Genomic DNA, 113,693 nt, shown 5'->3' on the forward strand with positions numbered 1-113,693 from the left:
CACGGTCCTCGTCCTGGGCACCGTCAGCCTGATCACCGACGTCTCGTCGGAGATGGTCACCGCCGTGCTCCCGCTCTACCTGGTCGCCGGGCTCGGGCTCTCCCCGCTCGGCTTCGGCCTGCTGGACGGCGTCTACAACGGCTTCAGCGCGCTCGTACGGCTGGCCGGCGGCCACCTCGCCGACCGGGGCGGCGGGCGGCACAAGGCCGTCGCGGCCGTCGGCTACGGCCTGTCCGCGCTGTGCAAGCCCGCGCTGCTCCTGGTCCACAGCCTGCCCCTGATCGGTGCCGTCCTCGCCGTCGACCGCACCGGTAAGGGGCTGCGCACCGCGCCGCGGGACGCGCTGATCTCGCTGTCGTCCGCGCCGGAGACCCGTGGGCGGGCCTTCGGCGTGCACCGCGCCATGGACACCGCCGGGGCGCTGCTGGGACCGCTGGTGGCGTTCCTCATCCTGCGGAAGGCCGCCGAGGGGTACGACGCCGTCTTCACGGTGAGCTTCTGCGTGGCCCTCGTGGGCGTGCTGGTGCTGCTCCTCTTCGTGCCGGGCGGCCGCGGCGGCGTTCCCGCCCCTGTGCCCGCGCACGCGCCCTCGCTGCGGGCCTCCCTGGCGCTGCTGCGCCGCCGGGACGTACGGCGGCTGACGGTCTGCGCGACACTGCTGGGCCTGTCGACGGTCAGCGATTCCTTCGTCTACCTGCTGCTGCAGCATCGTCTCGGCGTCCCCGACCGCTGGTTCGCGCTGCTTCCCCTGGGCACCGCGGCGGCCTTCCTGCTGCTGGCGATGCCGCTGGGGCGGCTGGCCGACCGCATGGGCCGCTGGCGGATGTTCCTGGCGGGTCACCTGGCGCTGCTCGCCGCGTACGGGCTGCTGCTCGCACACGGCCCCGCATACCTCGTCCTGCTGCTGCACGGCGCCTTCTACGCCGCCACCGACGGGGTGCTGATGGCGGCCGCCTCCACCACCGTCCCCGACGAGCTGCGCGGTGCCGGGCTCGCCCTCGTCCAGACCGGGCAGGCCGTGGCGCGCTTCGCCGCCTCCCTGGCCTTCGGCGCGGCCTGGACCGCCTGGGGCGACCGCACCGCGCTGACCGCCGCCGCGCTGGCGCTGACGGCGTGCGCGGTCTGCGCCGTGTTCCTGCGTCCGGCGCAGCGCACTTGACCACCGAGGAAAGGCCTCCCATGAACACCCGCAGCCGTCTGTTCGTGCTGCTCGCCGCCATGGCGGCGCTGGCCGCCGTCGCCGCCGTGTCCGTGCTGCGCGCCGCCGACCGCGCGGCGGAGAAGGACCGCCCGCAGGCCGGCGGCCCCGCGGTCACGGCCGGGACGGTGACGCTGGCACCGGACGCGCCCCGCATGGTGTTCCGCAACATGGCGTGGGGCCCGCACCGGGACGAGCTGGCCACCGTCCCGGCCGGCAGCCCCGGCGCCGCGCGCACCGCCTCGGACGTCACGTGCCTGCGCTTTCACGCGGCCGCGGGCACCGGCATCTGCCTGCGGTCGGTCAAGGGCGCCGTCCAGGACGGCTACCGCGCCGTGGTGCTCGACGCCCGGCTGCGCGAGCTGCGCCACTTCCCCCTCGCGGGCATCCCGACCCGGGCCCGGGTCTCGCCCAGCGGGCACATGGCCGCCTGGACGGTGTTCGTCGGGGGCGACTCCTACGCGGGTACCGACTTCTCCACCCGCACCTCCGTCCTGGACACCCGTACCTGGACCCTCGTCAAGAACCTCGAGGACTTCCGGATCACCAAGGACGGCCGGCCCTACCGCGCCGCCGACGTCAACTTCTGGGGCGTGACCTTCTCCGACGACACCCACTTCTACGCCACGCTCGGCACCGGCGGCCGCACCTACCTCGTCCGCGGCGACGTCGCGGCCCGCTCCGTCCGCACGCTGCGCAGCAACGTCGAGTGCCCCTCGCTCTCGCCCGACGGCACCCGGCTGGTGTTCAAGAAACGCGTCGAGGGCCTGTCCCCCGACGCGCCCTGGCGGCTGTACGTCCTGGACCTGGCCACCTTGCGCGAGACCCCGCTCGCGGAGCGGCGCAGCGTGGACGACCAGGTCGTCTGGCGCGACGACCACACGGTCGTCTACGCCCTCGCCGGGGACTTCGGCGCGGACCTGTGGACGGTGCCCGCCGACGGCACCGGCACGGCCCGCCGCATGATGACGGCGGCCCTGGCCCCGGCGTACCTCGGATAGGGCGCGGCCGGGGCCGTCCGCTCAGGTCTCCAGCGCCACGTCGGTCGCCTCGACCAGCGCGACGACCTCGGCGCCCTCGGCGACGCCCAGCTCGTCGAGGGCCTCCCGGGTGATCACGGCGGTCAGCTCGCGGCCGCCCGCGAAGCCGATCCGCGCGGTCGCCATGGCCTCGCCGCGTGTGACGGCGGTGACGGTGCCCGGGATCCGGTTGCGGATGCTGATGCCCTGCACCGGGGCCGTGGCGAGGGAGACCTTCGTCGCCTCGATCAGCACGGTCACCCCGCCGCCGGGGATGATGCCGAGTTCACGCACGGCCTCGGCCGTCACGGCCGCCGTGAAGTCGGGTCCGCCGCCGTCGAGACGGACCGTGACCACGGCCATCACCTCGCCCGGGACCACCGAGGCGACCTTGCCGTCGATCTGGTTGCGAATGGTCAGTGCCATGTGCGGCAACGTAAGGCCGCCTCCGGCGCGCCGCGCGGAACGACCCGCCGCCCGCCCCGGGCCCGGGCGGCGGTCCAGCCCACCGCCGGCGGCTCAGGCGGTGACGAGGTCCGCCCAGCGGGTGAACCCGGCGCGGTCGGCACGGATGCCGTGCCGTGTGGACAGGGCCTTGACGATGCCAAGACCCCGGCCGTGCTCGTCGGGGTCGCTGGATCCCCCCGGCATGCATGGTCGGGCCGACGGGCCGGAGTCGGTCACTTCTATGTGCAGGGCGCTGCGCCCGTCGACCTCGGTCCAGCAGATGCGCAGCGAGGCGGGGCCGTCGGCGTGCACGATCGCGTTCGTGGTCAGCTCCGAGATCACCAGCAGCGCGTCCTCGGCGACCTCCGGGCCCAGCTCCCACTCCGCCAGCACGCCCCGCACTCGCCGGCGCACGACGGACAGGGCACCGGGGATCTGCGACAGCGCGCAGACGTGCACGTCCTCGCGCTGCGGCATCGTCTCGGGCTGTGCCGCCATGGTGTCCTCCTCCGGGGGGAGCCCTGCTGGGTGGACTCCCGGACCTGGACGAAAGCTTCCGAGACCGGACATCGCGGGTCAATGAATAGGGGTCGTCATTATCGAACGCCCTCCTCAGAGGCCGAACGATCTGCGCAAACGCGCTGATGCCCATCGCCGTTGCCGGAGATAGCATCGACGTATGGCCGGCCCGCTCCAGTCCATCGAACGGGCGGCGGCGATCCTCAGGCTCCTGGCCGGCGGTCCCCGCCGCCTCGGGCTGGGCGAAGTGGCCGCCTCGCTCGGGCTGGCGAAGGGCACCGCCCACGGCATTCTGCGCACCCTCCAGCACGTGGACTTCGTCGAGCAGGACCCGGCGACCGGGAAGTACCACCTCGGGGCCGCACTGCTGCACCTCGGCACCAGTTACCTGGACGTCAACGAGCTGCGGTCCCGGTCGATCAACTGGGCCGACGCGCTGGCCGCCCGCAGTGGCGAGGCGGTCCGCCTCGGCACCCCGCTGGAGGGCCAGGTCCTCGTCGTCCACCACGTCTTCCGTCCCGACGACAGTCTGCAGACGCTCGACGTCGGCGCCCTGCTGCCGCTGCACGCCTCCTCACTCGGCAAGATCCTGCTGGCGTACGGGGCGGCACCGCTGGAGCCGCTGCTGAAGGAGGAGCTGGAGGCGTACACCCGGCACACCCTGGTGGTCCCGGAGGAGCTGACCCGGGCCCTGTCCGAGGTCCGCGAACAGGGCTGGGCGGCGGAGGTGCAGGAGATGTCGATGGGCGAGGCGGGGGTCTCGGCGCCGATCCGCGGGTCGGGTGGCCTCGTCGTGGGCGCGATCGGCCTGACCGGTCCGGTCGAGCGGGTCTGCGACACCAAGGGCCGTCCCCTGCCGTCCCTGGTCACGCTGCTCCGCGAGGCCGCGCGGGCGATCTCCAGAGACCTCGGCGCCGCCCGCTGGTGAAGCCGGCCCGCACACCGGAGACGCCGGGGACGCCGGAGAGCGTGAACGCGAGGAAAGCATGAGAAAGCATCGGAAAGCAGGCCCCGATCATGGTTGAACGGTATGTGATGTCCATCGACCAGGGCACCACCTCCACCCGATGCATCCTGTTCGACCACCGGGGGCGCCTGGTGTCGGTCGCCCAGCGCGAGCACCAGCAGCACTTCCCCAAGCCCGGCTGGGTCGAGCACGACGCCCTGGAGATCTGGCGCAACCTCGAGCGCATCGTGCCGCAGGCGCTGTCGTCGGCCGAGATCGCGGCGGACGAGGTCGCCGCGATCGGCATCGCCAACCAGCGGGAGACGACCGTGCTGTGGGACCGGAGCACGGGCGTTCCGCTGGGCCGGGCGATCGTCTGGCAGGACACCCGCACCGCGCCGCTCGTCGAGCGGCTGCGCAAGGACCCCGGCGACGACTTCTTCCTGGACCGCTGCTGCCTGCCGCCGTCCACCTACTTCTCGGCGCCGCGGATCCGCTGGCTCTTCGACGAGGTGCCCGGACTGCGGCAGCGCGCCCGCGACGGCGAACTGCTCTTCGGGACGATGGAGACCTGGCTGATCTGGAACCTGACGGGCGGGGTCGACGGGGGCCTGCACATCACCGACGCCACCAACGCCAGCCGCACCATGCTGATGAACATCCGCTCCCTGACCTGGGACCAGGACCTGCTGGACTTCTTCGGCGTCCCCCGCGCGATGCTCCCGGAGATCCACGCCTCCGCCGAGAACTACGGCGCGGCCCGGACGGTCCTGCCCGGCGTCCGTATCACCGCCGCCCTGGGCGACCAGCAGGCGGCGCTCTTCGGCCAGACCTGCTTCTCCCCCGGCGAGGCGAAGTGCACCTACGGGACCGGCAGCTTCCTCCTGCTCAACACCGGGTCCAAGATGATCAGGTCGCGGCACGGGCTGCTCTCCACGGTCGCGTACAAGATCGACGACCAGCCGGCGGTCTACGCCCTGGAGGGCTCGATCGCCGTCACCGGGTCGTTGGTGCAGTGGTTCCGCGACCGCCTCGGACTGATCAGCAGCGCCCCGGAGATCGAGACCCTCGCCCGCACCGTCGAGGACAACGGCGGCTGCTACATCGTGCCCGCCTTCTCCGGTCTCTTCGCCCCGCACTGGCGCAGCGACGCCCGCGGCGTCATCGTCGGCCTCACCTCGTACATCACCAAGGGGCACCTCGCCCGGGCCGTGCTGGAGGCCACCGGCTGGCAGACCCGCGAGGTCGTCGACGCCATGAACGCCGACTCCTCGCTCAGGCTGAAGGAGCTCAAGGTCGACGGCGGCATGACCGCGGACAACCTGCTCATGCAGTTCATCGCCGACGTCCTCGACGTCCCCGTGGTCCGCCCCATGGTCGCCGAGACGGTGTCACTCGGCGCCGCCTACGCCGCCGGCCTCGCCTCCGGCTACTGGCCGGACCTGAAGGTGCTGCGCAACAACTGGCACCGAGCCGCGCAGTGGCTGCCCGACATGGACCCGGAGCGCCGCGCCGCCGAGTACGAGAACTGGCAGCGCGCCGTCGAGCGCTCCATCGGCTGGATCAGACAGCCCGGGGCCCCGTGACCTACGGCGTGACCAGGGGCGGGACCAAGGACACCGCCCGGCCGGTCACCCGTACCCGCGGGTCCCGCGGGCCGACGCCCACGACCAGCTCGCTCGGGCGCCCCATGTCCTCGCCCTGCCGGACGACCACCCGGGCCGCCTCCGGCACCAGCCCGAGCTCCCGCAGGTAACCGCCGAACGCCGCCGCGGCCGCGCCGGTCGCCGGGTCCTCGACGACCCCGCCCACCGGGAAGGGGTCGCGGGCGTGGAAGAGGTCCGGGGCCTCCCGCCACACGAGGTGCACCGTGGTCCAGCCGTGGCGGCGCATCACCGCGGCGAGGGCGTCGAAGTCGTAGACGAGGTCCGCCAGCCGGGCCCGGTCGGCGGCGGCCAGCACCAGGTGGTGGACCCCACCGAAGGCCACGTGCGGCGGCAGCGCGGGGTCCAGCTCGCCCCGCACCCAGCCCAGCGCGGCGAGGGCCGCGTCCAGCTCGGCGTCCGTGGCCGGGCGGGACCGGGTCGGCACGCTGGTGAGGGTGGCGTGCAGCGCCCCCTCGCCGTCGCCGGCCGTCAGCACCGGGATCTCCCCCGCCGGGGTGTCGAAGACCAGCTCGCCGGGCCCGATGCGCTCCGCCAGCGCGACGGCCGTCGCGACGGTCGCGTGACCGCAGAAGTCGACCTCGGCGAGGGGGCTGAAGTAGCGCAGCGCGAACCGCCGGCGGGCGGGATCCGCGGCCGTGACGAACGCCGTCTCGGAGTAGCCGACCTCCGCGGCGAGGGCGAGCATGCGCTCCTCGTCGAGGTCCGACGCGTCGAGGACGACGCCGGCCGGATTGCCGCCCGCGGGGTCAGAGCTGAAGGCGGTGTAGCGCAGCACGTCGGTGCGGGTTCCAGGTGTCATGCCGTCCACGCTGTCACACCAGGCATCATTCATAGAAACGATGGTTCTTCATGGATGCGATTGATGCAACCGATCGCAGCGGATACGGTCGTGCCGTGGACACCCGACTGCTCACCACCTTCCTCACCCTGGCCAGGAGGGGGAACTTCACCAGCGCGGCCGCCGAGCTGCACATGTCGCAGTCCACCGTGACGGCGCAGATCAAGTCCCTGGAGAAGGAGCTGGGCGTACGGCTCTTCGACCGCATGCCGCGCGGCGCGCAGCTCACCGGGGCCGGTCGGCGCCTGATGGCGGAGGCCGAGGACGTCCTCGATGCGGAGACGCGCCTGCGCGGCACGGCGGCCGGGGACGCACGCTCCGGCGGGACCGTCGCCCTCGGCGCCGGTGACACGCTCTGCTCGACGCACGCGCCCCGGATCGTCGCCGCCCTGCGCCGCACCCACCCCGGCATCGACGTCCACCTCCATCCGGCGGGCACCGACGCGGCCGTGGAGGGCCTGCGGGCCGGGCGACTCGACGTCGCCCTGCTGCTGGAGGACCAGGTCGCGCTGCCCGACATGACCGCCCGGCCGCTCGCCGCCGAACCGCTGGTCCTCATCGCCTCCCCCGGCCACCCGCTGGCCGCGCTGGGCCGGCCCGTCACCTGGGAGGAACTCGCCCGGGAGACGTTCTTCCTGCACGAGGAGGGCTGCTCCTACAGCGACCGCGTCGCGCGCGAGCTCCTCGGCGTCCGTGACGCCCGGCCGCGGCTGACCCGGTTCGGCAGCAGCGAGGCCGCCCGCACCTGCGTGGCCGCGGGCCTCGGCCTCGGTGTCCTCCCCCGCGCCACCGTCCGCACCGCCCTACGCGAGGGCACCCTCACCGCCGTGCCGGGGCCCCACCTCCCCGACGTGCCCGTCCAGCTCGTCCGCCGGCGCGGACGCTGGACCTCCCCCGCGCTCCAGGCCGTCCTCGACGCGCTGACGGAGCACTTCTCGCGGTAGCGGGCGAACAGGCGCGCGGCGGCCCGGGTCCGTACGTCGGGAGAGGTTCCCAGGCCACCCCCATCATCCGGGTCACCCCGGCGCCGTGACGGGTGCGCCCATGGCCAGAGCTCGCACCACCCGCCCGCTTCACAAGGCGCCCCCGTCCGTACGAAGTCCTGCACGACGGCCGACGCCCGGTCGATGCCCAGCACGAAGTAACCCGTGAACTCCGCGGGGTCGTCCATGACGGGGACGTCCACCACGGCACCCGGCGGGACAGTCCCGTCGCCCACGACAAGGGACGTCACCACCCGAGCCACCAGGATCCGATGGCTTCCGGACGCGCTGGGCCTCGACCCTTCGTGACAGCCGGCAAGAGCGCGGATTGTCATCTGCGGCGTTGCCGCCTACGTCAGTCGTCGAATTCGAAGCCGTTCGCTTCCGCTGACGTCACCAACTGCCGCATACGGTCGCCATCCGTCGCGACAGCGCTCATGCGCATACCCAAGTCCTCAAGAGCACTCCGCTCCGAACCGTAGGCGCAGAACATGCCTCCCTCCGGGTCGTAGGAGAAACGCCCTTCCAGAGCCGGGGCCTCAGTGCTGACGAGCACTTGGGCAATGCCTTCCCAGAAGTAGCCGTTGGGTTCGTGCCCCAGTGCTTCGACCACTTCGTCCACATCCGTGGTTCCGGCATCCAGCAACAGGGAGTATTCGCCGGGGGACAGCTCAAGCAGCCTCAAAGGTTCCACGGGCGGAGCCTCGCGGTAGATCAATTGAAGCGCAACCGCCAGGCCGGGTCGGGCATGTCCGGCTTCCGATGCGTATCTGACCGACGTCAGCGATCCACGAACCCGACTCACTCCCCGTCGGCCAGCGCCGGCACCTCATGCTCAGGGAACAAGCCGCTGGCCCGCATCGCCTCGGCGGCCCGCGGGTCCATCAGGAAGACGAGTCCCTCATTGCCGCCTGCGCAGAGGGTGTGAGCACGCAGCGCGCTACGCCCGGCAGCGGCGAGCAGCTGGTTGACGACAGCCAGGGGACGGACGGTCGACAACGCCCACGGATCCCCGCCCTCCCAGTCCTCAGGCCTCGCGACCACGCAACGAATCCCATTGATCGAAACCGTGTAGTCGTCGGCATCCGGGACCGTCTCGATCTCCAGCACCACGCCGTATCGCGCCAGTGCCGGAGCCAGCTCTCGAAGGAACCTCTCGACCCCGCCCTCCGCCAGTTCCTCGAGAAGGTCGAGATGCAGCGGATAGCAGCCGGTCGCAACCTCGGTCATCGCCGACTCACGCAGTTCCGCCGGCAGATGATCCCACAACCCGTAGCGGTTCAACGCCTCGGCCATTGCGCGATGACGCTCATCACCCCGCCACGGATCACCGCCCTCGGCCCTGGGGCGAAACCGCCTGGCCCCTACATCGTCAAACGCCATGGGCCGACGGTAGCGCGATGACCTGACACTGCAGCTGATACCAAGTGGAAGTGGCGCGATCCGCCGGGCCGCCAGCATCGTGCTGCCGGCCCGGATCGCGTCGTCCGGGGAAGACCCCGCTGACCTGCGCCTACAGGTTCGGGAGGTTCTTGCGGAGCTCGAACGCGGTGACCTCGCTCCGGTACTCCTCCCACTCCTGCTTCTTGTTGCGCAGGAAGAAGTCGAAGACGTGCTCCCCCAGCGTCTCGGCGACCAGCTCGCTGCGTTCCATGAGCGTGATGGCCTCGCCGAGGTTCTGCGGGAGGGGCTGGATCCCCAGGGCGCGGCGCTCACCGTCGGAGAGGGCCCAGACGTCGTCGTCGGCTCCGGGCGGGAGCTCGTAGCCCTCCTCGATGCCCTTGAGGCCCGCGGCCAGGAGGACGGCGTAGGCGAGGTAAGGGTTGGCACCGGAGTCGAGGGAGCGGACTTCGACCCGGGTGGAGCCGGTCTTGCCGGGCTTGTACATCGGGACGCGGATGAGCGCGGACCGGTTGTTGTGGCCCCAGCAGATGTACGACGGGGCCTCGCCGCCGGCGCCGGCGGTGCGGTTGGCGCCGCCCCAGATGCGCTTGTACGAGTTGACCCACTGGTTGGTGACCGCGGAGATCTCGTCGGCGTGCCGGAGCAGGCCCGCGATGAAGGAGCGGCCGACCTTGGAGAGCTGGTACTCGGCGCCGGACTCGTGGAAGGCGTTGCGGTCGCCCTCGAAGAGGGACAGGTGCGTGTGCATGCCGGAGCCGGGGTGCTGGCTGAAGGGCTTGGGCATGAACGTGGCGTTCACGCCCTGCTCCAGCGCGACCTGCTTCATGACCAGGCGGAAGGTCATGATGTTGTCGGCGGTGGACAGCGCGTCCGCGTAGCGCAGGTCGATCTCCTGCTGGCCGGGGGCGCCCTCGTGGTGGGAGAACTCCACCGAGATGCCCATGGACTCCAGCATCGTGATGGCCTGGCGGCGGAAGTCCTGGCCCACGTTCTGCGGGGTGTGGTCGAAGTAGCCGGAGTTGTCGGCGGGCACCGGCACGGTGCCGTCCAGCGGCAGGGTCTTCAGCAGGAAGAACTCGATCTCGGGGTGCGTGTAGAAGGTGAACCCGAGGTCGGAGGCCTTGGCCAGGGACCGCTTGAGGACGAAGCGGGGGTCCGCGTACGACGGGGAGCCGTCCGGCATGAGGATGTCGCAGAACATCCGTGCGGTGCCGGGGGCCTCGGCGCGCCACGGCAGGATCTGGAACGTGCCGGGGTCGGGCTTGGCGATCATGTCCGACTCGTACACCCGGGCGAAGCCCTCGATCGCGGACCCGTCGAAGCCGATGCCCTCGTCGAAGGCCTGCTCCAGCTCGGCCGGCGCCACGGCGACCGACTTGAGATAACCCAGCACGTCGGTGAACCACAGCCGCACAAATCGGATGTCGCGCTCCTCGAGGGTGCGGAGCACGAACTCCTGCTGCTTATCCATAGCTATCCAACCTCACAGGTCATGGGGCCTGTTGTCCGTGCCGGCTCGAGCGAGGGCCAGACCAGTATCGCGCGAGGGGGTTACCGGTCTGTTTCGGCGGCGGCCGGGACCGCCGGACACCCCTCGCCACCATTGTGATGCACCCTTGCGATCTTGACATAGGGGGCCGACCCGGAAAGGCCCGTCCGCCCCGGCTTCCCGGGCCGAGTGCGCGACCCCACAGGCGCCACCCACGACATCGCGTCGCTTTGACGATTACACTGAGCGGCGTGCCTCAACTTCGCCTCGCCCTGAATCAGATCGACTCCACCGTCGGCGACCTCGCCGGGAACGCGGAGTCGGTAGTGCGCTGGACCCGGCACGCGGCCGAACAGGGAGCCCACCTCGTGGCATTCCCGGAGATGGCGCTGACCGGGTACCCCGTGGAGGACCTCGCCCTGCGCTCCTCCTTCGTCGAAGCCAGCCGCGCCGCCCTGGAGGCGCTCGCCGGGCGTCTGGCGGCCGAGGGCTTCGGGGAGCTGCCGGTGGTCATCGGCTACCTCGACCGCAGCGAGAAGGCCCAGCCCCGCTACGGCCAGCCCGCCGGCTCGCCGCGCAACGCCGCCGCCGTGCTGCACGGCGGGAAGGTCGTCCTGAAGTTCGCCAAGCACCACCTGCCGAACTACGGCGTCTTCGACGAGTTCCGCTACTTCGTGCCCGGCGACACCCTCCCGGTGATCCGGGTGCACGGGGTCGACGTCGCCCTCGCCATCTGCGAGGACCTGTGGCAGGACGGCGGCCGCGTGCCCGCCACCCGCACCGCCGGCGCCGGGCTGCTGCTCTCCGTCAACGCCTCCCCGTACGAGGTCGCCAAGGACGACACCCGCCTGGACCTGGTGCGCAAGCGCGCCCAGGAGGCCGGCTGCACCCTCGCCTACCTCGCCATGATCGGCGGGCAGGACGAGCTGGTCTTCGACGGCGACTCGATCGTCGTCTCCGAGGACGGCGAGGTGATCGCGCGCGCCCCGCAGTTCGAGGAGGGCTGCGTCCTGGTCGACCTCGACCTGCCCGCCGCGGACACCACGAAGGTGCCGGGCGGTCTCGCCGACGACGGCCTGGAGATCGAGCACGTCACCCTCTCGGCCGAGCCGCTCCCCGCGTACGAGCCCGAGGTGCGCGGCGGGGAGGCCCCGCGGCTGGGCGACGACGAGGAGATCTACACCGCGCTGGTCGTCGGCCTGCGGGCGTACGTCGCCAAGAACGGCTTCCGCTCCGTGCTGATCGGCCTCTCCGGCGGCATCGACTCGGCGCTGGTCGCGGCCCTCGCCTGCGACGCGGTCGGGGCGGCCAACGTGTACGGCGTCTCCATGCCGTCGCAGTACTCCTCGGACCACTCCAAGGACGACGCCGCAGAGCTGGCCCGGCGCACCGGGCTGAATTTCCGCACCGTGCCGATCGCCCCGATGTTCGACGCCTACATGGGCTCCCTGGGGCTGACCGGGCTGGCGGAGGAGAACCTGCAGTCCCGGCTGCGCGGCACGATGCTCATGGCCATCTCCAACCAGGAGGGGCACATCGTCCTCGCCCCGGGCAACAAGAGCGAGCTGGCGGTCGGCTACTCCACGCTGTACGGGGACTCGGTCGGCGCGTACGGGCCCATCAAGGACGTCTACAAGACGACCGTCTTCCGTCTCGCGAAGTGGCGCAACCAGGCCGCGGCGGAGCGGGGCCAGACCCCGCCCATCCCCGAGAACTCCATCGCCAAGCCGCCGAGCGCGGAGCTGCGGCCCGGCCAGGTCGACACGGACTCCCTGCCGGACTACGACGTGCTGGACCAGGTGCTGGCGATGTACGTCGACCAGGACAAGGGGCGCGACGCGATCGTCGCCGCCGGGTTCGACGGGGAGCTCGTGGCGAAGGTGCTGCGGATGGTGGACACGGCGGAGTACAAGCGGAGGCAGTATCCGCCGGGGACGAAGATCTCGGCGAAGGGGTTCGGCAAGGACCGGAGGCTGCCCATCACCAACCGCTGGCGCGAACACGTGTGACGTCGCCTGACAGTGCGGGGGTGCCCCTCGCGGCCCGTTGTCGGGTGCGGGTTGTTCGTGCCTGCGGCGGGCATGCCCCACCGGCCCTCCCCCAGCCGGCGCGATCGGTGACCGCCTCGCGCGTTCGTGGTGCGCCGGGGCGGCCTGCCCGAACCCGGGCTTCAGGGGGCTGAGGCCCCGGGTCGGGCCCGCCTCGGGGCGGCGCCGGGGGAATGATGCCCCGTTCAGGCGCGGAGCAGGGCCGGTTGTCCGTACGGCTCCGGTCTCGTTGCCGTTCGCATCCGCGGACGGCAACGAGACCCAAGGTCACCGGAAAGGTGGCCCGCTCCGGCGCCTGAACCCCCACCACGAACCACCCGCACACCGCAGCCGGCATCCGTGCGCCCGCGGGACGCGGGACGGCGCGACAGCCGACGGCGGCGGACCGGCGGAGCCGCCGTCAGCCCACCCCGCACCGCGAACGGCACCGCGCCGCCGTCAGCCCACCGGCTCCGCGGACCGCACCACGGCATCGGACGCCACGACGACCCGGGACGAGGACGACCCCGCGGCCGGCACCCTCGCCGCACGCCGCTCCCACAGGCCCGCGACCGTGGCGATCGCCAGCCCCGCGACCGCCAGCCCCGCACCCGCCACCGCCGGGGCGGTGTACCCGAGGCCGTGCGCGAGCACGACCCCGCCGAGCCAGGCGCCCCCCGCGTTGGCCAGGTTGAACGCGGCCTGGTTCGCGGAGGAGGCCAGCGCGGGAGCGTGCCGTGCCTTCTCCATGACGAGCATCATCATGGGCGACCCCGTCGCGAAGGCCGCGACCCCGAGCAGGACGACCGTCAGCGCCGCGCTCCACCGGGCGTGCGCGGTGACCGTGAACAGCAGCAGGACGACCGTGAGCGCGCCGAGCCCGCCGATCAGGGATGGCCGCAGGGCGCGGTCGGCGAGGCGGCCGCCGAGGAGGTTGCCGATCGTCGCGCCGACGCCGAAGAGGGCGAGTACCAGCGTGACGCTGCTCGCCCCGAAACCGGCGACCTCGGTGAGCAGTGGCGTGATGTAGCTGTAGACCGCGAAGACGGCGGCGAAACCGAAGATCGTGGTACCCAGCGCCAGCCAGACATGTCCGCTGCGGAACGCCGACAGTTCCCGGCGCAGTCCACCGCCTGGGGCGAGGGGGATGCGGGGCACGAGCAGGGCGATGCCGGCGATGGCGGCGAGGCCGATGAGGCCGACGGCGAGGAAGGTGGCGCGCCAGCCGAGGTGCTGGCCCAGGAGGGTGGCGGCGGGGACGCCCACGATGTTGGCGACGGTGAGCCCCGCGATCATCAGGGAGACGGCGCGGGCCTTGCGCGCGGGGTCGACCATGCCCGCGGCGACGACCGCGCCGACACCGAAGAAGGCGCCGTGCGGGAGCCCGGCCAGCACGCGTCCGGCGAGCAGCCAGCCGAAGCCGGGGGCGAGGGCGGAGAGCGTGTTGCCGACGGTGAACAGGCCCATGAGGGCGAGGAGCAGCGCCTTGCGCGGCATCCGCGTGGTGACCGCGGCGAGCAGTGGGGCGCCGATGACGACGCCGAGGGCGTAGCCGGAGACGAGGTGACCGGCGGTCGGGATGGAGGTGTGCAGGTCGTCCGCGACGTCAGGCAGCAGGCCCATCATCACGAACTCCGTGGTACCGATGCCGAATGCGCTGATCGCCAGTGCGAGCAGGGCGAGAGGCATGACAGGCCTTTCCGGGGCAGGGTCGGGAGCAGCTATTAGTTTAGCTACGGAACAAAACCTGCCCGGCCCTTTCTTCCCGTGGCGCAGAACTCGTTACGGGAGTGCTACCTTCGCCGCCACCGGCCGGTGGTCGCTGCCCGTCGCGGGCAGCACCCACGAGGCGGTCGGCTCCGCTCCCCTGACGAGGATCTGGTCGATGCGGGCGGTCGGGAAGCCGGCCGGCCAGCTGAAGCCGAAGCCGTCGCCCGCGGCGCCCTGCGTGGAGCGCATCTGGGAGGTGACGTTGGCGAGCGCGCGGTCGTTCATCGTGCCGTTGAGGTCGCCCATGAGGATCACGTCGGGGAGCTTCTCGTCCGCGACGGCCTCGCCGAGCGCGTCGGCGCTGCGGTCGCGCTCGCCGGCGGTGAAGCCCGCGTTGAACTTGACCCGCACCGAGGGCAGGTGGGCGACGTAGACCGCGACCTTCCCCTGCGGCGTGGTGGCGGTGGCGCGCAGGGCACGGGTCCAGCCGAGCCGGATGTCCACCGGCCGGACCTGGCTGAGCGGGTACCTGCTCCACAGGCCGACGGTGCCCAGCCTGGCGTGGTACGGGTAGCGGGCCTTGAGTCCGGACTCGTAGACGGAGACCTTCCCGGCGGGGATCTCCTCCAGCGCGACGAGGTCGGCCCCGGAACCGACGAGAGCCTGGGCGGTGCGCGCGGGGTCGGGGTTCTCGGCGTTGACGTTGTGGGTCAGCACCGTGAGGTCGCCTCCGCCGGTGTCCTTGTTCGTGAGGAGCCCGCCGAAGAAGTGCAGCCACACCACGATCGGCAGCAGAACGGCGATCAGCGCGGTCGCCGAGCGCCGCAGCACACCGGCCACCAGCAGCACCGGGAGCAGGAGCCCGAGCCACGGCAGGAAGGTCTCCAGCAGGCTGCCGAGGTTGCCGACCCGGTTGGGCACCGCGCCGTGAAACGCCATCAGCAGGGCGACGACGACGGCCAGTACGGCCGTGACGATGCCCCGCCGCCACATTCCGTCACCGAAGACCCGGAACCGCCGGAAGCGTCCGAAACGCCCGTTCGCACCCGAACCCTGCGGCCTGGTACCGCCGTCGGTGGTCACGTCCGCGTCGTACGCCTGAGCCATGGGGGGAGTCCTCACTGTTTTGCCAGGTGCTCAGTCGACCATAGGGGATCGACGACCGGAGGACGGGACTCGCCGGGCGACGGTTCCCCACCGCCCCGGCGAAAACGCGCCCTGTGACAGAATCAGGACATTCCCCCCTGTTCGCCGACGGGTTCAGCGTCCGGTGCGGACGCCCTGCAGCACCGAGTCGACGATCAGCTCCGACAGCCCCTCCGGCAGCGCCGCGTCCGGCCGCAGCATCGAGCGCGACAGCATGGGGCCGATGAAGAGGTCCCCGAGGAGTTCGGGGTCGATGTCGTCGCGGAGTTCGCCGGTGCGGATGCCCTGCCGCAGGACCTCGCGCACCTGGGCGCGCCGGGCCGCGATGACGGTGTCATGGTAAGCGGCCCACAGCTCCGGCTCGTTCTGGGCCTGCGCGAGGACGTTGCGCAGCAGGGCGGAGGAACGCTTGACCAGGGCCCTGCGCCGTATGAACTCGACGCAGGTGACCAGGTCGTCGCGGACCGAGCGGCCGGTGAGCCGCGGGGTCTGCTCGTCGACGGACTTCATCACGTCGAGCATCAGCGCGTTCTTGCCCGCCCAGCGCCGGTAGACGGTGGCCTTGCCGACCCCGGCGGCGCGGGCGATGCGCTCCATCGACAGCTCCCCGATCGTGGCGCCCTCCTCCAGCAGGCTGAGGACGGCCTCGATGATCGCGGTGTCGGCGGCGGCGTTGCGCGGGCGGCCGCGCGGGAGGCGCAGGGCGGGCCCGGAGACCGTGACGTCCTCCGGCTCCGCCGCCGCCCGGGTCCCGGTCACCGCTCCGCCCCCACCGGGCTGGCCTCGCGTTCGTCTCCGCCGGCGGGGCGCGCCCCGGGGGCCTTGCCGGGCAGGAAGACCAGGACGACGAGCATGCCGAGCAGCGCGACACCGCTCGCGACGTAGGCGGTGACGTGCATGGCGTCGAGGAAGGCGTCCGTGGCCGGGGCGATCAGCGCCTTGCCCGTGGGGCCCATGCCCTCGGCCACGGCGCGCGTGGCCTCGATGGACTCGCCGGCCTGGTGCTGCACACCGGCGGGGAGGCCGGTCAGGTGGTCCGCGATGCCGTCACGGTAGACCGTCGACATCAGCGAGCCCAGGACCGCAACGCCGAGCGCGCCGCCGACCTGCCGGAAGGTGTTGTTGACGGCGGAGCCGGAGCCGGCCTTCTCGCGCGGCAGGGAGGACATGATGGCGACGGTCGCGGGCGGCATCACGTGGGCCATGGCCGTGCCCATGAGGAAGAACAGCACCTCCAGCTGCCAGATCGGGGTGTCGGCGTCGAGCAGCTGGAAGCCGACGAAGCTGAGCGCTATCAGCGCGAGCCCGGCGGCGCAGGTGGCGCGGGCGCCGATGCGGTCGACGACCAGCCGGGCGCGGGGCGCGAAGACGAGCTGGGCGACGGCGAGCGGGAGCAGCAGCAGACCGGACTCCAGGGCGCTGTAGCCCCGGACGCTCTGGGTGTAGAAGACCATGAAGAACGTCACGCCCATGAGCGCGAAGAAGACCAGGCCGATCGCGGAGACCGAGGCCGAGAAGGTCGGGTTGCGGAAGTAGGAGACATCGAAGGCGGGGTGGCTGCTGCGGGCCTCGTGCCAGACGAAGGCGCCGAGCACCACGAGACCGCCGACGATGGTCGTCAGAGGCGTGGCGGCGGTGAAGTCGGCGAGCTGGCCGCCCTTGATGATGCCGTACACCAGCAGCACCAGGCCGACGATGGAGAGCAGGACGCCGACGGGATCGAGCCGGCCCGGCCGCGGGTCGCGGGAGTCGGGGACGATGAGCACCATCGCGACCAGGGCGACGGCGATGATCGGTACGTTGACCAGGAAGACCGAGCCCCACCAGAAGTGGTCGAGGAGCAGTCCGCCGGTGACCGGGCCGATGGCTATCGCGAGGCCCACGGCACCGGTCCAGATGCCGATCGCCTTGGGCTGCTCCTCGCGCTCGAAGACGTTGATGATGATGGCGAGGGTGGCGGGCATCACGAAGGCACCGCCCAAGCCCATCACCGCGCGGAAGCCGATGAGCTCGGCGGAGGAGCCGGCGAAGGCCGACAGCACCGATCCGACGCCGAACACGGCCATGCCGAACAGGAGCACTTTCTTGCGGCCGATGCGGTCGCCGAGCAGGCCCGCGGTGAACAGCAGGCCGGCGAAGACCAGCGTGTAGGAGTTGATCGCCCACTCCAGCTGGCTCTGGGTGGCACCCAGGCCGGTCGGGGCGGGCTCGGCGATGGTCTTCATCGCGACGTTGAGGATCGAGTTGTCCAGCACCACCACGAGGAGGCTGAACAGCAGGACGGTCAGGATCGCCCAGCGGCGGCGGTGGACCGCCTCGGGAACGCTGAGGCTCTGCGGCTTCGCTATGTCGGCGGGCATGCGGCCAACGTAATCCCGATTTCCGATACGGGACCGTCTCGTATTGTAAAAGCTCGGCAAAAGGGGGAGTGACGGACTCCCCCCCTTTGCGCGCACGGCGGCGCGTGTCAGCATGGAAGCGGTCCGGGGACGCCGTCAGGGCGCCTCGAGATGACACAAGGAGCCGTTGCAATGACGCATGCCGTTCCGGCTGCCCAGACGCCCGCTCAGCCCGCTCCCGACAGCAGCAAGGCGCTGTACGGAGGCAAGGGGACACGGCGGATCACCGTCCGGGACATCGCCGCCGCCAAGGAGCGCGGCGAGAAGTGGCCCATGCTCACCGCCTACGACGCCATGACCGCCTCGGTCTTCGACGAGGCCGGCATCCCCGTACTGCTGGTCGGCGACTCGATGGGCAACTGTCACCTCGGCTACGAGAGCACCGTCCCCGTCACGCTGGACGAGATGACGATGCTCTCCGCCGCCGTCGTGCGCGGGACCAAGCGCGCGATGGTCATCGGCGACCTGCCGTTCGGTTCGTACCAGGAGGGCCCGACGCAGGCGCTGCGCAGCGCGACCCGGCTGGTCAAGGAGGCCGGGGTGGGTGCCGTGAAACTGGAGGGTGGCGAGCGCTCCGCCCAGCAGATCGACCTGCTGGTCCAGGCCGGCATCCCCGTGATGGCCCACATCGGCCTCACCCCGCAGTCGGTCAACGCCTTCGGCGGCTACCCGGTCCAGGGCCGCGGCGAGGAGGCCGCCCAGCAGCTGCTGCGCGACGCCAAGGCCGTGCAGAACGCCGGCGCCTTCGCCGTCGTGCTGGAGCTCGTCCCGGCCGAGCTGGCCGCGGAGGTCACCCGCATCCTGCACATCCCGACGGTCGGCATCGGCGCGGGCGTGGAGTGCGACGCCCAGGTGCTGGTCTGGACCGACTTCGCCGGGATGACCGGCGGCCGGGTGCCGCGCTTCGTCAAGCAGTACGCGGCACTGCGCGAGACCCTCGGCGGTGCGGCGAAGGCCTTCGCCGAGGACGTCGTGGGGGGTGCCTACCCGGCCCCGGAGCACAGCTTCCACTGACCCTCCGACGACCCGTCGCGGCGCCGCGCGCGACTTCCCCCTGAGGCGGTGCGAACCACCGCCGGCTTCCGCCCCGGGAACCCCCTCCCCGGGGCGGAAGTTTTTTCCGGGGACGTTGAGCACACCGGCCCCCACCCCCGTATGTGTGGGCAACCGCCCACCAGGGGCGGAGCACCGACGAGACAATGCCGGGGGCCTTGGCATGAACGTTCAGAAGTTGCGCCGATCAGTGGGGGCGGGGGCACTCGCCTCCGCCGCCCTGATCGTCGCCACCGCCTGCAACGCGGGCGTCGACCATGCCAGTCCCCCGGTGGGCGCGATCCAGGCGTCGCAGCCCGCACCGGCGCCCGGCCTCCGGACCGTCGACAACGCCCAGCTCGGCAAGCTGGTCACCGACGAGAAGGGCTGGGTGCTGTACCGCTTCGAGAAGGACGAGCCCAACCCGCCGACCTCGAACTGCACCGGCGAGTGCGCGACCCGGTGGCAGCCGGCCGCCGCGGTCTCGGACACGCAGGTGCAGGGCGTCGACCAGAACCTGGTCGGCAGCGTCAAGCGTCCCGACGGGACCATGCAGCTCACGCTCAACGGCATGCCGCTCTACCACTTCACGGGCGACCAGAACCCGGGCGACACCAAGGGCCAGGGCGCCGACCGCTCCTGGTACGCGGCCACCCCGGACGGCGCGAAGGCCAGGACGCCCGCGCAGCCGAAGAGCGCCTCCACCGAGACCGGGTCAGACGGGTACTGATGGGACAGCAGGCATTGAGAGGACTCGACCCCCGGCGATCAGTAGGGCAGGATGCGCTCGTGGCCGACCATCGCTCAGGTGGGGTCCCCGAAGAGGACCTCATGCGGGCGCTCTACCGCGAACACGCGGGCGCGCTCTTCGCATACGTTCTTCGGCTGGTCGGCGGGGACCGCTACCTGGCGGAGGACGTCGTGCAGGAGACCCTCCTGCGCGCGTGGAAGAGCGCGTCCCGGCTCGACCCGGGCGCCCGTTCCCTGCGGCCCTGGTTGGTGACGGTCGCACGGCGGATCGTGATCGACGGCCACCGCAGCCGTCAGGCACGGCCCCCGGAGGCCTCCCCGGCCGCCCTCGACCAGCTCCCGGCCGAGGACGAACTCGAACGCTCCCTGAGGCTGATGACGATCTCCGACGCACTGGATGATCTCACCGAGGCCCACCGCCAGGTGCTGATCGAAACGTACTTCAAGGGCCGGACGGTCAACGAGGCCGCGGCGACGCTGGGGGTACCGCCCGGCACTGTGCGCTCGCGCGTCTTCTACGCGCTCCGCTCCCTGAAAATCGCTCTTGAGGAAAGGGGTGTGACCACCTCGTGACGGTCTACGGTTACGGCTCCGGGGCAGGTACCCCCCACGACCCGCACGTCGACGTCGGGGCCTACGTCCTCGGCGTGCTCGACGACGCCGACATGGCGCGCTTCGAGCAGCACCTCGCCATCTGCCACCAGTGCGGACAGCAGCTCGACGAGCTGAGCGGCCTCGTGCCGGTGCTCGCCGAACTCGCCCCCGCCGGCGCCGGAGTGCCCGTCCCGCCCAGCGGCGACAAGGTGCTCGGGAGTCTCCTCGGCAAGGTCTCCGGCGAGCGCAAGACCCGCGCCCGGCGCAGGATGTTCGCGCTCGCCGCCTCGGTGGCGCTGATCGTGGCGGGCCCGACCGTCGCGGTGCTCGCCTCCGGCGGCTCGGAGGGCACCCAGGCCAGGGCCTACGCGGAGCAGTTCAAGGGCACCGACAACTCCACGGGCGTCAAGGCGACGGTCGGCGTCAACGAGAAGAAGTGGGGCAGCGAGGTCGGCCTCACCCTCGCCGGGGTCCAGGGACCGCTCACCTGCCGCCTGGTCGTCGTCGGCAAGGACGGCTCCCAGCAGACGGTCGGCACCTGGAGTGTCCCGACGGCCGGCTACGGTACCTCCGACCAGCCCAATCCGCTCACGCTGGACGGGTCGGCGGGGATGCAGCCGGACGACATCTCCCGCTTCGACGTCGTCACGTCCCAGGGGCAGCGGCTGGTGTCGGTCACCACTTGAGCCCTGCGGGGGCACCGAAACGCAAGGGGACGCGCGATGCGCGTCCCCTTCCCGCCGTTCTCGTGCCGGGGGCCCCACCGGAACTGCGTCCGGTGGGGTCCTTTTCGCAGGTGGGCGGCAATCTATCGGTCCGCTGAGTCCGTAGAAGTCCGCTGACGTCCGCCATTGTTGCCGTCAGCGCTGCCGTCAAAGGTCTAGACCTTGCCTTTCGGGGGCTGCGACCGTGCGAGCTACGCGGTGATGAGTTCCAGGCCGTGGTGCATACGGAAGTCGTCGAAGTCCTTGACGTTCAACGTCGCCAGCGGGAGGCCGTGTGTGAGGCAGCAGGCGGCGATCCACATGTCGTTCATCGGCCGGGGCCGGCCTCGAAGCAACCCGGCGGCTGAGAGGGCTCCGTAGGTGTCGGCCACGTCCTCGTCACCGGGCAGCATCGCACTCCTGCCAGCCATTCGGCGAGAATGGTGCGGTTTCCCGGCCCCCAGTGGCGAACCTCAGCCCACTTGGCCAGCTCTGCGCGCGTGACGAACGTGATGATCGGCTGCGTGTTCACCAGCCTGGTCGCCAGCGCAATCGGCAGACGCTTCTTGATGATCAGGGAGGAGACGTCGGAACGACCGTGCGCATGCTCGCTGCTCAGCTCAGGCCACGTCGCGGCGGCGCTCGGCGTACGTGAACGCCAGGAACTCGTCCAGTTCCTCGTCCGACTCGAAGATGTCGGCGGACATGGCCTCCAGGTCGGCGAGCGACTGGATCGGCTTGGCGTTCTTGGCCCGGACCAGTTCCTCGACCGACAGCCGGGGCCGGCGCGGCGGGATCACAGGATGGTCAGCGCTGCTCGTGCTCATGGCGACCTCCGCGTTCCGTCCAGTGTGCTTCCTCAAGGCAGCATAGGGCCGTCCCCGGCCATCGGGTACCGACTTCACCCTACGGAGTAGCCCTCCGGACACACGTGCACGCGGACGGTGAGGCAGCGCTCGGCGGAGGCGAAGTCGACCCGTCCCAGGGCCTTGGCCGAGTAGACGGTGTCCTAGCGCGACCCACGGACGGGCCGCACGGCTTGACCTGTATAGGACATGTCCGGATCCGGCAGTCCTGGCACCGAGTGCCACCACCCTCGCCAGGCGTCGGCCGGATGTCGGTGAGGCGTCAGCGATATGTCGGCGCCGTGTCGGTGGGGTGCGCGACCGTGGCGGCATGACACAACGAGATGCCAAGAGCGCGGACGCCGCCGTCAGGGTGCGCGGGCTCGTGAAGCGCTACGGGGAGACGAAGGCCCTCGACGGGGTGGACCTGGACGTGCGGCAGGGGACCGTGCTGGGCGTGCTGGGGCCGAACGGCGCCGGGAAGACGACGCTGGTGCGGATCCTGTCCACACTGATCCGGCCGGACGCCGGCACGGCGACGGTGGCCGGCTACGACGTCATGGCGCAGCCCCGGCAGCTGCGCCGGGTGATCGGGCTGACCGGGCAGTACGCGTCGGTCGACGAGTCGCTGTCGGGCCGCGAGAACCTCTACATGATCGGCCGGCTGCTGGACCTGGCCCGCCGCGACGCCCGGAGCAGGGCGGACGAGCTGCTGGAGCGGTTCTCGCTGACGGACGCCGCCCGCAAGCCCGCCAAGGAGTACTCCGGCGGCATGCGCCGCCGGCTGGACCTGGCGGCGTCGATGATCGGACGCCCGGCGGTGCTGTACCTGGACGAGCCGACCACGGGTCTCGACCCCCGCACCCGCAACGAGGTGTGGGACGAGGTGCAGAACATGGTCGCCGACGGCTCGACCGTGCTGCTGACCACGCAGTACATGGAGGAGGCCGAGAAGCTCGCGCACGAGCTCACGGTCATCGACCGCGGCCGGGTGATCGCCGGGGGCCGGGTCGAGGAACTGAAGGCGAAGGTCGGTGGCCGGACGCTGCAGGTGCGCCCGGTGGATCCGGGGGCGCTGGACGCGATGGCGGCGGCGCTCGGTACAGGGGCGCAGGCCGTGCCGGACCACGCGAACGGGGTGCTCAACGTGCCGATCCTCAGCGACGGACAGCTGACGGAGATCGTGGGCGTGCTGGGCGCGCACGGTTTCGCGATCGCCGGCATCGACACCCATCTGCCCAGCCTGGACGAGGTGTTCCTGGCCGTCACGCGCGGCAGCGGCACCCGGGACCGAGAGGAGCTCGCGGCATGACCGCCGTCACCGTCCCCTCGGGGAGCACCAAGGCCGCGGCCGCCGATCCGCGGATCGGGCTGCGGGCCAACCTGCGGCACATCGGCGCACTCGTGCGGCGCAACGTCCTGCAGATCCGGCAGGACCCGGAGTCGATGTTCGACGCGCTGCTCATGCCGATCGTCTTCACGCTGCTGTTCGTGTACGTCTTCGGGGGCGCGCTCGAGGGCAGCCAGGAGAAGTACGTCAACTACATGGTGCCCGGCCTGATGGCCATGATGGGCATGAACATCGCCATGGCCGTCGGCACGGGCGTCAACTCGGACTTCAAGACCGGGGTGATGGACCGCTTCCGGACGATGCCGATCGCCCGCTCCTCCGTGCTGATCGCGAAGATCGTGGTGGAGATCGGCCGTGCGCTGGTCGCCACGGTGATCCTCCTCGTCATGGGGTTCATCCTCGGGCTGCACGTGGACAACGGTGTGTTCGGGCTGCTGGGCGCGGTGGTGCTGTCGCTCGCGTTCGGGGCCTCCCTGATGTGGGTCTTCATCCTCCTGGGTCTGGTCGCCCGGACCCCCCAGTCCGTCCAGGGACTCGCCGTGATCGTCGTCCTGCCGCTGCAGTTCGGGAGCTCGATCTTCGCCAAGCCGACCACCATGCCGGGCTGGCTGGAGGCGTTCACCCGCTACAACCCGCTGTCCAACCTCGCCGACGCCTCCCGCAACCTGATCAACGGTGGTGCCGTCGCGCACTCGGTGATGATGACGGTGATGTGGGCCGTGGGCATCACGGTGATCAGCGCGCCCCTGGCGGTGGCGAGGTTCCGCGACAAGACCTGATCCTGGAGGCATGGACCCCGTCGAGGCGCTGGACCGGATCGCCTTCCTGCTGGAGCGGGACGGCGCCCCGACCTACCGGGTCCGTGCCTTCCGCGGCGCCTCCGCCGCGGTCGCCGCGATGCCGCCGGAGGAGCTCCGGCGGCGCGCGGAACGGCCGGGCGGCCTGGAGGAGGTCAAGGGCCTCGGCCCGAAGACCGCCGCCGTCGTCCGGGAGGCGCTGGCGGGCGACCGCCCCGCCTACCTGACCCGGCTGGCGCAGGACACGGCGGACGCGTTCCCGCGGCCCGGCGGCGACGCGGGGCAGCGGATGCGGGCCGCGCTGCGCGGCGACTGCCATCTGCACTCCGACTGGTCCGACGGCGGCAGCCCCATCGAGACGATGGCCCGCACCGCGATGGAGCTGGGCCACGAGTGGGCGGCGCTCACCGACCACTCCCCCCGGCTGACCGTCGCCCGCGGGCTGACCGCCGAACGGCTGCGCGCCCAGCTGGAGGCGGTGGCCGAGCTGAACGAGCGGCTGCCGCCGTCCTTCCGGCTGCTGACCGGCATCGAGTGCGACATCCTCGCGGACGGCGCGCTCGACCAGAACGCGGAGCTGCTGGACCGGCTGGACGTGGTCGTGGCGTCCGCCCACTCCAAGCTGCGGATGGACCGGGACGAGATGACCCGGCGCATGATCTCCGCGATCAGCAATCCGCTGGTGGACGTGCTGGGCCACTGCACGGGGCGGCTGGTGGCCGGCAAGCCGCGCCCGGAGTCGGAGTTCGACGCGGACCTGGTCTTCGCCGCGTGCGAGCGCTTCGGGGTGGCCGTGGAGATCAACAGCCGCCCGGACCGCCTCGACCCGCCGCGCCGGCTGCTGCGCAAGGCCGTGGAAGCCGGGGTGCTCTTCGGCATCGACAGCGACGCCCACGCCCCCGGCCAGCTGGACTGGCAGATCCTCGGCTGCGCCCGCGCCGAGGAGTGCGGCGTCCCCCCGGAGCGCGTCGTCAACACCTGGGACGCGGAGACCCTGCTCCGCTGGGCCCGCACCCGCGAGGTACCGGCCGCGGCGTCCCAGGGCTGAGCCGCTGCCCGGTCCGGGCGCGCAGGCAGCCGTTCAACGGCCTTTCGGGCGCCGGGTGGTGGCCGCCTCGCCGGTCACGCGTCGGGCCGCAGCCGCAGCACCGTGGTGAGGGCGTGGCGGCCCTCGCCCTGGAGGATCTCGACGGGGAGGGGGGCGGGCAGCGGGCGGTAGGGGGTGCCGTCGTCGAGGGCCGGGCCGAGCGGAGGCGGCGGGGGGACCAGGAGCGCCGCGAGCTGGGTGCGCAGGGAGGCGTCGAGAGGTGCGGAGGCGAAGGGGCCGTCGCCGAGGTCGAGAACGAGGGCGCGGGGGGCCCGGGGAGTGCCGGTGAAACCGATGGCCTCGGCGTCCTGCGGAACGGCGTGGCGGAGCTTGAGCCAGTCACGGCGGTCGGGGCGGTAGCGCTGGCCGCGGCCCTTGACGACGAGGCCCTCGATGCCGGCCGGGGCGAGCGAGGCGTACCACTGGAGCGCCTCGTCGCGGTCGGTCGTCATGGGAACGGCCTGCAGCGGCGGCCCGAGCGGCTCCAGCAGGGCGACGAGGGCGGCGCGGCGCTCGTCGTAGGGGCGGCCGCGCAGGTCGGTGCCGCCGGCGGCGAGCAGGTCGAAGGCCGCGTAGTTGGCGGGGAGGACGGGGCCGCGGGTGGAGCCGCGCAGGGCGCGGCGCTGGAGGGCGCCGAAGTCGATGCGGCCGTCCCGCCAGATGACGACCTCGCCGTCGAGGACGGTACCGGCTGGCAGGGCCCTGGCGGCCTCGGCGATCTCGGGGAAGGTGGCCGTCACGAGCCGGCCGGAGCGGGTCTGCAGGCGCACGGGGCCGGTGAGCACGACCATGCGGTGGCCGTCGAACTTGGGCTCGTAGGCGCAGCCGCCGGGGAGGGCGTCGGCCGCGGGGACGGCGTCGACGCGGCGGGCCAGGGCGACGCGGACGGGGAGCGGGAGGGGATCGGTCACGAGGGGGCCGCCCGTCACGGCAGGGTGCCCCGCCCGGCGGCGTCGTCCAGGGCGGCGAGCAGGTCGCCGCGGTGGGCGGCGCGTTCCAGGACCTCCTCCGGGGTGAAGGCGAGGTCCTCGGCCTTCCGGCACGAGGCGATCTCCTCCCACGTGACCGGGGTCGCGACGCCGGGGCGGTCGCGCAGCCGCAGGGTGTACGGGCAGGCGGTGGTCTTCGCGGAGGCGTTCTGGGACCAGTCGATGAAGATCTTCCCGGCGCGCAGGCTGCGGGTCATGGAGAAGACGACGAGGCCGGGGTGCTCGTCGCGCATACGAACGGCGAGCGCCCTGGCGTAGCCCGTGGCGGCGGCCTCGCTGACGGGCCGCAGCGGCGCGTACAGGTGCAGCCCCTTGCTGCCGGAGGTGACGGGGGAGGTGGTGAGCCCGTCGTCCTCCATCATCTGCCGCAGACGTTCGGCGACCCGGCAGCACAGGACGAGGTCGGCGCCCTCGCCGGGGTCGAGGTCGAGGACGAGCCGGTCGTGGGCGTCGCGCCCGCCCGCCACGGTCCACTGGGGGACGTGGACCTCCCAGCCGCCGAGATTGGCCATGGCGACCAGGGCGGGGGTGGAGTCGACGACGACGTGCGGCTCGTCGGCCTCCCCGGCGGTGGTCACCCAGTCGGGCGTGCCGGCGGGCGGGCGTTTGGCGAACCAGCGCTGGGCGTGCGGGCCCTCCGGAGCGCGGACGAAGGAGGCCAGGCGCCCGGTGGCGTGCGGCACCAGCACCGGGGCGATGCCGGCGTAGTACCGCAGCAGCTGTGCCTTGGTGTGACCGGTGACCGGGAAGACGACCTTGTCCAGGTGGGTGAGGACGACGCGGCGGCCGTCCACCTCGACCGTCTGCCGGTCGGGCGAGGCTGAGGGGGCGGGCATAGTCTGGAAAGTCCCCGGAAAGGGACGAAAGTATGCGATCCATGTGGAAAGGTGCGATCGGCTTCGGACTGGTCTCCATTCCCGTCAAGCTCTACGCGGCCACCGAGGAGCACGGCGTCTCGCTGCACCAGGTGCACGCCGAGGACGGCGGTTCTCTGGGGGTGCGGGCTGTTCCGGCGAATGACGGGCCGAATCTGTGCAGCTCAGCACCGGCGTAGCCGAAACTATCGCGTGCGACACCTGTGGCGCCATCACCCTTGGGGGTGGTCGCTCACAACGCTCGGTTGCAGCGCCGCCACGCATCGGACGACCTTGGCCAGCACGCGCCAAGGTCGTCCGTGAGATGACGCGGTTCAGGGCCGCGTATCGATGGGTCGAAGGCGGTTGGTCAGACGCTGTCAGGCCAGGGGAACCCGAGCTCCTCGGCTCGCTCGCGGCTGCCGCCGCACACTCGTGCGTAGGACTTCGGGTCCTCTTCGCCCAGCCGGCGCAAGGCGGCGGCGGCCTGCGCCTCGGGCGTTGTGCCGTCGTCCGGAATGACCCAGCGGAACTGGAGGGGACTGTCGGCTCGTTCCGGTCTGCCGGACGCCAGCCCCGGCACATACCAGAAGGTCACCTCGGCGGTGTCGGGGTCATCGAAGCCGCTGCTGATCCAGCCTCGGCTTGCATCCCATTGGCTCAACAAGTCCGGCTCCTCGATCAGCCCCGCCTTGATCAGGCGGGCGATGGTTCGTGCCCGCCAAGACCAGGAGCTGTCGGTCTCCGCCCTGGCGATCGCAGTGTCGTACTCGGAGGCGTCGAACCAGTACGTGGGCAGCTCGGGCGCGGGCTCGCGAGAGCCCGGCAGTGTCTGCCGCCACTTCTCCCACACCACCTGGTCCGCGTCTCGCCGGATGGTGACGTAGAGCGCGCCGCAGCACCCCTCGGTGCAGGAGGCTTCCGCGAGTTGCACTTCGCGGGGCTCCTCACCGGCGCGCAGGCGGCCATCGTCCAGTAGATACTCGGGGCTGTGGACGGGACCGCGGCCAAACGCTGCCGGGACCACCGGCCGGCCATCGATGAGCACTCGTGTCTCAACGGGATTTCGGTCCGCAGGGTCGCCGGCCACCACCTCGATGCGGAACTTGTCGGGCGTCGCCGGACGTGTGAACGGCTGCCGTCCGGTGCGGCGGATCCAGTCGGATCGTCGCCGCTTGTCCTCTTCGCCTCCGGTCGCGCCCGCCACCGCCCATCGGGGCTCGGCCAGCAGCCGCCCAAGCGATTCCAGCAGTGCCGCTCGCCGTCCGGGCGCCCAGTCCAGCAGCACGCCGGTGCCGCTGCTCAGGTCCAGGGCGAGCGATAGCAGCATGGCTGCGTTGTCGAGGGTGGGCGGCAGCAGATCGGACCGAGTGACGACCCTGTCGTACACACGGAGCGCGTCACGGTAGGCCAGGAGGTCGGTCGGATCATCGCGTGAGCATCCCATCCGGACGAGCAGCCTGCCCGCACGAGCGAGCAGGCGGGTGTCGGAGGGATGGTGATCGAGTAGGTCGGGCAGGTGGGAAGCCTCCGCGATCCGGCGGGCGACCGCGCTGCTGACGAGGCGTGGTGAGTCAGGAAGCGCGACCAGCTCCGGGCGCACGGCCTGCCGGTCAGCTGTCCATAGGGCGTGGACGAGCGACTGCAGCTCGTCGCGGCGGGCGTAGACCACGAGCCACACGACAGCCGCGGATTGGCGATCGAGGTTGTCGAGCGCGTTGACAGCTGCGCCGGTGAGATCCCGGAACAGGCCGAGAACAGAGAGATACGGGACGTCCTCGGGCTCGCCGAGGCGACCCAGAAGGGCGATACCCACGGTGACGGCGGACGCGGTCGTACCGGTCCGGATCAGCCGCCGCCCCAAGGCCCGGGCCGCACCAACCTGTTCGGCTGGCAGTGCCAGGCCGGCGACGCTGGACTTGATCAGGTGCCTGTGGCGATCCTGAATGCCAAGTCGCTCGAAGCGGCGATGCAGGGTGGCGGGGTCATCCGGGAGTGGGCTCAGCGCTTTCAAGATGGCGCTCTTCGCCTCTTCTCGAGGAAGCAGATCCTCGCCCGCTGCGTTCTTCTGCGGCAGCGAATAGCCGCGTCGGAGCGGGACACCCTCGGGGGACTCGCGCAACAGACGTAGGGCGTGGTCATACAGAGCAGTCGGGGGAGTGAGCGCCTTGCGCTCTTCCTGGGCGCTCACAGGGTGAAGTGGGACTCGATTCCGTAGGTCATGTGCGCAGCTTGCCAGCCGGTCAGCGCCATGTCGAGGGGATTGGTTCCTGCGTCAAGCAGCCTGGACCTGAGGTAGGGGCGTCAAGACGCTCGGGTCCTGCGTCGTCCGCCTGTGCCGGCGAGAGCTTTGATCAGATCCTCCCGGGTCATTGTCGAGCGTCCCGGGATGTCGGCGTCTGATGCCCGCTTGTAGAGGTCCGCCTTGCTCAGGGATTCCAGCTCCGAGGCCTTCGCGGTTTTCTTCTCCGTCTTCTTTGCCGCACGCGTTGCCTGCCGCTTCTCGGCGGCCTTCCGCAACTGGGTGGGCGGTCGCCCTTCCGTGGATTCAGCCTTCCCGGCAGCACCGCCCTTGGCGGTCTTGGCCCGGTCGACGCTGGCCTGCAGGGCCTCCATCAGGTCGATGACGTTGGTGGACGACGGCGGCGCCTCGCCCTTCTCCACTACCGCTCCGGAACGTTTGGCCTCGACGAGTTCCCGCACCTTCTCCTGATATGTGTCGTGGTAGCTGTGCGGATCCCAGTCGATGCTCAACGCGTCGACGAGTTGCACGGCGGTCTGCAACTCGCGGTCGACCACTTCCTTCGCCTCGGGAATGTTCCCGATCTCGCGTCGCGGGTCGCGGACCTCGTCGGCCCAGTGCAGGGTGTGGAGAGCCAGGACGTCCTCTTCTGCTTTCACGGCGACGAGGTATTCGCGGTTGCGCATGACGACGGTGGCGATCCCCACCTTGCCGGACCGCGCCAACGCCTGGTGCAGGAGGGTGTAGACCTTCGAGTACTCCTGGCCGCGTGGGGCCAGGTAGTAGCTCTTGTCGAAGTAGATGGGGTCGACGTTCTCCAGGCCGACGAACCCCGTGATGTCCAGCGCCTTGGAACGTCCCGGGGCGATCTCGTCGAGCTCTTGGGGTTCGACGACCACGTACTCGTCCCCCATGTCGAAACCCTTGACGATCTCGTCGACGGGGACTTCTTCACCGGTGCGCTCATTCACACGCTTGTTGCGCACCCGGTCAGAGGTGCCGCGTTGGATCTGGTTGAAACGGATCGTGTGACTCTCGGTCGCCGTGAAGAGCTGCACGGGCACGGACACCAAGCCGAAGGTCAGTACGCCGCTCCAGACTGCGCGTGCCATCGTGATCCGCCTTCCTTGATCTCTCCAGAACCATCGGACCCCGGCTCTGCAGTGATCGCATCTCGGCGGTGCCACGAGGTCACCTCTGGCTTTGGTTCAGCGTCCGGGTCAGCTCGCGGTTCGCCGCCCGTGCGGCGTCGAGGTCCTCGGTGCGCTCCTCCAGTTGGCTCTGGAGGTCGACGACCCGCTGTTCGAGGGTCGTGACCTGTCGCTGGAGCTGGTCGAGGTCTGCGCTGGCACCCAGCCCCGACTCGCGCCAGGCCTGGTCGCCGAGCATTTCTGACAGCCGCTTCTCCAGTTGCCGGACGCGGGTCGCCAGCCGTGTGTTGCGTTCGAGGGCGTTCGCGAGGTCTGCCTGCAGCGATGCCCTGCTCACGGGGGTCTGTCCATCGAAGGAGGCTGGGTTGCCGGCGGCTGTGTGGAGATGTTGCAGCAGGTCGCGGTGACGGTAGAGGAACGAGCGGTCCACTCCAGCGGCCCTGGCGATGCCGGCGGCGGTGATCTCCTCGCCCCCCTTGGTGGCTGCCTCGATCGCCTTCAGTACGCGCTGCCGGCGTCTGGCCGCGTCGGCCCGCCTGCCCTCGGCCATAGGGTCCGTGCTGGTCATGGGGTCCTCTCGGGGCGCAGGTCGGGTAGCGGCTGGCGGACGCGGGGCATACCCAGCAGGACGCTCTGTCGTCCGCGGCGGACGACGGCGACGGCGTCCTCGATCTCGGTGCGCTGTTTCTCGTCCAGGTCGTCCATGCCGTCCTTCACACGTTTGATCAGCCGTCTCACCCGCCGGATCTCCTCGTCCGACGGCATCGCTTCGGCTTTCGCCCAGTCGTCGGCGTCCAGTGCAGCGGCCAGTCGTTCGCGATTGCGCAACAGGTCGGCGAGGTAGGCCTCCAGGTCGGGCAGGTAGGAAACGTCGGTGCGGAAGTGGCCGCAGCCGACGCAACGGAATCTGACCGGGCAGTCCTGACCGCCGGCGGCGACGTTGGACGGTTCGGTGCAGACGCCGTAAGGGACCGCGACCTCGCCGACCGCGCGGCGGGCGTGCTCGGAGTCGAGCAGGGCCTTGGCCTGGCGCCAGACGCGGTTGCCGTGCCGGTCGAACTGCATCTCCGTGACCCGGTCGACGGCCTCGCGCCGCCGTTCCTCGCTGATGCGGTAGTAGGCCTGCGTGGTGTCCATCCGCCGGTGGTCCATCAAGACGCGCAGGACATCAACAGGAACCCCCGCATCCGCGTGCCGCTGGCAGTAGGTATGCCGGTAGGCGTAGAGGAAGATCCTGGACTTGTCGAACGGCAGCATTTTGGTCACCGGTTGCCCCTCGACCTCGAGACGCGTGGGGACCAGGAAGTCCGGCAGCGAGCGAACCCACTCACGGTGACGGCCGGACAGCCAGCCGGGCCCGATCGGCTTCCGCCCCCACGGATTGCCGACCCTGGTCGGCAGAAGCATCAATTCTGCGGTCGGTGTCAGGGGGTAGTCGGCACGGATCCGCTCCTGCTGCTGGGTGATCACTCCAGCCGTGGTCTTGGAGATCGGCAGCCGGCGTCCCTTGCGGTTGGCCTTGTAGTTGTCGTAGATCAGCAGGAACTGGCCGTCGGCATCCTGCTTGAGGCAGTCCCAGCGTAGCTGGCAGATCTCCTGCGGCCTCCGACCGGTGTCGATCAGCAGTTCCACGGCCACCCGGTTCTCCTGGCCGTTGCGGCGGTGACCGACAAGGGACGGCAGGTGGTCGCAGAGCTGCCGCATCACCTCGGCAGGCAGATCCTTGCCCGCCTCGGAGTCCTCCGGATCGTCGGGGATGTCCTCGGCGACAAGTGCGAAGTCGTCCGGCAGCCCGTGCAGAGGTTGTCCCGGGCGAGCGAGTCCAAGCGACCGCATCCGGACCAGGTTGCGGTGGACGAAGCGGCAGGTCACCAGCCACTGGTGGGCAGAGATCTCCCCCGTGTGGTGCAGGTAGGCCAGGCGGTTGGTGAACGCGACGATGTCACGTCGGCCCACCTCGCGGACGTCGTCGCCGTGATCCTCCCGCTGCAGCCGCAGGCTCTCGGAGAGGAGCGCGAAGGCATTGACGATCTGCTGAACGCTACTGAGAGCCTTTCCGCGACGCTGAGGCAGCGAGAAGAAGGCCCACTCCTTGAGCGCGTCCCGCAGCCACGGCTGATGGATCGCGGTGAAGCGCACCTGGCCGGAGTGGCCGAACACGGCGCCGTTCCATACATCCTTGATCCGCTCGCCATCGGGGGTGAGGCCGACCCGGCCGACGAGGGTGACCAGGCTGCTGCACAGCCCCCGGACGCCGCGGGAGACGTGATCGGGTTCCACAGCGCACAGCGAGGGAAGTTCGAGTTCGCGCAGCCGGTTGGTGAGGTTGCGGAGCTGGAACTGGGTGGTGTGAAAACCCTCGCTGGTTCGGGCCTGGATGCCGTAAAGGATCTCGGCGACCACCCGGTCGGGCAGCCCTCGCAGGCTCACCTCGTTGTTCGCCGTGACCGGGGCGGTCGTACGCCGCCAACGCTCCTCATCATCGGCCGTGAGCCGTCCTCGCCGGATCGCGTCGGAGAGGCGAACACGGTGGGCGTGGCAGTAGGGCGACTTTCCGTCCCTGTCCCGGTGGCAGGACACGACCTCGCAGGGCCCGAAACCGGGCAGTGCGACGATGTCGTCGAGCGCGAGGAACTCCTCCACCGTCACTTTCCTGCGGTCAAGTTGACTCATGTGTGTCGAGCAAAGCGGCCGCCGCCACGAGCGGAACGGCCGCTCGCATCCGGACACCGAGCAGGTCTCGACGCCGACCCGACGCCCGTCACCGCGGCCCATTTCGACGAACTCGTCCAGCGCGGGTTTGCCCAGTTCTCTCCACCGCAGTCGGCAGCCCGAGCAGAGCTCCCTGCTGTAGCTCGTCTGCGAGCAGCCCTTCACCCGGCAGAGCGGCGTGCCGAGTTGAGCGTGGTCGGCCGGGAAGAACAGCACGCGGACCGTGGGCGACCACCCGAGGACGGCCAGGAAGTCGGGGTCGATCGCCGCCCACAATGCCGAGACGCCGCCGGGGTCCTGCCCGTGCTCGGGACCCGGGGCCGGGACAGCCCTGAGGGTCATCGAAGGCCCTCCTCGGTCAGTTCACGCGGTGAGGGAACACGATCGATCGCCTTCCTCAACCGGGCATCCGCCGGGTGCAGGTAGGGGCGGGCGGACTCCGGGTGCCTGTGGCCCAGGAGCATCTGGATCTCGTCCAGGGTGCCGCCCGCGTCGGCGACGTTGCTGGCCATCGCGTGCCGCATCATGTGCGGCGCGATCTTCCGTTCCAGGCCTGCCCGCCGTGCCAGGCTCTCCACCGTCTCGCCGATGGCGTCCGGCGTGACCGGTGAGCCCAGCGGTTCCCGGAAGAGGTTCACCAGGACGAAGTCGCCGCCCGCGGCTCCCAGCCGCTCGTGGCGTTCCAGCGCGTACTGGTCAAAGGCCTGCACCACCAGGAAGTCCACCGGCAGCACGACCGAGCGTCGCGACTTCGACCACGCCTGATTCTGGTTCTGCCGCCGCACGATGTGAAGATGGGCGCCCCCGACCGGGCATCCCAGGGCAGCGGAGTCCATCAGCAGATGGACGTCGCTGCGACGCAGGCCCGCGGCCTGGCCCCGACGCAGCCCGACCCGGGACAGCAGCAGCACCAGGAGCCGGTCTCGGGCCGAACGGCAGGCCCGGAACATCGCCACGATCTCCTCGTCGCTCGCCCGGTCGACCTCCGGCTCCGACTCCGGCAACCGGTGCTGAGCCCGCAGCCGGTAACGCATGGCCCCGTCCTCACCTTGCGCCTGGACCGGGAGATCGCGCGTGTCGCCCAACTCATAGAGCCGTTCCAGGACCCAGCCCGGCACGGCCTTCTCCGCCACCGCATGGGCCAGGAACCCCCGAACCGCCGCCAGTACCCCGTTGATCCGGCGAGCCTTGCGGACCGGCTCCGCCCCTGGCCCGGGCACCACCGTCGGCCGCCTTTCAGACCTGCAGGGCTGCCACTTCAGCCAGAGGATGAAGGAGCTGAGGTCGCGGGCGGCCGTACGCCAGTCCCGGCCGGTCGCCGCACACCAGCGCAGGAACAACGCGATCCCACCCGCGTAGGACTTCGTCGTCGACTCCGCACGGTCCCTGCCCAGCCGCAGGCCCAGCAGGAACCGGTCTGCCTCCTTCACCACCTGGAGATCGCCATCGACCACCGTCCAGTAGGCGGCACCGGATGGCATCCGCACACGAAACGCTTGCACCAAGAACCCCTCACTTCACAGCCGTGCGCAACGATCCAACGCAGAGCCACACCCCCGGAGAACCGTCGCGGCATCCTCAACGACGGCCCTCGGCACCACGTCACGCGACGGACTCCCAACCCCCGGAGAACGGCGGCCGCATCCGCATGAAGCGGTTCTGCGAGAAGGAGGGGAAGGAGGTCCCCTACGCGGAGATCGCCAAGGGGTACGAGGACGAGACCGGCCGCACGGTGGTGCTCACCGACGAGGACCTGACCGCCCTCCCCCTGCCCAGCAAGAAGCTGATCGACGTGCTCGCCTTCGTCGACGCCGACGAGATCGACCCGCTCTCCTTGTCCCGGGCCTACTACGTCGGCGCCGAGACCGCCGCCGCCAAGCCGTACGTCCTGCTCCGTGAGGCCCTGAGCAGCAGCGGCAAGGCCGCCGTCACCAAGATCGCGCTGCGTACCCGCGAGTCGCTGGCGCTGCTGCGCGTCCACCAGGACGTGCTGGTGCTGCACACGATGTACTGGCCCGACGAGGTCCGCGCGGCCGAGGGGCTGGCGCCGCCGGAGAAGGTCACCGTGCGGCCGCAGGAACTGAAGATGGCGCGGAGCCTGATGGACACCCTTTCCGAGGACTTCGACCTGGAGTCGATGCACGACGAGTACCAGCACGCGCTGGACGAGCTCGTCGCCGCCCGTCTGGAGGGCGAGCCCGTACCCGAGATGGGCGAGGTCACCGCCGCCCCCGACAACGTGGTGGACCTGATGGCCGCGCTGCAGGCCAGTATCGACGCCCGCGGCGCGGAGAAGACCGGCGCGAAGAAGACGGCGGCCGGCAAGGCCCCGGCGAAGAAGACGGCCGCCAAGAAGACCCCCGCGAAGAAGGCGGCGGCCAAGAAGACCGCGGCGAAGAAGGCGGCGCCCCGCAAGAAGGCCGGCTGAGGGGGCCTCAGACGGGCTCGCGCAGCAGCTCGACCGCCTCGGGGAAGGTGAGCCCCCCGCCCTCGCGGCGGGCCGCCGCGAAGTCCTCCTCGCCCAGGTACCCGCGCAGGCGTACCGCGTCCTCGTCCAGACTCATCCGCTCCCACGGGGTGCAGGCGGTCTGCCGCAGCGCGTCGTGCGCGCCCAGCAACACCGCGGCGCGGCGCGCGGGGCCGCGGACGTCGTCGCCGTTCCGCAGACCCGCGATGGCGGTGAAGAGCGCGACGCCCGGCGGGAAGAGCAGCACGCCCATGCGCGGCCCGATGACCTGGCTGAGCGGGTGCCCCTCCATGGAGGCGACCGCCTCGACGAGATGAGGCAGGCCGCCGTGCGGGTCACCGGCCATGCCGGTGAGCCAGCCGCGGATGGCCGCGAGCAGTCCGACGATGAACGAGGGCATGCCGCGCGGTGGGTCGGACTGCATGACGTCGAGCAGCCCGAAGGCCTCGTCCAGTTCACCGCGCCGGGCGAGCAGGGCGATGAGGAGTACCTTGCCGTAGTAGTCCGCGTCGTCGCCCACCGGCCGGAAACGCGCGGCCTCGGCGACTCCCGCGCGGATCAGCCGCTCGCCCTCCTCGAGGTCGCCGGCGTTGGCGAGGGCGTCGCCGAGGCGGACCATCATGATCGGCACGTGCTGGTACGCACCGAGTTTGCGGGCGAGCTCGATGGCCTCGCGGCAGCTCTCCGCGGCACGCGCCCAGTCGCCGGCGTTGGCGGTCGCCTCGGCCTCCGCCGCCAGCGCCTCGGCCATCCCCCAGTCGTCGCCGACCCGGCCGAACAGCTCCCTGGCCTCGCGGATGTCGTCCATGGAGGCGTCGAGCCGGCCCTGCATGTCGTTCATCACCTTGGCGCGGAACTGCAGCGCGAACGCCAGCTCCCACACGCGGCCGTGCGACCGGCAGCTCTCCACCGTGCCGTCGATGAGCTCGGGCACGCGATCCAAGCGCCCGCTCAGGACGCCACCGAGCATGCGGAAGAGCCCGGGCCGAAGGCTGGACTGCGGCAGCTCCGGCGGGTAGGCCTCGATGATCGCCTCGCCCAGCTCGATCAGCCTCGGGTCGTTCCACACGTCGTGCTCGCCCATGTACGCGAACACCTCGCCGGTGCGCACCCAGCGCCGGGCCTCGGTGAGTTGCTGCGGCGTCATCGGCGGCGGGTCCTCCAGTGGCCCGCGGTCCAGCGGCGGGAGCCGCAGCGGCTCGGCGAAGGCGTCCACCGGGCTCATCGCGACCACCACGGCGGGCCAATGCCCGATCTCGCTGCGATAGTTGCGCATCTCCCAGAACCAGCTGCAGGACAGAACGAGGCAGAGCGCCTCCTGCTCGTCCCCGGTGTCCACCGCCCGGCGGATCGCGGCCCGCAGGTTCTCGTGCTCGCGCTCCAGCCGGTCCAGCCAGAGCAGTTGGCGCGGTCCGCGCAGCTCCGGGTCGGCGGTGCGGGCGTACTCACGGAAGTACGTGGTGTGGCGGCGCCCCACGGTGTCGCGCTCACCGGCCTCGTCGAGGCGTTCGGCGGCGTACTCGCCGATCGTCTCCAGCATCCGGTAACGCGCGCCGTCCTCGGCCAGGTCGGCGACGACCAGCGACTTGTCGACGAGCGAGGCCAGAACGGAGGCGATGTCACGGGCGTCCACGGCGCCGCCGTCCTCGCCGCACACCGCCTCGGCGGCGGCCAGGTCCCAGCCGCCGGCGAACACCGCGAAACGCCGCAACACGATCCGCTCGGCCTCGCTGAGCAGGCCCCAGCTCCAGTCGACCACCGCGCGCAGCGTCTGCTGGCGGGGCAGCACGGTGCGACTGCCGGCGGTCAGGATGCGGAAGCGGTCGTCGAGCCGGCCCGCGAGCTGACGGGGCGTCATCATCCGCAGCCGGGCCGCGGCCAGTTCGATGGCGAGCGGCAGCCCGTCGAGGCGGCGGCACAGCTCGGCGCAGGCCTCCGGGTCCTCGTCCGAGGTGAAGCCGGGTCGCGCCGCCGCGCCGCGGTCGGCGAGCAGCCGCAGGGCGGGGGTCTGCGGCAGCGGGTCCAGCGGCCGGATCAACTCGCCGGGCACACCCAGCGGTTCCCGGCTGGTGGCCAGCACCGCCACCCCGGGGCAGTGCGCGAGCAGCCGCTCCGCGAGCTCGGCGGCGGCGCCGATCACGTGCTCGCAGTTGTCCAGGACCAGCAGCATGCGGCGTTCCGCGCAGTACTCGGCGAGCTGCAGCAGCGGGTCCTTGGCCGCGCCCCCCTTCGCCTCGGCGGCCAGCGCCGCCTCGGTCGCCGAGGCGGCGTGCAGCAGCGTCTCGCGCAGGCCCAGCGCGTTCACCACGGCGACGGCCACGGTGCGCGGGTCCTCCACGGGTGCCAGCTCCGCGAACCAGACGCCGTCCGGCCAGCGGTCGGCGACCAGGTCGCCGGCCTCCTGCGACAGGCGGGTCTTGCCGGTGCCGCCGGGGCCGGTGATGGTGACCAGCCGTGCCGCCGCCAGGTCCGCGGCGATCGCGGACAGGTCGCTCTCGCGGCCCACGAAGCTGGTCAGCCGGGCGCGCGCGTTGCCGAGCCGCGCCGGGCTCCCGGACGGGGGCGCCGGGGCGGGGGTGGCGGAGGCGGGGGCGAGGGCGGAGGCGGGGGCGGGGGCAGAGGCGGAGGCGGGGGCGGAGGCGGAGGCGGAGGCGGAGGCGGGAGGATTCAGCAGCTCGGCGTGGAGGGCGCGCAACTCCGGGCCCGGATCGGTGCCCAGGGTCTCGGCGAGCTCGCGCCGCACCTCCTCGTACGCCACCAGCGCGTCGGCGCCCCGGCCCGCCTCGCCCAGCGCGCGCAGCCGCAGCACCTGCACGGCCTCGTTCAGCGGATGGGCCACGGCCAGCTCCACGGCCTCCGGCAGCACCTGCTCGGCACGCCCGAGCGCCACCTCCGCGGTGATCCGCAGCCGCTGGGCGTCCAGCCGCAGCGCGTCGTAGCGGGGCGCGACGGACGTGCGTTCCGGGAGGTCGGCGAGCACCGGGCCGCGCCACAGCGCGAGCGCGCAGTCCAGGGCCTCGACGGCCTTGGCCGCGTCACCGTCGGCCAGCGCCCGGCCGCCGTCCTGCACGAGCCGCTCGAAGCGGTACAGGTCCACGGCGTCCGGCACGGCGACCAGGCGGTAGCCGCCGTCCACCGATCCGACCGCCTCGTGCCCGATCGCCCGCCGCAACCGGGCCACCAGTGCCTGCAGCGCCCCTGTGGCGTCGGAGGGCGGTTCGTCCTCCCACACCTCGCCGATCAGCGCGTCGGTGGTCCGCACCCGCCCGGGGCGCAGCGCCAGTGCGGCGAGCAGCGCCCTCAGCCGCGCACCGGCCAGCGGAACGACGGTGCCGTCGTCGCGATGAGCCTGGGTCGTCCCGAGAATGCCGTAGCGCACGCCCCCCATTCTGTCCGAGCGGCCGGTGCCTCCGCCCCCGGGTCGTGGTTGCGGCCGCGATGGGAAACCGCGCTAACGCGGCGCCGCAGACGAAGAACCGGTCACCTGCCTTCGCACGCGTCCGCCCGGAACTCCCCCATCGACGTCGTGGCGTTGCCGTCCCCGTCGGTGCCCGGCTCCCCCATGCCCTTGTACCAGCGGACCTGACCGGGCTCGAGCCCGGCGAACTGCGCCGCCGTGAAACTCACGTGCGCCGTCGACCAGGAGTTGTCCCGGGTCCAGCCGTACAGGCTGTAGGTGCGGTGCGGTGTGAAGGGGACGGACGCGGGCACCTCGGCGCTCCAGCCCCTGCCGCCGCTCTCCAGCAACCACGTGGTGAACCCGGTGGCCGGCTTGCCGCGGCTCCACCTGCCGAGGCGAGCCGGGGCGTCGTCCGCGTCGGAGTCGTAAAGCGTGGCCCCGTCGATGTGGTCGTGGCAGACCACTATCACCCCCAGCGGCCTGCCGTCCTCGCTCACGGAGATACCGGTGGTACCGGCCACCGGCACGGTGCATCCGGTCAATGTGCCGAGCACGGCGATGCCGAGCAGCGCCGGCACGGCGAACCTCTTCCACGTCATGACTCCCCCGTCCTGACCGAGCACTACCAGGCCCCCCGGCCCCGGACGCCTCCAGGGTGCCTCCGTCCCCGCCCCGGCGCGACGGAACGTGCACGATCGATGACGTATCGCAACGCTGTCGCGACCCGGACGTCCGCGGGCCGCCGAACCGCAGGACCGCCTTGCCCCAGGAACGTCCGGCGTTGCCGGGGCGTTATCCCGCCGTGGGTGTGCCCGGCGGCGGCCGGATGGCATGATCGGGCGGCCAGCACCACGACCGACGACGCACCGCCACCGCAGGAGCCCGCACGATGACCACCGCAGCAACCCGCAGTGAACGGCAGATCAGCCCGATCTTCCTCGGCCTGGTCGCGATCATGGCCGTGTCGGGCTGGGCGGTGTGGACGGGCTTCTCCACCAGCACCGGCTTCGCCGTGTTCCTCTTCGTCGTGTCCGGCTGGATCGTCTCGCTGTGCCTGCACGAGTACGCGCACGCCCGCACCGCGCTGCACGGCGGCGACATCTCGATCGGCGCCAAGGGCTACCTGACCCTGAACCCGCTGAAGTACACGCACGCGCTGCTGAGCATCGTGCTGCCGGTGATCTTCGTGATCCTGGGCGGCATCGGCCTGCCCGGCGGCGCCGTATTCATCGAGCGGGGCCGGATCCGAGGCCGGTGGAAGCACAGCCTCATCTCGGCCGCGGGGCCGCTGACCAACGTGCTGTTCGCGATCGCCCTGATGCTGCCCTTCACCCTCGGCCTCATCACGCTGGACAGCGCCCACGCGCCCTTCGCGTCCGCCCTGGCGTTCCTGGCGATGCTGCAGGTCACGGCGGCGATCCTGAACCTGCTGCCGGTGCCGGGCCTGGACGGCTACGGCGTGATCGAGCCCTGGCTGTCGTACCGGACGCGGCGCCAGCTGGAGCCGTTCGGGCAGTTCGGGCTGCTGGCCGTCTTCGGTGTGCTGTGGATCCCCGAGGTCAACGCCGCGTTCTTCGGCTTCATCCACTCCGTGACGGCGGCCTTCGGCATCCCGGACGGGCTGTCGGGCCTCGGCTACGCCTTCTTCCAGTTCTGGAAGGGCGACCCGTTCAGCCAGTGATCCGCTGTTCGGCGGACTCCCGCTCCGCCCGCGCCTTGCGCAGGTAGTACCAGCACATGTTGCTGGTGAGGCCCGCGATCAGGATCCAGAAGACGCCGAGCCAGCTGCCCTCCACGAAGGAGACGACGGCGGCGGCCACGGCGAGCGCGCACAGGACGAGCGCGTAGAGGGCGAGGCGGGGCATGGGGGGCGGCTCCTGTCGGGTCGGGCACGAACCCGGCCATTGTCCCCCATGCCCCCGCGGCCCTACACGTCGGTCAGGCGCAGACCGGCGTGGGACTTGTAGCGGCGGTTGACCGAGATCAGGTTGGCGACCAGCGCCTCCACCTGGTGGGCGCCCCGCAGCCGGCCGGCGAAGACGCCGCGGACGCCGGGGATGCGCGCGGCCAGGGCCTGGACCAGGTCGGTGTCGGCGCGGCTGTCGCCGAGGACGAGGACGTCGGTGTCGATCGAGGCGATCTCCGGGTCCTCGAGCGTCACGGCGGACAGGTGGTGGAAGGCGGCGGTGACGCGGGACTCCGGCAGCAGCGCGGCGGCCTGCTGCGCGGCGCTGCCCTCCTCGGGCTTCAGGGCGTAGGCGCCCTGCTTGTCGAAGCCCAGCGGGTTGACGCAGTCGACGACGAGCTTGCCGGCCAGCTCGTCGCGCAGCGCCTCCAGGGTCTCGCCGTGGCCCTCCCACGGGACGGCGACGATGACGACGTCGCTGCGGCGGGCGGTCTCCGCGTTGTCCGCGCCCCGCACCCCGAGGCCGAGCCGGTCGGCCGTGGCCTGGGCGCGGTCCGCGGCGCGCGAGCCGATGATCACCTGCTGGCCGGACTTGGCGAGCCGGTACGCCAGGCCGCGGCCCTGCGGGCCGGTGCCGCCGAGGACGCCGACGACGAGGCCCGACACGTCGGGCAGCTCCCAGGGGTCCTTCGCCGGGGCCTTGGGGGCGGGGGTCTCATTGCCACTGTCAACAGTCATACCGCGATCCTGCCAGGTGGGGGCGGCGCGTGGCCCGCGCAGGCGCTGTGACGCGCCCCTCGGCGCCCGGCCCGCCGGCGCTGCTCCGCCGCTGCCGCGCGGGCTGTCCGCGGTGCGCGGAAGTCCCCGTACGCACCGGTATCGGCTCGGGCGACGACGGATGTGGGGTATGACATCGATGCGCGGCCGCGGGGTGGACGCAGGACGTCCCTTGTCCCGTGCGGGCCGCACGGGACAGCTGACGGAACGTCAAAGCGCGGAACAGCACAGGGAAAGGCGGCCACCCGTGACCAGAACCGCCGGCAGGAGCCGCGGCCCGAGGCTCCAGGACCGCATCATCGAGCTGATCCACGAACAGCGGCTCGCCCCCGGCGCCACCCTGCCGACCGAGCCGCAGTTGATGGACCTGCTCGGTGCGAGCCGCAACAGCGTGCGCGAGGCGGTGCGGGCGCTGCAGGCGCTGGGCATCGTGGAGATCCGGCACGGCACGGGGACGTTCGTCGGGGAGGCGCCGCTGGCGGTGCTGAAGCCCTCGCTCACCTTCCAGCTACGGTCCCGGGCGCGCGCCCTGGCCGACCTCGTCGCGGTGCGCGAGCTGCTCGAGGTCGGCCTGATAGCCGAGGTGGCCGGGACGATACCGCCGCGGCGGCTGGACGAACTCGACGCGCTCGCCGCCCGGATGGCCGACGACCCGGACGCGGACCGCGCCTTTCACGCGCTGCTCTACTCCTCCTGCGGCAACGAGCTCGTGCTGCAGCTCGTCGACCTGTTCTGGAGCGCCTGCCACGAGGCCGGCGCCGCCCTGGCGCCCGCCGACGACCCGGCCGAGCGCGTCGTCGCCGACCACCGCGCCGTCGTCGGCGCGCTGCGCACCGGGGACGCGGACGCGGCCAGGGCCGCCATGCGGCGGCATTTCACGGAGGTGCGGGATCGGGTGTCCCGGGCCCTGCCCGCGGACGGCGCGGACTGACCCGTTCGGGTGAGCACGGCGCGAAGCGGGGCCGGGCGGCGGCGCGGTCCGCGAGGATGCGGGGATGGATGCCGTACGGGTGGAGGTCGTCCGTGAACTGCTGGCCGGGAGCGAGTGGCCGGAGCTGACCCGGTGCTTCGCCGGCTCGCTGCGCGGGTCCGTCCGCCGGGGGGCCGCGGGCGGGCTGCTGCTCGTCGGGAGCGGAGGCTACGAGCCCTGGCACATGGCGGCCCATCTGGACGACGAGGCCGCCTGGAGCGGGCTGCCCGAGCTGTCACCGACCCTGGTGCGGCACCGCGTGCCGCCGGGCGCGCCCCCGCACCTCTCGGTCGGGGCGGCCCGTCTGGAGGCGGCGGGCAGGGGCGAGACGGTACTGGTGGTCACCCCCGAGCGGGCCGACGCCGGGCTGCTGGAGCGGGTGGACGACGCGCGGCGTTCCGGCGCGACGGTGCTGGCCATGGACGCGGGCGACCCGGAGCTGCGCGGGCTGGCGCACGACGCCCTCACCGTGCCGCCGGAGCCCTCCGAGGTCGGCATGGACGTGCTGCAGCACCTGGTCAGCGCGGCAGCCGGACGCCGGGTGCGGCTGCGCGACCGGCTGCCGCGATTCGCGCGGCTCGCCGAGCAGTTGGTGTCGCCACCACCGGCGAGCTGGTAGGAAGCGGTCCATGACCGCAACCGGGACCGATCCGCTCCGCCCACTGCGCGGGGTCGTGCCACCTCTGTGCACCCCGCTCACGGAGACGGGGGACGTCGACACCGAGGGACTGCGGGCCCTGGTCGGGCATGTGCTCTCGGCCGGGGTGCACGGGGTCTTCGCCCTGGGTTCCAGCGGCGAGACGGCCTTCCTCACCGACGCGCAGCGGCGCACCGCGCTCACGGCGGTCGTGGAGGCCGTCGGGGGCCGGGTTCCCGTGCTGGCCGGTGTCGTCGACATGACCACCCCGCGCGTCCTGGAGCACGCCCGGGCCGCCGTCGCGGCCGGCGCCGACGCCCTGGTGGCGACCGCGCCCTTCTACGCGGCGACGCATCCGGTGGAGATCGCCGACCACTTCCGGCGGGTGCGGGACGGGGCGGACGGGGTGCCGCTGTTCGCGTACGACATCCCCTCGGCGGTGCACACGAAGCTGCCCGCCGCGACCGTGCTGGCCCTGGCGGAGGAGGGCACGCTGGCCGGCCTGAAGGACAGCAGCGGTGCCGACGGCCCCATGCGCCGACTGCTGACCGAGCTGCGCCATCGCGGCCTGGACCCCTTCTTCACCCTGCTCACCGGGTCCGAACTCGCCGTGGACGGCGCCCTCCTGGCGGGGGCGCACGGCGTCGTCCCCGGCCTCGGCAACGTCGATCCGCACGGATACGTACGGCTCCACGCGTACGCCGTCGCGGGACGCTGGCGGGAGGCCGCGGCGGAGCAGGACCGGCTCGCGCGGCTGTACGCGATCGTCGACGCGGGGGCGGACTCCATGCCGATGGGCCCGGGTTCCTCGGCGCTGGGCGCCTTCAAGGCGGCGCTGCGGCTGCGCGGCGTCATCGGCTGCGCGGCCACGGCGCCCCCGCAGGTCCCGCTGGACGACACCGCCGTCGCGGTGGTCCGGCAGCGGCTGGCGGCCGCGGGGCTGATGCCCTGACGGTTCCGGACGGTGCCCGGCCGGACCGGGACGTGCCCGGCGGAGGAAAAACCCGGTTGCGCCGGAGGACCCGCGCGCGGAGCATGCGACCTCGTGTCCAGAATCCTTCCCGACCTCGCACCGTGGCGGACCTCGCGCGACTTCCGCCTGATGTGGTGCGCGGGCCTCATCACCAACTTCGGCAGCTTCCTGACCTTCGTCGCCGTCCCGGTCCAGATCAAGGCGCTGACCGGCTCGACGCTCGCGGTCGGCGCCCTCGGGGCCGTCGAACTGGTGCCGCTGATCGTCTGCGGGCTGTACGGAGGGGCACTCGCGGACGCCCTGGACCGGCGCAAGCTCATCCTGTGGACGGAGGCGGCCCTTGGGGTGCTGTCGGCCGTGCTGCTCGCCAACGCCCTGCTGCCGCGGCCGTTGATCTGGCCGTTGTACGTGGTCGCCGCGCTGACCAGCGCGCTGAGCGGGCTGCAGCGGCCGGCCCTGGACGCGATCGTGCCGCGTATCGTCCCGCACGAGCAACTGACCGCTGCCGCCTCGCTCAACGCGCTGCGCTGGCAGATCGGGGCGATCGCGGCGCCCTCCCTGGCGGGTGTGCTGATCGCGTACGCCGGCCTGCGGTGGGCGTACGCCATCGACGCCCTCACCTTCGCCGTCTCCGTCGTCCTGGGCCTCGGGCTGCGGCCCTCGCCGCCCTCGCACGACGCCAAGGGCCCGTCGCTGCGCTCGATCGCGGAGGGGGCGCGCTACGCGTGGAGCCGCAAGGAGTTGCTGGGCACCTATGCGGTGGACATCGCCGCGACCGGGCTGGCGTTCCCGATCGCCGTGTTCCCCTTCCTGGCGGACGAGCTGGGCGCGCCCTGGTCGCTGGGCCTGATGTACGCGGCCCTGCCGGCCGGTGCGCTGCTGATGAGCCTCACCGGCGGCTGGTCGTCGCGGGTGCACCGGCACGGACGGGCGATCGTGCTGGCCGCGGCGGGCTTCGGCCTGTGCATGGCGGCGGCCGGCTGGTCCCGCAATGTGTGGCTGGTGCTGGCCTTCCTGGCGCTGGCCGGCGCCTTCGACATGATCAGCGGGGTGTTCCGGGCCACGATCTGGAACCAGACCATCCCCGACTCACTGCGCGGCCGGCTGGCCGGCATCGAACTGCTCTCCTTCACCCTCGGCCCGCAGCTCGGCCAGGTGCGGGCCGGCGGATCGGCCGCGCTGCTGGGCCTGCGCACCTCGGTGTGGACCGGCGGCCTGGCGTGCGTGGCGGCGGTCGGGGCGCTGGGCGTCTGCCTGCCGACGCTGATGACGTACGACGCAAGGACCAACGAGCACGCGGTGGGCATGAGAAAGGCGGCGGAGGACGCGGTGTCCTCCGCCGCCTGACCCGTGGGGGGCGGGAGTCCGATCAGCCGGTGAAGCCGGCGGTGATCGAGGTGAACTGCCAGGTGCTCTGGTTGATGCCGGAGCAGTTGCTGGTCACGCCACCGCCGGGGCACGGGCGGTCCCGGTTGACGGCCCAGTACGCGAGCCGGGCGATGTGGTGGGAGTTGGCCCAGTCCCGGATCTGGGTCCAGATGGCCGGGGTGGTGGTCTCCTGCTGGTCGCTCAGCCCGTTCATGCCGGAGATGCCGAGGTGGGCGTAGGCGGTGGCGTCGTCCCAGCCGAAGGTGGACTTCAGCTTGGCTTTCAGGCCCTCGGCGGCGTTCACGGTGTTGCCGTACATGTCGGCGCCGCCGCCGAAGTCGAACGGCATGATCGTGAAGACGTCGATGTTCGCACCGAGCGCGTTGGCCCGCTCGACGAGGCGGTTGCCCCAGTAGCTGGGACCGGTCGTCGACGTGCCGAAGGTGACGATGGTGCGGATGCCGGGGTTGTTCTGCTTGACGATCCTCAGGGCGTTCAGGACGCGGTCCTGGACGACCTCGCTCTCGAACTCGTCGGTGTTCTCGATGTCGACGTCGATCGCCTTGAGGCCGTAGGCGTCGATCACCTTCTGGTACGCGCCGGCGAGCGCCTCGGGCGTTGAGCAGTTGGGCCCGAGCTTGTTGCCGCTCCAGCCGCCGATGGACGGGACGATGTCGCCGCCCGCGGCGCGGATGGCGTTGATGGTGGACTGGTCGGTGCCGCCGGTCAGCGGCCGGGAGCCGTCCCAGGCGGGGTTGCAGCCGCCGGAGGAGAGGATGAAGGCCATCGTGAACCACTTGATGCCGGTGGCGCTCATCACCGTGGACGGGCTGGGCGGGTCGCCCCAGCCGAGGTAGAGGTAGGGCGCGGCCTGCTTGAAGCCGGTGCCCCCGCCGCCGCCCGCGTTGGTGGTGACCGACACCGCGTTGGAGGCGGCCGAGGTGTTGCCCGCGGCGTCGCGCGCCTTGACGGTGAAGGTGTACGCGGTGCTCGCGGCCAGGCCGGTGACGGTGGCGGAGGTGCCGGTCACGGTGGTGGCCAGGGTGCTGCCGCGGTAGACGTCGTAGCTGGTGACGCCGGTGTTGTCGGTGGCGGCGTTCCAGGACAGCGACACGCTGGAGGAGGTCTTGCCGGTGGAGGTGAGGCCGCTGGGCGCGGTGGGCGCCTGGGTGTCACCGCCGCCGGGGCCGTCGAGGCTGATGTCGTCGGCGTTGTAGGTGCCCTGGGCGTACCAGCCGTGCACGTAGATCTGGACGCTGGTCTGCGAGGCGCCGGTGGTGAAGGGGACGGTCAGCTGGGTGTAGGAGGCGGCGGACGGGGTCCAGGTGGACGCGCCGCCGGTCACTCCGAGGTAGACGTACGCGCCGCGCACCCAGCCGGAGAGCGAGTACGCGGTGTTCGGCTGCACGGAGACGGTCTGGGTGCACTGGGCGGTGTCGCTGCTGCTGACCGCGCCGGCGAGTGCCTTGGTGCCGCTGTGCACGGGGCTGCCGACGACCGATCCGCCCGAGCAGGACCAGCCGGAGAGGCTGCCGCTCTCGAAGCCCGGGTTGGCGACGAGGTTGGCTGCCTGGGCGGTGCCTGGCAGGGCGATCAGGCTGCCGGCGGCCGCGAGGAACGCGGCGGTGAGGCCGGCCAGGATGCGGGATCTGCGGGATCTGCGCGATCCGGTACGGGGGACATGACGACGGAAGAGCACGTGACCTCCCTGTGAGGGGGGCGGGGGGCTGCGCTGGGCGAGTGGTCTGGACCGTTGGTCTGGACCTGTCATCGCGGATTGAAGCGAAGTGTCGTGCTCCCGTCAAGAGGTCCGGACCACCGCCGCTTCCCGGCACGGCAGCGGCCCGGACCGGCCGCGGGGTTCCGGTCAGCCCACGCGCTCGATGCGTGCCTTCCTGATCAGGAACTTGCCGGGTTCCCTGACCTGCTCGAAGGCCGCGTTGTTCAGCAGCGCGCAACTCCCTGAGGTCGAGGTCACCGACACCGTGGTCGACTTGTTGTTGTCCAGGTTGGTCACCTTGAGCTTGGTACCGAGCGGGAACTGGTTGCTGGAGGCGGCGGGCGCGCCGGCCTCGCCGGAGAGGGTGACCGTCGAGCCCGCACAGACGACCTGACCGCCGGCGCCGCCCGCCGGCGGCGCGGCCTGGCCCTGGTTCTGGCCCTGGTTCTGGTTCTGCCCCTGGTTCTGGCCCTGGCCCTGTCCGGCGGGGGCCGCGGGCGCCGCCTGGGCGGCCCCGCAACCGGAGGCCTCCCGCTGCACGTTGATCTGCTTGATCACGGCCTCACGATTGGCGATCCGGGCCGCCGACTGGGCGTCGGGGTTGGCACGTTGACCCGCGATGAAGCTCTCGTTGTTGCGCAGCGCCTGGTCGAGTCCGTCGCACACCACCGAAGCGTGACCCATGCTCATCGTCACCACGGCGAAGCCGCCGGCCAGGGTGGCCGCGCCGGTCACGAGCGCGATCTTCTGCTTGGTGCTCATCGTGCGTTTCCTGGACATGGGGCCCCTTTCCTCCGACCGGCCGTCGGTCGGATCCGGTCCACGTGCCCTTGGAAACGGATCGTCGTTGGTCTGGACCTCAATCCGTTCGGAATCCCGGACAGGAAGAGGGACCGTGTGCTACGGGCGGGTAGCCTCGCCGTCCCAGCGAACCACCAGCCTCCCGCCCTCCTCCGCCACCCCGTGCCCGAACGCGGCACAGGCGCGCCGGAACCGCCGGGCGATCCAGGCCCGTTCACCGCGGTCGGCCAGGCGGGTGAAGCAGTAGTCGAGGGCGATCGGCACCGCCTCCAGCCGGACGGGACGGTGGCCGGCGGGGTCGAAGGTGACGAGGAACAGCAGGCCGCGGTCGTTGCGCAGCCGCGGATCGGTCGCGTAGTCGTCGACGAAGTCGCCGAGGTCGTAGAGCACCCCGTCCGTCACGCCGTGGAAGACGTGCGCGGAACTGCCCGCCACGAGCGTGGCGCCCGCCGTGCGCAGGGCCGCGGCGGCGTCGCGGATGTAGCGGGCCGGCGCGGTGGTCATGTTGGGCCCCCAGTGCGGGGTGACGAGCACAGCCGCGGTCCGGGCGCGCAGGGTCGTGACGGCGTCGGTCAGCCAGCGCGGGACGCCCTCGCCCAGATCGGCGTAGGCCACCCCGGGGCGGTCCGGTCCCGCGGCGTACTCGGCCGGGTGGTCGGTGACGCCGAGGACGCCCAGGCCCGTGGCGTCCGCGGCACCCGGCCGTCCGCCCAGCAGCGCCGGGGCGCGCGCCGCGGTCACGTCCGGGCCGGCCCCGACGGTGGCGATCCCGGCCGCGGCCAGGTGCTCCAGCGTGTCCAGCAACGCCGCCCTCCCGTAGTCCAGGGCGTGGTTGTTGGCCAGGTTGACGCAGCTCACACCGAGGTGCCGGAGGGCGCGCACGGCGACCGGCGGGGCGCGGAAGAAGAAGGACTTGAAGGGGTCGGGCCAGGGCTCGCCGCGGTCGGAGATCGCGCACTCCAGGTTGAGGACGAAGAGGTCCGCCTCCCGCGCGACGGCCACGACCTCCTCGGAGAACAACGCCTCCGGAGGGGCCTCGGCCAGCCGCGCGGCGACCATGCGGCCGAGCATCGTGTCGCCGGCCAGCCCGAGCTTCACCCTTCCATCGTGCACCCGGCCCCCGGCCGGGTCACTCCTCCCCGTCCTCCCGCCCGCGGTCCTTCCACCGCGGGTCGTTCTCCCACTGCAGGTTCCGCTCGGCGGCCGTCTCCATCGCCCGCTCCGCGTCCGCCCGGCTCGGGTACGGCCCCATCCGGTCCTTGGCGGGGCACTCCGGTCCTTCCTCTACCTTGTGGTGCTCTATGCAGTAGAACCACTCGCCAGGTTTCCCCGCGGGCTTGCGGACTCGCCTGAACAGCGCCATCGTCCCTCCTCGTACGACGTCCTGCCGCCATGCTGCCCGAACGGCCGCCGATACACTCGCTGACATGTCTGTCCTGGTTCCCGGCAAGCTCTCCCCCACCCGTTCCGTGCCCGCCTCGATCCCGCGTCCGGAGTACGTGGGCCGGCCGGCGCCGCGGCCGTACGACGGCCCCGAGGTGCAGTCGGCGGAGACGATCGAGAAGATGCGGATCGCCTCGCGGATCGCCTCGCAGGCCATGGAGGAGGCGGCCAAAGCCATCGCGCCCGGCGTCGCCACCGACGAGCTGGACCGGATCGCGCACGAGTACATGTGCGACCACCAGGCCTACCCCTCGGACCTCGGATACCGGGGTTTCCCCAAGTCGCTGTGCTCCTCGATCAACGAGGTCATCTGCCACGGCATCCCCGACTCCACCGAGCTGCGTGACGGCGACATCGTCAACCTCGACGTGACCGCCTACATCCACGGGGTGCACGGGGACACCAACGCCACCTATCTCGTCGGTGAAGTGGCCGAGGAATCAAGGCTGTTGGTGGAACGCACCCGGGAATCGCTGAACCGCGCCATCAAGGCGGTCAAGCCGGGACGGCAGATCAATGTGATCGGCCGCGTCATCGAGTCCTACGCCAAGCGATTCGGTTACGGCGTCGTGCGCGACTTCACGGGCCACGGCATCAATACCGCCTTCCACTCCGGCCTGATCGTCCCGCACTATGACGACCCCCGCGCGACCACGGTCATGAAGCCGGGGATGACCTTCACCATCGAGCCGATGCTGACCCTGGGCACCCACGAGTACGAGATCTGGGACGACGGCTGGACGGTCGTCACCAAGGACCGCAAGCGCACCGCGCAGTTCGAGCACACCCTTGTGGTGACGGACACGGGCGCGGAGGTACTGACACTGCCTTGACCCTTCCATTACCTTTCCTTTGCCAAAAACGGGGAAAGGCGCGGAGCGCCTCGGATAGGTTAGGCAAGCCTTCCACAGGAAAGGCTTACCTAAGCTGTTCCACTGAGCCGCCAGGAGATCGCATGTCCGCCGTCCGCATGTCCGCAGTAGCCGCCGCCGGCATAGTGGTCGCCGTCACGGCCGTCACCGGGTGCGCGGAGAAGGCGGACGACAAGTCCTCGGACGCCGTCACGGTCACCGCGACGGACACCGCGTGCGAGGTCTCCAGGACCGGTTTCCCGGCCGGCCACGTGCAGCTCGCCGTGGAGAACAAGGGCTCGAAGGTCACCGAGGTCTACGTCTACACGTCCAGCGGCAAGATCGTGACCGAGCGGGAGAACATCGGCCCCGGCACCAAGGCCACCATCACCGCCGAGATCAAGGCCGGTACTTACGAGATCGCCTGCAAGCCCGGCATGAAGGGCGACGGCATCCGCCAGAAGATCACCGTCACCGGCAAGGGCGCCGCCAAGGCCGACCCACGCCTGGACGCCGCCGTGGCCGCGTACCGCAAGTACGTCCAGGAGCAGGCCGACCAGACCATCCCGGTGGTCCAGCAGTTCGCCGACGCCGTCAAGGCGGGCGACGTGGAGAAGGCCAAGTCGCTCTTCGCGCCCTCCCGTGTCGGCTGGGAGCGCACCGAGCCGGTGGCCGAGTCCTTCGGCGACATCGACCCGCTGACCGACACCCGCGAGGACGGTCTGGAGGACGGCCAGAAGTGGACCGGCTGGCACCGGCTGGAGAAGTCCCTGTGGCAGGACGAGAAGGCCGGGGCCGAGGAGGGCGCCCTCGCCGACCAGCTGGTCTCGGACCTGAAGGACTGGCGGACCCGGGTAGGCACGGCCGACATCACCGCCACCAGCATGGCCAACGGCGCCAAGGAGCTGCTGGACGAGGTCGCCACTGGCAAGATCACCGGTGAGGAGGACCGCTACTCCCACACCGACCTGTCGGACTTCCACGCCAACGTCGAGGGCGCCCTGAAGGCGTACGAGCTGCTGAAGCCGGTCGCCGCCGGGAAGGACGCGGCGCTGACCGCCGAGCTGGACAAGCGGTTCCCGGCCCTGACGACGCTGCTCGACACCTACCGCAAGGGCGGCAGCGCGACGGAGTTCGTCTCCTACGACACGGTCGGCAAGGACCGACGCAAGGAGCTCTCGGACGCGGTCAACGCGCTCGCCGAGCCCCTGTCGAAGCTCGCCGCGGCCGTCGCCAAGTAATCCGAGGGGACAGCGGACCATGTCCGAAGAGACCGTCACATACACGTCACGGCGCAGGGTGCTCGGCTGGACCGGTGCCGGCGTCGTCGCCGCGGCCGCCGCGGCCGGCGGCGCCGTGGCCGCCGTCCGCTCCGGGGACGACGTGCAGCCCGCGGGTGCCGCGGGCAGCGCGATCGCCTTCCACGGGGTGAACCAGGCCGGCATCACGACCCCGGTGCAGGACCGGCTCCACTTCGCGTCCTTCGACGTCAAGACCGAGGACCGCGAGGAACTGGTCGCGCTCCTGAAGGAATGGACCGATGCCGCCCGGAAGATGACGCAGGGCCGGCCGGTCGGCGAGGGCGCGGTCGGCGGCCTCGCCGAGGCCCCGCCGGACGACACCGGCGAGGCGCTGGGCCTGCAGGCCTCGCGGCTCACCCTCACCATAGGCTTCGGCCCCTCGCTGTTCACCACGAAGGACGGCGGGGACCGCTTCGGCCTCAAGGCGCACCGCCCCGAGGCGCTGGTGGACCTGCCCAAGTTCCCCGGCGACGCCCTCGACCCGAACCGCAGCGGCGGCGACCTGTGCATCCAGGCCTGCGCGGACGACCCGCAGGTGGCGGTGCACGCCATCCGCAACCTGGCCCGGATCGGCTTCGGCAAGGTCGCGATGCGCTGGTCGCAGCTCGGCTTCGGCAAGACCTCATCGACCACGCCCGAGGAGCAGACCCCGCGCAACCTGATGGGCTTCAAGGACGGCACGCACAACGTCGCGGGCTCCGATCGGGCCGCTCAGGACAAGCACGTGTGGGTGTCCTCGAAGGACGGCCCGTCCTGGATGGCCGGCGGCTCGTACCTGGTCGCCCGCCGCATCCGGATGCACATCGAGACCTGGGACCGCACCCCGCTGCGGGAGCAGGAGCAGATCTTCGGCCGGACGAAGGGCGAGGGGGCCCCGATCGGCAGGCAGCGCGAACACGACGCACCGGACTTCAAGGCGATGCTCCCGGACGCGCACGTCCGGCTGGCGCACCCCGACAACAGCGGTGTGACGATCCTGCGCCGCGGCTACTCCTTCACCGACGGCACCGACGGCCTGGGCCGCCTGGACGCCGGGCTGTTCTTCATCGCGTACCAGCGCGACGTCCGGGACGGCTTCGTGCCGCTGCAGATGCGGCTGGCGAAGCTCGACTCCCTCAACGAGTACATCCAGCACGTGGGTTCGGCCGTCTACGCCGTACCGCCGGGCGTCCGCGACGCGGACGACTGGTGGGGCCGCGAGCTCTTCCAGACCAACTGAAGGGAAGTGACGGCGGTGTTCGCCAACTACCTGATCGGGCTCCGGGAGGGCCTGGAGGCCAGCCTGGTCGTCTGCATCCTGGTCGCCTACCTGGTGAAGACCGGCCGCAAGGAGAAGCTGCCGCCGGTCTGGCTGGGCGTGGGCACCGCGGTCCTGGTGAGCATGGCCTTCGGCGCGGCCCTGCAGTTCGGCTCCTCCACACTCACCTTCGAGGCGCAGGAGGCGCTGGGCGGTTCGCTGTCGATCGTCGCGGTCGGCCTGGTGACGTGGATGGTCTTCTGGATGCGGCGCACCGCGCGGCACCTGAAGGCGGAGCTGCACGGCAAGCTGGACGCGGCCGTCGCCATGGGCACCGGTGCGCTGGTCGCCACCTCCTTCCTCGCCGTGGGACGTGAGGGGCTGGAGACCTCGCTCTTCATCTGGACGGCCGTGCAGGCCACGGACGACGGCGTGCGTCCGCTGGTGGGCGCGGTACTGGGCCTGCTGACCGCGGCGGTGCTGGGCTGGCTGTTCTACCGGGGCGCGCTGCGCATCAACCTCGCCAAGTTCTTCACGTGGACCGGCGCGATGCTGGTCGTGGTGGCGGCGGGCGTGCTCGCGTACGGCTTCCACGACCTGCAGGAGGCCGACTGGCTGCCCGGGCTGGGCGCGCGGGCCTTCGACATCGCCGAGCAGATCCCGGTGGACTCCTGGTACGGGACGCTGCTCAAGGGCGTGTTCAACTTCCAGCCCGACCCGACCTGGCTGCAGGTCACGGTCTGGGCGCTGTATCTCGTACCGGCGCTGTTCCTCTTCCTCCGCCCCGGTAGGGTTACGGCGCCGTCCGCCGCAGCCCCGAAGGAGCCCACGACCGATGACCCGCAGGCCGCGATTCCTGCCGGCGCTCGCCCTGCTGGCGCTGACGGCGACACCGCTGACCGGGTGCGTGACGGTGCACGGGGAGCGGGCGCTCGTCCCGGCGGTGACGAAGGCTGAGGCCGCCAAGGCCCTGGACCGCTTCACCGAGGTCAACAACGAGGCGAACAAGAACCTCGACGCGAAACTGATCGCCACCGTCGAGAGCGGCCCCCTCGGCGCCGTCGACGGGGCCGGTCTGCGCGCCCGGCACGCCGTCGAGCCCGGCGGCAACCACGGCTTCAAGGCGCTCGAACTCGGCGACCCGCGCTTCCTGATACCCCGCCAGGTGGGCTGGCCCAAGTGGTTCGTGGCCGACGTCGCGCCGGAGCTGGGCGGCGCCGGCTCCGGCACGAACCGCTGGCTGATGGTCTTCGAACGGGGCGGCGCCCGCGAAGCGTGGCGCGTGTCGTACGTCGCCTCCGTACGGGCCTCCGCCATCCCGGAGTTCACCCGTGACGCGCAGGGGTACGTGGAGCCGGTGCAGGCCGAGGGGTCGGGGCTGGTGGTGGATCCCGGCGAGCTGGGCGGCGCCTACACCGGCTACCTGGCCAAGGGCGACGCCAAGGACGCGTCCGTGTTCGCCCCGGGCTCGTCGACCTCGGAGCTGATCACCAGCCGGGCGAAGAGCGCCCGTACCGCCCAGTCGGCCACCCAGTACGCCGACCAGCCCGCCACGGAGGGGGACTTCGCCCCGCTCGGGCTGCGCACCAAGGACGGCGGCGCACTGGTCTTCTTCGCCACGCACCACACGGCGAAGATCACCATGCTGCGGGCGGGCGTCACGCCGCGGGTCGACATGTACACCAAGGCACTGATGACCGGCACCCCGGACACGTCGGTGACGCTGGGCCGGGTCGCCCGCCAGGCCGTGCTCGTCCCGTCGAAGAAGGACGGCGGCGGTCAGGTCATCTTCCTCACCCGCACCGTGGGCCTGGTCGCCGCGCGCGGGGAGTGACCGGCGGGGGGCGGTGCGGGCTGGGGCGAGCGGCCGGGGTCAGTGCAGCCAGCCTGCCGTCTCGGGCTCGGGCTCGATCTGGGCGCAGGCGTCGGTCAGCACCCCGAGCAGCGGCAGCGGGTCGGGCAGCGCCCGGTCCGGGCCGTGACCGGTGACCCACGCCACGGTGGCGCCGGAGGGCAGCCGCGAGGGCGGGAGCAGCACATAGCTGGCGCGGCAGTGCCAGCGCAGTCCCGGGTGCTCGTCGAGGGTCTCCGGGTGGCAGTCCAGTTCGCAGGGCCACCACTCGTCCTCGTCGGCCGTGGCACGGGTGGCGGTGAAGAACAGCATCCGCCCGTCGGTGACCGCGACGGGACCGGCCGCGGAGCCCTCGGCGGCCAGCCGCTCCAGGGCGATCCGGCCCGCCTCTGCGGGTACGTCCAGGACGTCGTGGGCGATGCCGGTGGCGGTGATGAAGTTGGCCAGCGGGTGCGTGCGCAGCCAGCGCCTGACCTGCTCGGGGTCCGTGGTGGCCTGGGTCTGCCAGGCGAACGAGACGGGGTGCGTGCCCGGGGTGGGACAGCCGATCCGGTCACAGGAACAGCGGTAGCCCGAGACGGGCGACGGATGGGCGGCCGGTGCCAGCGGCAGCCCCGCGTCCGCGGCCTCCAGCACGAGCTCGTCCCGGCGCAGGTCGTCCCCGTTCCGGCCACCGGCGGCCGCGCGGACCGCGGCCCCGTCCACTCCGGCACCACGCTCCCCCGTCTTGCGGCGCAGCCAGTCGGACAACCTGCCCTTGGTGACCATCGAGCCCCTTTCCTCGCCCGTGAACCCTTGCTCCACCTTATGTAACGAGGTAAAGGCCGTTGGAGGAATCCACGGATGGTTGGAACCGTCCTGCTCCCCGTCCGCATTCCGGCCGCACACGGGTCCCCCGGGGAGGGGCGGCTCCGTCCCGGCCGATTCGGCCCCGCATATCGGGGCAAACAGTTGGAATGACATATGAGGGATTCAGCTGACATTCAGCTATGTTTTCCACGTCGCCGCTGGTCGCGGCAGTCTCGGCGCGGCCCGCACCGACCTCGCCGGCCGTGACCACTGTCACCCGCGGAACGGCACGTCGACCGCCCCGGGAGGTCGATCCGCGCTCGCCTGGGTTTCCGACAGCTTGTCGGCAACCCAGCGACTCAGGTCTACCTGAGTCGCGACGATTCCTGCAGGCCCGACGCAGGAGGATTCCCTTGACGCCGGCCCACGGCTCCGCGACCGCACCGTTCTCGGCCGTCATCCGCTCCGCCAGCCACGACCGGCACACCGAGGCGGAGACCTCGGTCTTCATCGACGACCGCGGCCAGGGCTCGCCGTGCCGTCTCCGCCAGGGCCGGGCGGCCCAGGCACGCGCGCGGTTCAGGCGCTCCCCGGCGAGATACCGGCCGACGCCGGTGAGCGCGGCGGCGGGAGCCCGAAGGGACGGTTCCCCGCGCCCGGCAGCCCCGACTCATCTGACCAGCCTGTCCGCCGGCGTCGCGGGGGCTCGCGTCCGGCGGCGCCGGCGTCGGCGTCCCCGTCAGTGCGGGTCCCCAGGACGACCGGGGCTGCTAACCCAGGGGGGAGGTCCAGCCCGAGGGGTCGACTCCGCCCGGGACGGGGGCCGTCGGGTCGTAAGGGGTGCGGGTGAAGACGAAGGAGCCGAGGTCGAGATGGCTGACCGCGCCGTCGGGGGTGCGCACGGCGCGGAGGGTCTCGCCGTCGTAGTAGCCGTCCAGGCCGGTCCAGGTGCCGTCCGGTTCCGCGCGGAAGCGGGCACCGCGGGCGGTGCCGGACAGGGCGGCCAGTTCCAGGTCGCGGCCGGTGCGCAGGCGCAGAACGTGGGAGGCGGTGCCCCAGTACCAGGGGCCGGTGAGGGCGAGCAGTTCCGGGTCGGGGTCGGAGACCGGCCGCCAGGGCTCGGGGATGCGGGGCTCGCGTTCGGCGACGAGGCGCAGCAGGTCGGCGGCGATCGTCGTGGCCGGGGCGCCGGTGGTGGAGTTGGCGAGGACGACCGCGCCGAGGCCCTCGGCGACGTCGCACCACAGCCCGGCCACGAAACCGGGCATCGAGCCGCCGTGGCCCACCAGCACCCGGTCGCCCGGGGCCTTCGCCAGTTGAACGCCGAGGCCCTGGTCGCCGCCCGGCGCGGCCGGCCTCCGCATCTCCTCCAGCGTCGCCGGCGCCAGCACGCGCTCGTCGCCCGCGGCGAGGAAGGCCGCCCAGCGGCACAGGTCGTCGGCGGTCGACCACAGTTCGCCCGCCGGGGACATCAGCCCGGTGTCCTGCACGGCCTCGGCCATCATCAGCTCGGCGTACGGGTGGACGGCCCAGCCGCCGGCGTGCGGGGCACGCGGGCGGCGCGTCGTACGGGTCATCCCCAGCGGCTGGAGGACCTCGGAGGTCAGCACCTCGTCCCAGGGCCGGCCGTCGTGGAGCGCCTCGACGACGGCGCCGAGCAGAGCGTACCCGGGGTTGGAGTAGTGGTGGCGTTCGCCGGCGGGGTGCAGCCGCGAGGTCCCGCCGAGGAGGTCGGCCGTCTCCGGGCGCAGCTCGCCGGGCGTGCGCTCCCACCAGGGTCCGGGGGTCTCCGCGGCCAGTCCCGCGGTGTGTGTGAGGAGTTGGCGCACGGTGACCCCGTCCGCCGGGGTGCCGCCGATGTGCTTCTCGACCGGGTCGTCAAGGCCGAGGCGCCCGGCGTCGCGCAGCCGCATCACCAGTACGGCCACGAAGGTCTTGGTGATGGAACCGATCCGGTACTGGGTGTCCCCGTCCGGGGCGTGCCCGTCCACGCAGGAACGCGCCCCGGTCCACACGTTCTCGCCGTCCCGGACGACGGCCGCCACGAGGGAGGGGGTACGGCTCTGGGACTGGGCGACCGCGACGCGGTGCAGCAGCGCCCGGCGGGTGTCGGGGAGCAGGGCGGCGTCGGGGTCGGTGTGCGGTGTCGGCATGCGCTCACCTTAGAGGTCGCCCCGGCGCGGGTGCCGGGCGCTCGGTCGCGGGCGTCAGCTGGTCAGGAGCACTCCGGCGTAGGAGACGGTGGCGATGAGGGTCCAGGAGATCAGGCCGACCGCCACCACACGCGGCCCGGTCCGCGCGAGCGCGGGCAGGTGCACCATGCTGCCGAGCCCTACCATGGCCATGGCCAGAAGCAGTTGCTGCAACCGCTGCGCGCCGTCGAGCACGTCGGCCGGCAGGACTCCGGTGCCGCGCACGGCGATCATGACGAGGAAGCCGACCACGAACAGGGGCAGCAGCGGGGTCCGCCGCGCGGACGCGGTGGCATCGGGCCCCGCGGTGCCGGAGCCGGCGCGCCGCCTGCGCAGGGAGTAGGCGACCGCGGCGACCAGCGGTGCCAGGAGCGCGACGCGCATCAGCTTGACGAGCACCGCCTCGCCGAGCGCCGCCGGGCCCGCGGTCTGGGCCGTCGCGACGACCTGCCCGACGTCGTGCACGCCGGCCCCGGCCCAGCGTCCGAACTGGACGTCGTCCAGGCCGAGCGGGTGGTGCAGCAGCGGCAGCACGCCGATGGCCAGGGTGCCGCAGAGCGTGACCAGGGCGACGGACGCGGCGACGTCCTCCTCGTCGCTGCCGGTGACCTGGCTCACCGCGCCGATGGCGGAGGCACCGCAGATGGAGTAGCCGGTGGCGATGAGCAGGGGCTGGTCGCCGCGCAGGCCCATGCGGCGGCCGAGCCAGACGGTGCCCCAGAAGGTGGCGGCCACGACGCCGACCACCATGCCGGCCGTGGCCCAGCCGAGGCCGAGCACGTCGTCGAGGCTCAGTTGCAGCCCGAGGACGACGATGCCGACCCGCATCAGCCGTTTCCCGGCGAAGGTCAGTCCGGGCCGGGCCCCGCCGCGCAGGGTCGCGCGCAGGCCCGGCAGGTTGGCGGCGGCGATGCCGAGGACGACGGCGGTGGTGGGCACCGGCACGGCGGGCAGCAGCAGGTGCAGCGCGGTCGCGAGCGCGGCGCCGAGGGCGGCGACCAGCAGGCCGGGCAGCACGGCCGCGGCGGCCCGGCGGCGGCCCGCACCGCCTCCGGCGGGGGCGGTCACGGCGGGCGCCGCCGGGGTCGCTCCCGCGGGGGCGGGCGACGGGGCGGCGGCGGGCGCGTGAGTGCGGAGGTTCACCGTTCGCCGACCGGCAGCCGGTAGACCCGCCGCACGCTGGAGCCCAGACGGGAGATGTCGGCCCCGTAGATGTGCAGCGATACGGCCTTGCCGGTACCGCCGTTCCACACCTCGTGGATGTCGCCGGGCGGCGCGAAGCCGCACACGTCGCCCGGGGCGTTGACGACGTCCTGGGTCGGGACGAGGCGGGAGCCGTCGCCGTCGGGGACCAGCCGGTAGCGGCGCTCGTGCTCCTGGCCCTGGTGCACGCCCGTGACGCACCACGAGACGTGGTCGTGGATGGACGTCCGCTGCCCCGGCAGCCAGACCAGGGCGACGATCGAGAAGCTGCCGTCCTCCTCGGCGTGCAGGATGTGCTGGCGGTAGCGGTCCGGGTCGCCCTCGGTGTGCCGGTCGGCCAGCAGGCCGGCGGCGCCGAGGTACGGCGCGAGCCGTTCGCCCACCAGATGGGCCGTCGGGCCGGGCGGCAGGCCACGGCCGACCGTCTCGCGCACCTCGTCGACGAGGCGGGCCAGCCGGGCGGTGGGCGCGGAGAGCGCCGGAACGGTCGCGGAGGTCATGCCCGCAGCGTCCGTGCGCGCGGGCCCGCGCGTCCACTGACAGTTCCTTCACCCTGCCCGCGCCGCTCCTTATGGATGGGGCACGGACAGGGGCCCGGGTCAGCAGCCACTGCGCCGCTCGGCGACCGTCCGCAGCGCGTCGAGCACCAGCGCCGCGGCCGGGATCCGCAGATGGTCGCGCGGCACGTACGCCGCGACCCGGCGGCGGGAGACGGGGTCGAGCGGCCGCCCGGTGACCCGGTCCAGCCGCATGAAGGACAGCACCAGCCCGGGCATCATCGCGACCCCCAGCCCCTCCGCGACCAGCGACTGCACCACCAGGTTGTCGTCGGTGGCGAAGGCGATGTCGGGGGCGAAGCCCAGCTCGGCGCACTCGTGGAGGAAGTTGACCCGGCAGCGCATGCAGCCGGCGATCCAGCGTTCGTCCGCCAGGTCGCGGAGCCTGACCGAGCGGGACCTGGCCAGCCGGTGCCCGGTCGGCATCAGGACCATGAGCTGGTCCTCCAGCAGCGGGATCTCGACCAGGTCGTCCGGCACCGCCTCGTGCAGTCCGGGATAGGTGAAGGCGAGGGTGATGTCGCACTCGCCGCGGGTGACCCGCTCCAGCGACTCGGGCGGTTCGTCCCCCAGCAGCTCGACCCGTATGCCGGGGTGCTCGGCCGCCAGCAGGGCCAGCGCCTCGGGGATCAGGGTGGCGTTGGCGCTGGGGAAGGCGCACAGCCTCACCCGGCCGGTCTCCAGCCGGGTCACCGCCCCTATCTGCTCCCAGGCCACGGACATGCTGTCGAGGATGGTCTCGGCGTGCCGGGCCAGTGCCTCGCCCGCCTCGGTCAGCCGCATGCGCCGCCCGACGCGGACGAAGAGCGCGGTGCCGACCGAGCGCTCCAGCGCCTTCATCTGCTGGGTGACCGCGGGTTGCGTGTAGCCCAGCGCCGCGGCCGCGGCCGAGTAGGAGCCGGCCGTGACCACGGTGTGGAAGGTCTTGATGTGTCTGGAATCGAACACCTACGAATCATAAGAGGAACTTGGGGCAACCCGGCACGGGGCCCTCTGGTGCTTCTGGGACCGCTGCGCCGGGAGGTGTTTGCGTCCGCAATCCGGTGCGTGGCGTCCGCTGCGGGTCCACCATGTCTCTACGGCCTCAACCACACCGCGAGGAGCCTTCATTGAGCGCAGCGCGAACCGCCTCGTACCGCCGGTATCTGATGTGTCCTCCCACGTACTTCCGCGTCACGTACTCCATCAACCCCTGGATGGACCCCACGAAGCCGGTCGACCCCGCGCTCGCCCTGCTCCAGTGGGAGGACCTCCGCGACCGCTACCGCTCGCTGGGGCACACGGTGGACGTCCTGGAGCCGCTGCCGGGCCTGCCGGACATGGTCTTCGCCGCCAACGGCGCCACCGTGGTCGACGGCCGGGTCTTCGGGGCCCGCTTCGCCAACGCCGAACGGGCCGCGGAGGCGCCCGCGCACCGCGAGTGGTTCCTGGGCCGCGGCTACGGCGAGGTGCACGACCCGCACCACGTCAACGAGGGCGAGGGGGACTTCGCCGTCACCGAGAGCTGGCTGCTGGCCGGGAAGGGGTTCCGCAGCAGCCCGCTGTCGCACGCCGAGCTCCAGGAGTTCTTCGGCCGCCCCGTCATCGGCCTGGAGCTCACCGACCCGCACTTCTACCACCTCGACACGGCGCTGTGCGTGCTCGCCGGCGACGAGATCATGTACTATCCGGACGCCTTCTCCCCCGGCAGCCGCGCGGTGCTCCGCCGGCTCTTCCCCGACGCGCTGACCGCCACCCGCCAGGACGCCACGGCCTTCGGCCTGAACAGCGTCAGCGACGGCCTGCACGTCCTGATCCCCTCCGGGGCCACCGGGCTGCTGCGGCGGCTGCGCGAGCGCGGCTTCGAGCCGGTGCCGGTGGACATGTCCGAACTGCACAAGGCCGGAGGCAGTGTGAAGTGCTGCACCATGGAGCTGCGCGACTGACCGTGATACGAAAGGGCGCATGTCGCAGCAGCTGCCCCTCCGCACCTCGTACGACGTCGTGATCGTCGGCGGCGGCCACAACGGCCTGGTCGCCGCCGCCTACCTCGCCCGCGCCGGCCGCTCCGTGCTGCTGCTGGAGCGGCTGCCGGACACCGGCGGCGCCGCCGTCTCCACGCGGGCGTTCACCGGTCTGGACGCACGGCTGTCCCGCTACTCGTACCTGGTGAGCCTGCTGCCCCGGAAGATCGTCGACGACCTGGGGCTGCGTTTCGCCGTCCGGCGCCGCCGCATCTCCTCGTACACCCCGCACGGCGACGGCGGCCTCCTCGTCGACGCCGAGTCGCCCTCCGCGACCCGCGAGAGTTTCGTCCGGCTGACCGGCTCCGACCGCGACTTCGAGGCCTGGCAGCGCTTCTACGGCATGACGCAGCGGGTCGCCGAGCGCGTCTTTCCGACGCTGACCGCGCCGCTGCCCTCCCGGGCCGAGCTGGAGCGGACCGTGGACGACGCGGAGGCCTGGTCGGCGCTGTTCGAACGGCCGCTGGGCGAGACCGTCGAGTCCGTCTTCGAGGACGACGTGGTGCGCGGCGTGGTGCTGACCGACGCCCTGATCGGCACCTTCAGCCACGCGCACGACCCCTCCCTGCTGCAGAACCGCTGCTTCCTCTACCACGTCATCGGCGGCGGCACGGGGGACTGGGACGTGCCCGTCGGCGGCATGGGCGCCCTCACCGACGCGCTGGCGGACGCGGCGCGGGCGGCCGGTGCGGAGATCGTGACCGGGACCGAGGTCACGGCCGTCGAGACCGACGGCACCCGGGCCGAGGTGTCCTTCGAGGGCGGCCTGGTGGGCGCGGGCCACGTGCTGGTCAACGCCTCCCCGTACGCCCTGGCCGAACTGCTGGGGGAGGCGCCCCCGGACAAGCCGGAGGGCGCCCAGCTCAAGGTGAACATGCTGCTGCGGCGGCTGCCACGGCTGCGCGACACGGCGGTGGACCCGCGCGACGCCTTCGCCGGCACCTTCCACATCGCCGAGTCGTACACCCAGCTGGACCGGGCCTACCGCGAGGCGGCCGAGGGCGCGGTGCCCACGGCGCCGCCCTCCGAGATCTACTGCCACTCGCTGACCGACCCCTCGATCCTCTCCCCCGAGCTCGCCGCCCAGGGCGTGCACACCCTGACCCTCTTCGGGCTGCACGCCCCGGCGCGGCTGTTCACGGACGACCCCGCGCAGGCGAAGGAGACCCTGCTCAAGGCCACCCTGGCGCAGCTGGACGCGGTGCTGGCGGAGCCGCTGGCGGACTGCCTGGCGGTGGACGCGGACGGGCGGCCGTGCATCGAGGCGAAGTCGCCGCTCGACCTGGAGCGGGAGGTCGGCCTGCCCGGCGGGCACATCTTCCACCGGGACCTGGCCTTCCCCTACGCGGAGTCGGGCGGCGGCGCCTGGGGCGTGGGGACCGCGCACGCGAACGTCCTGCTGTGCGGGGCGGGCGCGGTGCGCGGCGGCGGGGTCAGCGGCGTCCCCGGCCACAACGCGGCCATGGCGGTGCTGGGCGGCCGCTGAACGCACGGCGGGGTGCGGCCTGCGCGGTGCGCGACGGCTCCCCGGCAGGCGAGCCGCTCCGCGCACCCGGGGCACCGGCCGCACGTCGTCCCGGACGAGGTCGCGCAACTGCCGGCGCCGCACCACGCGGTCCGGCGAGCCACCATCCGCCGCCCACCGCCCGCCGACGACAGGCGGTCGCTCCCCGGACCCGGCGCATCGGCCTTGTCCGGCGGCCCGCCCCGGGGTTACTCCGGCTCCGCCGGAGGAGGCGGCCACGTGTCGCCCCAGGTGACGTCGCGGGCGGCGCGGTACAGCGGCCCGTGCCGCTTGGTGACGGTGTCGCGGCGCAGGCCGTCCTCGACCGTGCACAGGTCGACGAGGACCTGCCCCTTGCGGATCTGCGGGTGCCGGACCACCCGGTCCGGTGAGCCGTGCCGCGCCGCGGGGAAGCGGGCCGCGGCGACGTAGCTGAACTTCTCGTCCTCGTACGGGAGGGAGCCCCCCTTGACCTGCCGGTGCAGTGAGGTCCGGGCGACCCGCGCCGCGAAGTGGCACCAGTCCGGGGCCTGCACCGGGCACGTGCCGTCGTGGGGGCAGGGAGCGAGAACGTGGAAGCCGTCCGCGACGAGCCTCGCGCGCGCCGCGAGGATCCGCGCGTAGCCGTCGGGGGTGCCCGGCTCGACGATGAGCACGGCGCCGCGCGCCGCCCTGGCGGCCTCGGCGACGACCGCGTCGCGGTCGGGTCCGGTGAGCTCGCCGATGACGTACGACAGCGTGACCAGGTCCGCCTCCGGCAGCCGGGCCCCGCCGCCCAGCGGCGTCTTCTGCCAGCGCGCGTCCCGCACCGCCGCGTGCTCCGAGCCCGCGGCCAGCTCACGGCCGAGCGAGAGCGCCGCGTCCGACCAGTCGAGGACGGTGCTGGTGTGCGTGCCGTCCTCCCAGGCGTCGGCGACCGCCCAGGTCGCGGCGCCGGTCCCGCCGCCCACGTCCAGGTGGCCGGCCGGGGCCCACTCCCCCGCCCGGGCCCGGAACTCCGCCAGCGCCGCGCCGACCGCGGCGTGGGTGGCCGGCATGCGGTACGCCGCGTATGCGGCGACGTCGGAGCGGTCGCGGAGGATCGGGGTGCTGCTGGGGGTGCGCCCCCGGTAGGTGGCGATCAGCCGGTCGACGGCCTGGGCGGCACGGCCGGGCGGGAGCCCGTCGAGGAGACCGGCGAGGGCGGATTGCAGAGAGGACACAAGGATCAAGGGTAAGGCCCGCCCGGAGCGGGCCGGCGCGGTCGCCGGCAGGGTGCTCCGGCACCCGGTCGGCAGGAGGTCGCGCGATGTTCCTGGAGATCGTGCTCACCGCTGCCCCCCTCGACCGGACGAGGCCGAGGAGGCGCAGGAGGCCGCGTTCGGGGACGACGGTGAGATCACCGGCGCCTGGACCGGCGAGGGCCGCTGCCACCTCGACCTGGAGGTCGATGACGCGGCGGACGGGGATGAGGTCCTGCGGCGGGTCGGCCGGGTCCGCCGGGTCCTGCTCGGCCTCGGTCTCGGCGGCCACGCCAGGGTGATCGTCCGGGACCGACGGAACCCCTGGGGCAGGCCCGGGGGTTGCGTCGGTCCGGATCCTCGCGGCGTCGTGCCATCCGGCCCACGCATCCGCCGCGTTGTCGTCGGTGACCCCTAGGCTCTGCCGTCATGACCTCGCCGGATGATCAATCGGATGACATGCGCCGAGACTTCGGCCGGCTGTGGGGCGCCTACGCGGTGAGCGCGGCGGGGAGCGCGGTCGGCTCCGGGGCCCTGCCATTGGTGGCCGTGCTGGCGCTGGACGTCACGACCTTCCAGGTCTCCCTCCTCGCGGCCCTGTCGGCGCTCGCGGGCGCCGCCATCGCCCTCCCCCTGGGCGGCCACGTGGAGCACCGCCGCAAAAGGCCGGTCATGATCACCGCCGATCTGGTCCGCTGCCTCGTGCTGCTCAGCGTCCCGGTCGCGGCCGCCCTCGGCGTGCTCACCTTCGCGCAGCTGTGCCTGGTGGGTGTCTTCCAGTCGGCCGCGGCCATCGTGTTCGGCGCGGCGAGCACCGCGCACCTCAAGGGCCTCGTCCCGCCGGCGGAGCGCCTCCGGGCGGCCTCGCGGCTGGAGACCACCAACTGGCTCAGCCAGAGCGCGGGGCCGCCGATCGGCGGGCTGCTCGTCACCGCCTTCGGGACGACGGTCTCGCTGGCCGTGGACGCGTTCTCCTTCCTGCTGTCCGCCCTGGGCGTCCGCCGGATCCGCCGCCCCGAACCGGTGCCCCCGGCACGGTCCCGGTCGCACGGCCGCGGCCGGGAGCTGATGGCCGGCTGGACCTACGTCCTGGGGCACCGCGGACTGCGGCCGCTGTTCTGGAACGCCATGCTCTTCGGCGGGGCCATCATGATGAGCAGCCCGCTGCTGACCGTCCTGATGCTCCGCGAACTGCGCTTCGCTCCCTGGCAGTACGGCCTGGCGCTCGGACTGCCCTGCCTCGGCGGCGTCCTGGGCTCCCGCCTCACCGCCCCGCTGACCGGCCGGCTCGGCCCGCACCGGGTGCTGCTCCTGTTCGGGGTCCTGCGCACGCCCTGGCTGCTGCTGCTCGCCTGGGCACCTTCCGGCTCCCTCGGGCCCGTCGTCCTGATCACCGCCAACACCTTCCTGCTGCTGGCCGCCGGTGTCTTCAACCCCTCCTTCACGACGTACCGCATGGCCGCGACGGACGACGCCGTCATGACCCGGGTCGTCACCGCGTGGTCGGTGGGATCCAGGACGGCCCAGCCGCTGTCCATGCTGGCCGGCGGCGCCGTCGCCGCAGTGGGAGGTGTCCGCCTGGCGATCGTCGTCGCGGGCGTGCTGTGCCTGGCCAGCGCCCTGCTGCTGCCCTGGCGCGCACTGCCCTCCGCGGCCGCCGGCGGGGCAGGGGCTGGGAAGGAGGCCGAGCCCTCGGGCAAGCCCGCCACGACCTGAACCCCGTCGGGCTGCCGTCGGAGTGGGACGGCGAGCCGGACGGTGTCATCACGGTGGCCCCTGTGGACCGGCGCAAGCGGCCGGCCGGCCGGGTGTTCCGTCCCGGCGCTCCGGCGTGTCCGTCGTGTCCGGGGTGTCCGTCGTGCCGTGCCAGGAACGCCAGAGGGCGGCGTAGGCCCCACCGCCGGCCACCAGGTCGTGGTGGGTGCCGAGCTCGGTGACCACACCGCGGTCCATGACGGCGACGCGGTCCGCGTCGTGTGCGGTCTGCAGCCGGTGGGCGATGGCGATGACCGTACGGCCCCGCAGGACACCGGCGAGGGCACGCTCTGTGCTGCGCGCCGTCGTGGGGTCGAGCAGTGCGGTGGCCTCGTCCAGGATCAGGGTGTGCGGGTCGGCCAGCACGACCCGGGCCAGGGCGAGTTGCTGCGCCTGGGCGCCGTCGAGGCGGTGGGCGCCACCGCCGAGTTCGGTGTCGAGACCGCCGGGCAGTTCACCGGCCCAGCCGGCGTCGACGGCGGCGAGCGCGGCGCGCAGCTCGGTGTCGCCGGCGGCCGGTTTCGCGATGAGGAGGTTGTCGCGGAGCGTGCCGTGGAAGACGTGGTGTTCCTGGGTGACCAGGACGACCTGGCGGCGCAGGTCGTCCGGGGCGAGGTCGGCGACCGGCACACCGCCGACGGTGACGGTGCCGCTGCGCGGCCGGTCGACGCCCGCGAGCAGCCGGCCGAGGGTGGACTTGCCGGCCCCGGACGGGCCGACCACGGCGAGCCGTTCCCCGGGCCGTACGTCCAGGTGGACGCCGTGCAGCACATCGCCGCCGTGGCCGTACGCGTACCGGACGTCCACCACCTCGATGCGGTCGTCGGCGGGCACGTCCGTGGTGGGCGGCCCGGCCCCGGGGACCATGGCCAGGCCCTCGACGCGGGCGTACGAGGCGGCGCTGCCCTGCAGGTGCTCCACCCACAGCAGCAGGTTGTCCAGCGGCCCGGCCATCTGCCGCAGGTAGATCGCGGAGGCGATCACGGTGCCGAGGGAGACGGCACCCCGGGCGTGCAGCGCGCCGCCGGCCAGCAGGACGCACACCACCGGCAGCGTGTAGGAGACGTCCACGGCGGGGAAGAGCACCGTGCGCAGCCAGAGCGTGCGCAGCCGGGTGCGGCGGGCCTGCGCGACGGCGGCCTCGGCCGTCGCGACGCGGCGTTCCTGCAGGCCGAGCGCCTCGACGGTGCGGGCCCCGCCCGCCGTGGCCGCGAGTTCCTCGGCGAGCGCCGAGTTGGCCTCGCCCTCGGCCAGGTAGGCGGCGCGGGCCCGGCGCAGGTACCAGCGCAGGGCGACCGCCATCACTGTCATGCCGGCCAGGCCGCACAGTCCGAGCAGCGGGTCGAGCAGGACGACGGCGCCGACGACGAACAGCACCTGGACGCAGGAGATGAGGACCTCGGGCACCGCGTCGCGCAGCGTGACGGCGACGGCGGTGACGTCGGTGGTGCCGCGTGCGACCAGATCGCCGGTGGGGACCCGTTCGACGGTGGCGGCGGGCAGCGCGAGCGTACGGTCGAGGAAGCGCTCGCGAATCCGGGCCGCGGTGCGCTCGCCGAAGCGGGCGCCGGCCCGCAGGGCCTGACGGGAGAGCAGGATCTGCAGCACCGTGCAGGCGGCGATGGCGAGCGCCAGCCGGTCCACGGCGGCGAGGGCGGCGCGGCCGGGCGCGTCCTTGACGGTGTCGACGATCGCGCCGAGCAGCCGCGGCCCGGCGAGTCCGGCGGCCGCGGCGAGCGCGTTGAGCGCGAGCACTCCGGCGAACGCGCGCCGTTCGGCGCGCAGTTCGCCGAACGCGGCGCGACGGACCCGGGCGCGGTCGGCGACCGGCAGCACCCCCGTCACCTTCCGGCCTCCTCACCCGTGCCGCGCGCCACCAGTGCCCGGTAACCGGGCTCGTCGCGCAGCAGGTGGTGGTGCGTGCCGGTGGCGGCCGCCTTGCCGTCGACGACGAACACGACGACGTCGGCCTGTTCGAGCACGAGCGGCGACGTCGTGGTGACCAGGGTGGTGCGGCCCTGCCGCGCGGCGCGCAGCCGTGCGGCCATCGCGGCCTCGGTGTGCGCGTCGACGGCGGAGGTGGGTTCGACGGCGAGCAGGGTGTCCGGGGCGGCGTGCAGGGCGCGGGCGAGCCGCAGCCGCTGGCGCTGGCCGCCGGAGAGGTTGCGGCCCTGGGCGGCGACGGCGGAGTCGAGGCCGTCGGGGAGGGCGTCGACGACGTCGTCGGCGACGGCGGCGTGGACGGCCGCGCGGATCGCGTCGTCGGCCGGCTCGTGGCGTCCGGCGACGACCTCGCGGACCGTGCCGGCGAAGAGGTCGGCCTCGTTGTCCGCGACGAGGACGCGGTCGCGGAGCGCCTCCACGCAGACGGCGTGCAGCCGGACGTCGCCCCAGGTCGCGTCGGAGGGGGCGAACCGGCCGAGCCGGTCGACGACGGCGACGGCGTCCTCGGGGCGGGTGGCGGCGAGCGCGGTCAGCAGCCCGGGGCGGACCTCCACTCCGGAGCCGGGGTCGCGCAGCACGGCGGGCCCGTCCGGGAGGTGGGCGGTGACCCGCCCCGGGGCGTCCGGGTCGTCGGCGTGTTCGGGCCGCAGGGCGAGGAAGCGGATGACCCGCCGTGCGGCGACGGTGGCCCGGGCGAGATCGGCGCCGCCCTCGATGAAGAACGCCACCGGGATCACCAGCACGGCGACGTAGCCGTAGACGGCGACGAGGTCGCCGACGCTGAGCGAGCCCTGTGCGGCCATCCGCGCGGCCAGCCAGGTCACCACCGCGAGGAAGAGCGCGGGGAGGCCGTTGCCGAGGGCGCCGACCCAGCTGGTCACGGCGCCGACCCGGTACCCCTGCTCGCGCAGGTCCGCGGAGTCGCGGCGGTAGCGCGCGGCGTACGCGTCCTTGCCGCCGAGGCCGCCCAGCACCCGCAGTCCGGTCACCACGTCGACCAACCGCGCGGTCAGCGCGCCCTGTTGTTCACGGTAGCCGGTGCCGACCCCCTGCAGCCGGCGCAGCAGGGGCCCGACGGTGAGGGCGAGCAGCGGCACCCCGGCCAGCACCACGACCGCGAGCAGCGGGGATATGGACAGCAGGAGCACCGCGACGGCGACGTACGCGACGACGGCGCCGACCCCGGGTCCGGTCACGGTCAGCGACTGCGCGATGGCCTGCACGTCGCTCATGCCGATGGCGACGACCTCGCCCGCCGTGACCCGGCGCGGCAGGGTGGCACCGAGGCGCGTCGCGTGCGCGACGGTGACCCGGACTGTGCGGAAAGAGGCGTCCATCCGGACCTTGGTCATCGTCCGGTGCCGCGCGACGCCGAGCCACGCCGTGCCCGCGCTGCCGGCGAGGATGGCCGCGGCCCAGCCGGCGAGGGCACCGTGGTCGTGCGCGCGCAGGCCGTCGTCGACCGCGCGCGACAGCAGGTACGGCGAGAGGGCCAGGCTCGCCATCCACGTGCTGCCCAGCAGCGCCCCGAGCACCACGCGGCGGCGCTGGCTGACGACCAGCCACCACAGGAACCGGACCGGACTGCCGATGTGTCTCGGGGCGGGAGCGATGCGGCTTCCTGGCATGGCCACACCATACTGACCCGGTCCGCCCGCTCCGTCACCCGCCCACCCGCCCGGAATGAGCGGTTCCACCCGCGCGCGCCCGTATACGAAGTGCCGGGGCGTACCGCACCATGGCCAGGGGGCGCACGAACCGCCCACCGGAGCGCGTCCGGGGGTGTACAGGGCGCCCGCGACCCCGCACAATCAGGAACGCTCCGCAGACGGCGCATTACCACATCACAGGGCCACTGAGCGGACAGATCAAGCCGTATGTGAACTTCAGGACAACTGGCCTCCGAAATTTCGTAAACCGCAGCGAACACACAACTGTTTGGCATAGCGTTCCGGGTTATTACGGCGCACGGCTACTTGGGGAAGTAGCGGGTGTGCCCACTTTTGTCGCGTTGTGCCAGGGGGGTCCATGCGGCGTGTCGGTATACCCAATTCAGTCCCGATAGATACGTCCCCCGCGCCCGGCCGTACGGCCGCCCCGCGCGGGCTGAGCGACAAGGCCCGCTGGTACCTGCCGGCGGCGCTCGTCACGGACGCGGTGGGGGTCGCGCTCCCGGTGGGAGTCGTCTTCGACGCCACGCTCCAGCCACATCCCGTGCTGTGCGCCGTGACCGCCGCGGCCGCCTGGCCGACCGTCCAGATCGCCCGCCGCCGGTACGGCCAGCGCGCGCTCGGCGAGTCGCGCAGCGGGCTGTCCGTGCTCTACGACTGGCTGGTCCTGCTCGGCGTGCTCGCGGTGGTCCGCGCGCTGCTCGGCGAGCACTCCGAACCGTACGTGGCGCTGCTCGCCCTCACCCCGGGTCTGCTGCTGACCACCGCCTGCCGCAAACTGACCTACCGTCATCTGCTGGCCTCCCGCCGCGAGGCGCACGCGGTGCGCCGCGTCCTGGTGATCGGCGAGCCGAGCGCGGCCGACTACGTCGTCGACCAGCTGGCCGCGCGCACCGACCACGAGTACGTCGTGGTCGGCACCATCCCGGTGGGCCTGGCCAACCTGGAGTGCGGCGCGCCCGTGGCCGCCCGGCTGGAGTCACTGGCACCGGCGCGGCCGAGCGCCGACTCCGGCGCGGTGCTGACCGCGGCCCGGGAGCTCGGCGCCGACCTGGTGCTGGTCGCGCCCGGCCCGCGGATGGCCGGCGAACGCCTGCGGCGGCTGTCGTGGGCCGTGCACGACGCCGGCATCCCGCTGGCCGTGCTCCCGGGCCTGACCGACGTGGCGGTACGCAGGGTGGAGCTCACCTCCGCCGCCGGGCTCACCCTGCTGCACATCAGCCCGCCGCTGCGGCGCGGTTTCCAGGTGGGCCTGAAGGAGGTGCTGGACCGCGCCGGGGCCGCCGTCGGACTGCTGCTGCTCTCCCCGCTGTTCGGCCTCATCGCGGCGGCGATCCGGCTGGGCTCCAAGGGGCCCGTGTTCTACCAGCAGATCCGGCATGGGCTGGACTGCGTGCCCTTCACCATGTGGAAGTTCCGCACGATGGTGACGGACGCCGACGACCGCAAGCCCGAGCTGGCCTCCGCCAACGAGAACGACGGCCTGATGTTCAAGCTGCGCCGCGACCCGCGCGTCACGCGGGTCGGGCGGATCCTGCGCCGCTGCTCGCTGGACGAACTGCCGCAACTGATCAATGTGTTGCGGGGCGAGATGTCGCTGGTCGGCCCGCGTCCCCCGCTGCCGGACGAGGTCGCCCGCTACGACGAGGTCGCCCTGCGCCGGCTGTCGGTGAAGCCCGGCCTGACGGGCCTGTGGCAGGTCAGCGGGCGCTCGGACCTCTCCTGGGACGAAACGCTGCAGCTCGACCTCCGGTACGTCGACAACTGGACCTTCACCAGCGACGTCGACGTGATGGCCCGCACGTTCCGGGCCGTCGTGGACGGCCGCGGAGCGTACTGAATGTCAGGCAGCGCGATCGTCCCTCCACCAGCGGTACGTGGCGGCGATCCCGTCCCGCAGCGGGATCGCCGGCTTCCAGCCGAGCGCGGAGAGGCGGGAGATGTCCAGCAGCTTGCGCGGGGTGCCGTCGGGCTTGGAGGTGTCCCAGGCGATGGCACCCTCGTAGCCGGTGACCTCCCGTACGATCTCGGCCAGTTCACGGATCGTCAGGTCGGCGCCACAACCGATGTTGACCGGCTCCTCGCCGTCGTAGCAGCGCAGCAGCACCGCGCACGCGGCGGCGAGGTCGTCGACGTGCAGGAACTCCCGGCGCGGGCTGCCGGAGCCCCACAGCACCACCTCGGGGGCGCCGTCGCGGCGCGCCTCGTGGAAACGGCGGATGAGCGCGGGCAGCACGTGCGAGGTCTCGAGGTCGAAGTTGTCCCCGGGGCCGTACAGGTTGGTGGGCATCGCGGACACGAACGAGGCGCCGTACTGCCGCCGGTAGGACTGCACCTGGACGATGCCGGCGATCTTGGCGAGTGCGTACGCCTGGTTGGTCGGCTCCAGCGGGCCGGTGAGCAGTGCGTCCTCGTGGATCGGCTGCGGCGCGTGCTTCGGGTAGATGCACGAGGAGCCGAGGAAGAGCAGCCGGCCCACCCCGGCCGCGTGCGCCCCGGCGATCACGCTCAGCTGGATGCGCAGGTTGTCCTCGAGGAACTGCACCGGGTAGGTGCTGTTGGCCATGATGCCGCCGACCTTGGCGGCCGCCAGCACCACCGCGTCGGGCCGCTGCTCCTTCAGGAACGCCTCGGTGCGCGCCGCGTCACGCAGATCGAGTTCCCCGCGGCCACGGGTGATCACCTCGTGCCCGTCGGCGGCGAGCCGTCGGGTCAACGCCGATCCGACCAGGCCACGGTGGCCCGCGACGAAGATCCGGGCGCGGTCGGGCAGCAGTGCGTTCGCTTCGCTCATGGAAGCGGATTCTGCCAGCAGGGTTCGCCCCACCGGGGGTGATTCCAAACATCAGTACGCAAAAGAAACATAACCGACCCAAGGGGGGAGATCGCATGGGCAAGAGTGCCCTGATCACCGGTGTGACCGGCCAGGACGGCTCCTATCTGGCGGAGCTGCTGCTGGGCAAGGGGTACACCGTGCACGGCCTCGTCAGGCGGTCGTCCAGCTTCAACACCGAGCGGATCGACCACATCTACCAGGGGCCGCAGGAGGCGAACCGCTCCTTCGTGCTCCACCACGCCGACCTCTCCGACGGCGTGGCCCTGGTGAACCTCCTGCGCGACCTGCGGCCCGACGAGGTCTACAACCTGGGCGCCCAGTCCCATGTCCGCGTGTCCTTCGACGCCCCGCTCTACACCGGGGACGTCACCGGGCTCGGCTCGATGCGGCTGCTGGAAGCGGTACGGGCCAGTGGGGTGGAGACCCGGATCTACCAGGCCTCCTCCTCCGAGATGTTCGGCGCCGCCCCGCCGCCGCAGAACGAGCGGACGCCCTTCCACCCCCGCAGCCCGTACGGCTGCGCCAAGGTCTACGGCTACTGGGCGACGGTCAACTACCGCGAGGCGTACGACATGTTCGCGGTCAACGGCATCCTGTTCAACCACGAGTCCCCGCGCCGCGGTGAGACCTTCGTGACCCGCAAGATCACCCGCGCCGTCGCCCGCATCAAGGCCGGTCTGCAGGACCGGCTCTACCTGGGCAACCTCGACGCCGTCCGCGACTGGGGCTACGCCCCGGAGTACGTCGACGCGATGTGGCGGATGCTGCAGCGCGACGAGCCGGACGACTATGTGGTCGCCACCGGCGAGGCGGCCACCGTGCGGCAGTTCGTGGAGACCGCCTTCGGGCACGTGGGCCTCGACTGGGCGGAGTACGTCCGCTACGACCCCAAGTACGAGCGTCCCAGCGAGGTCGACGCTCTGATCGGCGACGCCAGCAAGGCGGAGGAACTGCTCGGCTGGAAACCCTCCGTGCGGGTCGAGGAACTGGCCCGGATCATGGTCGACGCCGACCGCAAGCAGGTCGAGGACCAGCTCGCCGGCGTGACCGTGCGCATCGACCGCTGAACCCGTCTGGGGCCGCGTCGCGTCGATCCCCGGCGTCATCCAGCCAAGCCATGAGTGCACACAATTTCGTCAAACTTTCACGCGAGAAGCTTTACGGGCCCCTACGCTGCCGACCACAGGTGGGCGATCGGGCCGCTTGTGTACGAGACGGCCTTGGGGGGCACATGCGAAGACTTGGGGCGATGACCGCCGCCGGGACACTGGTGGCCGGCACTCTGGCGGGGTTGGGGGTGGTCGCGGCTCCGGCGGCGACCGCGCTCACCCCGCCGGTCGCGATGACCGCGGACGAACTGCCGACCTGGCAGACCAACGGCATCGTCTGGGCGATGGCCCAGTCGGAAGGGGTCGTCTTCGCGGGCGGGACCTTCTCCACCGTCCGTCCGCCCGGCAGCGCGGCGGGCAGCAACGAGCAGTCCGCGGTGAACTTCGCGGCGTTCGACGCCGCCACCGGCGCACCGGCCGACTGCCACCTGTCGTTCACGATCGGCCCGGGCAGCACGGCCACCGTGCGCGCCCTGGCCGTCTCACCGGACGGCGACACGCTGTACGCGGGTGGCTACTTCAGCTCCGTCAACGGCGTCCAGGTCAACAGCCTGGCCGCCATCGACATCGCGAGCTGCACGCCGATCGCGTCCTTCCACCCGGCGGTCTCCGCGACCGTGCGGGCGCTGGACGTGACGGCGGACACCGTCTACATGGGCGGTGACTTCACCAGCGTCGCCGGGCAGTCCCGGCGGTACTTCGCGGCACTGTCCACCGCGGGGGCGCTGACGGCCTGGGACCCGCAGGGCGACAAGCCGGGGCGGGCCGTCCAGGTCGCCCGGGACGGCTCCCACGTGATGATCGGCGGCGACTTCGACACCATCGGCGGGGGCGACTCGCACGCCCTGGCCGTCGTCGACTCCGGCACGGGCGCGCTGACGAAGGCGTACCCGATGGGCTTCTTCCCAGCGACCTCCGTCGTCAAGGACGTCACGGACGACGCGACGGGACTGTACGTCGCCAACGAGGGCACCGGCGGCGGTGTCTTCGACGGCCGGACCGCCTTCGACCTGAGCGACTTCGACCAGCGCTGGCGCGACACCTGCCTCGGCGCCACCCAGTCGCTCGCGGTCTACCAGACGGTGCTCTACAGCGGTTCGCACGCGCACGACTGCAGCAGCATGGGCGAGTTCCCCAACCAACGGCGCAAGCACCTGCTGGCGCAGTCGGTGGACGACCCCAAGCTGCTCGGCTGGTTCCCGGACACCAACGACGGCCTCGGCGAGAGCATCGGCCCGCGCGTGATGTCCGTGTCGTCCGCGGGCGGCAAGGACTACCTGTGGGTGGGCGGTGAGTTCACCACCGTCGAGGGCACGCCGCAGCAGGGCCTGACCCGCTTCTCCAACGGTCCCGACACCGGCAACCCGAGCACGCCGGAGGCGAGCGCGGCGAGCCTGGCGGCCGGCCAGGTGAAGGTGAGCTGGCAGGCGAGCCTGGACAAGGACGACAGCGCGCTGACGTACAAGGTCTACCGGGACGGCGTGGCCACTCCCGTGTACACCACCTCCGGCAGCTCGCTGCCCTGGGTACGGCCGCAGCTCAGCTTCACCGACACCGGGCTGACCGTGGGCTCGACCCACAGCTACCGGGTCACCGCGAGTGACGGCACCAACACCAGTCCGCTGTCCTCGACCGCCACGGTCACCGTGGCCGGCGGCAGCAACAGCTACGCCTCGGCGGTGCTCTCCGACGGCGCGAACCTGTACTGGCGCTACGACGAGAGCGGCGGCACCTTCGCCGCCGACGCCTCTTCGTCGGACGACAACGGCGACTACGTCGGCGGGCCGTCGTACCGGCAGAGCCCGGGGGCGGTCAGCGGTTCCAGCACGGCGGTCGGCTTCAACGGCTCGGACCAGTGGGTCCACAGCGACCGCAGCCACCCGCGCCCGGCCACCTTCAGCGTGGAGTCGTGGTTCAAGACCACCACGACCTCGGGCGGCAAGATCGTCGGCTTCGGGAACACCACCAACGGCACCAGCAGCCAGTACGACAAGCACGTCTACATGACCAACGACGGCCGGCTGGTCTTCGGCGTCTACACCGGCGCCACCAACACCATCACGACCGGCGCCGCCTACAACAACGGCGCCTGGCACCACGTGGTGGCCACCCAGGGCGCCGACGGCATGAAGATGTACGTCGACGGCACCCTCGCCGGCACCCACCCGCAGACCTCCAACGAGAACTACACCGGCTACTGGCGGGCGGGCGGCGACAACCTCAACGGCTGGCCGAACCAGCCGTCCAGCGGCTACTTCAACGGGCAGATCGACGAGACCGCCGTCTACCCGTCCGTGCTGACGGCCGCCCAGGTCGGCAACCACTACGCCCTGGCGAGCGCCCCGGCCGACACCGTCTCCACGCTCACCCCGGCCGAGGACACCTACGTCAACGCCGGAGCACCGTCGGCCAACTACGGCACCTCGGGCTCACTGGCCGTCCGCGGCAGCTCCGCTTACCTGACGTACCTGCGCTTCAGCCTGCCGCCGGCCCCGGCCGGCCAGACCCTGAAGAGCGCCGTGCTGCGGGTCATGACCAGCAGCGACCCGGCGGCGGGCACCAACGACACCGTCTCCGTCGTGCCCGTCACGGGCGCGTGGACGGAGACCGGGGTCACCTACGGCAGCCGTCCGGCGCTCTCCTCGACCGTCCTGGGCACGCTGAGCGGTGCGACGACGAGCTCGACGTCGTTCACGGTGCCGCTGGACGTCTCCTCGCTCACCGGCTCGCTGGGCGGCTCCTACAGCCTGGCGCTGACCAGCACCGGCACGGACGCGATGTGGCTGTGGTCGCGGCAGGCCGCGTCCTCCGCGAACGGGCCGCGGCTCGTGCTCACCTTCGGCTCCTGACCAGGTGACGGAGGGGCCCGGCCGAGTCCCGGCCGGGCCCCTCCTCACTCCTCGCCGCCCCGGGGCGCGGCCGGTGCGGACGATCCCGTCGGCGGCAGCTCTCCGGCGAACACGATCATCTGGTCGATCCTGCCGTTCCGCAGGTGCACCACGTCCGTCCCCGTGAGCTCCCGCTCGCCCTCCGCGGTGCGGAAGGCCCACTGATAGCGCGCCCATTCCCCGGGCATGTCCACCGCCGAGGAACGCGCCATGGCGCCGGGCCCGGCCGGGTGCCCGCGCATCTCGATGATGAAACGCTCCACGGCCGCGACCCCCTCGCTGCGCCCCAGCGGACCCCAGAAGACGACATCCGGGGTGAGCGCGCGCGACAGCAGCGCGGGGACGTACCCGTCGTGGGAGGCGTTGAACGCGGCGATGAAGGTGTCGATGGCCTCCTGGCCCGCTGCTTCCTGCATCCTCCTGTCCTATCAGAGGGTGCCCGTACGCCGCGGGAGAGGCGGTGCGCCGGCCCTCGCCGGAGCCCCGTCCCCTCGTGCCGCCCCCACCCGAGCCCGGAGTTTAGGCCGAAGTCTCCTCCCAGCCGCCCGAGACCGCGTACGCTGCCGGGCAGGGCGGTTCGTTTCCGCACCGCCGGGGGCGGCGAGGGCTGGGGGGCTCATGCGCACTTGGGGAAGACTGTCCGCTGCGCTGGTACTGACGGCGGCCTCACTGGCCGGCGCGGGGGTCGCGGCGGCGCCGACCGCCGGGGCGCTGACCCCGCCCGTGGCCATCACCGCGGACCCGCTGCCGACCTGGCAGACCAACGGCGTGGTGTGGGCGATGGCCCACCAGGGGGGCACGGTCTTCGCCGGCGGCACCTTCTCGGCCATCAGGTCCTCCGGGTCCGGCAGCACCACGCAGCCCGCCGTCAACTTCGCGGCGTTCAACGCCGCCACCGGCGCTCCCACCGGCTGTCGGCTCTCCTTCACCATCAGCTCCGGCACCGCGACGGTACGCGCCCTGGAGGTCTCACCGGACGGGCGGACGCTCTACGCGGGCGGCTGGTTCAACGCCGTCAACGGAGTGACGGTCAGCAGCCTCGCCGCCATCGACATCGCGAGCTGCACGCCGATCGCCTCCTTCCGGCCCTCCTTCTCGGCCACCGTGCGGGCCATCGACGTCACCGACGACACCCTCTACGTGGGCGGCGACTTCACCTCCGTGGCCGGACAGTCCCGGCCGCGGTTCGCCGCGCTGTCGACGGCCGGAGCGCTGCGCGCCTGGAACCCGAACGCCGACAAGCCCGGGCGGGCGGTCCAGCTCACCCCGGACGGCGCCCACGCCGTGATCGGCGGCGACTTCGACACCGTCAGGGGCACCGCGTCCCACGCCCTGGCCGTGGTCGACACCGGCACGGGGGCGCTGACCCGGGCGTACCCGGGCGGCTTCATCCCGCCGACCTCGGTCGTCAAGGACCTGACGGCGGACGCCACGGGGGTCTTCACCGCCAACGAGGGCACCGGCGGCGGCGTCTTCGACGGCCGCATCGCCCTCGACATCAGCACCTTCAACCAGCGCTGGCGGGACACCTGCCTCGGCGCGACCCAGTCCGTGCAGGTCTACAAGACCGTGCTGTACAGCGGCTCACACGCGCACGACTGCAGCAGCATGGGCGGCTACCCGAACCAGCGGCGCAAGCACCTGCTCGCCGAGTCCGTCGGCAACCCGACCCTGCTGCCGTGGTTCCCGGACACCAACGACGGCATCGGCGAGGGACTGGGCCCGCGGGTGATGACGGTGGCCTCCTCCGGAGGCACCGACTACCTCTGGGTCGGCGGTGAGTTCACCACCGTCGCCGGGGCCGCCCAGCAGGGCCTGACCCGCTTCGCCTCCGGCCCGGACACCGGGGCTCCGAGCGTGCCCGAGGTGAACGTGGCCAGCATCCGGCCGGGCCAGGTCACCGTGCGCTGGCGGACCAGCCTCGATCTGGACGACGGCCCGCTGACCTACCGCGTCTACCGCAGCGGCTCCACCACGCCGATCCGCACCACCACCGGCTCCTCGCTGCCGTGGGTGCGCCCGCAGCTGGCCTTCACCGACACCTCGGTCACGGCGGGCACGACGTACTCGTACCGGGTCACCGCGAGCGACGGGACCAACACCAGCGCACTGTCCCCCGCCCGGTCGGTGACCGCCGCTTCGGCCACCCAGGCCTACCCGGCCCGGGTGCTCGCCGACGGCGCGAAACTGTACTGGCGCTACGACGAGGCCTCCGGCCAGTTCGGCGCCGACTCCTCGCCCGGCAACGACAACGCGGTCTACCTCAACGGACCGCTGTACCGGCGGACCCCCGGCGCCGTGCCCGGCAGCACCGCCATGGGTTTCAACGGCACCAACGACTACGCCTACAGCGACGCCCGGCACAACCGCCCCTCGGCCTACAGTGTCGAGACCTGGTTCCGGACCACGACCACGGCCGGCGGCAAGCTCATCGGCTTCGGCGACCGCAACGTCGACAACAACCTCAGCAGCAACTACGACAAGCACATCTACATGACGAACAACGGGCGCCTGGCCTTCGGGGTCTACGTCAGCGGCACCCACACCATCACCACGCGGGGCACCTACAACAACGGCCGGTGGCACCATGTCGTCGCCACCCAGGGCAGCGGCGGTATGCGGCTGTACGTCGACGGCGCCCTCGTCGGCACCAACACCACGACCACCAGCCAGAACCACGTGGGCTACTGGCGGATCGGCGGTGACAACCTCAGCGGCTGGCCGAACCGTCCCACCAGCAACTACTTCGCCGGGCAGCTGGACGAGACCGCGGTCTACCCGCTGGTGCTGACCGCCTCCCAGGTCGCCGGCCACCACACGCTGGGCGCCGGGTGAGGCGGCACGGCGCCGGGCACCAAGGCCAGGGTCGCCGTCTCGCAGGACGCGTACGACACCGCATGGGCGGCGTCGGCCGGCCACGGCACCTCGGGACCGCCCGCGGTGCGCGGCACGCTCACCGGGGCCACGGCGGCCCGGAGCACGTACGAGACGGCGCTGAACGCCGACACGCTGGCCGGGGCCCCGGGCGGCTCCTACGCGCTCGCGCTCACCAGCACGGGCAGCGACGCGCTGTGGCTGTGGTCGAGCGAGGCGGCGGGAGCGGGCAACCATCCCGTGCTCGTACTGACCTTCGGCGCACCTTAGTGCTCACATTTTCTTCAAACACCGTCCATCAGCCGTATGTCAGCCCATACCCTGCGGTGCACGGGCGGCCAAGTGGGACGCTCGGGGGCATTGGGGCCTTGGGGGGCACATGCGCAAGCTCAGATCCATATCCGCTGCCTTGACCATGGCGGCGGGCTCCTTGGCGGCGGGAGCGATCGCGCCGCAGCCGGCGGTGGCCCTGACGCCACCGGTGGCGATGACGGCCGACAGCCTGCCGACCTGGCAGACCAACGGCATCGTCTTCGCCATGGCGCAGGCGAACGGCACCGTCTTCACCGGCGGCACCTTCTCCTCGGTCCGTCCGTCCGGAGAGGCGGCGGGCGGACCGAACGAACGGGCGGCGGTCAACTTCGCCGCCTTCGACGCGGCCACCGGCGCACCCACCGACTGCAGCCTGTCCTTCACCGTCGGCTCCGGCACGGCGACCGTGCGGGCGCTGGCGGTGTCGCCGGACGGGGCCACGCTGTACGCGGGCGGCTTCTTCGGCGCGGTCAACGGCACCCCGGTCAGCAGCCTCGCAGCGATCGACATCGCCACCTGCACCGTCAGGACGAACTTCGCCGTCGCGGTCAACGCCACCGTCCGGGCGCTGGCCGTCACCGGCGACACCGTCTACCTGGGCGGTGACTTCGGCTCCGTCGACGGCCGGCCGCACGCCAACTTCGCCGCCGTCACCACCTCCGGCGAGGTCACCTCCTTCACCGCCGACGGCGACGCGCCGGGCCGCGCGCTGGAGATCACCCCGGACGGGGCGAACGTCGTCCTCGGCGGCGACTTCGACCACGTCAACGGCACGGCCTCGCACGCCCTGGCCGTGGTCGACGCGACGACCGGCGCCGTGGTGAAGGGATACGGATCCACCTTCATCCCGTCGACGTCGGTCGTCAAGGACCTCACGACCGACGCCACCGGCGTCTACACCGGCAACGAGGGCACCGGCGGCGGCGTCTTCGACGGCCGCATCGCGCTCAACCTCGACGACTTCAACCAGCGCTGGCGCGACACCTGCCTCGGCGCGACCCAGTCGGTCGAGGTGTACAAGTCCGTGCTGTACAGCGGCTCGCACGCGCACGACTGCAGCAGCATGGGCGAGTACCCGAACCAGCGGCGCAAGCACCTGCTCGCGGAGTCCGTCGACAACCCCGCGAAGCTGGGCTGGTTCCCCGACACCAACGACGGCCTGGGCGAGGGGATCGGCCCGCGCGTCATGTCCGTCTCCTCCTCCGGTGGCACCGACTACCTCTGGGTCGGCGGCGAGTTCACCACCGTCAACGGGGTCGCCCAGCAGGGGCTGACCCGCTTCTCCTCGGGCCCGGACACCGGCGTGCCTACCACCCCGAACGTCAACGCCTCCAGCGTCACCCCGGGCTCGGTCAAGGTCCGCATCCAGACCAGCCTGGACCTGGACGACAGCTCGCTGACCTACCGCGTGTACAAGAACGGCGGCACCACGCCCGTGTACACCACGACCGCCTCCTCGCTGCCGTGGGTGCGGCCGCAGCTGACCTGGACCGACACCGACGTGACGGCCGGCGCCACCTACACCTACCGGGTCACCGCGAGCGACGGCACCAACACCACCGTCAAGTCGCCGACCCAGACGGTCACGGCGGCGACCGTGCCCGAGGCCTACCCGACCCAGGTCCTCGCCGACGGGGCCACGCTGTACTGGCGCTACAACGAGACCGCCAACACCTTCGTCGCCGACAGCTCGCCGGCCGACGACGGCGGCAACCACGTCGGCGGCCCGACCCGTGGCGTGAGCCCGGGCGCGATCGCCGGCTCCGGCAGCACCGCCGTGACCTACAACGGCACCACGCAGTGGTCGTACAGCGACGCCAAGCACAACCGGCCGTCCGCCTACAGCATCGAGACCTGGTTCCGGACGACCACCACCACCGGCGGCAAGATCATCGGCTTCGGCGACCGGACGACCGAGGCGAGCGCCACCACCGACAAGCACGTCTACATGACCAACGCCGGCCGCCTGATCTTCGGCGTGCGCAGCGGCAGCAACCGCACCGTCACCACCCTCGGGGCCTACAACGACGGCGAGTGGCACCACGTCGTCGCCACGCAGGGCTCCAGCGGGATGCGGCTGTACGTCGACGGCTCGCTGCAGGCGTCGAACCCCTTGATCACCGGCGGCAACGACTACGTGGGCTACTGGCACGTCGGAGGCGACAACCTCTCCGGCTGGACCAGCCGCCCGTCGAGCAACTACTTCGCCGGGAGCATCGACGAGACCGCGATCTACCCGAGCGTGCTGTCCGCCTCGCAGATCGCCCAGCACTACGACCTGGGGAAGAACGGATGAACCACCCGCCCCGCCGGGTCGCCACCGCCGCCGCCGTCCTGCTGACGGCGGCGGCGGTGCTGCTCACCGGCTGTTCCAGCGGCTCCGACGGCAAGGGCACCGCCGCCAAGAACGCGCCCGCGCCCTCCGCCTCCGCCTCCGTACCGGCCCCGGACCCGGGCTCGGACTCGGCGGAACCGACCGCCCCCACCGACCCCGCCTCCGACGCAGTCCCGAGCGGGCCGAAGGTCCCCGAGGCGGAACTGACCCCGGTGACCGGCTCCTTCACCAAGAAGGAGAAGGCCTACCTGTCCGGGCGGGTGCCCAGGGGCACCGACCCCGCGGCCGTGCTCCAGCTCGGCCAGGAGACCTGTGACCGCATCGCGCGCGTCGCCGAGGTCGACAAGGACGCCGCCATCGGCGGCATCATCACCGGGCAGATCGGCGGCGCCAAGGGCGCCGTCACCCACCTGTGCCCGGACCAGGAGGACATCCTGGCGGCCGCCGCGACCGGCTTCGCCGACGGCTCCTACACCGTGGGCACCAAGGCGAAGGCGGGCAGCGTCGTCGTGCCCGGCACCTACCGCGCCCTGACCCCCACCAAGGACTGCACCTGGACGGCCGGCACGAAGACCGGCACGGCCCACAAGGTCACGATCACCGCGGGCACGAGGACCTTCGACTCGCGCGGCTGCTTCGCCTGGGCACGGGAGGGCCGGTGAACGAACTCGTGAGCAGGCTCCCCGTCGTGGTGGCGATCCCGACCAAGAACGAGGCGGAGAACATCGCCACCACGGTCGGCTCGGTCATCGACCACTTCGAGGCGGTGGTGGTCGTCGACTCCGGCAGCACCGACGACACCCGCGCCATCGCCGAGTCGCTGGGCGCCCAGGTCGTCCCCTACACCTGGGACGGCAAGTACCCCAAGAAGAAGCAGTGGTGCCTGGACAACGTCCACCCGGACATCCCCTGGCTGCTGTTCCTGGACGGGGACGAGGTGCCCACGCCGGAGCTGATCGCCGAGCTCCGCGAGCTCTTCGCGCGGCAGCCGGTCCTGCCCGCGGCCTTCGACATCCCGCTGCTGTACTGGTTCGCCGGGCGGCCGCTGCGGCGCGGCTACACCGTCGTCAAGCGGTCGCTGCTGGACCGCACCCGGGTGTCGTACCCGGAGGTCGACGACCTGGGCGCACCCGGCATGGGCGAGCAGGAGGGCCATTACCAGCCGCGTGCGGACGGACCCGTCGGGAGGCTCAAGGGGCGCATCGAGCACCGCGACCTGGACCCGCTACGCACCTGGTTCGAGCGGCACAACCGCTACTCGGACTGGGAGGCCTGGCTGGAGCACCACCCGGGGGCGAAGGAGCAGGTACGCGGGCTGAAGACCCGGCAGGGCAGGCTCTTCCAGAGGGTGCCGTTCAAGCCGCTGCTCTTCTTCGGTTACACCTACCTGGCCCGGCGCGGCTTCCTCGACGGCCGCGCCGGCTTCGACTACGCCCTCGCGCTCAGCTTCTACCGCTGGCAGATCGGGCTGAAGACGCGGGAGAACGTTCCTTCATAGCCGTCTCGTAGACGCCTTGAAGGACGTCGAGCGCGGCGTCGAGCGACAGCTCGTCCCGGATGAGGCGCCAGGCGGCCCGCGAGGCCGCCTGGTTCGCCTCGGGCTCCAGCAGTTCCAGGACGGCCTTCCCGACGTCCTCGGGCCGCCACACGACCCGTCCGGCGCCCGCCCGCTCGATGTCGGGCGCGAGGCCGTTGGACTCCCGCACGACCACGGGCGTGCCCACCGACATCGACTCCAGCAGCGACATCGCGAACGGCTCGTCCACGGACGGCAGGACGTAGACGTCTGCGGCGCGGAAGGCCTCCAGCGCCTCGGCGTGGCTGAGCGGTCCGACGTGCCTGACGGCGTTCTCGACTCCCAGCGCGCGGACGGTCTCCAGGGTGCCGGACAGCTCGCCCGAGTCCGGGCCGGCCAGGACGAACCGGGCGTCCGGGTACCGTCTCAGGATCTCCGGGATCGCGGCCGCGAAGACCTTGGGGCGCTTGCGGGCCTGGAAGCGGGCCAGGTAGAGCACGGTGGGCGGGCCGCTGCGGACCCTCGGCTGGTGCAGCGCGGTGCCGTTGGGCAGCCGTACCGGACGGGCCAGGTTGCCCGCGCCCACGACGGCCTCCAGGTCGGTGCGTTCCCACTCGGTCAGGTGCAGCACGGCGTCGGCGCGGCGCAGCAGCCGCTTGGTGGCGAGCGCGTCGAGCACCTTGGCCAGCGGCTTGTCGCTGGGGTCGACCATCCCGTGCGTCTGCAGCACCAGCGGCCGCCCGCACCGCAGCGCGGCCACGGCGACCGGCAGGGTGATCAGGTCGCGCATCAGGTGGACGTGGACGACGTCCGCCGAGCGCACCAGCCGCCGGGCGCCCGCGAGCAGGGACGGTGAGGTGATCCCGGAGACCTCGAAGCGCGGCAGCACGTGCCGGGCCCGGAAGATTCGCGCGGGCACGCCCTCCACCTCGCCGGGCAGCTCGCCCTCGGGAAAGCCGTCGCCCAGGGTGACCAGTTCGGCGTCGACGCCGCGGCCGCGCAGCCCACGGGCGAGGTTGAGGGCGACCCGGGTCGGGCCGCCGAAGGCGTTGGTCGGCGTGTGCAGGGTGACGACGTGCAGCACCTTCACGACTGTGGCTCCTTGAGCGTCCGGATACCGTCGGCGGCGTGCAGGGTGAGCTCGGGCAGGTCCTTCGACAGGACCGTGCCGGCGCCGACGATGGCGTGGCGGCCCACCGTCACCCCGGCGAGCACGATGGCGCGGGCGGCGACCCAGGCGCCGTCCTCCACCGTGATCGGCGCGTTGCGGTAGCGGAAGTCGACGGTGCGGTGGTCGTGGCTGCCGGTGCACAGCAGCGCCTCCTGGGAGACGCAGACGTCGGTGCCGATGGTGATGGGCTCCAGGTTGAGCAGCCAGGCACCCTCGCCGATCCACGTGCGGTCCCCGACGGTCAGCTTCCAGGGCCACAGCACCCGGACCCGGTGCCGGATCAGCACGCCCTCGCCGATGGTGGCGCCGAAGGCCCGCAGGATCGCCACCCGCAGCCGCGCCGGGCAGAACCAGGCGGAGAACACGGTGTTCATCACCGCGAACCACAGTGCCTGGACGGCCTTGCCCCGTCCCTTGTCGTACCCGGCCAGTGTGAAGGCCGACAGATCACGTGCCGTCACGGACGCACCCCCAAGAACCCCCGCCCCTGGTGCCCTCCCCGGCACCGTTCGCACAGATTATCCGTGGACGCGCTACCGGGGAGGCAGGATCTATAGACTGCGCGAGGGGAATCGTTGGGGGGCTGTCGCATGGCCGTTCAGGCACACGGAATCCAGCCGCGCGGAATCCCGCCGCGGGAGCCCGGCGGCCCGGGGGGCCCGGCCGGTCCGGGGACGGGCGACGTCGAGGTCCCGGCGGTCTCGCCGCGGGCGCTGCTCTCCCGCGCGCTGGCCGTACCGCTCATCCTGGGCCTGGGCCTGTTCCTGCCGGCGGTGGTCGCGGCGCAGCCTGGCCCGGGGGTGCGCGACGGCGTCTTCTGGCTGCAGATGGTGCTGACCTGCTACTCCGGCACCCGGCTGGCGGTGATGGCGCTGACGGCCCACCGCAAGCTGATCCAGGGTTCGTTCTGGCTCTTCGTGTACGTGGCGATGGGTGTCGCCCCGCTCGTGCAGGACGTGCTGGACCAGACGCCGACGCCGGTCGTCGGCACCCGCGCCGACCTGCTGGTCGCGGTCGCGCTGGTGCTGATCGGCTGCGCGGCCTTCGACGTCGGCGCCCTGCTGTCGCGGCACCGGCCGATCCGCCGGGCGCGGCGCGGGGACCGCTCCGCCTCCTTCCACCGCAGACGGGTGTTCCTGCTGGTGGCGATCGCGTTCGTCGGCAGCGCGCTGCTGGTGGTCAAACTGGGCGGCCCGGCGGTGTTCTTCAGCAGCCGGCAGGCCATCACCGACACGATCCGGGCCGACGGCGCCGCCTCCGCGGAGTCCAACGTCGGCTCCGCCTTCCTGCGCGGCTTCGGCACCGTCCCCGCGCTCCTGGCGCTGCTCGTCTTCACCCGCTGGCTGGTGACCTCGCGGCGAGCCCGCCGCCGGCCGCTGGTGATCGCCACCTGGAGTGCCCTGCTGCTGCTCAACGGGGTGGTCAACAACCCGATCAGCAACCCGCGTTACTGGTTCCTGACGGTGCTCTTCTCGTTCCTGTTCACGGCCTTCCCCAGGAGCCCGGCGATGTACCGGACGGCCTTGGCCCTGGGCGTGCTGGCCGCGCTGGTCGTCTTCCCGTTCGCCGACCGCTTCCGCTACGACGACGACGGCTACAAGCCGGTGCAGACCACGTCCGTCTTCGAGCCGCTGGCGATCAAGGACTACGACCAGGTCGGCATGTTCGCCAACACCATCACCTTCTCGGACAGCGGCCCCGGCCACTTCTACGGCCGCCAGCTCGCGGGCTCCGCGTTCTTCTTCGTGCCGCGGTCGGTCTGGCAGGGCAAGCCCCGTGACACGGGCGTCATGATCGGCCAGTGGATGGGGATGAAGAACGTCAACCTGTCCTCTCCCACGTGGGCCGAGGTCTGGATCGACTTCGGCGCCGGCGGCGTCGTCGTGGCGTTCACCGCCCTCGGCTACGTCGCCGCCCGGGGCGACCGCCGCTATGCGCTGCGCACCTCGGTGGACCCGCGCCCGGGCAACGTGATGGCGATCGTCATCCCGCTCGTCGCGGGCTACTCCTTCATCCTCCTGCGCGGGCCGCTGCTCCAGGCCTCGGGCCGCATCGGGGTCGCCCTGATCTGCTTCGCCCTCGTCACGACCCTGCGATCCGACGAGCGCAAGCACCTGCGCTGACGGGGCGCCCCGGTGGGCTACCGTCCGGCCGCGCCCGCCGCCGGGGTCGTGAGCGCGTCGAGCGCGCGGCGCAGTTGCGTGCTGGAGGTGTGCACCGTGTAGGGGAAGTAGACGACCTCGACGCCGACCGTGGCGAAGTCGCGCTCGAGCCGGTCCCCCTTCTCGGTGCCGCGCCAGTCGTCGCCCTTGAAGATGACGTCGAACCGGACCTGCTCCCAGGTCTCCAGTTTGTCCGGGACGGTCTCGACGAAGGCCGCGTCGACGAAGCGCACGCTGCGGACGATCTCCAGCCGCTCGACGAGCGGGACGACCGGCCTGCGCCCCTTGGCGAGGGCGGCCATCTCGTCGGAGACCACCCCCGCGACCAGGTAGTCGCACTGGCTGCGGGCGTGCCGCAGGATGTTCAGGTGGCCGACGTGGAACAGGTCGTAAACACCAGGTGCATACCCCACACGGTGCGCCATGTCGCGAATCCCCCCACAGGAATACAACCATTCCGCGAGCTGCGGAGTCTCAGACATTAGCGTGAAGCCAGTGTGTTTCTCCGGTGAACGGATAAGGTGAGCATCTGGTCACTTCTGGGGGGAAGGGGTCCTTCCGTGCCCGAGTTCAAGGGCCGCACACTGCTATTGGTCTCCACCAACTACGCGCCCGAGCACGCGGGCATCGGCCCGTACGCCACACAGATCGCCGAGCACTGGGCGGCCGCGGACGGCGGCGGCGCGGAGGTCCATGTGCTCGCCGGCATGCCGCACTACCCGTCGTGGCGGCTCGATCCGGCGTACAGGGGCGTGTGGCGGATCGAGGAGCGGCGTGCCGGGGTGCGCGTGCACCGCCGGCGGCACACCGTGCCGCCACGTCAGACGGCCGTCAAGCGCGCCCTGTTCGAGGCGTCGATCCTCGCCCACGGGCTGGTCGCGGCGCCCCGCGTCCGGCCGGACGCGGTGGTGGCGCAGATGCCGAGCCTCGCCGGCGGTGTGATCGGCGCGCGCATCGCCGCCCGGCACAAGGTGCCGTACGTGCCGATCGTGCAGGACCTGATGGGCGCCGCCGCCGCGCAGAGCGGCATCCGCGGCGGTGACCGGGCGGCGGCGGCCGCCGGGGCCGTCGAGGCGTACGCGCTGAAGCGGGCCACGCTGGTCGGCGTGATCCACGAGAGCTTCGTGGACAAGGTCGCCGCGATGGGCGTGGACCGCGGGCGCATCCGGCTGGTCCCCAACTGGTCGCACGTGGCCCGTCCTTCGCGCCCGCGCGAGGAGACCAGGGCCCGGCTGGGCTGGGGCCGGGGGCAGACGGTGGTGCTGCACTCCGGGAACATGGGGCTCAAGCAGGGCCTGGAGGTGCTGGTCGAGGCGGCCCGTCTCGACCCCTCGGTGCGGATCGTCCTGATGGGCGACGGCAACCAGCGCGAGCACCTGCGGGACCTCGCGGCGAACGTGCCCAACCTGGAGTTCGCGCCGCCCGCCGACGACGCCGACTTCGCCGACGTGCTGGCCGCCGCCGACGTCCTGGCGGTCACCCAGCGGGCCTCGGTGCTGGACATGAGCATCCCGTCGAAGCTCACCTCCTACTTCGCCGCCGGACGGCCCGTGGTCGCCTCCGTCGCCGCCGAGGGCGGCACCGCGCAGGAGGTGCTGCGGTCCGAGGCCGGGCTGCTGGTGGAACCGGAGGACCCGGGGGCGTTCCTCAAGGCCGTGCGCGCCCTCGCCGAGGACCCGGAGGCCGCCGCCGAACTCGGGGCCCGGGGACCCGTGTACGTGGCGGCGCACCTGAGTCGTGAGGCCGGATTGTCACGGATCAGTGCGCTCCTCGCGGAGGCACTGGACACGGCCGTAGAAGCTGTCGATCCTGAGGGATCGGACGTATGGGGGGTTCCACGCACGTGAGTGATCAACCGCACGCATCGCAGATGTCCGAGGCCCACGACGAACCGGACCTCCTGCGCGACCAGTTCCGTCAGCTCGTCCGCTACCGCGCGCTGCTGGTGGCCGGTGTGCTGATCGGGCTGCTCGGCGGCGGATACCTGGCCGTCTCCGGCAAGGACACCTATGTCGCGACCAGCGAGGTCGTACTGCGGGCGGCCACCGTCGACGAGTTCGCGGCCGGCGGCACGGCACCCGACAAGGCGATCAACATCGGCACCGAGCGGCAGACGGCGATGAGCAACGAGATCGCCAAGCGCGCCGCCAAGAAGCTGCACCTGCCGGCACGTTCCGTCTCCTCGCTCCAGTCCGACCTCCAGGTCACCAACCCGCCCAACACGCTGGTGCTGCGCTTCGCGTACACCTACACCGACCCGGACGAGGCGGCCCGCCGGGCCAACGCGCTCACCCAGGCGTTCATGGACGCCCGCCAGGAGACCACCGAGAACACCATCAAGAACACCGTCCACAACCTGCGCAAACAGCTCGACCCGGTGGTCAAGCAGCGCAAGGAACTCGACGACCAGATAGCCAGGCTGGGCGAGGGGCCCACTCTCGACGCGGCCACGACGGTGCAGGCCACCCTCGTCGGCCGCATCTCCGAACTCAGCACCAACATCACCAGGTTGCAGACCCTCGACACCACGCCCGGCAAGTGGATCCGGGTCGCCTCCCCGCCGTCCGCGGCCTCCGGCCCCGGGCTGCCCATGATGCTCGGCCTCGGAGCCCTCGTCGGCATCGCCATCGGCCTGCTGGCCGCGTGGGTGCGGCTGGTCTTCGACCCCACCGCGCGGTCCGAGAGCGACGTGGTGCGGGCGCTGCGCGCGCCCGTGCTGGGCACCCTGCCGCGCGCCAAGGGCGGCCCGCTGCTCGCCGTCGACCAAGCCGACCCGCGGCTGGCCGAGGAGTTCCGCTCGGTCGCCTTCCGGCTCGCCTACGACCAGCGGTTCGCCGAGCACCGCCGGCTGCTCGTCGTCGCCCCGCGCGGCACCGGCGAGACGGCCGCCTCGGTCGCCGTCAACCTGTCCGCGTCCTTCGCCGAGATGGGCATGGACGTGCTGCTGGTCGAGGCCGACCTGCGTACCCCCGGGCTTTCGGCGCGGCTACGCGCGGCGGACGGCTCCCGGCCCGGCTGGGCGCGTTCCCCGCATCTGAGCGAGGGCGGCTGGCCGGCCGGTCTCCAGGTGCCCATCGACGCCGGCGAGTCCGGCTCCTTCGACCTCGTGCCGGGGCGCCGGGTGCGCAACGTGGCGCGGGCGCTCACCTCGTCGGCGGCGAGCCGGCTGTTCGCTGAGGCGGACGCCCCGGGCGCCGCGGTGATCGTGCTGGCGCCGGCGGTCCTCACGTACGCCGACGCGCTCGCGGTGGCCGACCGCATCGACGGGGTCCTGGTCGTCGCCGACCCGCACGCGGTGCACCGCGCCGACCTCGACCGGGTCCGCCAGCTGATCAGCGGCGTGGGCAGTACGGTGCTCGGCGCCGTCCTGCACACCTCGCCCGGCCGCGGCTGGTGGGCCCGGCGGGCCCGGCGGGCGGCGCGCAAGCGGAACGCCGCCGCCGCGTCGCGTTCCGAGGCCTCCGTCCCGGCGGCCGGGGCCGCGTCCTCCGCCGACGCCGGGGTCACCGCCGCGGCGGCCACCAACGCCGCCACGGCCAGGACGCCCCTGCCCTCCGGTGACGACACCCCGGCGCCGACCACGGACACCATCCCGCTGCGCACGGTGACCAGGTGACGGTGCGCCCGGCGCCGGGCGCGAGGACCGCGATCGTCTGCTCCGTGCTCGACCAGGGTGTCGCGGCGCTCACGAACATCCTGGTGCTCGTGGTCGCCGCGCGGCTGTCCAGCGCCGCCGGGTTCTCGGTCTTCTCGATGGTCTACACCGTCTTCTCCGTGCTGCTGGGCGTGAGCGTCTCGTACGTCGGCCAGGCCCTGGTGCTGGAGCGGGGCGAGGACGCCTCGGTGGCCGCCGCCTGCCGCTCGGCGGCCTCTTTCGTGGCCGTGGCCTCCACGGTGGCCGGCGGCGCCATGGCGGCGGTGCTCGCCTTCGTCCCCGGCGAGACGGCGTGGGCGCTGGCGGTGCTCGGCATGGTGCTGCCTCTGGTCCTCACCCAGGACGGGCTGCGCTACTGCTTCTCGACCCTGCGGCTGCCCCATCTCGCCCTCGCCGGCGACTCCTTGCGGCTGGCGGTCGCGCTTCCCGCGCTCGCCCTGCAACCGCACGGCACGGGCCCGGCCAGGCTGGTCGCGGTGTGGGGCCTGTCGGCGGCGCCCGCGCTGCTGCTCGGCGGGGCCCTGCTGGCCCCCCGGCTGCGCGGCGCCAGGACCGACCTGCGCCGCTTCGTGCGCCGCGGCCACCTCGGGCAGCGCTTCGTCGTCGAGTACGGCGTGGGCAACGCCTCCAGCCAGCTCGCGGTGGTCGGCCTCGGTGTGTTCGCCAGCCAGTTGGCGGTGGGCTCGCTGCGCGGTACGACGACGCTCTTCGGCCCGATGAACGTGCTGTTCAACTCCGCCACCGCCTTCGGTCCCCCGCTGCTGGGCCGCGTCCCGGGCATGCGCGGGCAGGTCCGGGCGACGGCCGTCCTCGCCGCCGTCCTCGCGGGTGTCGCCGCGGTCTGGACGGCCGTCCTCACGGCCTTGCCGGACCGGGCCGGCCGTGAACTGCTCGGCGAGACCTGGGCGGCGGCGTCCCGTCTGCTGCCCGCGACGGGCACGCAGTACGCCGCCATCGCCGCCGGAACGAGCGCCCTGCTCACCCTCCGCGTCCTGCGGCCGAAGGCGACCCTGCCCATCCAGGTGGTCTTCTCCCTGGCCTCGGTCGCCTTCATGATCGGCGGCTACGCCCTCGGCGGCGTCCTCGGCGCCGCCTGGGGCCTGGCCCTCGGCTCGGCCCTCAAGGCGCTGGTGCTCTGGGCCCGCATCGCCGTCGTCCGCCGCGAGACCGCCCCGGCGGACGACCCCGAGACCCGCCCCGAACCGGCCCCGGCCTAGCGCCCGGCGGGGTGTCCGGCTCCCTTCGGTCGCACCGATGCGGACTGCGGGCGGGAGGGTGGGGGCGGGCCCGGCCTCACGGGCCGGGCGTCGCGGCGGGCTGCCGGTGGGCGGAGTGCGGGAACAGCGGGGCCGGCGGCGGGAGGTGGCCGTCCGGGGTGGGCGCGCAGCGCCGGGCGATCAGGGCGGCGGCGTCCGGCAGGAAGGGTTCCAGCTCGGCGGCGAGGGCGCGGCAGGCGTGCACCAGGGCGGCCAGGACCGCGTCGAGGCGGTGTCCGGCAAAGGCGTTGCGGTGGCGGCGTTCGGCGCGGGCCAGTTCCCAGGGCCGGGTCTCGTCGATGCAGCGGTTGGCCTCGTCGACGATCCGCCACACGGCGGCCGTCGCCCGCCGGAAATCCACGTCGTGCAGGGCCGCCGCGACGGTGTCCGGCGTCTCCTGACATGCCGTCAGTAGCGCTTCCGTGCCGGGCTCGCCGGGCCTGTCCGCCGCGGGGACGAGGCCGTCGCGGAAGCGGTGGACCATGGTCACCACCCGGTGCACCAGGTTGCCGAGCCCCCCGGCCAGGTCCGCGTCGGCGCGGGCGACCAGCCGTTCGCGCGTGAAGTCGGCGTCGCCCACCCGCGGCACCTCGCGCAGCAGCCACCAGCGAACCGCGTCGGTACCGTGCTCGCCGACCAGTTCCTTCGGGTCGACGGTCGCGCCGGCCGACTTGCTGATCTTGCGCCCGTCCACCGTCAGGTAGTCGTGGACGAGGATGTCCGTCGGCAGCGGCAGCCCGGCCGACAGCAGCATCGCGGGCCAGTAGACGGCGTGGAAGCGCAGCACGCCCTTGCCCACCAGGTGCACCCGCCGTCCGTCGCCCGCCCACCACTGCTCGTACGCGGCGCCGCGCTGCCCCTCGCCCCCGTAGCCCAGGCTGGTGACGTAGTTGCCGAGCGCGTCCCACCAGACGTAGATCACCTGGCCGGGGTCGCCGGGCACCGGGATGCCCCAGCCGCGGGCCCGGGTCTGGGAGCGGGAGACGGAGAAGTCGCGCAGGCCGCGGGCGAGCAGGGCGAGCACCTCGTTGCGGCGCGCGGCGGGCTCGATGCGCAGCCGCCCGTCCTCGATCAGCGCGCGCAGCTCGTCGGTGTACCGGGACAGCCGGAAGAACCAGTTCTCCTCCGCGACCGTCTGCGGCTCGGTGCCGTGCTCGGCGCAGCGGCCGTCGACCAGGTCGTCCGGGGTGTAGAACTGCTCGCAGCCCACGCAGTACAGGCCCTCGTAGTGCTCTCGGTAGAGGTCGCCCGCCGCGGCGCAGCGGCGCCAGAGCCGCTCCACGCCGGCGCGGTGGCGAGGGTCGCGGCTGGTGCGGATGAAGTCGTCCAGGGAGAGCGCGAGCGGGGCGTCCAGCGCGGCGAAGGCGGCCGCGTTGCGGTCCACGAGGTCCTGGACGGGGATGCCCTCGGCCTCGGCGGCCAGCACGTTCTTCAGCGAGTTGTCATCCGTGCCGCTGAGGAAGCGCACCGGTTCGCCGCGCCTGCGGTGGTGCCGGGCCAGCACGTCCGCCTGCACCAGTTCGAGCGCGAAGCCGAGGTGGGGGCGGGCGTTGACGTACGGGATGGTGGTGGTGACGTAGAAACGGGAAGCCTGGGGTGCGGTCATCGGAACCTCCGGGAGGGGCGGGGCGGGGCTCCGATGCGCGAAAGGATCGAGGCCCCGGTGGGGGCCTCGGAAGACGCGGACGCGTCCGGTGTCAGCGGCCCCGGGCGGGGGCCATCATCTGCCGGTGGTACGGGTTCGCGATCATGCCTCGATGCTAGCAGCCGGGGCGCTCAGTTCGCGGAACCATTTCGCGAGGAAGGCGACGAGGAAGAACGCGTGCACGACGAACAGCGCGGCGTACGCGGCGAGGAAGACGCGCGGCGCCCCGAGGGTGAGGAAGACCAGACAGAACACCCCGTAGTCGACGGGCAGCAGCGCGACCGCGCGCAGCCGTGACGGCGCGGGAGCCGGGGCCGTCCCCGCGGCCGCGGCAGGCTTCGGCTTGAGCTTGTCGGCCAGCAGGCCCCCGCTGAAGATCAGCACGGCGACGAACTGGAAGCCGAGCGGCAACAGCAGCCAGCCCTCGGAGGCCAGGTCGAAGAAGCGGTGGAAGGAGATCAGGACGGCCGCGTGGATCGCGGTGATCTTCGCCGCGTCGACCACGTGGTCCAGCCACTCCCCCGCCGGGTTGCCCCGCTTCAGCAGGCGGGCGAGCTGGCCGTCCGCGGAATCGAAGGCGAAGCCGACGACGAGCCCGAGGTAGACGGCCACGGCCAGGGGCCAGGAGGGCCGGGCCAGCGCCAGCGCCGCCACCGCGCCCAGGCTGAAGGCGGCGCTGACCAGGGTGACCTGATTGGGCGTCAGGCCGGCCCGGTAGGCGCCGGCGGCGAGCACCCGGCCGGCCGGCCGGTTGATGTGGCGCGAGTAGAGCGACACGCCCTTGGCCGACTTCTGGGCCGTGCGCAGCTCGCGCAGCGCGCCACCGATGGTCAGCGTCACGTAACCCCCCAGCGATGCGTCATTCGTGCGCATCACATCATGGCAGGACGCGGCCCTCCGCGGGGTCGGGTCGGCCTGCTGAAGGGGCGTCACACGGGGGGCCGGTCCGGCCGTCCCGTCACGTGGGTGAGCAACAGAGCGATGTCGTCGTTGCGCGGGGCGGACCGCTGGGCGTGCCCGAGGAGGCTGGCGGCCAGGGCGTCCATGGTGGCGTCCGGGCCGGCCCGGGCGAGGTGCGCCGCCAGGTCGGCGGCGGACGCGTCGAGGTCGACGCCCGGGGTCTCCACCAGGCCGTCGGTGTACAGCGCGAGCACCGCGCCGGGCGGCAGCGCGATCTCCGTCGTCGGGTAGCGGGCGTCGGGGTCGACGCCCAGCAGCGGACCGGGCGGCAGCGGCAGCACCTCGGTGGTGCCGTCCGGGTGCCGCAGGACCGGTGGCGGGTGGCCGGCGGTGGCGACGCAGGCGGTGTGCCGCTCCAGGTCGAGCTGGGCGTAGAGGCAGCTGGCGAGCAGGCCGGGATCGAGGTCGACCAGCAGCCGGTTGGAGCGGGCCAGGACCTCGCTGGGGGAGGCGCCCGCGGTGGCGCGGACGGCGGTGCGGACCTCCCCCATGAGCGCGGCGGCGTTGACGTTGTGCCCCTGGACGTCGCCGATCGCCACACCGCAGGTGGTCGTGTCGAGCCGGATCACGTCGTAGAAGTCGCCGCCGATGTCGATGCCGCGGGTGGCCGGCATGTAGCGGGCGGCCACCTCCAGGCCGGGGATGTCCGGCAGGGCGCGGGGCAGCAGCCGCGCCTGCAGGCTGATGGCGAGGCTGTGCTCGGCGTCGTACAGGCGCGCGCGTTCCAGGGCCTGCGCGACCAGTCCGGCGATCGAGATGAGCACGCTGCGCTCGCCCGCGGAGAACGGGTGCGGGCGGTCGTAGGCCAGGGCCATCGAGCCGACGGGTCGGCCGGAGGTGATCAGGGGCAGGAACGCCCAGGCGGCCTTGCGGTCCCGCACGACCGTGCCCGGGTAGATCCGCAGCAGCTCGTCGACGTTGGCGAAGAAGCCCGGGACCCCGGTCTTGACGACGCGTACGGCCGCGTTGTCGACGTCCAGCGGCTGCGCGACGACGGACTCGATGTAGTCCTCGTGGTGGCCCCGGTGCCCGATGATCCGCAGCCGTCCCTCCTCGACCGTCAGCAGCGCCACGGCGTGCACGCCGAAGACGGAGAGCATCTGCTCGGCGACCAGGTCGATGACGTCCTGGGTGCCGACGGCCTCGGTGAGCGTGGCGGCCATGTGCAGCAGGTGGTAGAGGGCGATGGCCCGGTCCGGCGTGGGGCCCGCGGGGAGCTGCGCCGCGGGTGTCTGCGCGGCCTCCGGCGTGGGGGCGGGGGTGACGCGGACGCTCACGCCGGTGCCGTCCGGGTGGAATTCGAAGGTGAGCCACCGGTCGGGTGGGCGCAGCGCCGTGGCCGTGCCGGGACGGCGGCTGATCATCGCGCCGCGGAAGCGGTCCTCGAAGACGGGGTCGTCCAGCCAGGGCAGCAACTCCCAGGGCTCGGTGCCCAGGAGGTCGGGCACCTCGGCCCCGAGCAGGGCGGCGGCCGTCTCCGTGACGAAGGTGATCCGGCCGTCCAGGTCCAGGGCGAGTGCGCCCTCCGGGAACCGCTCGGCGAGGTCGGCGGCGGCCATGGCCTCGTCCGGGCTGTGGGTGCGGGTGCGGAGCACGGGCAGCACCCGCGGCTCGGCGGGGGGCAGTACCGGCTCGCCGTCCTCGGCGGCCCTGCGCAGCAGGCGTCCCATGCGGTCGCAGGCCCCGCGGTACGCCTCGCGGGCCCGCCGGTCGAACCGCCCCGGGTGCCCGCCCGGCCACACCAGGCACAGCGCGCCCCAGGTGGTGGAGCCGCTGGCGATCGGGGCGGCGGCGAGCGGGAAGTCGTACGGCAGGACCAGGGCGAGCCGTGGGTAGGACCGGACGGTGTCCTCGTGACCGCACAGCAGCACCATGCGCCGTTCGCGGACCGCGTCTGCGACGGGGCTGGAGGCGCTGGGCACGACCCGCCCCCAGATCGTGTCGATCTTGCGCGAGACGCCGACGGCCACGGCCAGCCGCAGCAGGTCCCGCTCGGGGGTCATCAGGTAGACCAGACCAATGGAGGCGCCCGTGTCGCGCACCACCTGGCTCAGCGTGGAGTCCAGCAGCTCCGGACCGGGGTCGGCTGCGACGAGACCGGCGAGCTCCGGCGGCATGACCTCACCGCCCCCCGGCCGGTGCCGGGCCCGGTCGTGTGGTCGGCTCGGGGACCATCGCCTCCTGCGCCTCCGTTCCGCCGTGAGGGCCGGCCGGCCGACGCGGCTGCCGGGCAGGATCGTCACCCCACGTCAGCTGCCAAACTACCCGATGAACCGCATGAGGCACCTTTCGGGCGGCCGCCCCGCCGCCCCGCCGCCCCGCCGCGGCCCGGCACGCCCCCACAAGCCGCACGGGCCGCACGGGCCTCGCCGGCTCACGCCACGCCGAGCGCCCTCGCGAACCGCGTGCCCGCGGCCGCCCGGGGCGCGCTCCCGTCCCGCCAGGTACGGCACGGGTGCACGGAGTTGGCGAGCAGCACCAGGAAGCCGTCGGTGGCGGGGTCGATCACCAGGCTGGTGCCGGTGAACCCGGTGTGGCCGGCCGCGCCGCGCCCCGCGAGGGCGCCCATGAACCAGGACCGGTCCACCTCGAAGCCGGGGTAGGGGCCGCCGCGGTCCAGCAACGCGCGGCAGAACAGGGCGAGGTCCCAGGCCGTGGAGAACAGCCCCGCGTGCCCGGCCACCCCGCCCATGACGTGGGCGTTCTCGTCGTGGACGGTCCCGTGGAGCGGGCCGCGGTCGAGCCGGGCCCAGGGCCTGCGCTGGTCCTCGGTGGCGGCGACCCGCGGGGTCCAGGAGGCGGGCGGGTTGTAGCGGGTGTCGTACATCCCGAACGGGTCGGTGACGTCCTCCCGCACGAGGGCGTCCAGGGCCTCGCCGGTGGTCCGCTCCAGGACGTGCTGCAGGGCGATGAGGTTCAGGTCGGAGTAGATCCGCTCGGTGCCCGGTGCGACCACCGGGGCCTCCTCCCAGAGCAGCTTCGCCCGGGCCTCGGCGTCGGGGTGGTCGTAGAGGGGGAGCTCGGGGCGGAGCCCCGAGGTGTGGTCCAGCAGCTGGCCGACGGTGATGCGCTGCTTGCCCGCCGCGGCGAACTCGGGCACGTAGGCCGCGACCTCACGGCCGAGTTCCAGCCGGCCCACCGCGACGACGGCCGTGCACAGCTTGGTCAGCGAGGCCAGGTCGAAGACCGTGTCCGGCCGCATCGGCACCCACCGCTCGCCCGGCAGTTCCACTCCGCGATCGGCGCTCTCGTCGTACGAGGCGTACCGCACCGCCCAGCCCACGGCCTCGTGCAGGGCCACCGTTCCCGCGCGACCCGCCAGGACCACCGCCCCCGCGCACCAGGGATGCGCGGAGGGGGGCACGGGCTCCAGATATGGGGTGATGTCCGCGACGAGCAGACTCAGCTCGTCGCCGCGCAGCTCCGCCTCACGGGAGGTACCTCTCGACAGCTGCGGGGCCATGCTCCTCCAGCAACTTGCGGGCCTTCTCGATGAGGGCCGGCGTCGGCTCGCGGCCGGAGGCCATGACCAGGTCCTCCGGATCGATCATGTGTTCGGACCCGGTGTGCAGGCAACTGTCTGCGGTCTTCCAGGCCCACTTGCTCTCGTCGATCGGCTCGGACATCACTGCCTCCTGACTCGGCGCGCCAATGACGGCACGAATCACCGTGCATCCACAGTACGCCGCCACGGCCGGCACAGCCCGGCGAAGCAGACCCAGGCCGCCAGGGCGCTGCCCAGTTGCACCAGGGCCATCGGCACCGCCGTGTGCTCCCCCGCGATCCCGACCAGCGGCGAGGCGACGGCACCCACCAGGAAGGAGGTCGTGCCGAGCAGCGCGGAGGCCGATCCGGCGGCGTGCCGGGTGCGCATCAGCGCGAGCGCGTTGGTGTTGGGCAGGACCAGGCTCATCGCCGCCATCAGCACGAAGAGCCCCGCGGCGACCGGCAGCAGCCCCACCGGCCCGAACCATCCCGCGGTCAGCGCCAGCAGCACGGCCGCGGCCGCGGTGATCACCGCGAGCCCCACCCCCGTCACCTTGTCCATGCCGACCCGGCCGACCAGGATCTTGCCGTTGACCTGGCCAAGCGCCACCAGGCCCACGGAGTTGAGGCCGAAGAGCAGGCTGTAGGTCTGCGGCGAGGCCCCGTAGATCTCCTGGACGACGAACGAGGAAGCCGAGACGTACGCGAACAGCGCGGCGAAGGTGAAACCGCCGGTGAGCATGTAGCCGGTGAAGGCGCGGTCGGCGAGCAGCACGCGCATCGCCCGCAGCGTGGCGCCGAACCCGCCGCCGTGCCGGTCCGCGGGGCGCAGTGTCTCCGGCAGACAGCGCCACACCACGAGGGTGAGCAGCACGCCCACCACGGTCAGCACGACGAAGACCCCGCGCCAGTCGGTGACCCGCAGCACCTGTCCGCCGATGAGCGGCGCGACGATCGGCGCGACTCCGGAGATCAGCATCAGGGTGGAGAAGAAGCGGGCCATCGCGATGCCGTCGTACAGGTCGCGGACGATCGCGCGGGCGATCACGATGCCGGCCGCGCCGCTGAGGCCCTGCAGCAGCCGGAAGCCGACCAGCAGTTCCGTGGTGGACGCGAAGGCGCAGACGGCGGTCGCCAGGACGTAGAGCACCATCCCGGCCAGCAGCGGACGGCGGCGGCCCCAGCGGTCGCTCATCGGGCCGACGACCAGCTGGCCGAGGGCGAGTCCGGCCAGGCAGGCGGTGAGCGTCAGCTGCACGACGACGGCGGGGCTGCGCAGTTCCTCGGTGACCTGCGGCAGGGCCGGCAGATACATGTCCATGGAGAGCGCGGGGAGGGCGCTGAGTGCGCCGAGGAGGAACGTCACCATCAGGCTGGTGCGAGCTCCTGGTGCCTCTCCGGCGCGTCGTACCGGGGTTGACGGCCCCGGTGTGGATATCTGGTCGGGCGGGGTCGCGCCGGCTTCCGGCATGGGTCTCTCTCCGTGGTGTGTGAATCGTTCTCTATGCTCTCAGCAATCACGAGGTGGTCGAGGCCAGGTGGGGGCAGATTCATGACGGAATCGGTCGGTTCCGGTAGGAAAGTGCGCTGGGGCATCCTGGCCACCGGCGGCATCGCCGCGTCCTTCGCCGAGGACCTGCGCGAACTGAAGGACGACGCGGAGATCGTCGCGGTCGGCTCGCGCCGGCTCGACTCCGCGCGCGACTTCGCGGACCGCTTCGGCATCCCGCGCGCGTACGGAAGCTGGACCGAACTCGCCGACGACGAGGGTGTGGACGTGGTGTACGTCGCCACCCCGCACTCGGCGCACCGCGTCGCGGCCGGCCTGTGCCTGCGGGCCGGACGGTCGGTGCTGTGCGAGAAGCCGTTCACCGTCAACGCGGTCGAGGCCCGCGAGCTGGCCGACCTCGCCCGGACCCACGAACGCTTCCTGATGGAGGCCATGTGGACGTACTGCAACCCGGTGGTGCGGCGGCTGACCGAGCTGGTCGCGGACGGGGCGGTCGGCGAGGTCCGCGGCGTGCACGCGGACTTCGGCCTCGCCGGACCCTTCGAGCCCGGCCACCGGCTGCTCGACCCCGCGCTCGGCGGCGGCGCCCTGCTGGACCTGGGCGTCTACCCGGTCTCCTTCGCCCACCTGCTGCTCGGCGAGCCCGACGAGGTCCAGGCCTGGGCCCACCTGACCGACGACGGCGTGGACGACAACACGGGCATGCTGCTCGGGTACGACAGCGGCGCCGTGGCTGTGCTCAGCTGCTCCCTCACCGCCGACACCGCCCGGACCGCGGTGGTCACCGGCTCCGCGGGGCGGATCGAGATCCCCCGCGGCTTCTTCCACCCGGACCGCTTCGTGCTGCACCGCGAGGGCCGCGAACCGGAGGAGTTCGGCGCCCCGGACGACGGCCTGCGCGGACTGCAGCACGAGGCGGCCGAGGTCATGCGCTGCCTGCGCGCGGGCGAACGGGAGTCCCCGCTCGTGCCGCTGGAGGGCAGCCTCGCCGTGATGCGCACGCTCGACACGGTCCGGGACCGGATCGGCGTGCGCTACCCCGGCGAGGGCTGAGCCCGTCAGGTCTCCCGCAGACCGGGGTCCCCGGCCTCGGTCACGAAGGAGGCGGCGGTGGTCAGGGCGGCCCCCGGGGTGGTCACGGAGTCGACGGTCTTGAAGTCGGCCCGCGCCTCCTCGGCGTCCAGGCGGACGGTCACGTAGCCGCGCCGCCCGTCGTAGAACCGCAGGTGCGGGTTGGCCGCCATGAGGCTCGCCCAGTTGGACGGACGCGGGGAGCCGTCGCGGCCGCTGGTGAGTGAACTGGTGACGAGCTCCGTGCCGATGGTGCGCGAGGTGGGGTCGTCCCAGTCGGCCTTGATGTCCAGGGCGTAGTGGACGTGCACGTCGCCGGTGAGCACCAGCAGGTTCTCGATGCCGGCGGCGCTCGCCCCGGCCAGCACGCGGTCCCGGGATGCCGGGTAGCCGTCCCAGGCGTCCATGCTCAGCGGGGAGGAGGCGGCGGTGGTGTTCTTCCGCCGGGACAGCACGACCTGCTGCGGGATCACGTTCCAGGTGGCGTGCGAGCGATGGAAGCCGTCCAGCAGCCAGCGTTCCTGCGTCGCGCCGGTCAGCGTGCGCGCCGGGTCCCGCGACGCCGGTCCCGGGTCGTGCCAGCGGCCCCGGTACGCCTGGTCGGTGCGGTACTGACGGGTGTCGAGGATGTCGAACTGCGCGAGCCGCCCGTAGTGGAAGCGGCGGTAGAGCGTCATGTCCGGCCCCCGCGGGAACTGCGGGAGGCGCAGCGGCTGGTTCTCCCAGTAGGCGCGGTAGGCGGCGGCGCGGCGGACCAGGAACGCGTCGCCGGGGCCGCCGTTCTCGTCGGAGCCGCCCGCGTAGTTGTTCTCGGTCTCGTGGTCGTCCCAGGTGACGAACCAGGGGAAGGCGGCGTGCGCGGCCTGCAGGTCGGGGTCGGACCTGTAGAGGGCGTACCGCAGGCGGTAGTCCTCCAGCGTGACCGTCTCCTTGCCGAACCAGGACGGCAGGACGCGGTCGGTGTAGGCGCGGGCGCCGCCGGTGGCGCTGACGGGGTATTCGTAGAGGTAGTCGCCCAGGTGGAAGACGGCGTCGACGTCCTCGGCGGCGAGGTGCCGCAGCGCGGTGAAGTACCCGTCGTGGTAGGCCTGGCAGCTCACCGCGGCCAGCCGCATCTCGTACGGGAGGGTCCCCGGCGCGGGGGCGGTGCGGGTCCGGCCCGGGGGGCTGATCCAGGGGCCCGCGCGGAAGCGGTAGTAGTACACCCGGTCCGGTGCGAGGCCATGGGCGTCGACGTGCACGGTGTGGTCGAACTCCGGGTGCGCCTGCGCGATGCCGCGGAGGACGACCCGTGCGAACCTGTCGTCCCGGGCGATCTCCCACTGGACGGGCACGCGGGCGTCGGCCATCCCGTTGCCCGGCGCCGGCTCGTACGGGCGCGGCGCGAGCCGGGTCCACAGCACGACCCCCGAGGGCGTGGGGTCGCCGGAGGCGACACCCAGCGTGAACGGGTACTCGGTGAGCGCCCCGGGCAGCGCCTCGGCGGCCTGGGCGGCGCCGGCGACCGGCAGGTTCGTGCTGAACGCGAGTGCCGCGGCGGCGCCCGTGACGGTCAGGAAGCGGCGGCGGTCGAAGCGCGCGGCGGCGGCTCGCAACGTGCGGTCATGGCGGCCCCGGGTCTGCGGATGCGTCACGTGTCCCTCCGAGGCGGCGGGTTGCGTGGCCCCGGTGCAATGGCCAGGGGGATCGTCATTGTTGGCGCGCACACGACATGTCGTTGCCGCCGCGCGCACCGTTTCCCTGAACCCCCCGTTCGGCCCACGGCGCCACACTCCTCGAATATGACGTACCGTCACTTCATCGGTCCGGAACGGCCACCGTAACCGGCACACCCTGCTTCCGCGACGCGACGACCGCCGTCCGGGAACACCGCGATCCCACGGGGTACGGCCGGCCCGCCCTCCGCCACCGCCGGAACGTCACCCTGACCGGTGACCCCGCCATGCGGCCCCCGAAGCCGCACGGAACATGACACCTCGTCATGCGCCGGCCGGGCCGGCGCCACCCGGGGAGCGCTTCCCCGCGGTCGGCCGCGGGCGCCCCCGATCCGCTCCGGTCCCCGTGCCTGCGCCGTCGGCTGACCGCACCGGGCACCGGCCCCGCCGAACGCCCGCGCCCGCCCAGCCTCCGTGATCACCGGGCCGGACAGCTCGCCCCCATCGGCGCGTCCCCGTCGCGCCCACGGCGGCACCCCTGTCGGATCGGTCGGTGCGCGCGTGCCGGCGCGCCATGGGCGGTGGGGCATGCGCTGTGCCGCCCATCCGCTCTCCCCGCTGCGGGGCGGTAGCGGTCGTCCGGCTCGGGCGGGCTCGGGCGGGCGTGAGACCAGGCCGTACGCCTGCGGCCCGTGGGCGGGCAGGATCTCGCCGGCCGCCGGCGGGGTCGACGGGCCCATGACCTGGCGTGCGCGATGACTTCTTCCCGGCGCGCGGTGGCCCGGCCGGGCCGGACGACCGGCGGGCCGCCGGGGCGCGTCGGGGTGCCGTTGGTCCGCTCGGATGCCGTCCGTGACGGGGCGCCGCCGGCCCTCGGGTCTGCGCGATCCGGACTTCCGCCGCAGCCGGGATCACCCCATCGCTCAGCGCCGCCTGCCGCGCACAACGCCCTCGGCGGCTCCGCGGAGCAAGCCCGCACGCGTCACGCCCCCCGCTCGTGGCGCTCCGGTTCCCGCCCTTCCTCCTGCGCCGGGGTTCCCGCCCGGATGTCGCGCCCGGCGAGTGGCGCCAGCCGGTGGGTGGCGGTGTCGACCAGTTCCAGGTCCGCCTTGGTGTGGGCGATGGCCGCGTCGATCAGCAGGGCCACCAGCGGGTCGCCCGCGTGGACGCGCCGCAACCGTGTCAGACCGGCGAGTTCGGAGAGGTACGTCTGGCGCTGGGCCCGTACGAGGGCGCCAAGGGTCTCGGGGCCCAGCGAGGCGGCACCGAAGAGCTTGAGGAACAGTTCGTCACGGAATCCGCCGGTCCGTACCCACGCGGCGGTCGCCCAGTCCCGCAACTCGTCCCGCCCCTGCGGGGTGAGGGTGTAGCGCGTCTTGTCCGGGCGGTCCGACTGGGTCACATGGGACCGGGTGACGTAGCCGTCGCGCACGAGGCGGTCCAGGATCTGGTACAGGTGGCCGATGTTGAGGCCGCCCCACTGCGGGCCGATCGCCTCCTCGAAGCGCCCCTTCAGCTCGTAGCCGTGGCTCGGCCCGTCGGACAGCAACGCGAGCACCGCATGATGCAAAGGCATTTTACACCCCCTATGTATTGTGACAATGTACTCCTGCATTGGCACAATGCAGGAGGTGGGCAGGACCATGGGCGTGACACTGCGGGGAGTGACCCGGGGTTACCCCGGAATCACCGCGCTGGACTCCGTCGACCTGGAGATCGACGACGGCATGTCCGTCGCGCTCACCGGCCCGTCCGGCGCCGGCAAGTCCACCGTGCTGCACCTGATCGGCGGCATGGACCGGCCGGACTCGGGCATCGTCGAGGTCGACGGCGAGGAACTCACGCCGGGCCGGCTGGACGCCCACCGCCGCCGGACCGGCTTCGTCTTCCAGCGCTTCCACCTGCTGCCCGCCCTGACGGTGCTGGACAACGTCCTCGCGCCGGTACTGCCCCGCCGGGTGGACTTCGACCGGCGGGCCCGGGCCGGGGAGCTGCTGGAGGCCGTCGGCCTGGCGCACCGCGCCGGTGCGCTGCCGTCCGAGCTGTCCGGTGGCCAGCAGCAACGGGTCGCGGTCGCCCGGGCGCTGATCAACCGGCCGGGACTGCTGCTGGCGGACGAGCCGACCGGCAACCTGGACAGCTCGACCGGGCGGGAGATCATCGACCTGCTGCTCGCCCTGAGCCGGCAGTACGGCATGACGATGCTGGTCGCGACCCACGACGCCGAGGTCGCCGCGAACTGCGACCGCATCGTGCGGCTCCACGACGGCCGGATCACCTCCGACGAGCTCGTGACGCCGGCCGCCGACGTGTTCGACCGGCTCGGGGGGTTCCGTCCGTGATAGCCATGATCTGGTCCCAGCTGCGGCGGCATCGGGCCCGCGCGCTGGCCCTGGCCGCCGGCATCCTGGTCGCGGCCACCAGCTTCACCCTGCTCACCTCGACGGTGACCACCAGTCAGGCGCGGACCACCGAGACCGTGCGGAAGAACGCCCGCTCCGCGTACGACGTCCTGGTGCGCCCCCGCGGGAGCCAGACCGCGGTCGAGCGCAGCGACGGTCTGGTCGAGGCGAACTTCCTTTCCGGGATCTTCGGCGGCATCACCCTCGACCAGTACGACCGGATCAGGGCAATGGCCGGGGTGCAGGTCGCGGCGCCGGTCGCCAACGTCGGCTACCTGATGGTCCCGGGGCGGTTCACGATCGACGTGTCCGCGTTCCTGGACAGCGGGGCGACCACCCAGATACTCCGGGTCAGCCCGACCCTGACCGCGGGGCTGGGCAGGTACCGGGCCGCCGACCAGTACGTCTATCTGACCCGCAACCCCGTCAAGACGTTCAAGGACTACACCGGAACCCACTTCTACGGCCTGCAGGAGGAGGACACCGGACACGGGAAGTACTACGTCTGCTGGTACTACAACGAGAACAAGACCGGCATCCTCATCAACGGCGGCGACCACACTCCGCTGACGCCCACGCCCGTCCCTGAGGACCGCCGGGAGCACTCACCCTTCGAGCGGGACATGAACTCCCAGCTCAACTGCCAGTCAGGCCGGGGCAGAGCCACGATCGAGGTCCCGGCGTCCTATCCGGTGCTGCTCTCGGCGATCGATCCCACCGCCGAGGACCAACTGGTGGGCCTGCACAGCACCGTCACCACCGGCCGCATGCTCACCGACCGGGACAGGCCCGTCTGGGGCACGAAGAAGAACTACTCGGACGAGCCGTACTACCTGATCCCGGCCCTGCTCAGCAGCAAGGCGCTGACCGCGGGGACCCTGAACGCCACCGTGGAGCGGCTGGACATCGGCGACCCCGCGGCGGTGCCCGCGAAGCTGGGCAGCCCGGCCGCCCACGACTTCGTCAACGGCCTGCACGGGACACCCGTCGGGCGTGTCACCGCCGACCTCGCCAAGGGATTCCCGCCCGCCGACTCGCTGTTCAACCTCGGCACCGAGGCCTACTGGACGATCGGACCGGTCGACTACCGCCGTTCGCGGGGCCGGCTGGTTCCCCAGCCTCGCGCCGGCCAGTCCCCCGAGCTCTGGCGGACCCGCCAGGAGGAGCAGTTCGTCGAGGACGTCCCCGAGGAGAACACGGGCACCCAGTTCCGGAAGGCCACCGCTCATCCCAGCACGTCCGGGTTCTGCTGGGGCGTCCGGACCTGCGGCGACTCGGAATTCGGGCGGTCCTCGCAGCCGCTCGTGGACATCGTCGGCCGCTACGACACCGCCAGGCTCCCCGGCTTCTCCGCGCTGTCCGAGGTCCCGCTGGAGACCTACCGGTCCCCGCAGGTCACCGGCGCCGACGCGGCCGGCCGCGCGGCCCTGCACGACCGCCCGCTGCGACCGGACCGCAACCTCGGCGGCTACCTCACCGCGCCGCCCACCCTGCTCACCACGATGGACTCGGTCTCCGTCCTCGCCAACAGCCGCCAGAAGGCCTCCGTGCAGGACAAGGCGCCGATCAGCGCCATCCGCATCCGGGCGGCCGGCGTCACCGGCGTCGACCCCGCCTCCCAGGCCCGGGTCAACTCGGTCGCCGGCCAGATCCGCGCCGCGTACCCCGGGCTGCAGGTGGACATCACCGTCGGCAGCTCCCCCGCGCCGCAGACCCTCATGCTGCCGTCGGGCGTCAACGTCTCCGAGAACTGGACGGCCAAGGGCGTGGCCCTGCGCATCCTCAGGGCCGTCGACACCAAGAGCGCCGTGCTGTTCGTGCTCGTCCTGGTGGTGTGCGGACTCTTCCTGGCGCAGGCCGCGCTCGCCTCGGTACGGTCACGCCGCGTCGAGATCGGCACTCTGCGCGGCCTGGGGTGGTCCTCGGCGGAGATCCTCCGGCTGATCCTCGGCGAACTGGTGGCCATCGGCCTCGGGGCGGGCGCGGCCGGTTCGGTGCTCGCCTGGCTCCTGGGCTCGCTGCTCGGACTGTCCGACGCGGTCGTCAGGGCGGCACTGGTACTGCCCGTCGCACTGCTGCTGACCGTCGCCGCCGGCGTGTTCCCCGCCTGGCGGGCCACCCGGCTGACACCGCTGGACGCCATCACGCCGCCGGTGGCCGCCACCGGCCGGGCGACGCCCGTCCGCTCGGTCATGGGCCTGGCCACACGCAACCTGCTGCGGGTTCGCGGCCGGACCGTGCTCGGCGCGGCGGGACTGGCGCTGGGCGTGGCGGCCTTCACCGTTCTGCTCGCCCTCACCCTGGGCTTCCGCGGCCAGGTGGCCGGCTCGCTGCTCGGCAACGCCGTCGTCGCGCAGGCCCGTACCGCCGACTACCTGAGCGTCGCCCTGTCCCTGCTGCTCGGCGCCGCCGGGGCCGTGGACGTACTGGTCCTGTCCATGCGCGAGCGCGCCGCCGACCTCGCCGTCCTGCGCGCCACCGGCTGGACGACGCGCGAACTCGCCCGGCTCAGCCTCTACGAGGGAGTCCTGCTCGCCCTCCTGGGCGGCCTGAGCGGTGCGGTCGCCGGGCTCGTGACGGTCCTGTCGATCGGTCGGGGCATGCTGGACGGACGTCTGCCGGCGGTGGGCGGTGCCGCGCTGCTCGCCACCGTGGCCGCCGTCGCCCTGGTCTGCGCTGCCCTCGCCTTCCCCGTCCGTCTCCACTCCCGTATCGCCCCCGCCCACCTGCTGGCGGCGGACTGACGTGGGCCCCGGCCGTCGCGCGGCGCCCGGGGCGGCTACCGCGGCCCGGAGGGCGGCAACCGGGTCCGCGCGCCATCAGCCGCCGCTCAGGCCGTGACCCCGGTGACGCGGGCACTTGTGCGCTGTGGCCGCGCCCCGGACCGGCGCGCTCGCCGCCGCGCCCGGTAGGGGCCTCGCCCGGCGCGGGGTTTTGGGCCGTACCGCGCGCTCACCCGTGGGCCCACGGCCGTCCCGGTCCGGCTGGGGGACGGCAGGCCGGGGACTCCGGCCGGCGCGTTCCGCCACCCGGCGGACCGGCCGGATGGAGGGGCACCGCGGAGCGGCGACGGAGCCCCTCGTGCCGCGGCTACGCGGCCCCGTGGGACGGGGCGATGCCCTCGATACGCTGGGCCAGGCCGAAGTCCCGTTCCGTGAGCCGGCCGCCCGCCGCGTGCGTGGTGATGGAGACGGCGACCGTCTGGTATCCCAGCGTCAGGTCGCTGTGGTGGTTCAGCTCGTCCTGGATCTGCGCGATGTGCATCACGAGGACCGCCGCCGGGATGTGCGGCAGCCGGTACGTGCGCAGCAGGCTCGCGCCGTCCTCGGACAGGGACCAGCCGGGCAGCTCGGCGAGGCGGTCCTCGATCTCCTTGTGCGACAGGGGCTCGGCGTAGGGTGACATGGTTTCATCGTGGCACCGCATACCCTGCGGAGCCATGACCGAGATCGCGGGAAATGGAACGGGCGCGGCGCACCGGGTCGCGGTGGTCACCGGGCCGGGTCCGGCATCGGGCGGGCGGTGGCTCGCGAACTGGTGGCCGGCGGCTGGGTCGTGGCAGCGGCCGGCCGGCGGGAGGAGGCGCTGCGCGGGACCGCCGACGGCCTGCCGGACGAGGCGGTGGCGGTCATCCCGACGGACGTCACCCGCCCGGAGGCGGTGGACGCCCTGTTCGCCGCCGCGGGCGCCCGCTCCGGCCGCGTCGACCTGCTGTTCGACAACGCGGGAACGGGGGCGTCCGCCGTAGCGCTGGACGAGCTGACGTACGAGCAGTGGCGTGCCGTCGTCGACGTCAACCTCAACGGCGCGTTCCTGTGCGCGCAGGCGGCCTTCCGGACGATGCGCGCGCAGCGGCCGCAGGGCGGGCGGATCATCGGCAACGGGTCGATCTCCGCACACGCGCCGCGGCCGCGGAGCGCTGCGTACACGGCGACCGAGCACGCCGTCACCGGACGGACGAAGTCCCCGTCGCTGGACGGCCGTCCGTACCGGATCGCCTGCGGCCAGATCGACATCGGCAACGCGGCCACGGGGATGACGGAGCGGATGGCGGCCGGGACCCCGCAGGCGGACGGACGACTGATGGCCGAACCCCTGATGGACGTCACCGACGTGGCCCGCACCGTCGCGCACATGGCCTCGCTGCCGCTGGAGGCGAACGTGCAGTTCGCGACGGTGATGGCGACGACGATGCCGTACATCGGCCGCGGCTGAGGGCACGGCCGGGACCGCCGCCCCGGCCACACCCACCCACGGCCGGATTCGACCACTTCACCCACGGAAATGGTCAAGTCCGAAATACGTCCCATAGGACCGCTTGCGTCGCGTTACGTTGCGGCATGCTCTCCAAGCACCACCGCGACGTATGGTCAGAAACGCCCGCAGACGAAGTCGGGTCCCAGGCCGGGGCCCCCGAACCGGAGACCGAGCTGATAGCGCTGCCCGGTCCCGTGTTCGTCGATTCCAGCGGGAGACGGGCCCGCGCGGTACGCAGGGCCGGCTGGCTGGTCGGCGCGGCATGCTCCGTCTACACGGCGGCGCTGGCGCTCAGTCTCTCCGGCGCGACGCCGATCGCGCCGAAGACGCTGCTGCCGCTGCCGGGGGTGCCGAGCACAGCGCCGGACGAGGCGGGCTCCTCGGGGACGGGGGAACTCGACGTACCGGCCGACCAGGCCGCAGCACCCCCGGTGACGGCGGGCTTCCTCCGGGCGGGGGCGGCGGCCGCGCCGTCCCCGCCCGGGACGGCCGGCTCCCCGTCCTCCCCCAGCCCCAGCGTCTCCCGGACCGATCGCCCGGCCAAGGGTGGCGGCGCCGCCGCCACCCCGCGGGCGACCGCGGGCAGCCCTGCCGCCCCGACCCCTACCGCCGGCGCGACCGCGACCGAACCGGCGCCGTCCGGCTCCCCGTCGGCGCAGCCCAGCGGTTCCGCCTCCGCCGCCCCGGGCGCCTCCGACGGCCCCGTCGACCAGCAGCCGCAGGGCGGCCAGTGACCGCCCTGCGCCCCCGCTTCGTCATACCCCTGCTCGCCCTCGTGGTGCTCGTGTGCGTCCTGCTGCTCGGCGGCTACGTACGCGGCGACTTCGAGGCCGACCACCGGGTCCATCCGCCGGTCTCGGCGGACAAGGTGCCGGAGGCGGTGCTGGAGGGCGGCCCGGTGGTCGACGCCACCGGCGAACGGCCCCGCTCGTACCGCACCCCGGACCGCACCATCGCCCTCACCTTCGACGACGGACCCGACCCGGTCTGGACACCGAAGGTGCTGGACGTGCTCGAGCGGCGACACGTGCGCGCCACCTTCTTCGTGACCGGCGGCATGGCCGCCCGGCACCCCGGGCTGATCCGGCGGATGGTCGCCGAGGGCCACGAGATCGGGGTGCACACCTTCTCCCACCCCGACCTGGTGTACCAGTCGCCGGGGCGGATCGACCGGGAGCTGTCCCAGACCCAACTGGCGCTCGCGGGGGCCGCCGGCATCCACACCTCCCTCTTCCGCCCGCCCTACTCCTCGACCGCCGACGCGCTGGACGACCTGTCCTGGCCGGTCGTCCAGCGGGTCGGCAAGCAGGGCTACGTGACAGCCTTCATCGACCGCGACGCCGAGGACTGGCGTCGGCCGGGCGTGCAGGCGATCGTGGACGCGTCCGTGCCGGCGAAGCCGGGCGAGGGCGCGATCGTGCTCATGCACGACGCCGGCGGCGACCGCTCGCAGACCGTGGCGGCACTGGACCGGCTGATCCCGCGGCTCAAGGAGCGCGGCTACCGCTTCGCCACGGTGGGCGGGGCGGTCGGCGCCACGTCCACCAACGACAGGGTCAGCGGCTCGGAGCTGTGGAAGGGGCGGGTCTTCGTCGCCGCGGTGGAGGTCTCCGAGGCCGCGGTCCCGGCGCTCGCCGTCCTCCTGGCCGGGGTGGGCCTGCTGGTGCTGGCCCGGTTCGCCGCCATGCTGGTGCTGGCGCGCCGCCACGCGCGGCAGCGCCGGGCGCCCGGCTTCCGCTGGGGGCCGGCGGTCACCGAGCCGGTGAGCGTCATCGTGCCCGCGTACAACGAGAAGGAGTGCATCACCCAGACCGTGCGCTCCCTCGCCGCGAGCGGCCATCCCATGGAGATCGTGGTCGTCGACGACGGCTCGACCGACGGCACCGCCGACCTCGTCGAGGCCCTGGACCTGCCCGCAGTCACCGTCGTACGGCAGCCCAACAGCGGCAAGCCCGCGGCGCTCAACAACGGTGTGGCGCACGCCCGGCACGACCTGATCGTGATGATGGACGGCGACACGGTCTTCGAGCCGGCCACCGTCCGCGAACTGGTGCAGCCCTTCGGCGACCCCCGGGTCGGGGCGGTCGCCGGCAACGCCAAGGTCGGCAACCGCTCCCGGATGATCGGGCGCTGGCAGCACATCGAGTACGTGATGGGCTTCAACCTCGACCGGCGCATGTACGACCTGCTGCGCTGCATGCCCACCATCCCGGGCGCGTGCGGCGCCTTCCGGCGGGACGCGCTGCGCGACGTCGGCGGCATGAGCGACGAGACCATCGCCGAGGACACCGACGTCACCATGGCGCTGCACCGCGCCGGCTGGCACGTGGTGTACGCCGAGAACGCCCGCGCCTGGACCGAGGCGCCGTCCTCGGTGCGGCAGTTGTGGAAGCAGCGTTACCGCTGGAGCTACGGCACCATGCAGGCGATGTGGAAGCACCGCGGCGCCGTCCTGGACCGCGGGCACTCCGGCCGCTTCGGCCGGGTCGGGCTCCCGCTCGTCGTCCTCTTCCAGGTGCTCGCGCCGCTGCTGGCGCCGCTCATCGACGTGTTCGCGATCTACGGCCTGGTCTTCATGGACCCGTTTCGCACCGCGCTCGCGTGGGCGGGCGTGCTCGCTGTGCAGGCCGCGTGCGCGGCGTACGCCTTCCGGCTGGACGGCGAGCCGCTGCGGGACCTGTGGCCGTTGCCCCTGCAGCAGGTGCTGTACCGGCAGTTGATGTACCTGGTGCTGCTGCAGTCCTGCGTGACGGCCGTGAACGGCGGGCGGCTGGGCTGGCACAAACTGCGGCGCACGGGCGAGGTCGGCGCGCCCACCGTCGGCAGCGGCAGCGCCGGCCGCGTCTGAACATCGGTACTTTCCCGAGGAGTTGCCCCATGCCCGAAGCACCTGAGGCGGCAGCCCCGGCGGCTCCGCCCCCGCCCGCGGACGGCGCCGGGTCGCACATACCGGGTCCACGGAGCTCCAGCCCCGCCGCCCCCGCCGCCGCTTCCTCCGGCGGCGGGGGCGGGGGCGGCCGGGACCGCTACCTCGATTTGCTGCGCGCCCTCGCCCTGGTGCGGGTGGTCGTCTACCACACCTTCGGCTGGGCCTGGCTGACCCTGCTCCTCCCGTCCATCGGCATCATGTTCGCCCTGGCCGGGTCCCTGGCCGCGCACTCGCTGCAGCGGCCCGCGCTGTCCGTGGTGCGCGGCCGGCTGCGGAGGCTGCTGGTGCCCTTCTGGCTGTTCTCCGCGGCCGTGAACGTCCTGATGCTGCTGCACGGCTGGCGGCCGCACTCCTGGCACCGGATGCTGCTGTGGATCCTGCCGCTGGCGGACCCGCCCGGCACCGCCTGGGCCGAGCAGATCATCGCCCCGCTCTGGTACATCCGCACCTACCTGTGGCTCGTCCTGCTCTCGCCGTGGCTGCTCAAGGCCTTCCGGACGGCGCCGCGCCCGTGCCTGGCGGCCTGCGGCGCACTGGCCGTCCTCGCCCAGTACGACCGGCTGCCGCTCACCGAGCCGGCCCTCACCCCGGTGGTCGACCTCGCCACCTTCGCCGCCTGCTGGCTGCTCGGCTTCGCGCACCGCGACGGCCTGCTGGACGCCCTGCGGGCCCGCACGGTGGTCGCCGCGGCCGCGCTCTGCCTCGTCGCGGGCGGCTGGTTCGCGTACACCCACCCCACCGACGAGGGCATCGACCTCGGTGAGATCCCGCTGGCCCAGGCGCTGTGGTCGGCCGGTTTCGTGCTCCTGCTGCTGCGCTTCCGCCCGCGCCGGATGGGCCGCGTGCCCGGGGCCGACGGAGCCGTGGGGCTGCTCAACGCCCGCGCCGTGACTGTCTACCTGTGGCACGAGGTCGCGCTCTTCGTCAGCGTCCCGCTGATCGACCTGATGTGGGACGTGCCGTTCTTCGAGGCCCGTCTCCCGCTCGACGCGACCTGGTTCCAGTTCCTGGTCGTCTGGCCGCTCATCGGCGCGGCCGTCCTGCTGGTCGGCTGGACCGAGGACCTCGCCGCGCGGCGTCGGCCGCGCCTGTGGCCGGCGGGCGGCCCGAAACACGGCCGACGCGCCTGCGGACGCGCCGCGCGGGCACGCTGAACACCGGGGCGGAGGGCCGTCCGTCGTCACCGTGGGATCTGCGCGTCACCGTGACCGGGGGCGGCGGCGGGCGTCGGCAGGAGGAGCATTCCCGCCGCCCCGCCCAGCAGCCAGAGGGCCAACGTGGCGACCGGCCGGCCGAGCACCAGCGCGGCCTGGAAGCCGGTGCCCGCCACCGTGATGACGACGGTCGCGGCGCGCCGGACCCCGCCGCCCCCGTCCCACTCCCGGCGGAGCCAGCCGGAAGGCCGCCAGAACATCCACAGCCCCAGGACGGCGAGGAGAGCGGCGAACACGGCGAGGGAGACAGGCATCCGGGGGAACCCCTCGGGCCGCACATGCCCCCGGCCCAGTTCGAGCAGACCGCCGACCAGGACCACCGGTCCGACGAGGGCGAACACCCCGGCCACGAAGCGGACGAACCCGACGCCCACCCGCGGCGTCCCGGTCCGGCCGAAGGGCACGGACCACTCGGACAGCGCGTGGAAGCGGCGCGCCGCGCCCCGGAAGTCCGTGGCGACGATCCAGCCGAAGCCTGTCGCCCACAGCCCCCATGCCACCGTGAACAGCCCTCCGGCCGCGTCGCCGTCCGCCACCCGAGCCCCCTGTGCGCAACGTGGTCCTGCTCCTCCCGGGCGCGTCGTGCCGCCTGAGGCGGGGTCGGTCGCCGGTGCCACGGCGAGGATGGCAGGAGCCGCCGCCCGGGCGCATTGCCGGATTCCGGCAGTCTTCCCGAGCGGCCCACGGCCCGGTACCGGCCCGGAGCGGTGCGCGGCCGTCCCCTGCGCGGTCTCCCACCCGCCCGGGGCCGCCACCGCTCCCGTCCCGGGGCCCGGTTGCCGAAGACCGGCCCGCCCCACGCTGCACGACCTCGACCGCGCCAACGCGGCGAGTACCGGCCCCGAGGTGAACTGCGCGGTGCTGACCGAATTGCCGCCCGCCCAGGCGGCCGTCCGGCCCGTACGTCCGCACCGCAGCTCACCCGCATCCGCCCGTGGCAGGCCCGCGCCCTGCTCGCCTCCGGCCACCCGGGCGCCGCCGCGCGGTCGTGGAGGAGTACGGGATGGCGC

96 protein-coding genes are annotated in these 113,693 nt (G+C 72.7%); 46 read left to right on the forward strand and 50 right to left on the reverse strand.

What is annotated here, in order from left to right:
* Together ACRWNP_RS12120 and ACRWNP_RS12125 are read left to right on the forward strand one after the other, a co-directional pair.
* A partial coding sequence (locus ACRWNP_RS12120) for an MFS transporter (protein WP_431961113.1) occupies positions 1-1,159 on the forward strand: 1,159 nt, incomplete at its 5' end.
* Positions 1,160-1,179: 20 nt separating this feature from the next.
* A complete protein-coding gene (locus tag ACRWNP_RS12125; protein WP_431961114.1) occupies positions 1,180-2,199 on the forward strand; it encodes a TolB family protein in 1,020 nt (339 codons plus the stop codon).
* A 21-nt stretch (positions 2,200-2,220) separates the two neighbouring features.
* Here ACRWNP_RS12125 and ACRWNP_RS12130 read toward each other — a convergent pair whose 3' ends face one another.
* The gene (locus tag ACRWNP_RS12130) at positions 2,221-2,643 is read right to left on the reverse strand and encodes a TOBE domain-containing protein (RefSeq protein WP_431961115.1); all 423 of its coding nucleotides are present in this window, start codon (positions 2,641-2,643) and stop codon (positions 2,221-2,223) included.
* 93 nt (positions 2,644-2,736) lie between these two features.
* Complete coding sequence (locus ACRWNP_RS12135) at positions 2,737-3,162, reverse strand: ATP-binding protein (RefSeq protein ID WP_431961116.1); 426 nt, start codon at positions 3,160-3,162, stop codon at positions 2,737-2,739.
* Positions 3,163-3,343: 181 nt separating this feature from the next.
* Between ACRWNP_RS12135 and ACRWNP_RS12140 the strand changes: the two genes are divergently transcribed.
* Both ACRWNP_RS12140 and glpK read left to right on the forward strand, forming a co-directional pair.
* Positions 3,344-4,111, forward strand: a complete 768-nt coding sequence (locus ACRWNP_RS12140) for an IclR family transcriptional regulator (protein ID WP_431961117.1) — start codon at positions 3,344-3,346, stop codon at positions 4,109-4,111.
* Positions 4,112-4,200: 89 nt separating this feature from the next.
* The gene (glpK, locus tag ACRWNP_RS12145; protein WP_431961118.1) at positions 4,201-5,715 is read left to right on the forward strand and encodes a glycerol kinase GlpK; all 1,515 of its coding nucleotides are present in this window, start codon (positions 4,201-4,203) and stop codon (positions 5,713-5,715) included.
* A 1-nt stretch (position 5,716) separates the two neighbouring features.
* On the opposite strand, the gene ACRWNP_RS12150 is transcribed toward glpK, so the two are convergent.
* The gene (locus tag ACRWNP_RS12150; protein ID WP_431961120.1) at positions 5,717-6,595 is read right to left on the reverse strand and encodes a PhzF family phenazine biosynthesis isomerase; all 879 of its coding nucleotides are present in this window, start codon (positions 6,593-6,595) and stop codon (positions 5,717-5,719) included.
* Between the two features lie 95 nt (positions 6,596-6,690).
* Here ACRWNP_RS12150 and ACRWNP_RS12155 point away from each other — a divergent pair, with 95 nt between their 5' ends.
* Positions 6,691-7,578, forward strand: a complete 888-nt coding sequence (locus ACRWNP_RS12155; protein WP_431961121.1) for a LysR family transcriptional regulator — start codon at positions 6,691-6,693, stop codon at positions 7,576-7,578.
* Positions 7,579-7,972: 394 nt separating this feature from the next.
* Here the strand turns inward: ACRWNP_RS12155 and ACRWNP_RS12160 are convergent, their stop codons facing one another.
* From ACRWNP_RS12160 to ACRWNP_RS12170, 3 genes are all read right to left on the reverse strand, one after another.
* The gene (locus tag ACRWNP_RS12160) at positions 7,973-8,311 is read right to left on the reverse strand and encodes an Imm51 family immunity protein (protein ID WP_431961122.1); all 339 of its coding nucleotides are present in this window, start codon (positions 8,309-8,311) and stop codon (positions 7,973-7,975) included.
* Positions 8,312-8,418: 107 nt separating this feature from the next.
* On the reverse strand, positions 8,419-9,000 hold the full coding sequence (locus ACRWNP_RS12165; protein ID WP_431961123.1) for a hypothetical protein: 582 nt from the start codon (positions 8,998-9,000) through the stop codon (positions 8,419-8,421).
* Positions 9,001-9,130: 130 nt separating this feature from the next.
* Positions 9,131-10,492: a glutamine synthetase family protein gene (locus ACRWNP_RS12170; RefSeq protein ID WP_431961124.1), complete on the reverse strand. Its 1,362-nt coding sequence runs from the start codon at positions 10,490-10,492 to the stop codon at positions 9,131-9,133.
* A 269-nt stretch (positions 10,493-10,761) separates the two neighbouring features.
* On the opposite strand from ACRWNP_RS12170, the gene ACRWNP_RS12175 reads away from it, so the two are divergent.
* Positions 10,762-12,519, forward strand: coding sequence for an NAD+ synthase (locus ACRWNP_RS12175; RefSeq protein WP_431961125.1), 1,758 nt, complete (start codon positions 10,762-10,764; stop codon positions 12,517-12,519).
* Positions 12,520-12,996: 477 nt separating this feature from the next.
* On the opposite strand, the gene ACRWNP_RS12180 is transcribed toward ACRWNP_RS12175, so the two are convergent.
* The 4 genes from ACRWNP_RS12180 to ACRWNP_RS12195 all read right to left on the reverse strand — a co-directional run bounded on the left by ACRWNP_RS12180 (position 12,997) and on the right by ACRWNP_RS12195 (position 17,753).
* Entirely contained in the window at positions 12,997-14,226 is a 1,230-nt protein-coding gene (locus ACRWNP_RS12180) for an MFS transporter (protein ID WP_431961126.1), read from the reverse strand.
* A 93-nt stretch (positions 14,227-14,319) separates the two neighbouring features.
* Positions 14,320-15,240: an endonuclease/exonuclease/phosphatase family protein gene (locus tag ACRWNP_RS12185; RefSeq protein ID WP_431961241.1), complete on the reverse strand. Its 921-nt coding sequence runs from the start codon at positions 15,238-15,240 to the stop codon at positions 14,320-14,322.
* A 267-nt stretch (positions 15,241-15,507) separates the two neighbouring features.
* Positions 15,508-16,152 carry a TetR/AcrR family transcriptional regulator gene (locus ACRWNP_RS12190; protein WP_431961127.1) on the reverse strand — a complete coding sequence of 215 codons (645 nt, stop codon included), beginning with the start codon at positions 16,150-16,152 and terminating at the stop codon, positions 15,508-15,510.
* On the reverse strand, positions 16,149-17,753 hold the full coding sequence (locus ACRWNP_RS12195) for a DHA2 family efflux MFS transporter permease subunit (protein WP_431961129.1): 1,605 nt from the start codon (positions 17,751-17,753) through the stop codon (positions 16,149-16,151). The genes ACRWNP_RS12190 and ACRWNP_RS12195 overlap by 4 nt, the downstream gene beginning before the upstream one ends.
* A 171-nt stretch (positions 17,754-17,924) precedes the next feature.
* Here ACRWNP_RS12195 and panB point away from each other — a divergent pair, with 171 nt between their 5' ends.
* The 4 genes from panB (at position 17,925) to ACRWNP_RS12215 (ending at position 20,854) form a co-directional block, all read left to right on the forward strand.
* Positions 17,925-18,806, forward strand: coding sequence for a 3-methyl-2-oxobutanoate hydroxymethyltransferase (gene panB / locus ACRWNP_RS12200; RefSeq protein WP_431961130.1), 882 nt, complete (start codon positions 17,925-17,927; stop codon positions 18,804-18,806).
* A gap of 202 nt (positions 18,807-19,008) precedes the next feature.
* Positions 19,009-19,554, forward strand: a complete 546-nt coding sequence (locus ACRWNP_RS12205; RefSeq protein WP_431961131.1) for a hypothetical protein — start codon at positions 19,009-19,011, stop codon at positions 19,552-19,554.
* Entirely contained in the window at positions 19,554-20,147 is a 594-nt protein-coding gene (locus tag ACRWNP_RS12210; RefSeq protein ID WP_431961132.1) for a sigma-70 family RNA polymerase sigma factor, read from the forward strand. The genes ACRWNP_RS12205 and ACRWNP_RS12210 overlap by 1 nt, the downstream gene beginning before the upstream one ends.
* A complete protein-coding gene (locus ACRWNP_RS12215) occupies positions 20,144-20,854 on the forward strand; it encodes an anti-sigma factor family protein (protein WP_431961133.1) in 711 nt (236 codons plus the stop codon). Before ACRWNP_RS12210 ends, ACRWNP_RS12215 begins: the two co-directional genes overlap by 4 nt.
* A 230-nt stretch (positions 20,855-21,084) precedes the next feature.
* Here the strand turns inward: ACRWNP_RS12215 and ACRWNP_RS12220 are convergent, their stop codons facing one another.
* Positions 21,085-21,303 (reverse strand): hypothetical protein, encoded by a 219-nt coding sequence (locus ACRWNP_RS12220; protein WP_431961134.1) that lies wholly within the window; start codon positions 21,301-21,303, stop codon positions 21,085-21,087.
* A gap of 189 nt (positions 21,304-21,492) precedes the next feature.
* Positions 21,493-21,699: a hypothetical protein gene (locus ACRWNP_RS12225; protein WP_431961135.1), complete on the reverse strand. Its 207-nt coding sequence runs from the start codon at positions 21,697-21,699 to the stop codon at positions 21,493-21,495.
* A 349-nt stretch (positions 21,700-22,048) separates the two neighbouring features.
* Between ACRWNP_RS12225 and ACRWNP_RS12230 the strand changes: the two genes are divergently transcribed.
* The 3 genes from ACRWNP_RS12230 to ACRWNP_RS12240 are packed head-to-tail and all read left to right on the forward strand — an operon-like array spanning position 22,049 to position 24,913.
* Positions 22,049-23,029, forward strand: a complete 981-nt coding sequence (locus tag ACRWNP_RS12230; protein ID WP_431961137.1) for an ATP-binding cassette domain-containing protein — start codon at positions 22,049-22,051, stop codon at positions 23,027-23,029.
* Positions 23,026-23,847 (forward strand): ABC transporter permease, encoded by an 822-nt coding sequence (locus ACRWNP_RS12235; protein ID WP_431961138.1) that lies wholly within the window; start codon positions 23,026-23,028, stop codon positions 23,845-23,847. The genes ACRWNP_RS12230 and ACRWNP_RS12235 overlap by 4 nt, the downstream gene beginning before the upstream one ends.
* Before the next feature lie 10 nt (positions 23,848-23,857).
* Positions 23,858-24,913, forward strand: a complete 1,056-nt coding sequence (locus ACRWNP_RS12240) for a PHP domain-containing protein (RefSeq protein WP_431961139.1) — start codon at positions 23,858-23,860, stop codon at positions 24,911-24,913.
* A 74-nt stretch (positions 24,914-24,987) separates the two neighbouring features.
* Here the strand turns inward: ACRWNP_RS12240 and ACRWNP_RS12245 are convergent, their stop codons facing one another.
* Both ACRWNP_RS12245 and ligD read right to left on the reverse strand, forming a co-directional pair.
* Positions 24,988-25,863 (reverse strand): ATP-dependent DNA ligase, encoded by an 876-nt coding sequence (locus tag ACRWNP_RS12245; RefSeq protein ID WP_431961140.1) that lies wholly within the window; start codon positions 25,861-25,863, stop codon positions 24,988-24,990.
* A gap of 14 nt (positions 25,864-25,877) precedes the next feature.
* Positions 25,878-26,777 carry a non-homologous end-joining DNA ligase gene (gene ligD, locus ACRWNP_RS12250; RefSeq protein ID WP_431961141.1) on the reverse strand — a complete coding sequence of 300 codons (900 nt, stop codon included), beginning with the start codon at positions 26,775-26,777 and terminating at the stop codon, positions 25,878-25,880.
* Positions 26,778-26,818: 41 nt separating this feature from the next.
* Here ligD and ACRWNP_RS12255 point away from each other — a divergent pair, with 41 nt between their 5' ends.
* Positions 26,819-26,995 (forward strand): Ku protein, encoded by a 177-nt coding sequence (locus ACRWNP_RS12255; protein ID WP_431961143.1) that lies wholly within the window; start codon positions 26,819-26,821, stop codon positions 26,993-26,995.
* 170 nt (positions 26,996-27,165) lie between these two features.
* On the opposite strand, the gene ACRWNP_RS12260 is transcribed toward ACRWNP_RS12255, so the two are convergent.
* The 5 genes from ACRWNP_RS12260 to ACRWNP_RS12280 form a co-directional block, all read right to left on the reverse strand.
* Complete coding sequence (locus ACRWNP_RS12260) at positions 27,166-28,986, reverse strand: hypothetical protein (protein ID WP_431961144.1); 1,821 nt, start codon at positions 28,984-28,986, stop codon at positions 27,166-27,168.
* A 113-nt stretch (positions 28,987-29,099) separates the two neighbouring features.
* Positions 29,100-30,149, reverse strand: coding sequence for a Ku protein (locus ACRWNP_RS12265; protein ID WP_431961145.1), 1,050 nt, complete (start codon positions 30,147-30,149; stop codon positions 29,100-29,102).
* Between the two features lie 79 nt (positions 30,150-30,228).
* Positions 30,229-30,756, reverse strand: a complete 528-nt coding sequence (locus ACRWNP_RS12270) for a DUF6262 family protein (RefSeq protein WP_431961146.1) — start codon at positions 30,754-30,756, stop codon at positions 30,229-30,231.
* On the reverse strand, positions 30,753-33,242 hold the full coding sequence (locus ACRWNP_RS12275; protein WP_431961147.1) for a tyrosine-type recombinase/integrase: 2,490 nt from the start codon (positions 33,240-33,242) through the stop codon (positions 30,753-30,755). The genes ACRWNP_RS12270 and ACRWNP_RS12275 overlap by 4 nt, the downstream gene beginning before the upstream one ends.
* Positions 33,239-34,381 (reverse strand): tyrosine-type recombinase/integrase, encoded by a 1,143-nt coding sequence (locus tag ACRWNP_RS12280; protein WP_431961148.1) that lies wholly within the window; start codon positions 34,379-34,381, stop codon positions 33,239-33,241. Before ACRWNP_RS12280 ends, ACRWNP_RS12275 begins: the two co-directional genes overlap by 4 nt.
* Positions 34,382-34,548: 167 nt before the next feature.
* Here ACRWNP_RS12280 and ACRWNP_RS12285 point away from each other — a divergent pair, with 167 nt between their 5' ends.
* Positions 34,549-35,328 (forward strand): Ku protein, encoded by a 780-nt coding sequence (locus ACRWNP_RS12285; RefSeq protein ID WP_431961149.1) that lies wholly within the window; start codon positions 34,549-34,551, stop codon positions 35,326-35,328.
* A gap of 7 nt (positions 35,329-35,335) precedes the next feature.
* Here the strand turns inward: ACRWNP_RS12285 and ACRWNP_RS12290 are convergent, their stop codons facing one another.
* Together ACRWNP_RS12290 and ACRWNP_RS12295 are read right to left on the reverse strand one after the other, a co-directional pair.
* Positions 35,336-38,755: an AfsR/SARP family transcriptional regulator gene (locus ACRWNP_RS12290; protein WP_431961150.1), complete on the reverse strand. Its 3,420-nt coding sequence runs from the start codon at positions 38,753-38,755 to the stop codon at positions 35,336-35,338.
* A gap of 92 nt (positions 38,756-38,847) precedes the next feature.
* Positions 38,848-39,366: a hypothetical protein gene (locus ACRWNP_RS12295; protein WP_431961151.1), complete on the reverse strand. Its 519-nt coding sequence runs from the start codon at positions 39,364-39,366 to the stop codon at positions 38,848-38,850.
* Positions 39,367-39,656: 290 nt separating this feature from the next.
* Between ACRWNP_RS12295 and ACRWNP_RS12300 the strand changes: the two genes are divergently transcribed.
* The gene (locus ACRWNP_RS12300) at positions 39,657-40,448 is read left to right on the forward strand and encodes a site-2 protease family protein (protein WP_431961152.1); all 792 of its coding nucleotides are present in this window, start codon (positions 39,657-39,659) and stop codon (positions 40,446-40,448) included.
* Here the strand turns inward: ACRWNP_RS12300 and ACRWNP_RS12305 are convergent.
* Together ACRWNP_RS12305 and npdG are read right to left on the reverse strand one after the other, a co-directional pair.
* Entirely contained in the window at positions 40,438-40,632 is a 195-nt protein-coding gene (locus ACRWNP_RS12305) for a hypothetical protein (RefSeq protein ID WP_431961153.1), read from the reverse strand. The genes ACRWNP_RS12300 and ACRWNP_RS12305 overlap by 11 nt on opposite strands.
* A 62-nt stretch (positions 40,633-40,694) precedes the next feature.
* A complete protein-coding gene (npdG, locus tag ACRWNP_RS12310; RefSeq protein WP_431961154.1) occupies positions 40,695-41,411 on the reverse strand; it encodes an NADPH-dependent F420 reductase in 717 nt (238 codons plus the stop codon).
* Between the two features lie 286 nt (positions 41,412-41,697).
* Between npdG and ACRWNP_RS12315 the strand changes: the two genes are divergently transcribed.
* The 4 genes from ACRWNP_RS12315 to ACRWNP_RS12330 all read left to right on the forward strand — a co-directional run bounded on the left by ACRWNP_RS12315 (position 41,698) and on the right by ACRWNP_RS12330 (position 45,377).
* Complete coding sequence (locus ACRWNP_RS12315; protein WP_431961155.1) at positions 41,698-42,381, forward strand: FadR/GntR family transcriptional regulator; 684 nt, start codon at positions 41,698-41,700, stop codon at positions 42,379-42,381.
* A gap of 64 nt (positions 42,382-42,445) precedes the next feature.
* A complete protein-coding gene (locus ACRWNP_RS12320; protein WP_431961156.1) occupies positions 42,446-43,039 on the forward strand; it encodes a hypothetical protein in 594 nt (197 codons plus the stop codon).
* A gap of 10 nt (positions 43,040-43,049) precedes the next feature.
* Complete coding sequence (locus ACRWNP_RS12325) at positions 43,050-44,009, forward strand: dihydrodipicolinate synthase family protein (protein ID WP_431961157.1); 960 nt, start codon at positions 43,050-43,052, stop codon at positions 44,007-44,009.
* 150 nt (positions 44,010-44,159) lie between these two features.
* Positions 44,160-45,377: an MFS transporter gene (locus ACRWNP_RS12330; RefSeq protein ID WP_431961242.1), complete on the forward strand. Its 1,218-nt coding sequence runs from the start codon at positions 44,160-44,162 to the stop codon at positions 45,375-45,377.
* Positions 45,378-45,399: 22 nt separating this feature from the next.
* On the opposite strand, the gene ACRWNP_RS12335 is transcribed toward ACRWNP_RS12330, so the two are convergent.
* The 4 genes from ACRWNP_RS12335 to ACRWNP_RS12350 all read right to left on the reverse strand — a co-directional run bounded on the left by ACRWNP_RS12335 (position 45,400) and on the right by ACRWNP_RS12350 (position 49,282).
* Positions 45,400-47,097 (reverse strand): carbohydrate binding domain-containing protein, encoded by a 1,698-nt coding sequence (locus tag ACRWNP_RS12335; RefSeq protein WP_431961159.1) that lies wholly within the window; start codon positions 47,095-47,097, stop codon positions 45,400-45,402.
* A gap of 168 nt (positions 47,098-47,265) precedes the next feature.
* Positions 47,266-47,898 carry a hypothetical protein gene (locus tag ACRWNP_RS12340; protein WP_431961160.1) on the reverse strand — a complete coding sequence of 211 codons (633 nt, stop codon included), beginning with the start codon at positions 47,896-47,898 and terminating at the stop codon, positions 47,266-47,268.
* Positions 47,899-48,018: 120 nt separating this feature from the next.
* Positions 48,019-49,017 carry a CapA family protein gene (locus tag ACRWNP_RS12345; protein WP_431961161.1) on the reverse strand — a complete coding sequence of 333 codons (999 nt, stop codon included), beginning with the start codon at positions 49,015-49,017 and terminating at the stop codon, positions 48,019-48,021.
* 31 nt (positions 49,018-49,048) lie between these two features.
* Positions 49,049-49,282, reverse strand: coding sequence for a hypothetical protein (locus ACRWNP_RS12350; protein WP_431961162.1), 234 nt, complete (start codon positions 49,280-49,282; stop codon positions 49,049-49,051).
* Positions 49,283-49,346: 64 nt separating this feature from the next.
* On the opposite strand from ACRWNP_RS12350, the gene map reads away from it, so the two are divergent.
* The 4 genes from map (at position 49,347) to efeU (ending at position 53,708) form a co-directional block, all read left to right on the forward strand.
* Positions 49,347-50,195 carry a type I methionyl aminopeptidase gene (gene map, locus ACRWNP_RS12355; RefSeq protein WP_431961163.1) on the forward strand — a complete coding sequence of 283 codons (849 nt, stop codon included), beginning with the start codon at positions 49,347-49,349 and terminating at the stop codon, positions 50,193-50,195.
* Positions 50,196-50,317: 122 nt separating this feature from the next.
* Positions 50,318-51,454: an iron uptake system protein EfeO gene (gene efeO, locus ACRWNP_RS12360; RefSeq protein ID WP_431961164.1), complete on the forward strand. Its 1,137-nt coding sequence runs from the start codon at positions 50,318-50,320 to the stop codon at positions 51,452-51,454.
* Positions 51,455-51,473: 19 nt separating this feature from the next.
* The gene (efeB, locus tag ACRWNP_RS12365) at positions 51,474-52,733 is read left to right on the forward strand and encodes an iron uptake transporter deferrochelatase/peroxidase subunit (RefSeq protein WP_431961165.1); all 1,260 of its coding nucleotides are present in this window, start codon (positions 51,474-51,476) and stop codon (positions 52,731-52,733) included.
* Between the two features lie 15 nt (positions 52,734-52,748).
* The gene (gene efeU, locus ACRWNP_RS12370) at positions 52,749-53,708 is read left to right on the forward strand and encodes an iron uptake transporter permease EfeU (protein ID WP_431961166.1); all 960 of its coding nucleotides are present in this window, start codon (positions 52,749-52,751) and stop codon (positions 53,706-53,708) included.
* A gap of 916 nt (positions 53,709-54,624) precedes the next feature.
* Here efeU and ACRWNP_RS12375 read toward each other — a convergent pair.
* The 5 genes from ACRWNP_RS12375 to ACRWNP_RS12395 all read right to left on the reverse strand — a co-directional run bounded on the left by ACRWNP_RS12375 (position 54,625) and on the right by ACRWNP_RS12395 (position 60,292).
* Positions 54,625-55,371, reverse strand: coding sequence for a bifunctional DNA primase/polymerase (locus ACRWNP_RS12375; protein WP_431961167.1), 747 nt, complete (start codon positions 55,369-55,371; stop codon positions 54,625-54,627).
* Positions 55,372-56,162: 791 nt separating this feature from the next.
* A complete protein-coding gene (locus ACRWNP_RS12380) occupies positions 56,163-57,545 on the reverse strand; it encodes a serine hydrolase domain-containing protein (RefSeq protein WP_431961168.1) in 1,383 nt (460 codons plus the stop codon).
* Positions 57,546-57,599: 54 nt separating this feature from the next.
* On the reverse strand, positions 57,600-58,652 hold the full coding sequence (locus ACRWNP_RS12385) for a YeiH family protein (protein WP_431961169.1): 1,053 nt from the start codon (positions 58,650-58,652) through the stop codon (positions 57,600-57,602).
* A 71-nt stretch (positions 58,653-58,723) separates the two neighbouring features.
* The gene (locus ACRWNP_RS12390; protein ID WP_431961170.1) at positions 58,724-59,287 is read right to left on the reverse strand and encodes a cysteine dioxygenase; all 564 of its coding nucleotides are present in this window, start codon (positions 59,285-59,287) and stop codon (positions 58,724-58,726) included.
* Positions 59,288-59,386: 99 nt separating this feature from the next.
* The gene (locus ACRWNP_RS12395; protein WP_431961171.1) at positions 59,387-60,292 is read right to left on the reverse strand and encodes a LysR family transcriptional regulator; all 906 of its coding nucleotides are present in this window, start codon (positions 60,290-60,292) and stop codon (positions 59,387-59,389) included.
* Positions 60,293-60,453: 161 nt separating this feature from the next.
* Between ACRWNP_RS12395 and ddaH the strand changes: the two genes are divergently transcribed.
* On the forward strand, positions 60,454-61,269 hold the full coding sequence (ddaH, locus tag ACRWNP_RS12400) for a dimethylargininase (RefSeq protein WP_431961172.1): 816 nt from the start codon (positions 60,454-60,456) through the stop codon (positions 61,267-61,269).
* Positions 61,270-61,300: 31 nt separating this feature from the next.
* Positions 61,301-62,833 (forward strand): phytoene desaturase family protein, encoded by a 1,533-nt coding sequence (locus ACRWNP_RS12405; protein ID WP_431961243.1) that lies wholly within the window; start codon positions 61,301-61,303, stop codon positions 62,831-62,833.
* Between the two features lie 227 nt (positions 62,834-63,060).
* Here ACRWNP_RS12405 and ACRWNP_RS12410 read toward each other — a convergent pair whose 3' ends face one another.
* Entirely contained in the window at positions 63,061-64,053 is a 993-nt protein-coding gene (locus tag ACRWNP_RS12410) for a small ribosomal subunit Rsm22 family protein (RefSeq protein WP_431961173.1), read from the reverse strand.
* 477 nt (positions 64,054-64,530) lie between these two features.
* Here ACRWNP_RS12410 and ACRWNP_RS12415 point away from each other — a divergent pair, with 477 nt between their 5' ends.
* On the forward strand, positions 64,531-65,787 hold the full coding sequence (locus ACRWNP_RS12415; protein WP_431961174.1) for an MFS transporter: 1,257 nt from the start codon (positions 64,531-64,533) through the stop codon (positions 65,785-65,787).
* A gap of 48 nt (positions 65,788-65,835) precedes the next feature.
* On the opposite strand, the gene ACRWNP_RS12420 is transcribed toward ACRWNP_RS12415, so the two are convergent.
* Both ACRWNP_RS12420 and ACRWNP_RS12425 read right to left on the reverse strand, forming a co-directional pair.
* The gene (locus ACRWNP_RS12420; protein WP_431961175.1) at positions 65,836-67,671 is read right to left on the reverse strand and encodes an ABC transporter ATP-binding protein; all 1,836 of its coding nucleotides are present in this window, start codon (positions 67,669-67,671) and stop codon (positions 65,836-65,838) included.
* Positions 67,668-69,398: an ABC transporter transmembrane domain-containing protein gene (locus ACRWNP_RS12425; RefSeq protein ID WP_431961176.1), complete on the reverse strand. Its 1,731-nt coding sequence runs from the start codon at positions 69,396-69,398 to the stop codon at positions 67,668-67,670. Before ACRWNP_RS12425 ends, ACRWNP_RS12420 begins: the two co-directional genes overlap by 4 nt.
* Positions 69,399-69,798: 400 nt before the next feature.
* Between ACRWNP_RS12425 and ACRWNP_RS12430 the strand changes: the two genes are divergently transcribed.
* The gene (locus ACRWNP_RS12430) at positions 69,799-71,280 is read left to right on the forward strand and encodes a sugar transferase (protein WP_431961177.1); all 1,482 of its coding nucleotides are present in this window, start codon (positions 69,799-69,801) and stop codon (positions 71,278-71,280) included.
* 3 nt (positions 71,281-71,283) lie between these two features.
* Here ACRWNP_RS12430 and ACRWNP_RS12435 read toward each other — a convergent pair whose 3' ends face one another.
* Positions 71,284-72,234: a GDP-L-fucose synthase family protein gene (locus ACRWNP_RS12435; protein WP_431961178.1), complete on the reverse strand. Its 951-nt coding sequence runs from the start codon at positions 72,232-72,234 to the stop codon at positions 71,284-71,286.
* A 95-nt stretch (positions 72,235-72,329) separates the two neighbouring features.
* On the opposite strand from ACRWNP_RS12435, the gene gmd reads away from it, so the two are divergent.
* Entirely contained in the window at positions 72,330-73,343 is a 1,014-nt protein-coding gene (gene gmd, locus ACRWNP_RS12440; RefSeq protein WP_431961179.1) for a GDP-mannose 4,6-dehydratase, read from the forward strand.
* A gap of 182 nt (positions 73,344-73,525) precedes the next feature.
* Entirely contained in the window at positions 73,526-76,234 is a 2,709-nt protein-coding gene (locus ACRWNP_RS12445; RefSeq protein WP_431961180.1) for a DUF7594 domain-containing protein, read from the forward strand.
* 44 nt (positions 76,235-76,278) lie between these two features.
* Here ACRWNP_RS12445 and ACRWNP_RS12450 read toward each other — a convergent pair whose 3' ends face one another.
* Entirely contained in the window at positions 76,279-76,689 is a 411-nt protein-coding gene (locus ACRWNP_RS12450) for a nuclear transport factor 2 family protein (protein WP_431961181.1), read from the reverse strand.
* A 202-nt stretch (positions 76,690-76,891) separates the two neighbouring features.
* Between ACRWNP_RS12450 and ACRWNP_RS12455 the strand changes: the two genes are divergently transcribed.
* The 5 genes from ACRWNP_RS12455 (at position 76,892) to ACRWNP_RS12475 (ending at position 83,292) form a co-directional block, all read left to right on the forward strand.
* Complete coding sequence (locus ACRWNP_RS12455) at positions 76,892-79,108, forward strand: LamG-like jellyroll fold domain-containing protein (protein WP_431961182.1); 2,217 nt, start codon at positions 76,892-76,894, stop codon at positions 79,106-79,108.
* A 105-nt stretch (positions 79,109-79,213) separates the two neighbouring features.
* Positions 79,214-79,417 carry a hypothetical protein gene (locus ACRWNP_RS12460; RefSeq protein WP_431961183.1) on the forward strand — a complete coding sequence of 68 codons (204 nt, stop codon included), beginning with the start codon at positions 79,214-79,216 and terminating at the stop codon, positions 79,415-79,417.
* A gap of 109 nt (positions 79,418-79,526) precedes the next feature.
* Complete coding sequence (locus ACRWNP_RS12465) at positions 79,527-81,755, forward strand: LamG-like jellyroll fold domain-containing protein (protein ID WP_431961184.1); 2,229 nt, start codon at positions 79,527-79,529, stop codon at positions 81,753-81,755.
* A complete protein-coding gene (locus ACRWNP_RS12470) occupies positions 81,752-82,456 on the forward strand; it encodes a hypothetical protein (protein WP_431961186.1) in 705 nt (234 codons plus the stop codon). The genes ACRWNP_RS12465 and ACRWNP_RS12470 overlap by 4 nt, the downstream gene beginning before the upstream one ends.
* Positions 82,453-83,292, forward strand: a complete 840-nt coding sequence (locus tag ACRWNP_RS12475) for a glycosyltransferase family 2 protein (protein ID WP_431961187.1) — start codon at positions 82,453-82,455, stop codon at positions 83,290-83,292. Before ACRWNP_RS12470 ends, ACRWNP_RS12475 begins: the two co-directional genes overlap by 4 nt.
* Here ACRWNP_RS12475 and ACRWNP_RS12480 read toward each other — a convergent pair.
* On the reverse strand, positions 83,237-84,400 hold the full coding sequence (locus ACRWNP_RS12480; protein ID WP_431961188.1) for a glycosyltransferase: 1,164 nt from the start codon (positions 84,398-84,400) through the stop codon (positions 83,237-83,239). The two genes, ACRWNP_RS12475 and ACRWNP_RS12480, sit on opposite strands and share 56 nt — an antisense overlap.
* Positions 84,397-84,942, reverse strand: a complete 546-nt coding sequence (locus ACRWNP_RS12485) for a WcaF family extracellular polysaccharide biosynthesis acetyltransferase (RefSeq protein ID WP_431961189.1) — start codon at positions 84,940-84,942, stop codon at positions 84,397-84,399. Before ACRWNP_RS12485 ends, ACRWNP_RS12480 begins: the two co-directional genes overlap by 4 nt.
* Before the next feature lie 129 nt (positions 84,943-85,071).
* Between ACRWNP_RS12485 and ACRWNP_RS12490 the strand changes: the two genes are divergently transcribed.
* Positions 85,072-86,604: a hypothetical protein gene (locus ACRWNP_RS12490; RefSeq protein ID WP_431961191.1), complete on the forward strand. Its 1,533-nt coding sequence runs from the start codon at positions 85,072-85,074 to the stop codon at positions 86,602-86,604.
* A gap of 17 nt (positions 86,605-86,621) precedes the next feature.
* On the opposite strand, the gene ACRWNP_RS12495 is transcribed toward ACRWNP_RS12490, so the two are convergent.
* A complete protein-coding gene (locus tag ACRWNP_RS12495) occupies positions 86,622-87,068 on the reverse strand; it encodes an adenylyltransferase/cytidyltransferase family protein (protein ID WP_431961192.1) in 447 nt (148 codons plus the stop codon).
* A 165-nt stretch (positions 87,069-87,233) separates the two neighbouring features.
* On the opposite strand from ACRWNP_RS12495, the gene ACRWNP_RS12500 reads away from it, so the two are divergent.
* Genes ACRWNP_RS12500 through ACRWNP_RS12510 form a run of 3 tightly spaced genes read left to right on the forward strand, consistent with a single transcriptional unit; the run spans position 87,234 to position 91,515 of the window.
* Positions 87,234-88,490, forward strand: a complete 1,257-nt coding sequence (locus tag ACRWNP_RS12500; protein ID WP_431961244.1) for a glycosyltransferase family 4 protein — start codon at positions 87,234-87,236, stop codon at positions 88,488-88,490.
* A 23-nt stretch (positions 88,491-88,513) separates the two neighbouring features.
* Positions 88,514-90,259 (forward strand): lipopolysaccharide biosynthesis protein, encoded by a 1,746-nt coding sequence (locus ACRWNP_RS12505; protein ID WP_431961193.1) that lies wholly within the window; start codon positions 88,514-88,516, stop codon positions 90,257-90,259.
* Entirely contained in the window at positions 90,256-91,515 is a 1,260-nt protein-coding gene (locus tag ACRWNP_RS12510; RefSeq protein WP_431961194.1) for a hypothetical protein, read from the forward strand. Before ACRWNP_RS12505 ends, ACRWNP_RS12510 begins: the two co-directional genes overlap by 4 nt.
* A gap of 76 nt (positions 91,516-91,591) precedes the next feature.
* Here the strand turns inward: ACRWNP_RS12510 and ACRWNP_RS12515 are convergent, their stop codons facing one another.
* The 6 genes from ACRWNP_RS12515 to ACRWNP_RS12540 form a co-directional block, all read right to left on the reverse strand.
* On the reverse strand, positions 91,592-93,160 hold the full coding sequence (locus ACRWNP_RS12515) for a methionine--tRNA ligase (protein ID WP_431961195.1): 1,569 nt from the start codon (positions 93,158-93,160) through the stop codon (positions 91,592-91,594).
* Between the two features lie 141 nt (positions 93,161-93,301).
* The gene (locus ACRWNP_RS12520; protein WP_431961196.1) at positions 93,302-94,072 is read right to left on the reverse strand and encodes a CDP-alcohol phosphatidyltransferase family protein; all 771 of its coding nucleotides are present in this window, start codon (positions 94,070-94,072) and stop codon (positions 93,302-93,304) included.
* A gap of 56 nt (positions 94,073-94,128) precedes the next feature.
* Entirely contained in the window at positions 94,129-96,276 is a 2,148-nt protein-coding gene (locus ACRWNP_RS12525; RefSeq protein WP_431961198.1) for a SpoIIE family protein phosphatase, read from the reverse strand.
* A gap of 257 nt (positions 96,277-96,533) precedes the next feature.
* Positions 96,534-97,622 carry a serine hydrolase domain-containing protein gene (locus ACRWNP_RS12530; RefSeq protein ID WP_431961199.1) on the reverse strand — a complete coding sequence of 363 codons (1,089 nt, stop codon included), beginning with the start codon at positions 97,620-97,622 and terminating at the stop codon, positions 96,534-96,536.
* Positions 97,588-97,785, reverse strand: a complete 198-nt coding sequence (locus ACRWNP_RS12535) for a hypothetical protein (protein ID WP_018556880.1) — start codon at positions 97,783-97,785, stop codon at positions 97,588-97,590. The genes ACRWNP_RS12530 and ACRWNP_RS12535 overlap by 35 nt, the downstream gene beginning before the upstream one ends.
* A 38-nt stretch (positions 97,786-97,823) precedes the next feature.
* Positions 97,824-99,116 (reverse strand): multidrug effflux MFS transporter, encoded by a 1,293-nt coding sequence (locus tag ACRWNP_RS12540; RefSeq protein ID WP_431961200.1) that lies wholly within the window; start codon positions 99,114-99,116, stop codon positions 97,824-97,826.
* Positions 99,117-99,197: 81 nt separating this feature from the next.
* On the opposite strand from ACRWNP_RS12540, the gene ACRWNP_RS12545 reads away from it, so the two are divergent.
* Positions 99,198-100,208: a Gfo/Idh/MocA family protein gene (locus ACRWNP_RS12545; protein WP_431961201.1), complete on the forward strand. Its 1,011-nt coding sequence runs from the start codon at positions 99,198-99,200 to the stop codon at positions 100,206-100,208.
* Positions 100,209-100,213: 5 nt separating this feature from the next.
* Here the strand turns inward: ACRWNP_RS12545 and ACRWNP_RS12550 are convergent, their stop codons facing one another.
* Both ACRWNP_RS12550 and ACRWNP_RS12555 read right to left on the reverse strand, forming a co-directional pair.
* Positions 100,214-101,860 (reverse strand): alkaline phosphatase D family protein, encoded by a 1,647-nt coding sequence (locus tag ACRWNP_RS12550; protein WP_431961202.1) that lies wholly within the window; start codon positions 101,858-101,860, stop codon positions 100,214-100,216.
* 1,003 nt (positions 101,861-102,863) lie between these two features.
* On the reverse strand, positions 102,864-103,457 hold the full coding sequence (locus ACRWNP_RS12555; protein ID WP_431961203.1) for a PadR family transcriptional regulator: 594 nt from the start codon (positions 103,455-103,457) through the stop codon (positions 102,864-102,866).
* A gap of 67 nt (positions 103,458-103,524) precedes the next feature.
* Between ACRWNP_RS12555 and ACRWNP_RS12560 the strand changes: the two genes are divergently transcribed.
* Both ACRWNP_RS12560 and ACRWNP_RS12565 read left to right on the forward strand, forming a co-directional pair.
* Complete coding sequence (locus ACRWNP_RS12560; protein ID WP_431961204.1) at positions 103,525-104,223, forward strand: ABC transporter ATP-binding protein; 699 nt, start codon at positions 103,525-103,527, stop codon at positions 104,221-104,223.
* A gap of 5 nt (positions 104,224-104,228) precedes the next feature.
* A complete protein-coding gene (locus tag ACRWNP_RS12565; RefSeq protein WP_431961205.1) occupies positions 104,229-107,027 on the forward strand; it encodes an FtsX-like permease family protein in 2,799 nt (932 codons plus the stop codon).
* 346 nt (positions 107,028-107,373) lie between these two features.
* On the opposite strand, the gene ACRWNP_RS12570 is transcribed toward ACRWNP_RS12565, so the two are convergent.
* On the reverse strand, positions 107,374-107,688 hold the full coding sequence (locus tag ACRWNP_RS12570) for a 4a-hydroxytetrahydrobiopterin dehydratase (protein WP_431961207.1): 315 nt from the start codon (positions 107,686-107,688) through the stop codon (positions 107,374-107,376).
* Between the two features lie 117 nt (positions 107,689-107,805).
* Between ACRWNP_RS12570 and ACRWNP_RS12575 the strand changes: the two genes are divergently transcribed.
* The 4 genes from ACRWNP_RS12575 (at position 107,806) to ACRWNP_RS12590 (ending at position 112,623) form a co-directional block, all read left to right on the forward strand.
* Positions 107,806-108,498, forward strand: a complete 693-nt coding sequence (locus ACRWNP_RS12575; RefSeq protein ID WP_431961208.1) for an SDR family oxidoreductase — start codon at positions 107,806-107,808, stop codon at positions 108,496-108,498.
* A 125-nt stretch (positions 108,499-108,623) separates the two neighbouring features.
* Positions 108,624-109,274, forward strand: a complete 651-nt coding sequence (locus ACRWNP_RS12580) for a hypothetical protein (protein ID WP_431961209.1) — start codon at positions 108,624-108,626, stop codon at positions 109,272-109,274.
* Positions 109,271-111,388 carry a bifunctional polysaccharide deacetylase/glycosyltransferase family 2 protein gene (locus tag ACRWNP_RS12585; RefSeq protein ID WP_431961210.1) on the forward strand — a complete coding sequence of 706 codons (2,118 nt, stop codon included), beginning with the start codon at positions 109,271-109,273 and terminating at the stop codon, positions 111,386-111,388. Before ACRWNP_RS12580 ends, ACRWNP_RS12585 begins: the two co-directional genes overlap by 4 nt.
* Before the next feature lie 29 nt (positions 111,389-111,417).
* Positions 111,418-112,623: an acyltransferase family protein gene (locus ACRWNP_RS12590; RefSeq protein WP_431961211.1), complete on the forward strand. Its 1,206-nt coding sequence runs from the start codon at positions 111,418-111,420 to the stop codon at positions 112,621-112,623.
* 26 nt (positions 112,624-112,649) lie between these two features.
* On the opposite strand, the gene ACRWNP_RS12595 is transcribed toward ACRWNP_RS12590, so the two are convergent.
* Entirely contained in the window at positions 112,650-113,219 is a 570-nt protein-coding gene (locus ACRWNP_RS12595) for a hypothetical protein (RefSeq protein WP_431961212.1), read from the reverse strand.
* Positions 113,220-113,693 lie beyond the last annotated feature (474 nt).

The sequence above is a fragment of the Actinacidiphila sp. bgisy160 genome, assembly GCF_965342435.1.
Classification (GTDB): domain Bacteria; phylum Actinomycetota; class Actinomycetes; order Streptomycetales; family Streptomycetaceae; genus Actinacidiphila.

Excerpts from the sequence above, each read along its gene's own strand:
- ACRWNP_RS12125 (WP_431961114.1), top strand. The coding sequence starts at position 1,180 with ATGAACACCCGCAGCCGTCTGTTCGTGCTGCTCGCCGCCATGGCGGCG.
- ACRWNP_RS12130 (WP_431961115.1), bottom strand. The coding sequence starts at position 2,643 with ATGGCACTGACCATTCGCAACCAGATCGACGGCAAGGTCGCCTCGGTG.
- ACRWNP_RS12135 (WP_431961116.1), bottom strand. The coding sequence starts at position 3,162 with ATGGCGGCACAGCCCGAGACGATGCCGCAGCGCGAGGACGTGCACGTC.
- ACRWNP_RS12140 (WP_431961117.1), top strand. The coding sequence starts at position 3,344 with ATGGCCGGCCCGCTCCAGTCCATCGAACGGGCGGCGGCGATCCTCAGG.
- glpK (WP_431961118.1), top strand. The coding sequence starts at position 4,201 with ATGGTTGAACGGTATGTGATGTCCATCGACCAGGGCACCACCTCCACC.
- ACRWNP_RS12150 (WP_431961120.1), bottom strand. The coding sequence starts at position 6,595 with ATGACACCTGGAACCCGCACCGACGTGCTGCGCTACACCGCCTTCAGC.
- ACRWNP_RS12165 (WP_431961123.1), bottom strand. The coding sequence starts at position 9,000 with ATGGCGTTTGACGATGTAGGGGCCAGGCGGTTTCGCCCCAGGGCCGAG.
- ACRWNP_RS12170 (WP_431961124.1), bottom strand. The coding sequence starts at position 10,492 with ATGGATAAGCAGCAGGAGTTCGTGCTCCGCACCCTCGAGGAGCGCGAC.
- ACRWNP_RS12180 (WP_431961126.1), bottom strand. The coding sequence starts at position 14,226 with ATGCCTCTCGCCCTGCTCGCACTGGCGATCAGCGCATTCGGCATCGGT.
- ACRWNP_RS12185 (WP_431961241.1), bottom strand. The coding sequence starts at position 15,240 with ATGTGGCGGCGGGGCATCGTCACGGCCGTACTGGCCGTCGTCGTCGCC.
- ACRWNP_RS12195 (WP_431961129.1), bottom strand. The coding sequence starts at position 17,753 with ATGCCCGCCGACATAGCGAAGCCGCAGAGCCTCAGCGTTCCCGAGGCG.
- panB (WP_431961130.1), top strand. The coding sequence starts at position 17,925 with ATGACGCATGCCGTTCCGGCTGCCCAGACGCCCGCTCAGCCCGCTCCC.
- ACRWNP_RS12205 (WP_431961131.1), top strand. The coding sequence starts at position 19,009 with ATGAACGTTCAGAAGTTGCGCCGATCAGTGGGGGCGGGGGCACTCGCC.
- ACRWNP_RS12210 (WP_431961132.1), top strand. The coding sequence starts at position 19,554 with ATGGGACAGCAGGCATTGAGAGGACTCGACCCCCGGCGATCAGTAGGG.
- ACRWNP_RS12220 (WP_431961134.1), bottom strand. The coding sequence starts at position 21,303 with ATGGCTGGCAGGAGTGCGATGCTGCCCGGTGACGAGGACGTGGCCGAC.
- ACRWNP_RS12225 (WP_431961135.1), bottom strand. The coding sequence starts at position 21,699 with ATGAGCACGAGCAGCGCTGACCATCCTGTGATCCCGCCGCGCCGGCCC.
- ACRWNP_RS12230 (WP_431961137.1), top strand. The coding sequence starts at position 22,049 with ATGACACAACGAGATGCCAAGAGCGCGGACGCCGCCGTCAGGGTGCGC.
- ACRWNP_RS12235 (WP_431961138.1), top strand. The coding sequence starts at position 23,026 with ATGACCGCCGTCACCGTCCCCTCGGGGAGCACCAAGGCCGCGGCCGCC.
- ACRWNP_RS12240 (WP_431961139.1), top strand. The coding sequence starts at position 23,858 with ATGGACCCCGTCGAGGCGCTGGACCGGATCGCCTTCCTGCTGGAGCGG.
- ligD (WP_431961141.1), bottom strand. The coding sequence starts at position 26,777 with ATGCCCGCCCCCTCAGCCTCGCCCGACCGGCAGACGGTCGAGGTGGAC.
- ACRWNP_RS12255 (WP_431961143.1), top strand. The coding sequence starts at position 26,819 with ATGTGGAAAGGTGCGATCGGCTTCGGACTGGTCTCCATTCCCGTCAAG.
- ACRWNP_RS12265 (WP_431961145.1), bottom strand. The coding sequence starts at position 30,149 with ATGGCACGCGCAGTCTGGAGCGGCGTACTGACCTTCGGCTTGGTGTCC.
- ACRWNP_RS12270 (WP_431961146.1), bottom strand. The coding sequence starts at position 30,756 with ATGACCAGCACGGACCCTATGGCCGAGGGCAGGCGGGCCGACGCGGCC.
- ACRWNP_RS12275 (WP_431961147.1), bottom strand. The coding sequence starts at position 33,242 with ATGACCCTCAGGGCTGTCCCGGCCCCGGGTCCCGAGCACGGGCAGGAC.
- ACRWNP_RS12280 (WP_431961148.1), bottom strand. The coding sequence starts at position 34,381 with ATGCCATCCGGTGCCGCCTACTGGACGGTGGTCGATGGCGATCTCCAG.
- ACRWNP_RS12285 (WP_431961149.1), top strand. The coding sequence starts at position 34,549 with ATGAAGCGGTTCTGCGAGAAGGAGGGGAAGGAGGTCCCCTACGCGGAG.
- ACRWNP_RS12290 (WP_431961150.1), bottom strand. The coding sequence starts at position 38,755 with ATGGGGGGCGTGCGCTACGGCATTCTCGGGACGACCCAGGCTCATCGC.
- ACRWNP_RS12295 (WP_431961151.1), bottom strand. The coding sequence starts at position 39,366 with ATGACGTGGAAGAGGTTCGCCGTGCCGGCGCTGCTCGGCATCGCCGTG.
- ACRWNP_RS12300 (WP_431961152.1), top strand. The coding sequence starts at position 39,657 with ATGACCACCGCAGCAACCCGCAGTGAACGGCAGATCAGCCCGATCTTC.
- ACRWNP_RS12305 (WP_431961153.1), bottom strand. The coding sequence starts at position 40,632 with ATGCCCCGCCTCGCCCTCTACGCGCTCGTCCTGTGCGCGCTCGCCGTG.
- npdG (WP_431961154.1), bottom strand. The coding sequence starts at position 41,411 with ATGACTGTTGACAGTGGCAATGAGACCCCCGCCCCCAAGGCCCCGGCG.
- ACRWNP_RS12320 (WP_431961156.1), top strand. The coding sequence starts at position 42,446 with ATGGATGCCGTACGGGTGGAGGTCGTCCGTGAACTGCTGGCCGGGAGC.
- ACRWNP_RS12325 (WP_431961157.1), top strand. The coding sequence starts at position 43,050 with ATGACCGCAACCGGGACCGATCCGCTCCGCCCACTGCGCGGGGTCGTG.
- ACRWNP_RS12330 (WP_431961242.1), top strand. The coding sequence starts at position 44,160 with ATGTGGTGCGCGGGCCTCATCACCAACTTCGGCAGCTTCCTGACCTTC.
- ACRWNP_RS12340 (WP_431961160.1), bottom strand. The coding sequence starts at position 47,898 with ATGTCCAGGAAACGCACGATGAGCACCAAGCAGAAGATCGCGCTCGTG.
- ACRWNP_RS12350 (WP_431961162.1), bottom strand. The coding sequence starts at position 49,282 with ATGGCGCTGTTCAGGCGAGTCCGCAAGCCCGCGGGGAAACCTGGCGAG.
- map (WP_431961163.1), top strand. The coding sequence starts at position 49,347 with ATGTCTGTCCTGGTTCCCGGCAAGCTCTCCCCCACCCGTTCCGTGCCC.
- efeO (WP_431961164.1), top strand. The coding sequence starts at position 50,318 with ATGTCCGCCGTCCGCATGTCCGCAGTAGCCGCCGCCGGCATAGTGGTC.
- efeB (WP_431961165.1), top strand. The coding sequence starts at position 51,474 with ATGTCCGAAGAGACCGTCACATACACGTCACGGCGCAGGGTGCTCGGC.
- ACRWNP_RS12375 (WP_431961167.1), bottom strand. The coding sequence starts at position 55,371 with ATGGTCACCAAGGGCAGGTTGTCCGACTGGCTGCGCCGCAAGACGGGG.
- ACRWNP_RS12380 (WP_431961168.1), bottom strand. The coding sequence starts at position 57,545 with ATGCCGACACCGCACACCGACCCCGACGCCGCCCTGCTCCCCGACACC.
- ACRWNP_RS12390 (WP_431961170.1), bottom strand. The coding sequence starts at position 59,287 with ATGACCTCCGCGACCGTTCCGGCGCTCTCCGCGCCCACCGCCCGGCTG.
- ACRWNP_RS12415 (WP_431961174.1), top strand. The coding sequence starts at position 64,531 with ATGCGCCGAGACTTCGGCCGGCTGTGGGGCGCCTACGCGGTGAGCGCG.
- ACRWNP_RS12425 (WP_431961176.1), bottom strand. The coding sequence starts at position 69,398 with ATGCCAGGAAGCCGCATCGCTCCCGCCCCGAGACACATCGGCAGTCCG.
- ACRWNP_RS12430 (WP_431961177.1), top strand. The coding sequence starts at position 69,799 with ATGCGGCGTGTCGGTATACCCAATTCAGTCCCGATAGATACGTCCCCC.
- ACRWNP_RS12435 (WP_431961178.1), bottom strand. The coding sequence starts at position 72,234 with ATGAGCGAAGCGAACGCACTGCTGCCCGACCGCGCCCGGATCTTCGTC.
- gmd (WP_431961179.1), top strand. The coding sequence starts at position 72,330 with ATGGGCAAGAGTGCCCTGATCACCGGTGTGACCGGCCAGGACGGCTCC.
- ACRWNP_RS12445 (WP_431961180.1), top strand. The coding sequence starts at position 73,526 with ATGACCGCCGCCGGGACACTGGTGGCCGGCACTCTGGCGGGGTTGGGG.
- ACRWNP_RS12450 (WP_431961181.1), bottom strand. The coding sequence starts at position 76,689 with ATGCAGGAAGCAGCGGGCCAGGAGGCCATCGACACCTTCATCGCCGCG.
- ACRWNP_RS12455 (WP_431961182.1), top strand. The coding sequence starts at position 76,892 with ATGCGCACTTGGGGAAGACTGTCCGCTGCGCTGGTACTGACGGCGGCC.
- ACRWNP_RS12465 (WP_431961184.1), top strand. The coding sequence starts at position 79,527 with ATGCGCAAGCTCAGATCCATATCCGCTGCCTTGACCATGGCGGCGGGC.
- ACRWNP_RS12470 (WP_431961186.1), top strand. The coding sequence starts at position 81,752 with ATGAACCACCCGCCCCGCCGGGTCGCCACCGCCGCCGCCGTCCTGCTG.
- ACRWNP_RS12490 (WP_431961191.1), top strand. The coding sequence starts at position 85,072 with ATGGCCGTTCAGGCACACGGAATCCAGCCGCGCGGAATCCCGCCGCGG.
- ACRWNP_RS12495 (WP_431961192.1), bottom strand. The coding sequence starts at position 87,068 with ATGGCGCACCGTGTGGGGTATGCACCTGGTGTTTACGACCTGTTCCAC.
- ACRWNP_RS12505 (WP_431961193.1), top strand. The coding sequence starts at position 88,514 with ATGTCCGAGGCCCACGACGAACCGGACCTCCTGCGCGACCAGTTCCGT.
- ACRWNP_RS12515 (WP_431961195.1), bottom strand. The coding sequence starts at position 93,160 with ATGACCGCACCCCAGGCTTCCCGTTTCTACGTCACCACCACCATCCCG.
- ACRWNP_RS12520 (WP_431961196.1), bottom strand. The coding sequence starts at position 94,072 with ATGCGCACGAATGACGCATCGCTGGGGGGTTACGTGACGCTGACCATC.
- ACRWNP_RS12525 (WP_431961198.1), bottom strand. The coding sequence starts at position 96,276 with ATGCCGCCGGAGCTCGCCGGTCTCGTCGCAGCCGACCCCGGTCCGGAG.
- ACRWNP_RS12530 (WP_431961199.1), bottom strand. The coding sequence starts at position 97,622 with ATGGCCCCGCAGCTGTCGAGAGGTACCTCCCGTGAGGCGGAGCTGCGC.
- ACRWNP_RS12535 (WP_018556880.1), bottom strand. The coding sequence starts at position 97,785 with ATGTCCGAGCCGATCGACGAGAGCAAGTGGGCCTGGAAGACCGCAGAC.
- ACRWNP_RS12540 (WP_431961200.1), bottom strand. The coding sequence starts at position 99,116 with ATGCCGGAAGCCGGCGCGACCCCGCCCGACCAGATATCCACACCGGGG.
- ACRWNP_RS12545 (WP_431961201.1), top strand. The coding sequence starts at position 99,198 with ATGACGGAATCGGTCGGTTCCGGTAGGAAAGTGCGCTGGGGCATCCTG.
- ACRWNP_RS12555 (WP_431961203.1), bottom strand. The coding sequence starts at position 103,457 with ATGCCTTTGCATCATGCGGTGCTCGCGTTGCTGTCCGACGGGCCGAGC.
- ACRWNP_RS12560 (WP_431961204.1), top strand. The coding sequence starts at position 103,525 with ATGGGCGTGACACTGCGGGGAGTGACCCGGGGTTACCCCGGAATCACC.
- ACRWNP_RS12565 (WP_431961205.1), top strand. The coding sequence starts at position 104,229 with ATGATCTGGTCCCAGCTGCGGCGGCATCGGGCCCGCGCGCTGGCCCTG.
- ACRWNP_RS12570 (WP_431961207.1), bottom strand. The coding sequence starts at position 107,688 with ATGTCACCCTACGCCGAGCCCCTGTCGCACAAGGAGATCGAGGACCGC.
- ACRWNP_RS12580 (WP_431961209.1), top strand. The coding sequence starts at position 108,624 with ATGCTCTCCAAGCACCACCGCGACGTATGGTCAGAAACGCCCGCAGAC.
- ACRWNP_RS12590 (WP_431961211.1), top strand. The coding sequence starts at position 111,418 with ATGCCCGAAGCACCTGAGGCGGCAGCCCCGGCGGCTCCGCCCCCGCCC.